The organism is Streptomyces sp. NBC_00012 (genome assembly GCF_045040875.1).
Lineage (GTDB): Bacteria > Actinomycetota > Actinomycetes > Streptomycetales > Streptomycetaceae > Streptomyces.
In genome coordinates, this window is sequence record NZ_CP108310.1 from 448792 (window position 1) to 562113 (window position 113322).

At 68.5% G+C, this 113322-nt stretch carries 95 protein-coding genes and 26 pseudogenes (1 of these 121 only partly in view); 47 read left to right on the forward strand and 74 right to left on the reverse strand.

Translation table 11 applies throughout. The features are described from left to right. A pseudogene (locus OHA19_RS41365) lies at positions 1-281 on the forward strand (transposase) (its annotated part extends 103 nt beyond the left edge of the window); the annotation flags it as partial. A gap of 181 nt (positions 282-462) precedes the next feature. Here the strand turns inward: OHA19_RS41365 and OHA19_RS41370 are convergent. Both OHA19_RS41370 and OHA19_RS41375 read right to left on the reverse strand, forming a co-directional pair. Next, complete coding sequence (locus OHA19_RS41370; RefSeq protein ID WP_331750744.1) at positions 463-645, reverse strand: hypothetical protein; 183 nt, start codon at positions 643-645, stop codon at positions 463-465. 76 nt (positions 646-721) lie between these two features. Continuing rightward, complete coding sequence (locus OHA19_RS41375; RefSeq protein ID WP_331754370.1) at positions 722-2134, reverse strand: MFS transporter; 1413 nt, start codon at positions 2132-2134, stop codon at positions 722-724. A gap of 61 nt (positions 2135-2195) precedes the next feature. Here OHA19_RS41375 and OHA19_RS41380 point away from each other — a divergent pair, with 61 nt between their 5' ends. The 3 genes from OHA19_RS41380 (at position 2196) to OHA19_RS41390 (ending at position 4857) form a co-directional block, all read left to right on the forward strand. After that, positions 2196-2867 carry a TetR/AcrR family transcriptional regulator gene (locus OHA19_RS41380; RefSeq protein ID WP_331749990.1) on the forward strand — a complete coding sequence of 224 codons (672 nt, stop codon included), beginning with the start codon at positions 2196-2198 and terminating at the stop codon, positions 2865-2867. A 281-nt stretch (positions 2868-3148) separates the two neighbouring features. Beyond that, on the forward strand, positions 3149-4246 hold the full coding sequence (locus OHA19_RS41385; protein WP_331754373.1) for a saccharopine dehydrogenase: 1098 nt from the start codon (positions 3149-3151) through the stop codon (positions 4244-4246). Beyond that, a complete protein-coding gene (locus OHA19_RS41390) occupies positions 4243-4857 on the forward strand; it encodes a TetR family transcriptional regulator (RefSeq protein WP_331749984.1) in 615 nt (204 codons plus the stop codon). Before OHA19_RS41385 ends, OHA19_RS41390 begins: the two co-directional genes overlap by 4 nt. 901 nt (positions 4858-5758) lie before the next feature. Here OHA19_RS41390 and OHA19_RS41395 read toward each other — a convergent pair. The 5 genes and pseudogenes from OHA19_RS41395 to OHA19_RS41415 form a co-directional block, all read right to left on the reverse strand. Then, positions 5759-6067: a hypothetical protein gene (locus OHA19_RS41395; protein ID WP_331749981.1), complete on the reverse strand. Its 309-nt coding sequence runs from the start codon at positions 6065-6067 to the stop codon at positions 5759-5761. Positions 6068-6150: 83 nt separating this feature from the next. Further along, positions 6151-7065, reverse strand: coding sequence for an ornithine cyclodeaminase family protein (locus tag OHA19_RS41400; RefSeq protein WP_331749977.1), 915 nt, complete (start codon positions 7063-7065; stop codon positions 6151-6153). Beyond that, entirely contained in the window at positions 7062-8195 is a 1134-nt protein-coding gene (locus tag OHA19_RS41405; protein ID WP_331749975.1) for a pyridoxal phosphate-dependent aminotransferase, read from the reverse strand. Before OHA19_RS41405 ends, OHA19_RS41400 begins: the two co-directional genes overlap by 4 nt. Then, the gene (locus OHA19_RS41410) at positions 8192-8806 is read right to left on the reverse strand and encodes a PAS domain-containing protein (RefSeq protein WP_331749974.1); all 615 of its coding nucleotides are present in this window, start codon (positions 8804-8806) and stop codon (positions 8192-8194) included. Before OHA19_RS41410 ends, OHA19_RS41405 begins: the two co-directional genes overlap by 4 nt. Positions 8807-8933: 127 nt before the next feature. Beyond that, a pseudogene (locus OHA19_RS41415) lies at positions 8934-9365 on the reverse strand (IS5 family transposase); the annotation flags it as partial. A gap of 68 nt (positions 9366-9433) precedes the next feature. On the opposite strand from OHA19_RS41415, the gene OHA19_RS41420 reads away from it, so the two are divergent. Next, a complete protein-coding gene (locus OHA19_RS41420; protein WP_331754378.1) occupies positions 9434-9901 on the forward strand; it encodes a GNAT family N-acetyltransferase in 468 nt (155 codons plus the stop codon). 30 nt (positions 9902-9931) lie between these two features. Beyond that, positions 9932-10531 (forward strand): annotated as a pseudogene (locus tag OHA19_RS41425) (transposase family protein); the annotation flags it as partial. 565 nt (positions 10532-11096) lie between these two features. Here OHA19_RS41425 and OHA19_RS41430 read toward each other — a convergent pair. Beyond that, a pseudogene (locus OHA19_RS41430) lies at positions 11097-11300 on the reverse strand (transposase); the annotation flags it as partial. 537 nt (positions 11301-11837) lie between these two features. Between OHA19_RS41430 and OHA19_RS41435 the strand changes: the two are divergent. Further along, the gene (locus tag OHA19_RS41435; protein WP_331749968.1) at positions 11838-13430 is read left to right on the forward strand and encodes a helix-turn-helix domain-containing protein; all 1593 of its coding nucleotides are present in this window, start codon (positions 11838-11840) and stop codon (positions 13428-13430) included. A gap of 76 nt (positions 13431-13506) precedes the next feature. Here the strand turns inward: OHA19_RS41435 and OHA19_RS41440 are convergent, their stop codons facing one another. The 10 genes and pseudogenes from OHA19_RS41440 to OHA19_RS41485 all read right to left on the reverse strand — a co-directional run bounded on the left by OHA19_RS41440 (position 13507) and on the right by OHA19_RS41485 (position 28351). Beyond that, positions 13507-13908 (reverse strand): hypothetical protein, encoded by a 402-nt coding sequence (locus tag OHA19_RS41440; protein WP_405722649.1) that lies wholly within the window; start codon positions 13906-13908, stop codon positions 13507-13509. 474 nt (positions 13909-14382) lie between these two features. After that, positions 14383-15489: an o-succinylbenzoate synthase gene (menC, locus tag OHA19_RS41445; protein WP_331754384.1), complete on the reverse strand. Its 1107-nt coding sequence runs from the start codon at positions 15487-15489 to the stop codon at positions 14383-14385. 971 nt (positions 15490-16460) lie between these two features. Continuing rightward, positions 16461-17561: pseudogene (locus OHA19_RS41450) on the reverse strand (M20/M25/M40 family metallo-hydrolase); the annotation flags it as partial. A gap of 28 nt (positions 17562-17589) precedes the next feature. Further along, positions 17590-20970: a serine hydrolase gene (locus OHA19_RS41455; protein ID WP_331749957.1), complete on the reverse strand. Its 3381-nt coding sequence runs from the start codon at positions 20968-20970 to the stop codon at positions 17590-17592. Between the two features lie 231 nt (positions 20971-21201). Continuing rightward, positions 21202-22104: an ABC transporter ATP-binding protein gene (locus OHA19_RS41460; RefSeq protein WP_405722644.1), complete on the reverse strand. Its 903-nt coding sequence runs from the start codon at positions 22102-22104 to the stop codon at positions 21202-21204. 119 nt (positions 22105-22223) lie between these two features. Beyond that, entirely contained in the window at positions 22224-23189 is a 966-nt protein-coding gene (locus OHA19_RS41465; RefSeq protein ID WP_317863885.1) for an ABC transporter ATP-binding protein, read from the reverse strand. Continuing rightward, a complete protein-coding gene (locus OHA19_RS41470; protein ID WP_331749947.1) occupies positions 23186-24139 on the reverse strand; it encodes an ABC transporter permease in 954 nt (317 codons plus the stop codon). The genes OHA19_RS41465 and OHA19_RS41470 overlap by 4 nt, the downstream gene beginning before the upstream one ends. Further along, on the reverse strand, positions 24136-25101 hold the full coding sequence (locus OHA19_RS41475; protein WP_331749944.1) for an ABC transporter permease: 966 nt from the start codon (positions 25099-25101) through the stop codon (positions 24136-24138). Before OHA19_RS41475 ends, OHA19_RS41470 begins: the two co-directional genes overlap by 4 nt. A 59-nt stretch (positions 25102-25160) precedes the next feature. After that, entirely contained in the window at positions 25161-26783 is a 1623-nt protein-coding gene (locus OHA19_RS41480) for a peptide ABC transporter substrate-binding protein (protein WP_331749941.1), read from the reverse strand. A gap of 191 nt (positions 26784-26974) precedes the next feature. Beyond that, positions 26975-28351 carry a serine hydrolase domain-containing protein gene (locus tag OHA19_RS41485; RefSeq protein WP_331763086.1) on the reverse strand — a complete coding sequence of 459 codons (1377 nt, stop codon included), beginning with the start codon at positions 28349-28351 and terminating at the stop codon, positions 26975-26977. Positions 28352-29192: 841 nt separating this feature from the next. Between OHA19_RS41485 and OHA19_RS41490 the strand changes: the two genes are divergently transcribed. Further along, positions 29193-29435, forward strand: a complete 243-nt coding sequence (locus OHA19_RS41490; RefSeq protein ID WP_331749931.1) for a transposase — start codon at positions 29193-29195, stop codon at positions 29433-29435. 60 nt (positions 29436-29495) lie between these two features. On the opposite strand, the gene OHA19_RS41495 is transcribed toward OHA19_RS41490, so the two are convergent. Beyond that, on the reverse strand, positions 29496-29648 hold the full coding sequence (locus OHA19_RS41495; RefSeq protein ID WP_331754390.1) for a helix-turn-helix domain-containing protein: 153 nt from the start codon (positions 29646-29648) through the stop codon (positions 29496-29498). Between the two features lie 293 nt (positions 29649-29941). Next, entirely contained in the window at positions 29942-30379 is a 438-nt protein-coding gene (locus OHA19_RS41500; RefSeq protein ID WP_189281718.1) for a carboxymuconolactone decarboxylase family protein, read from the reverse strand. Between the two features lie 177 nt (positions 30380-30556). Between OHA19_RS41500 and sigJ the strand changes: the two genes are divergently transcribed. Continuing rightward, positions 30557-31504, forward strand: a complete 948-nt coding sequence (gene sigJ, locus OHA19_RS41505; protein WP_331749925.1) for an RNA polymerase sigma factor SigJ — start codon at positions 30557-30559, stop codon at positions 31502-31504. Between the two features lie 97 nt (positions 31505-31601). Here the strand turns inward: sigJ and OHA19_RS41510 are convergent. From OHA19_RS41510 to OHA19_RS41520, 3 genes and pseudogenes are all read right to left on the reverse strand, one after another. Continuing rightward, positions 31602-31774 (reverse strand): annotated as a pseudogene (locus tag OHA19_RS41510) (NADP-dependent oxidoreductase); the annotation flags it as partial. Positions 31775-31779: 5 nt separating this feature from the next. Continuing rightward, positions 31780-33126, reverse strand: a pseudogene (locus OHA19_RS41515) (PLP-dependent aminotransferase family protein); the annotation flags it as partial. A 183-nt stretch (positions 33127-33309) separates the two neighbouring features. Further along, entirely contained in the window at positions 33310-34290 is a 981-nt protein-coding gene (locus OHA19_RS41520; RefSeq protein ID WP_331749922.1) for an NAD(P)/FAD-dependent oxidoreductase, read from the reverse strand. Between the two features lie 83 nt (positions 34291-34373). Between OHA19_RS41520 and OHA19_RS41525 the strand changes: the two genes are divergently transcribed. Then, the gene (locus tag OHA19_RS41525) at positions 34374-34982 is read left to right on the forward strand and encodes a helix-turn-helix domain-containing protein (RefSeq protein WP_405722936.1); all 609 of its coding nucleotides are present in this window, start codon (positions 34374-34376) and stop codon (positions 34980-34982) included. A 140-nt stretch (positions 34983-35122) separates the two neighbouring features. Continuing rightward, positions 35123-35543, forward strand: a pseudogene (locus tag OHA19_RS41530) (Cmx/CmrA family chloramphenicol efflux MFS transporter); the annotation flags it as partial. 139 nt (positions 35544-35682) lie between these two features. Here the strand turns inward: OHA19_RS41530 and OHA19_RS41535 are convergent. The 4 genes from OHA19_RS41535 to OHA19_RS41550 form a co-directional block, all read right to left on the reverse strand. Further along, positions 35683-35955, reverse strand: coding sequence for a hypothetical protein (locus OHA19_RS41535; protein ID WP_331749919.1), 273 nt, complete (start codon positions 35953-35955; stop codon positions 35683-35685). Between the two features lie 219 nt (positions 35956-36174). Then, on the reverse strand, positions 36175-37047 hold the full coding sequence (locus OHA19_RS41540; RefSeq protein WP_331749916.1) for a class I SAM-dependent methyltransferase: 873 nt from the start codon (positions 37045-37047) through the stop codon (positions 36175-36177). A 236-nt stretch (positions 37048-37283) separates the two neighbouring features. After that, positions 37284-37625, reverse strand: coding sequence for a co-chaperone YbbN (locus OHA19_RS41545; RefSeq protein ID WP_266364185.1), 342 nt, complete (start codon positions 37623-37625; stop codon positions 37284-37286). A 172-nt stretch (positions 37626-37797) separates the two neighbouring features. Continuing rightward, positions 37798-38760, reverse strand: a complete 963-nt coding sequence (locus tag OHA19_RS41550) for an NAD(P)/FAD-dependent oxidoreductase (protein ID WP_405722633.1) — start codon at positions 38758-38760, stop codon at positions 37798-37800. Between the two features lie 1270 nt (positions 38761-40030). On the opposite strand from OHA19_RS41550, the gene OHA19_RS41555 reads away from it, so the two are divergent. Continuing rightward, positions 40031-41236, forward strand: a complete 1206-nt coding sequence (locus tag OHA19_RS41555) for an MFS transporter (RefSeq protein WP_331749905.1) — start codon at positions 40031-40033, stop codon at positions 41234-41236. Positions 41237-41238: 2 nt separating this feature from the next. Here OHA19_RS41555 and OHA19_RS41560 read toward each other — a convergent pair whose 3' ends face one another. After that, positions 41239-41571: a hypothetical protein gene (locus OHA19_RS41560; RefSeq protein WP_331749902.1), complete on the reverse strand. Its 333-nt coding sequence runs from the start codon at positions 41569-41571 to the stop codon at positions 41239-41241. A gap of 23 nt (positions 41572-41594) precedes the next feature. Here OHA19_RS41560 and OHA19_RS41565 point away from each other — a divergent pair. The 6 genes and pseudogenes from OHA19_RS41565 to OHA19_RS41590 all read left to right on the forward strand — a co-directional run. Then, positions 41595-41894: pseudogene (locus OHA19_RS41565) on the forward strand (transposase); the annotation flags it as partial. A 124-nt stretch (positions 41895-42018) separates the two neighbouring features. Continuing rightward, the gene (locus tag OHA19_RS41570) at positions 42019-42552 is read left to right on the forward strand and encodes a hypothetical protein (protein WP_331749899.1); all 534 of its coding nucleotides are present in this window, start codon (positions 42019-42021) and stop codon (positions 42550-42552) included. A 16-nt stretch (positions 42553-42568) separates the two neighbouring features. Next, positions 42569-43579, forward strand: coding sequence for a hypothetical protein (locus OHA19_RS41575; RefSeq protein WP_331749896.1), 1011 nt, complete (start codon positions 42569-42571; stop codon positions 43577-43579). 21 nt (positions 43580-43600) lie between these two features. After that, complete coding sequence (locus OHA19_RS41580; protein ID WP_331749894.1) at positions 43601-44935, forward strand: Dyp-type peroxidase; 1335 nt, start codon at positions 43601-43603, stop codon at positions 44933-44935. Between the two features lie 17 nt (positions 44936-44952). Beyond that, positions 44953-45966 carry a bile acid:sodium symporter family protein gene (locus OHA19_RS41585; RefSeq protein ID WP_405722627.1) on the forward strand — a complete coding sequence of 338 codons (1014 nt, stop codon included), beginning with the start codon at positions 44953-44955 and terminating at the stop codon, positions 45964-45966. Further along, a pseudogene (locus OHA19_RS41590) lies at positions 45852-46124 on the forward strand (transposase family protein); the annotation flags it as partial. The gene OHA19_RS41585 and the pseudogene OHA19_RS41590, both read left to right, overlap by 115 nt. On the opposite strand, the pseudogene OHA19_RS41595 reads toward OHA19_RS41590, so the two are convergent. The 4 genes and pseudogenes from OHA19_RS41595 to OHA19_RS41610 all read right to left on the reverse strand — a co-directional run. Then, positions 46120-46449: pseudogene (locus tag OHA19_RS41595) on the reverse strand (transposase); the annotation flags it as partial. The pseudogenes OHA19_RS41590 and OHA19_RS41595 overlap by 5 nt on opposite strands. A gap of 241 nt (positions 46450-46690) precedes the next feature. Further along, entirely contained in the window at positions 46691-47557 is an 867-nt protein-coding gene (locus tag OHA19_RS41600) for an NmrA family NAD(P)-binding protein (RefSeq protein ID WP_331749891.1), read from the reverse strand. A gap of 55 nt (positions 47558-47612) precedes the next feature. Beyond that, a complete protein-coding gene (locus tag OHA19_RS41605; RefSeq protein WP_331754397.1) occupies positions 47613-48077 on the reverse strand; it encodes a hypothetical protein in 465 nt (154 codons plus the stop codon). Positions 48078-48171: 94 nt separating this feature from the next. After that, the gene (locus OHA19_RS41610) at positions 48172-48687 is read right to left on the reverse strand and encodes a MarR family transcriptional regulator (protein ID WP_331754400.1); all 516 of its coding nucleotides are present in this window, start codon (positions 48685-48687) and stop codon (positions 48172-48174) included. Between the two features lie 369 nt (positions 48688-49056). On the opposite strand from OHA19_RS41610, the gene OHA19_RS41615 reads away from it, so the two are divergent. Both OHA19_RS41615 and OHA19_RS41620 read left to right on the forward strand, forming a co-directional pair. After that, positions 49057-49320, forward strand: a complete 264-nt coding sequence (locus OHA19_RS41615; RefSeq protein WP_331749883.1) for a hypothetical protein — start codon at positions 49057-49059, stop codon at positions 49318-49320. Between the two features lie 63 nt (positions 49321-49383). Beyond that, positions 49384-50583 (forward strand): annotated as a pseudogene (locus tag OHA19_RS41620) (IS4 family transposase); the annotation flags it as partial. Between the two features lie 839 nt (positions 50584-51422). Here OHA19_RS41620 and OHA19_RS41625 read toward each other — a convergent pair. After that, entirely contained in the window at positions 51423-52772 is a 1350-nt protein-coding gene (locus OHA19_RS41625) for an MFS transporter (protein WP_331749880.1), read from the reverse strand. A 176-nt stretch (positions 52773-52948) separates the two neighbouring features. On the opposite strand from OHA19_RS41625, the gene OHA19_RS41630 reads away from it, so the two are divergent. Both OHA19_RS41630 and OHA19_RS41635 read left to right on the forward strand, forming a co-directional pair. Then, complete coding sequence (locus OHA19_RS41630; protein WP_331749877.1) at positions 52949-53920, forward strand: sugar-binding domain-containing protein; 972 nt, start codon at positions 52949-52951, stop codon at positions 53918-53920. 67 nt (positions 53921-53987) lie between these two features. Further along, positions 53988-54623, forward strand: a complete 636-nt coding sequence (locus tag OHA19_RS41635; protein WP_331749874.1) for a class II aldolase/adducin family protein — start codon at positions 53988-53990, stop codon at positions 54621-54623. Between the two features lie 79 nt (positions 54624-54702). Here OHA19_RS41635 and OHA19_RS41640 read toward each other — a convergent pair whose 3' ends face one another. Together OHA19_RS41640 and OHA19_RS41645 are read right to left on the reverse strand one after the other, a co-directional pair. After that, the gene (locus OHA19_RS41640) at positions 54703-55710 is read right to left on the reverse strand and encodes an NAD(P)-dependent oxidoreductase (protein ID WP_331749870.1); all 1008 of its coding nucleotides are present in this window, start codon (positions 55708-55710) and stop codon (positions 54703-54705) included. Beyond that, entirely contained in the window at positions 55707-57341 is a 1635-nt protein-coding gene (locus OHA19_RS41645) for an FGGY-family carbohydrate kinase (RefSeq protein WP_331749867.1), read from the reverse strand. The genes OHA19_RS41640 and OHA19_RS41645 overlap by 4 nt, the downstream gene beginning before the upstream one ends. Positions 57342-57514: 173 nt before the next feature. On the opposite strand from OHA19_RS41645, the gene OHA19_RS41650 reads away from it, so the two are divergent. After that, entirely contained in the window at positions 57515-58147 is a 633-nt protein-coding gene (locus OHA19_RS41650) for a helix-turn-helix transcriptional regulator (protein ID WP_331749864.1), read from the forward strand. A gap of 141 nt (positions 58148-58288) precedes the next feature. Here OHA19_RS41650 and OHA19_RS41655 read toward each other — a convergent pair. Then, positions 58289-58576: pseudogene (locus OHA19_RS41655) on the reverse strand (HNH endonuclease); the annotation flags it as partial. Between the two features lie 109 nt (positions 58577-58685). On the opposite strand from OHA19_RS41655, the gene OHA19_RS41660 reads away from it, so the two are divergent. Next, positions 58686-59057 (forward strand): hypothetical protein, encoded by a 372-nt coding sequence (locus OHA19_RS41660; RefSeq protein WP_331749861.1) that lies wholly within the window; start codon positions 58686-58688, stop codon positions 59055-59057. A gap of 21 nt (positions 59058-59078) precedes the next feature. On the opposite strand, the gene OHA19_RS41665 is transcribed toward OHA19_RS41660, so the two are convergent. Beyond that, positions 59079-59534, reverse strand: coding sequence for a hypothetical protein (locus OHA19_RS41665; protein ID WP_331749858.1), 456 nt, complete (start codon positions 59532-59534; stop codon positions 59079-59081). Between the two features lie 127 nt (positions 59535-59661). Here OHA19_RS41665 and OHA19_RS41670 point away from each other — a divergent pair. Beyond that, positions 59662-60272, forward strand: a pseudogene (locus tag OHA19_RS41670) (hypothetical protein); the annotation flags it as partial. 141 nt (positions 60273-60413) lie between these two features. Here the strand turns inward: OHA19_RS41670 and OHA19_RS41675 are convergent. Then, on the reverse strand, positions 60414-60830 hold the full coding sequence (locus OHA19_RS41675) for an ester cyclase (RefSeq protein WP_331749851.1): 417 nt from the start codon (positions 60828-60830) through the stop codon (positions 60414-60416). Between the two features lie 62 nt (positions 60831-60892). On the opposite strand from OHA19_RS41675, the gene OHA19_RS41680 reads away from it, so the two are divergent. The 5 genes and pseudogenes from OHA19_RS41680 (at position 60893) to OHA19_RS41700 (ending at position 65958) form a co-directional block, all read left to right on the forward strand. Beyond that, complete coding sequence (locus OHA19_RS41680; protein ID WP_331763248.1) at positions 60893-61555, forward strand: TetR/AcrR family transcriptional regulator; 663 nt, start codon at positions 60893-60895, stop codon at positions 61553-61555. A 587-nt stretch (positions 61556-62142) separates the two neighbouring features. Then, positions 62143-62283: pseudogene (locus OHA19_RS41685) on the forward strand (IS5/IS1182 family transposase); the annotation flags it as partial. An 840-nt stretch (positions 62284-63123) separates the two neighbouring features. Next, on the forward strand, positions 63124-64125 hold the full coding sequence (locus OHA19_RS41690) for a bacteriocin fulvocin C-related protein (protein ID WP_405753472.1): 1002 nt from the start codon (positions 63124-63126) through the stop codon (positions 64123-64125). Positions 64126-64547: 422 nt separating this feature from the next. Further along, the gene (locus OHA19_RS41695) at positions 64548-65420 is read left to right on the forward strand and encodes a bacteriocin fulvocin C-related protein (protein ID WP_331749847.1); all 873 of its coding nucleotides are present in this window, start codon (positions 64548-64550) and stop codon (positions 65418-65420) included. 388 nt (positions 65421-65808) lie between these two features. Next, positions 65809-65958, forward strand: a complete 150-nt coding sequence (locus tag OHA19_RS41700; RefSeq protein WP_405722615.1) for a hypothetical protein — start codon at positions 65809-65811, stop codon at positions 65956-65958. A 375-nt stretch (positions 65959-66333) separates the two neighbouring features. Here the strand turns inward: OHA19_RS41700 and OHA19_RS41705 are convergent, their stop codons facing one another. Beyond that, positions 66334-67299 (reverse strand): helix-turn-helix domain-containing protein, encoded by a 966-nt coding sequence (locus tag OHA19_RS41705; RefSeq protein ID WP_405722612.1) that lies wholly within the window; start codon positions 67297-67299, stop codon positions 66334-66336. A gap of 384 nt (positions 67300-67683) precedes the next feature. Further along, positions 67684-69177, reverse strand: coding sequence for a helix-turn-helix domain-containing protein (locus OHA19_RS41710; protein WP_331749843.1), 1494 nt, complete (start codon positions 69175-69177; stop codon positions 67684-67686). Positions 69178-69579: 402 nt separating this feature from the next. On the opposite strand from OHA19_RS41710, the gene OHA19_RS41715 reads away from it, so the two are divergent. Together OHA19_RS41715 and OHA19_RS41720 are read left to right on the forward strand one after the other, a co-directional pair. Then, entirely contained in the window at positions 69580-70185 is a 606-nt protein-coding gene (locus tag OHA19_RS41715) for a hypothetical protein (RefSeq protein WP_331754407.1), read from the forward strand. A gap of 152 nt (positions 70186-70337) precedes the next feature. Beyond that, positions 70338-70580, forward strand: a complete 243-nt coding sequence (locus tag OHA19_RS41720) for a superinfection immunity protein (RefSeq protein ID WP_331749839.1) — start codon at positions 70338-70340, stop codon at positions 70578-70580. Positions 70581-70649: 69 nt separating this feature from the next. Here OHA19_RS41720 and OHA19_RS41725 read toward each other — a convergent pair whose 3' ends face one another. Together OHA19_RS41725 and OHA19_RS41730 are read right to left on the reverse strand one after the other, a co-directional pair. Then, positions 70650-70946, reverse strand: coding sequence for a LysR family transcriptional regulator (locus OHA19_RS41725; RefSeq protein WP_331754410.1), 297 nt, complete (start codon positions 70944-70946; stop codon positions 70650-70652). A gap of 6 nt (positions 70947-70952) precedes the next feature. Next, the gene (locus OHA19_RS41730) at positions 70953-71990 is read right to left on the reverse strand and encodes a methyltransferase domain-containing protein (protein ID WP_331749835.1); all 1038 of its coding nucleotides are present in this window, start codon (positions 71988-71990) and stop codon (positions 70953-70955) included. Between the two features lie 241 nt (positions 71991-72231). Between OHA19_RS41730 and uppS the strand changes: the two genes are divergently transcribed. Then, positions 72232-73008, forward strand: coding sequence for a polyprenyl diphosphate synthase (gene uppS, locus OHA19_RS41735; protein ID WP_331749833.1), 777 nt, complete (start codon positions 72232-72234; stop codon positions 73006-73008). A gap of 46 nt (positions 73009-73054) precedes the next feature. Here the strand turns inward: uppS and OHA19_RS41740 are convergent. Continuing rightward, positions 73055-73183, reverse strand: a pseudogene (locus OHA19_RS41740) (site-specific integrase); the annotation flags it as partial. 40 nt (positions 73184-73223) lie between these two features. On the opposite strand from OHA19_RS41740, the gene OHA19_RS41745 reads away from it, so the two are divergent. Both OHA19_RS41745 and OHA19_RS41750 read left to right on the forward strand, forming a co-directional pair. Beyond that, on the forward strand, positions 73224-73787 hold the full coding sequence (locus OHA19_RS41745) for a GNAT family N-acetyltransferase (RefSeq protein ID WP_331749831.1): 564 nt from the start codon (positions 73224-73226) through the stop codon (positions 73785-73787). Positions 73788-74002: 215 nt separating this feature from the next. Beyond that, the gene (locus tag OHA19_RS41750; RefSeq protein WP_331749829.1) at positions 74003-74764 is read left to right on the forward strand and encodes a class I SAM-dependent methyltransferase; all 762 of its coding nucleotides are present in this window, start codon (positions 74003-74005) and stop codon (positions 74762-74764) included. Between the two features lie 316 nt (positions 74765-75080). Here the strand turns inward: OHA19_RS41750 and OHA19_RS41755 are convergent, their stop codons facing one another. The 3 genes from OHA19_RS41755 to OHA19_RS41765 all read right to left on the reverse strand — a co-directional run bounded on the left by OHA19_RS41755 (position 75081) and on the right by OHA19_RS41765 (position 76122). Continuing rightward, complete coding sequence (locus OHA19_RS41755; RefSeq protein WP_405722605.1) at positions 75081-75299, reverse strand: hypothetical protein; 219 nt, start codon at positions 75297-75299, stop codon at positions 75081-75083. Positions 75300-75347: 48 nt separating this feature from the next. Then, a complete protein-coding gene (locus OHA19_RS41760; RefSeq protein ID WP_405753475.1) occupies positions 75348-75584 on the reverse strand; it encodes a hypothetical protein in 237 nt (78 codons plus the stop codon). Between the two features lie 286 nt (positions 75585-75870). After that, the gene (locus tag OHA19_RS41765; protein ID WP_331749827.1) at positions 75871-76122 is read right to left on the reverse strand and encodes a hypothetical protein; all 252 of its coding nucleotides are present in this window, start codon (positions 76120-76122) and stop codon (positions 75871-75873) included. A gap of 400 nt (positions 76123-76522) precedes the next feature. Here OHA19_RS41765 and OHA19_RS41770 point away from each other — a divergent pair, with 400 nt between their 5' ends. Continuing rightward, positions 76523-77761, forward strand: a complete 1239-nt coding sequence (locus OHA19_RS41770; protein WP_331749825.1) for a PP2C family protein-serine/threonine phosphatase — start codon at positions 76523-76525, stop codon at positions 77759-77761. 77 nt (positions 77762-77838) lie between these two features. Here OHA19_RS41770 and OHA19_RS41775 read toward each other — a convergent pair whose 3' ends face one another. The 6 genes and pseudogenes from OHA19_RS41775 to OHA19_RS41800 all read right to left on the reverse strand — a co-directional run. Beyond that, the gene (locus tag OHA19_RS41775; protein WP_331754722.1) at positions 77839-77976 is read right to left on the reverse strand and encodes a hypothetical protein; all 138 of its coding nucleotides are present in this window, start codon (positions 77974-77976) and stop codon (positions 77839-77841) included. Positions 77977-78216: 240 nt separating this feature from the next. Then, the gene (locus OHA19_RS41780) at positions 78217-78990 is read right to left on the reverse strand and encodes a VOC family protein (protein ID WP_331749821.1); all 774 of its coding nucleotides are present in this window, start codon (positions 78988-78990) and stop codon (positions 78217-78219) included. A 45-nt stretch (positions 78991-79035) separates the two neighbouring features. Next, positions 79036-79629: pseudogene (locus OHA19_RS41785) on the reverse strand (hemerythrin domain-containing protein). 309 nt (positions 79630-79938) lie between these two features. Further along, entirely contained in the window at positions 79939-80361 is a 423-nt protein-coding gene (locus OHA19_RS41790; protein ID WP_037701150.1) for a YjbQ family protein, read from the reverse strand. A 64-nt stretch (positions 80362-80425) separates the two neighbouring features. Beyond that, positions 80426-80731, reverse strand: a pseudogene (locus OHA19_RS41795) (DEAD/DEAH box helicase); the annotation flags it as partial. A gap of 113 nt (positions 80732-80844) precedes the next feature. Further along, positions 80845-81235: pseudogene (locus OHA19_RS41800) on the reverse strand (IS6 family transposase); the annotation flags it as partial. Between the two features lie 17 nt (positions 81236-81252). Here OHA19_RS41800 and OHA19_RS41805 point away from each other — a divergent pair. Continuing rightward, positions 81253-81579: a hypothetical protein gene (locus OHA19_RS41805; RefSeq protein WP_405722597.1), complete on the forward strand. Its 327-nt coding sequence runs from the start codon at positions 81253-81255 to the stop codon at positions 81577-81579. Here the strand turns inward: OHA19_RS41805 and OHA19_RS41810 are convergent. The 8 genes and pseudogenes from OHA19_RS41810 to OHA19_RS41845 form a co-directional block, all read right to left on the reverse strand. Continuing rightward, a pseudogene (locus tag OHA19_RS41810) lies at positions 81572-82007 on the reverse strand (relaxase domain-containing protein); the annotation flags it as partial. The gene OHA19_RS41805 and the pseudogene OHA19_RS41810 sit on opposite strands and share 8 nt — an antisense overlap. Positions 82008-82364: 357 nt before the next feature. Next, the gene (locus OHA19_RS41815) at positions 82365-83129 is read right to left on the reverse strand and encodes a DUF899 family protein (RefSeq protein ID WP_331749820.1); all 765 of its coding nucleotides are present in this window, start codon (positions 83127-83129) and stop codon (positions 82365-82367) included. Further along, complete coding sequence (locus tag OHA19_RS41820; protein ID WP_405753477.1) at positions 83126-83461, reverse strand: AAA family ATPase; 336 nt, start codon at positions 83459-83461, stop codon at positions 83126-83128. The genes OHA19_RS41815 and OHA19_RS41820 overlap by 4 nt, the downstream gene beginning before the upstream one ends. Positions 83462-84412: 951 nt before the next feature. Continuing rightward, positions 84413-85576 carry a serine/threonine-protein kinase gene (locus OHA19_RS41825; protein ID WP_331763073.1) on the reverse strand — a complete coding sequence of 388 codons (1164 nt, stop codon included), beginning with the start codon at positions 85574-85576 and terminating at the stop codon, positions 84413-84415. Beyond that, on the reverse strand, positions 85573-87360 hold the full coding sequence (locus OHA19_RS41830; protein WP_331749815.1) for a serine/threonine-protein kinase: 1788 nt from the start codon (positions 87358-87360) through the stop codon (positions 85573-85575). The genes OHA19_RS41825 and OHA19_RS41830 overlap by 4 nt, the downstream gene beginning before the upstream one ends. A gap of 417 nt (positions 87361-87777) precedes the next feature. Continuing rightward, positions 87778-87926, reverse strand: a pseudogene (locus OHA19_RS41835) (helix-turn-helix domain-containing protein); the annotation flags it as partial. Between the two features lie 282 nt (positions 87927-88208). Then, a pseudogene (locus OHA19_RS41840) lies at positions 88209-88487 on the reverse strand (DDE-type integrase/transposase/recombinase); the annotation flags it as partial. 3 nt (positions 88488-88490) lie between these two features. Continuing rightward, entirely contained in the window at positions 88491-88796 is a 306-nt protein-coding gene (locus tag OHA19_RS41845; RefSeq protein WP_331749813.1) for a helix-turn-helix transcriptional regulator, read from the reverse strand. Positions 88797-88860: 64 nt separating this feature from the next. Here OHA19_RS41845 and map point away from each other — a divergent pair, with 64 nt between their 5' ends. Beyond that, positions 88861-89643: a type I methionyl aminopeptidase gene (map, locus tag OHA19_RS41850; RefSeq protein ID WP_331749811.1), complete on the forward strand. Its 783-nt coding sequence runs from the start codon at positions 88861-88863 to the stop codon at positions 89641-89643. Positions 89644-89885: 242 nt separating this feature from the next. Here map and OHA19_RS41855 read toward each other — a convergent pair whose 3' ends face one another. The 4 genes and pseudogenes from OHA19_RS41855 to OHA19_RS41870 all read right to left on the reverse strand — a co-directional run bounded on the left by OHA19_RS41855 (position 89886) and on the right by OHA19_RS41870 (position 93623). Continuing rightward, entirely contained in the window at positions 89886-90353 is a 468-nt protein-coding gene (locus tag OHA19_RS41855; RefSeq protein WP_331749807.1) for a hypothetical protein, read from the reverse strand. Then, positions 90350-91363 (reverse strand): annotated as a pseudogene (locus OHA19_RS41860) (IS256 family transposase); the annotation flags it as partial. The pseudogene OHA19_RS41860 and the gene OHA19_RS41855, both read right to left, overlap by 4 nt. Before the next feature lie 636 nt (positions 91364-91999). Then, complete coding sequence (locus OHA19_RS41865; protein WP_331749805.1) at positions 92000-92788, reverse strand: SAM-dependent methyltransferase; 789 nt, start codon at positions 92786-92788, stop codon at positions 92000-92002. A 484-nt stretch (positions 92789-93272) separates the two neighbouring features. Beyond that, positions 93273-93623, reverse strand: coding sequence for a hypothetical protein (locus OHA19_RS41870; protein WP_405722588.1), 351 nt, complete (start codon positions 93621-93623; stop codon positions 93273-93275). Between the two features lie 614 nt (positions 93624-94237). Between OHA19_RS41870 and OHA19_RS41875 the strand changes: the two genes are divergently transcribed. Beyond that, complete coding sequence (locus tag OHA19_RS41875; RefSeq protein WP_405753478.1) at positions 94238-95563, forward strand: tetratricopeptide repeat protein; 1326 nt, start codon at positions 94238-94240, stop codon at positions 95561-95563. Between the two features lie 115 nt (positions 95564-95678). On the opposite strand, the gene OHA19_RS41880 is transcribed toward OHA19_RS41875, so the two are convergent. From OHA19_RS41880 to OHA19_RS41905, 6 genes are all read right to left on the reverse strand, one after another. Next, entirely contained in the window at positions 95679-96485 is an 807-nt protein-coding gene (locus tag OHA19_RS41880) for a hypothetical protein (protein WP_331749798.1), read from the reverse strand. A gap of 127 nt (positions 96486-96612) precedes the next feature. Further along, complete coding sequence (locus OHA19_RS41885) at positions 96613-97446, reverse strand: carbohydrate ABC transporter permease (protein ID WP_331754426.1); 834 nt, start codon at positions 97444-97446, stop codon at positions 96613-96615. Further along, complete coding sequence (locus OHA19_RS41890; RefSeq protein WP_331750738.1) at positions 97436-98293, reverse strand: sugar ABC transporter permease; 858 nt, start codon at positions 98291-98293, stop codon at positions 97436-97438. The genes OHA19_RS41885 and OHA19_RS41890 overlap by 11 nt, the downstream gene beginning before the upstream one ends. Before the next feature lie 119 nt (positions 98294-98412). Beyond that, positions 98413-99675: a sugar ABC transporter substrate-binding protein gene (locus OHA19_RS41895; RefSeq protein WP_331754428.1), complete on the reverse strand. Its 1263-nt coding sequence runs from the start codon at positions 99673-99675 to the stop codon at positions 98413-98415. Positions 99676-99761: 86 nt separating this feature from the next. Next, the gene (locus tag OHA19_RS41900) at positions 99762-101348 is read right to left on the reverse strand and encodes an FAD-dependent oxidoreductase (protein WP_331750735.1); all 1587 of its coding nucleotides are present in this window, start codon (positions 101346-101348) and stop codon (positions 99762-99764) included. Positions 101349-101353: 5 nt separating this feature from the next. Further along, positions 101354-102403, reverse strand: a complete 1050-nt coding sequence (locus OHA19_RS41905; protein ID WP_331749788.1) for a LacI family DNA-binding transcriptional regulator — start codon at positions 102401-102403, stop codon at positions 101354-101356. A 169-nt stretch (positions 102404-102572) separates the two neighbouring features. On the opposite strand from OHA19_RS41905, the gene OHA19_RS41910 reads away from it, so the two are divergent. The 5 genes and pseudogenes from OHA19_RS41910 (at position 102573) to OHA19_RS41930 (ending at position 108930) form a co-directional block, all read left to right on the forward strand. Beyond that, positions 102573-104981, forward strand: a complete 2409-nt coding sequence (locus tag OHA19_RS41910) for a hypothetical protein (RefSeq protein ID WP_331749786.1) — start codon at positions 102573-102575, stop codon at positions 104979-104981. Further along, positions 104963-105255: pseudogene (locus tag OHA19_RS41915) on the forward strand (ABC transporter permease subunit); the annotation flags it as partial. The gene OHA19_RS41910 and the pseudogene OHA19_RS41915, both read left to right, overlap by 19 nt. A gap of 38 nt (positions 105256-105293) precedes the next feature. Next, positions 105294-106940, forward strand: coding sequence for an alpha-amylase family glycosyl hydrolase (locus OHA19_RS41920; protein WP_331754432.1), 1647 nt, complete (start codon positions 105294-105296; stop codon positions 106938-106940). A gap of 19 nt (positions 106941-106959) precedes the next feature. Next, positions 106960-108042 (forward strand): hypothetical protein, encoded by a 1083-nt coding sequence (locus tag OHA19_RS41925; RefSeq protein WP_331754435.1) that lies wholly within the window; start codon positions 106960-106962, stop codon positions 108040-108042. Between the two features lie 24 nt (positions 108043-108066). Beyond that, on the forward strand, positions 108067-108930 hold the full coding sequence (locus tag OHA19_RS41930; protein WP_331754438.1) for a DUF3592 domain-containing protein: 864 nt from the start codon (positions 108067-108069) through the stop codon (positions 108928-108930). 387 nt (positions 108931-109317) lie between these two features. On the opposite strand, the gene OHA19_RS41935 is transcribed toward OHA19_RS41930, so the two are convergent. Beyond that, positions 109318-109626 (reverse strand): hypothetical protein, encoded by a 309-nt coding sequence (locus OHA19_RS41935; protein ID WP_331749777.1) that lies wholly within the window; start codon positions 109624-109626, stop codon positions 109318-109320. A 13-nt stretch (positions 109627-109639) separates the two neighbouring features. Beyond that, the gene (locus tag OHA19_RS41940; protein ID WP_331749774.1) at positions 109640-109966 is read right to left on the reverse strand and encodes a hypothetical protein; all 327 of its coding nucleotides are present in this window, start codon (positions 109964-109966) and stop codon (positions 109640-109642) included. A gap of 84 nt (positions 109967-110050) precedes the next feature. On the opposite strand from OHA19_RS41940, the pseudogene OHA19_RS41945 reads away from it, so the two are divergent. Further along, a pseudogene (locus tag OHA19_RS41945) lies at positions 110051-110524 on the forward strand (AraC family transcriptional regulator); the annotation flags it as partial. Between the two features lie 23 nt (positions 110525-110547). Here the strand turns inward: OHA19_RS41945 and OHA19_RS41950 are convergent. Next, a pseudogene (locus OHA19_RS41950) lies at positions 110548-111027 on the reverse strand (transposase); the annotation flags it as partial. 481 nt (positions 111028-111508) lie between these two features. After that, positions 111509-111661: a hypothetical protein gene (locus OHA19_RS41955; RefSeq protein ID WP_331749772.1), complete on the reverse strand. Its 153-nt coding sequence runs from the start codon at positions 111659-111661 to the stop codon at positions 111509-111511. Between the two features lie 102 nt (positions 111662-111763). Between OHA19_RS41955 and OHA19_RS41960 the strand changes: the two genes are divergently transcribed. Next, positions 111764-112381: a TetR/AcrR family transcriptional regulator gene (locus OHA19_RS41960; protein ID WP_331750502.1), complete on the forward strand. Its 618-nt coding sequence runs from the start codon at positions 111764-111766 to the stop codon at positions 112379-112381. A gap of 88 nt (positions 112382-112469) precedes the next feature. Continuing rightward, positions 112470-113264 (forward strand): SDR family oxidoreductase, encoded by a 795-nt coding sequence (locus tag OHA19_RS41965; protein WP_331749768.1) that lies wholly within the window; start codon positions 112470-112472, stop codon positions 113262-113264. The last annotated feature ends 58 nt before the right edge of the window (positions 113265-113322 follow it).

Sequence of the window (113322 nt, forward strand, 5' to 3'; positions counted from 1 at the left end):
GCCTGCGCAACCTGCCCCTGCATGACACGGCACAGAACCGGATCCGGCTGGAGATCGTCTCCTTCGCACCCGACCTCCTCGCCTGGATGCCGATGCTCACCCTGACCGCAGAAACGCGCCGCCGGGAACCCAAAAAGCTCCGCCTGCGACTGTCCTCCGCCGCCGCCCAACTGGTCACCACCGGCCACCGCCGCTGGCTCCGCCTCACCACGCGATGGCCCTGGACCGACGAAGTCACCCGGGCAATCGACCGGCTCAATGCCTTGCCGAGCCCCGGCTGACCAGCCACACCGACCGCCCCAACGATCCGCACCACCACACCGGGAAAGTGGAACCCGGCGCCCACCCGACGCGACAACCGGGCCGTCAACATGCCCCAGCCCCGAAAAGACCGCACCTCGCAAACACAGAGTCCCCGTCAGCACACCGACGAGGACTCATGAACGATCGAGGCTCAAGGACCTACCGATCCAGGTACTGGCCCGGATGAGAGGAACCTTCGCCCGACGGGCCCAAACGCGTCAGCTGTTCCCGCTCGAGATCTCTCAAAGTCAGGATGGTCTTCGGCCGTCCCGGCCGGTCGGTGTCCGCCAAGCCCTCCAACCGTGACTCCATGAACCGCTTACGCCACTTGCTGACCGTCATCGCCGACACACCCAACTCATCGGCAGCCCGCGCATACACAACGTCCGGCCAGCGAGACGACTCCCGGAGGCTTGCCTCAACGGCGGGCGCGCCGCGCCGTCATCACAGCGGCCAACGGTGCGAGCATGAACAGGCCGAACATCCAGCGTGCTGTGCTCTGCAGGTCGGTGACGTCCGCGCCGTCGGAGAATCCGATCACGTTGGCGACCATCCCGGCGAACGCCGATCCGAAGGCGGTCGCGGTGAGCTGGATCGTCGTGACCGAGGAACCGGCGAGGTCCTGGTCCTCCTTCGGCGTCAACTGCAGGACCCGGGTCAGCAGATGGGGCCATGCCATGCCGATGCCCCAGCCCAGCAGGAGCAGCCCGGCGCCCACTGTCGCGACGGTCGTGACCGCGCCCGAGTGCGCCGGGCCGGTGAAGAAGAGTACGACGAGCCCGATCAGGGAGAAGACCGGACCGGTGCCGATGATCAACCCTCTGCGGTGCTGCATGCCGCTGCACGCGATCGAGCCGAGCGTCCAGCCCGCCGCCAGGACGGCGCCCAAATACCCGGCCGCCAGAGGCCCGAGCCCTTGGAGACGCTGCCCGAAGTAGGGCACGTAGACCTCGACGGTACTGGAGAGCACCAGCAGGGCCATGGTGACGTAGACGAGCCGCAGCCGCGCGTCCGGGCCGAATGCGGTGGCCGGGATGAGCCGGAGCGTCGCACGCCGCTCACGTCGCAGCCAGGCGACCAGGAGCAGCGTGGCCGCCAGAAGTCCGGCGGCGTTGACGGCGAGCCGGGACGAGATGCTGGCTGCGGAGATGAGCAACACGGCCAGGCCGAGCAGGCTCACGCTCGCCCAGGGAATGCGCGGAGCCGACTCCCCCGCCGTCCCCTTGGGCAGTCGCATCGCGCCCCAGAAGGCGAAGAAGAGCAGGAACGGCAGAAGCCCCCAGAACGCGCCGCGCCAGACATCGAGTTGGGCGCAGACCCCGCCGAGGGCGGGGCCTACGAGCGTCGCGACGCCCCACATGGCGGAAACGAGCGCCATGGCGCGTGGCCACAGTGCCTCGTTCAGCGTGATGCGGACCATGGCGTAGGAGAGAGCGAAGAGCAGGCCGCCTCCGATGCCCTGCATGAGGCGTCCGGCCAGCAGGACGGGCATCGTCGGGGCGAGCGCGCAGACCACCGTTCCGGCCGCAAGCAACAGTGTCGCGAAGCGGTAGCTGGAGCGCGGGCCGCTGGCTCCGAGGACGGCGGAGGCGGCCGTCGACCCGAGCACGGACGCGAATACGAAGATCGTGGTGGCCCAGGCGTACAGGTTCGATCCGCCGATGTCGGCGATGACCGACGGCAGGATGGTGGTCGCAAGGTAGACATTCACGGCGTGCAGCGCGACTCCGGCCGCAAGCGTCGCCGCGACGGCCCCGTGTTCCCGGCCGAGCAACGCTCCCCACCCGGCTGGTGACGGTGACGCAGTCGGCTCCTCGCTTCTGGTGGTCACACGCTTCCCCTTCGAGAGATTCATTACGTGCCGGAACGTAATATAACACTAGACTGACGGTATGGCTGAAGCGAAACATGCACCCAGCAGTCGGGCCCCGGGCGGCCGCCCGCGCGACGCATCCATCGACCAAGCGATCCTCGACGCGGTGCTCGATCTCCTCGACGAGGTCGGGTACGCCCGGCTCACCGTGGAGGCCGTGGCACGGCGCGCCGGCACCACGAAGCCGGCCGTCTACCGACGCTGGAGCACCCTGCCCAGCTTGGTGTTCGACGCCCTGACCGCTCGCCTGGGCCATCTCAAGCCCCCCGCCACCGACTGCACGATCTGCGACCTCAGCGATGCAATCAAGCTGTACGTCGCCGCATTCCAGCGCATGCCACCGGACGCACTCGCCTCACTGCTCGCCGACTACGGCGACGATCCACAACGCCGCGAGACGTTCATGGCCGCCCTCTTCGACCCGCCCCGGATCGCCGTCGGGCAGGCCCTCGACGCCGCCATCGCGCGGGGCGACCTGCGCGACGACGTCGACCGGGACCTGCTGCTCGACCTGCTCGCCTCACTGGTCCACTACCGCGCCTTGTTCGGCCACGCCGTCACCAGCGACGACGAAGTGGAGCAGGCTGTGCACACCTTGCTGCGGGGCGTCGCGGTCGACTATCCGAAGCTGGTGGAGATCAGCCGCAAGAAGGACGGAGATCCGCAGATCCACCACCGCCACAGGGAGTGACGCGGGCCAACCCGAGCTCCGCCGCGCCCCAGTCAGCGGACAGCAGCCGAAGATCAGGCCGCCCGCCTCCTCCCCCCTTGCTCCACGTCTGATCCACGCCACCTCACGGTGAACGCCCTCGAGTGCAAGACCGAGACGTCACAGCAGCACGGCCAAACCGTCCTTGCAAGCCCCGACGAGTCATCGCCGACGTGGTCAGTGAGCGAGGCGGATCGGGCCCGAGTGCTTCCAGCACACCCCTCCCGCGACATTTTTTGGTCGCTTGACCTATATTGGGTGTCATGAATGACGAACTCATCTTTGACGCCGACGGACCTGTGCTCCTGGTCGGCGGATACGGCACGGTCGGCGCGGAGCTCGCACGGATGGCGGCCCCCTCGTGGCCTCTGATACTGACGGGACGGACCGTGCAGCGCGGACAGCAACTGGCGGACGAGACGGGCGCGGAACTGCGCACCTGGGACCTGGCGGATCCGGCACCGTTCCGGGCGGAGATCAGCTCGGTCGTCACCGTGGTCAACGATCCGGACGACCGGGTGCTGCGCGCCGCGATCAGCGGCGGGGTGCCGTTCGTGGACATCACCCGCTGGACCACGCGGTTGCAGCGTGCGGCCACCGTCGCGGCAATGTCGGGCCCCACCGCACCGGTACTCCTGTCCTCCGCCTGGATGGGAGGCGTGACGAGCCTCGTCGCCGCCTGTCTCGGCGACCGGTTGGGCGGCGCGGACACGGTCGACGTGGCCATTCGCTGGGACCTCGCCGACCGGGCGGGCGCGGACTCGGTGGAGTTCATGGACCGCCTCGGACTGGACTACGAGGTGATGCGGGACGGGCAGCGGCACACGGTCATGCCGCTGAGCGATGCCGGCCGCGTCCGTATCGGGGAGACACTCACCCGGGTCGCCAGGATCGACACCCCCGAGCAGTTCACTCTTCCCCTCGCCCTCTCCGCGCAGACCGCAACCACCCGGATCGGCTTCAGCTCGCCCGCGTCCACGACGGCCCTGCTGGCCGCCAAGCGGCTCGGGTTCTTCCGCTGGGGCCGCGGCGAGTGCTTCACCGGTGCACGCCGCGGATTGCTGTACGCACCCGGCGAGGGAGGCACAGCTCAGCTCCGCATCGATGTCACACGCGGGGGCGACACCCTCTCCGCGACCGTGACCGATCCGGCCGGTCAGGCCCACCTGACCGCCCTGGGCGCCCTGATGGGGCTGCGTCGGGTACGGGGCGAGGACGGCGCCCCTGCACCGAGCGGCGTGGTTTTCCCCGAACAGCTCCCGAATCCGCAGAACGTGCCGTCACACCTCGCCTCGCAGGGCGTCGGCCTGGTTGTGCTCAGGGCTGTGCGCGACGAACACGCGGAGGGCAGGGCGGCATGAGCGACCGGTCCCCGGAACAGGAGAAGCGCACGGCAACCACGACCAAGGGTGCCCAGCGGCGCGCTCTGATCCTGGACGCCGCCGAGCAGATTCTCTTCGAGTCCGGGTACGGCGAGCTGACCATGCGGGCAGTGGCAGCCACGGCACAGACGCGCCTGGGGCACGTCCAGTACTACTTCCACTCCCGCACCGAGTTGATCGCCGCCGTCCTGCGCCGCACCCTGGACCGTTCGCTCGACAGGCTGGCCCCGTTGTTCACTGACGCGACCGCGCACACTCCACCGGACACGGAGGGGCTGGTCCGTCAGCTTCTGGCCGAGCACGATGATCCGCGACTCGTACGGGTCTACGCCGAGTTGTGGGCACTGGCAGGCCGTGACGAAGCCGTCGCGACGGTCCTACGCACCTTCTACGGCGATTACCAGGATCATGTGGCCGGGTTCCTCCGCGCCCGCGACCCCGCTCTCCCCGACGCTGTCTGCCAGGCACGGGCAAGGGTTTTCACCGCGCTGATCGAAGGAGCGGCGCTCTTCCGGTCCGGCATCGCCGCCCAACGCACCGAGGCCGCCGACGCGGAACTCATCAACACGGCCACTGCCTTGCTCGGCTGACGGAGCCAGTGGAAGAGCGCGGTGGCAGCGGCGCGAAATGACCCGACCGCCTTCCGCCGACTGCGGCGATCCCACAGGAGAACAGATGCGGTGGATGTCGCCGACGCGCGGCGCCGGTCCGGGCAAATCAACCGGCTCGCCACGCGGCTCAGCAAGAGCCCCCCGATGACGGCGCAATTGTTGAATAGCGGTGGGCGGGCCCTCGACCGGCAAGACCCGCGCCTGCCGGGAAGCCGTCGCCCTGCTGCGAACGGGACGAGCACGGGCGGCTGTGGCATCCCGTCGACTCCACCCGCCCCGACGCCACCCTGACCGGACTCGCCAACATCGCCCGGTGATCTGACTGGACGAGGCGACGCCGACGCATCGGCCCGCACACGTGCGCACGCATCCACCGGCGGGCGGTCGTCGATCACTGGCCCGCGCCGAGCCGGGTCAGTGAACCGAGGGTCGATCAGAATCCTCCCCCGACAACCATTGCTCGATTCATAACCGATCGGATCGGGATAGACAGGAGTTGGTGGATGAGGATGCCGACGCTCGGCAGACCCGCTGCTATGGGGGCCGTGACTGTGCGGGTGGGGGCCGCGCCGCCCGAAGTGACCGAGCGCGTCGCGGCCGACAATCGCCTGGACCGGGCCGCGCTGTGCCAGGCTCGGCACCGGGCTATGTTGAGGCCGAGATGGTCGTTTCGTGTTCGAGACGAGGCATCCGCAGGCACGGGCTTGGGAAGGTTGGACTCCTTCGAAGCCGGAGCGGATGCCCCGTTGACCGAACTAGCCTCGACAGTCCGCCGGTCCACCGGTGAGACAGTCAGCGCTGGCCAGCGGCCCCGAGGGCTTGCCCACCGCCAGTCCGTTGGTGGTAGGCGCCCACAGCGGTGATATGGAGGGCACAGGCACTACCTGTGGCCCCGCCGCCGACGAGGAGTGCCGCCACGCCAGGCGGTGAAGGCAACCGCGCCGAGGAATTGGCAGTGCGCTTTGACGCGCCAGCCTTCCATTCCGCGGAGCTTGTCCAGGTTGGCGCCGTTGGTGGCGATGCCTCGGCCGAGACGCACCGGCTCTCCCCGCAGGAGGCGAGGGCCACTCTGGAGCAGACGCTCACCGCGTACGACGCTCTGGAGCTGCGTCTTGCGGGTGCCCGTCCGCCGGGCGGGCTCCTCGGCGAGCACACCGTCGGGCTCTACCGCGACGCCTGCTTCGGCCATCTGTCCCTCGCCGGTGACGGATGGGGCCCGGCCGACGGCTTGCCCCTGCTCCCGTACGCATGGCAGGACGTCGACTACTACTACTACTTCCCGCGGTTCGCCTCGCTCCGGGTGCCTCCCGGCACGACGCCGGTGAGACCGCGTGGGCTCCTCGCGGCCCACCTCGACCACGTCGAACGGACCGTCACCGCCGGCGGCTGCACCTCGTTCGTCTTCCACGTCTCGTGGACGGACACGCCGCAACGTGCCGAGGTCATCGACGAACTCCTCGACCGGCTCACCGACGACCCGCGGGTGTGGTGCGCCTCCCCCGACGACGTTGGATGATCGGTCACTCCGCCGACTTTCCGGCCGTCCACCACCGCGACGCACCGCCGGCCTGGTGACTGACCCGGTGCCGTCGACGATGTGCCGGGGTCGGCGGTGACCGCCTGTTGTGCCGAAGTCGGCCGGGCAGGCAGGCCGTGCGCTTTGAGGTCGTCGCACAGGGCGGCGGCTTTGTGCGGGTTGCGGCCGTGGACGAGCACCGCGCTGACCTGGCGGAGTTTGGCCAGCCAGATCGCCTGGAGGCGGTCCTGTTCGCCGGTGCCAAAGACGGCCAGGGTGACGGCGCCGGGCCGGGCCATGGCATGGGTGATGAGCGCGCCCGCGGCGGCGGTACGCCAGGCGGTCAGCAGACCGCGGTCGTCCAGGAGCGCGCGTACCTGTCCGGTACGGGCGCTGACGACGCAGACCAGTCCGTGGTTGGCCGGAAGGCCGAGGGCGGGGTTGCGGTAGAAGCCGGTGGCGATCTTGACGGTGAAGTCGGTGGCGCCGGTGATCCAGCCGGCTTTGACGTGGCAGTCCCTGTCGGTTTCGGGGAAGTCCATGTGCAGCGGCGGCGGCACGCTGGTGCGGCCCTCGGCGTGCGCGACCAGCGCGTCGCGGACGGTGTCCAGGACCAGTCGTAAGGTGGCGGTCTTCTTGACGGCGGCCGTGCCGAAGACGGGGAGGGTCATCGGCGTGCTCGCATCCACTCGGCGAAGGCGGCCAGGCCTGCTTCCGGGTTGCGGCGGCCGATGCCAATGCGGAACCGGTCGGCGGGGGTGGCGGTGAGTTCGGAGCGGTAGATACTCGCGGGCAGCAGCAGGACACCGGCTTCCTCCACCAGGCGGGTGCAGAACTCCGCTACCCCGTCGGCGCCGAGGTAGCGGGGGTAGGCGACGCATCCGCCGTCCGGCGCCTGCCACTCGAAGTCATCCGCGAACTCGGCGAAGAACGCCTCGAAGGCCGGCAGGTTGGCCGTGATCAGGGCCCAGTTGCGGGCCAGGATCGTCTCGCGGGCCTTCAGCGCGATGCGAGCCAGGACCTCGCTGGGCGCGGAGTTGCAGATGGTGGTGTAGTGCTTGGCCCGCTCCAGGCGCGAGCGCAGGGTGCGGTCACGGCAGGTGATCCAGCCGATGCGCAGCCCGGGCAGCCCCAACGACTTCGAGGTCACGTTCAATGACAGTGCGCGCTCGGACAGCTCTGCGGCCTGCGGCAGGGTGCGGGCGGGGTCGCGTTCGAGTCCGCGGTAGACCTCGTCGCTGAACAGGTAGATGCCGCGCTCGTCGCACAGGGCCGCGAGGGCGGTGAAGTCGGCGGTGTCGATGACCTTGCCGGTGGGGTTGTTGGGGAAGTTCACCGACACGACCCGGGTGTTGGGCCGGATGGCCGCCGCCACCATGTCGAGGTCCAGGGCCCAGTCCCGGTCCGGATCGAGGGCCACGCCGGTGACCTCGCACAGCGCCAGAGGCACGGTCTCGGCGGCCTGGTAGTTCGGGGTCACCACCACCGCGTGGTCGCCCGCGTCGAGCAGGACGTTCATCGCCAGGTAGAGGGCTTCCTCTGCACCCGCGAAGCAGATGACGTCGTCTGCGTCGGCGTGCTCGTAGCCCTGGGCGATCACCTCGCGCAGGGCCGGGTCGCCGAAGGTCTCGGTGTAGCCCAGGGACAGGTTCTCGAAGGCCTCGCGATCCTTGTCCTCGGCCAGGGCGAGCAGTTCGCTGAGTGTCATGGTCTGGACGTCGGAGGCGGTCAGGTGGTGGCGGGCGGTGAATTCCCAGCGGGAGAAGTACGTTTCCAGGCGGAAGTCGGGCAGCCGGGTCATGGTTGTCGGTCCTTTGCGCTGGGTGCTCTGAGTTCGGCCAGCAGGCCGTAGACGGTGGACCGGGACACCCGCAGCGCCCCGGCGACGGCAGGGGTGGCGCGGCGCACCGCGAACACCCGGGCCTCGTCGAGGCGGCCGAGGACGGCCAGGCGGTCCTGGCGGGTCATGCGTTCGACGGGGCGGCCCGTTTCGCGGACGTAGGTGCCGATCACGTGCTGGATGCGCTCGGACCAGTCCTGCTCGAACAGCGGCTCGGGGCTCTGCACGGTCGGCGCGCCGAAGGCCGACAGGACCGCCGCGGCCTGTTCCAGCGGAGTGCGGTCGAGATTGATGCACAGCACCGCAGACGGCAAATCCCGTGCATCCCGCAGGACCGCGCTGACCGATGACAGACGGCGGCCGTCCGCGAGCAGCTTCTCGTACGGCCCGTACACGTCCCGCGCCGACGGGTCGAGCTCGTCCAGTTCGCCGAGCAGCGAAGGATCCCCTGGGCGGCGGGAAGCCATCGGGTTCCAGATCTCCAGGACTCGGTCGGTCTCGGGATCATGCAGAACGACCTCGGCGTACGGGCCAAGCAACAGCGCGACGGCCCGGCACACCGGCGCCCACATCCGCACACGAGGGTCCCGGCCCTCTTCCACGTTCTCCACAATTGGACAGTACATCCAGGTCAGACAAAAAGTCCACATCAGTCCACCGGGATCCTCTCGCGGTAATTCCGGCATCCAAGACGGTGTCCTATGTGGTGAGTCGGACCAGTCGTTTGTAGCAGCAGAGGGTGGCGGCGAGGCCGAGGAAGGCCAGGTAGTTGCGGGGGTGGCGTTCGTAGCGGTGGTTGAGTCTGCGGTAGCCGGTCAGCCAGGACATCGTGCGTTCGATGACCCACCTTCGGCGTCCGAGCCGTTCGCTGTATTCGATTCCCTTGCGGGCGATACGCACGCCGATACGTTTCCCGCGGAGTCATCTACGCAGGTCAGGGATGTCGTACGCCTTGTCGGCGTGGAGCTTGCCGGGTTTGAAGTTCCAGCCGCGGTGGGGGTCGTGCCTCGATCGGAGACCGGCCACCATGGGCTTCAGTCCGTGGCTGTCGTGGGTGTTGGCGGCGGAGAGCCCGACGACCAGGGGCAGTCCGTTCGCGTCCGACAGGACGTGCATCTTGGAACCCGGTTTACGACCTGGCCCGCGATTGAGGACCGGGAGCAGGACGGGCTTCCGGGGCGAACTGAGAGCATGGGCTCATGGACGATGCAGTAGACCTCGGCGAGTTCGTTGTGCGCAGCGCGAGTGAGTCGGAGTCGGACGCGCTGGTCGGGATCGACTCGGTCGCGGTCGAAGGTGATGTCGGGAGACAGGCGAGCATCCGAAGATGGTGCCAGCAGGGCCTGGTGGTCGTAGCAGAGGACGCGTCTGGCCTGCTTGGCTACTGCGTGGTTGAGTACACGTTCTTCGAACAGGGCTTCGTCACGATGCTCATGGTGGCCCCATCGGCCCGCGGCAGGGGCGTTGGTCATCGGTTGTTGGACGCCGTGGCCGCCTCGTGCACGTCACCGAAGCTCTTCACCTCGACCAACGTCTCCAACCAGCCGATGCAGCGACTGCTCCAAAAAGCCGGATGGAGCCCGGCCGGCCTTCTCCACGGTCTCGATGAGGGCGACCCCGAGCTGTTCTACCTCCGCCGACCACAGACCGGGCGGATGCACCCGTGACCTGAAGCGGACCGCACGAGTTCATCGGATGTGTCGTCTCCATGGGTTCGTGCGGCCTTGTCTCATCCTGCCTTCAGCGGCGTCTCCCGTGCGCATCTCGGGAATTTGATTGAGGAGTTGGCAGGCCCGTGGCTTGCCCGGTGTGAGTCTGCACTACGTGAGCGACGTGGTGCCGAGAGGCAGCGGGACGCTGGTGCCGGACCGAAGCACGACCTGGTCTTCACCGACCGTGTGCTGGTCACGCTGGTGCATCTGCGCACCGGGCTCCCGCACGCCGCGCTGGCCGAGCTGTACGGCACAGCCCGCTCCACGATCTCCCGGGCCATCGGCGAGATCCGCCCGCTGCTGGCCGCACGTGGCTTCGCCGTCCCCGACCGCCCCGGCGTCAGGCTGCGCACCCTGGCGGATGTGTTCGCCTACGCCGAGGCCGAGGGGATCCGTCTACGAATCGACGGCGCCGAGACCCAGGTTCGCCGCCCGAAGGCCGGTCAGCCAGGACGACGAGCCTTCGTATCAGGCAAGAGGAAACAGAACACAATCAAGACCACCACCGTCAGCGATGGACAGGGCCGCCTGCTGTGGTCGGGCGCGAACCGGCCCGGTCGCATGCACGACCAGAGTGCGACACGAAGGCGCACGCGACGAGCGGTTGCGCGGAAAGGAGGCCGACTGGTGTCGGCAGCGTAATCCCAGGCCAATGTCCGAGTGCCTGTCCCCACCCCGGCATGCGTCGCTGGTAACGGCGGGGTGTGAAGCCTGGGGGAAGAAGCCCAAGGGCCGCCGAACCATCCGGTGTCCACAGGCGAGGGGAAGACCGGACGGGTGAACGCGAGTGAACCCTCGATGATGCTTCGTGATGCATCACCTCGGTTGATGGAGTGCACCACCGGGGTTCAGGAACTGGCCGTTGTGAGGCGGCAGGCGGCGGCTGAGGATTTGGTATCGGCCGTGTGGACACCGCCGTTCCCGGAGTAGAGGGGGCACCCACCCCGGTCGCATCTCGTACGTGCGAAACGTGACAACCCCGACGGGGTCCGGCCGCCAGCGGCGGCCGGTAAGCCGACCGTGAGGAAGGCCCAGATCCCCGGCGGGCACAGGACGGTTCAAGAAGCGAATGCCGGCGGCCGAAAGGAAGCGGGAAACCGGGACAGCGTGATCGGCTCCTCCGCCGATCGTCCCGGATAACCGGCCGGACAGGGGCAGTTGCCCCGAAACACGGCGGCAGAGCCCGCCAGGCACACCCGCTCACCAGCACGTAGACGATCGCCGCGAACAGCGTCTCATCAGGCGTGTCCTGCGTCCCGCCACCCTGCGGCCGCACCCTCGACGGCGGGATCAGCGGCTTCGCGATCTCCCACAGCCCGTCCGGAACAATCCAACTCCACGTATCCCGCCCCATGAACAGCCCAACGAGCAATCACCACATAGGACACGGTCTTAGAAGATCTCCACGGTTCGGGGGGATTGACACTTGAGCAGCGTTCGAACCTGCTCCGCGGAAAGCAACCCAACAGGCTTCCTACGATACTCATCCAGCCCTGGACACCGCCGAGATACTCACAACGCCAGCCAGCTCAGCGATCGTTGCGGCACACCGCCTCAAGCCAAGGAGGCTTGCAGGGTTCTTGATCACGGCGCGAGGGCCGGTCTGCCGCCGCAGCGGATGCCCATCTCTCTGCGGACAATGGCGCCCCCGTCGGCGGGGCCCCAGCTCGCTCGCCGCCGACGGGTACTGTGAGCCTCTTGCGCACCGTTCAAGTAGTGGCGCGTCATGGACGGTTCAGGTGAGCGCGAAGGTGTCTTGGGCCGCAGCCGGCAAGGTACTGCCCTGCTTCAACTGGGGTCAGCCAAGCGGGAGCGTCTGGCTCCGGCCGGGACGCAGCCAGAAGTTCCGGACGAATACTGGGAAGCAAGCCAAATAGGGGTGCATCTTCGGATGACGGTATCGGTGCTCAGGCAAATCCTCGACGCGCTGGGACCGGCGCCGCTGCACCTTCTGACTGCGCAGGACGGAGCCGATGTGCTGGTGTCCGGCGTGCTGATCCACGAACCGCGTGCGCCGCTGCCACCGATGCGAAACGCCATGCTCTTCGCTGTGGGCGTGCGGCCGACCAGCCTCGAAGCTGGCGAGTTGCTCGGGCAAGCGGCGCTGGCAGGTTACACATGTTTGGTCATCAAGCGCTACGGCGAGTCAGCCGGCCAGCTGGTGGCCACCGCATCGGAGACAGGGATCTCGCTTCTGGCAGCGGACGAGGACATCGCCTGGCATCATCTTGATGCCCTGGTCTCCTCCGTTCTGGCGGAAACCGGGCGCACCGTTCTTGCTGGTGCGCCAGCCGTCGGGGACCTGTTCGCCCTGGCCAACGCGATCGCGGCCATGGTTGGCGGCGCGACGACCATAGAAGACCCGCGCCAGCGAATCCTGGCGTACTCCACTCTGCCCGACCAGCCGATCGATGAAGACCGACGACAGGGCATTCTCGGCCTGCAGGTACCCGAACTCCCGGCGAACGGTGCACTATACCGCGAGGTGCACGGCACCACGTTGGTTCAGAGGTTCACCGACCCAAATGGCCTGCCTCGCCTGGCCGTCAGTGTGCACGCCGGGAGCGAACTGCTCGGGTCGATCTGGGTGGTCGACGCCGGCACTCTCGACCACGATGCTGTGCAAGCCCTCTCGCAGGCCGCGGCGACCGCCGCGTTGCACCTGCTGGCGGCGCGTACAGCCGCTGATGTCGCCCGCCGCCAGCGCGCCGATGTGCTCCGACGGCTGCTGGCCGACCCGGCTGCCGTCAACATCGTGGCGCCGCAGCTCAGCCTGAACCCGGACGTCTCCGTGGCCGTGGCCGCCTTCGTCGTTGTGCCCCGCGACGGCGATGGCATCACCACCGCGCAGGCGGCCACGCGGCTGGCGGACCTCGTCAGCGTGTACGTCGAGGCACATTACGGGCGGCACGGGTGCGCGCTGATCGAAGGCACCGTCTACGCGCTGTTGCCAACGGGGCCTGCCGGGCAGTCGTACCACGACTTCATGGCCAACATCGCCCGGCGGGCGATGTTGGCCCTTCGCATTCCCATCCATGCCGCACTCGGTTCCCACGTCGCCGGGCTGCACCTGGCGGCCCGCTCACGCCAGGATGCCGATGTGGTGCTAAAGGTCCTCGCTGAGCGGCCGGCCGAGCCTGACATGCCCTCCGTCGCCACGATCGACGAGGTCCGGGCGAGCGCGACCCTTCTGGAGCTGACCGAGGACCTCGCCGGCAATCCCCGGATGATGCAAGGGCTGGGACCTGCCATTCGTGTCTACGACCGCGAGCACGCTACGGCCTACGCCAGAACGCTGCTCACGTACCTGGACGCCAACAGCGACATCGCCGCCGCCTCCCGTCGGCTCAACGTGCATCCGAACACATGCCGATACCGGATCACGCGCGCCGAGAAAATCTTCCGATTCAGCCTTGCCGACCAGGATGAGCGCCTCCTGCTCTGGATCCAGCTCCGGGTCAGCGACCGGTTCGCCACACAATGACGCTGTCAAGCCGCACCTGTGGCTGGGAGTTCACGATGGAAGCACCATCCGACGCGGATCAGGTCCCACAGGACGATCACCCGTCGCCGAGCCAGCGCGAGATGAGCCTGGGTGCGCCTCGTACCTTGGCGCGCTTGCGCTCGTAGAAGCGCCGCTGTTGCGGATGCTGATGATCGCGGACCGTAGAGACGCGTTGCAGGCCACGGTGGTAGTGCTGGCGGCGGTCGGCGGTGCCGTATCGGCTCATGACGCCGACGGTGGCGGCGAGGAACTCCGCGCCCAGCAGCGGGCCGATGCCAGGCATGCTGGAGATCACTTCGGCGAGTTCCAGCTCGCGAAACCGGGCCGCACTGAGCTTGTCGACCTCTGCGATGTACTCGTTGAGGACCATCACCTCCTTCGCCAGGGTACGGATCACCTGCGCGGTGATCTGCTCTCTGGTAACGGCGGTGTGCTGGCGCTCGGTCCAGGAGTACACCGACTGCCGAGGAGCCCCAGCTTCCCGGGCCTCCTGAACAACCGGGACGCCATCAAGGATTTCACTCGCGGCCTGACCACCACACCAACGGTGTCCTTCAAAGCGGAGCAGGCTCAGTGGTCCCTGCGGGTGGCTCGGACCACAGCGTCAACGGTCGGATCAGGTGCTCGGTCACGTTGCCGAGCGCGAGCGTCTGCACCCGCCAGTCTTTTTCCAGGGGCGAAGCCCGGATCAACAGAGGGCGTTGTGCTGACGTCGACGCTCGGCAACCTGGCCGCGACGGCGGGAGGAGCGGCGGCTGGCCTCAGCGTTCAGGGGGCCGGGCCCCGGGAACCCACGACGAGTACGCCCAGCCCCTCCCAGCATCTTGAATCCGCTGAGCCGGTCTACATTCAGAGTTCAGATCTCGGACGATCCATGGGCTTCAGCGGCTCCGACTACTGCCCAGCGAACGGCCAGATCACGTCCAGCGGCCTACAGAGGCAGCCACTGGGTACTGGTGGTGACTGCCTTCAGCTCGTCGGCGAGGGGCATGACGCCGATACCGGGGCCTGTCGGCACCGGAAGGTGGCCGTCGCCCAGGACGAACGGGGTAGTGATGTCCGTTCGGTAGTAGCGGTCCGAGGCGGATGTGTCGCCGGGCAGTGTGAAGCCGGGCAGTGCTGCCAATGCGATGTTCGCCGCCCGGCCCAGACCGGTCTCCAGCATCCCACCGCACCACACCGGCACGCCGTGAGCGACGCAGACATCGTGGATGCGGCGAGCCTCGAGGTACCCACCGACGCGTCCGGGCTTGACGTTGACGATCGCACACGCGCCAAGCCTGATCGCGTCAGCAGCTGCGCGGGCCGATGTGATGGACTCGTCCAGACAGATGGGCGTGCGGACAGCCTTGGCCAGCTCGGCGTGGCCGAGGAAGTCTTCTTCGTCGAGCGGCTGCTCGATCAGCAGCAGGCCGAAGGGGTCGAGCCTTGCGAGATGGTGTGCATCGGCGCGTGTGTACGCCGTGTTCGCGTCGACCTGCAGCAGCACATCGTCGCCGAACCGCTCGCGTACCGCGCGTACCGGTTCAATGTCCCATCCGGGTTCGATCTTCAGCTTGATACGGACGTATCCCTCATCGAGGTAGCCGCCGACGGCGTCGAGAAGCTCGCCGATGGACGACATGATGCCGACCGAAACCCCGCAGGGTACACGGTCATGTGCGGCGCCGAGCTCCTGCGCCAGCGGCCGGCCCAGGGCGCGCAGTTCCGCGTCGAGCACGCCCATCTCGAGCGCCGCCTTGGCCATCCGGTGTCCCTTAAACCGGGCCAGTGCGGGTGCGACAGCGTGGGCGCTCAGCCGATCGTGCGCGGCGAGGGCGGGAATGAGGAAGCGGCTCAGTACATCCACCGCGGCGTCGGCGTACTCGGAGGAATACAGCGGATCGACCGTGGCGACGCACTCTCCCCAGCCCTCCGCCTCGTCGGCGACCACACGCAGGAGCAGGGCTTCGCGCTCCGTCTCGGTGCCGAATGAGGTACGGAACGGTGCCACGAGTGGCAGGCGGATCCGGCGGAGTTCTACTCCGGTCAGTTTCATGCGTGCTGCCCTTCTGTTGTGTCGCGCCTGAGGACGTACCAACCGGATTTGTCGTATCCGGCGATGTGGAGGCCATCCGCCATCGCTGCCGTGAGCGCCTCACGTACCGCGGTGCGCCACGCCCGGCCGCGTTCGGGCTCTGCCGCGCGCAGCGACGTGATGTCCGGCGGCACGGCCACCAGCAGCGTGTCGCCGTCCGGCACGCCGGGCACCGGCGACCCGTCGTCGGAGCAGGCGAGCACCACCACGGCTCCGCGTCGCCGCTCGGACTCCGCGTCGCACGGCCGGACCGTTCCGGCGCCGGCGGCCGCCACTTCGGGCGCGTGCAAGGACCACCGGACGAGCAGCCGGTCGGTGTCGTCGTATCCGTTGACGCCGTCGTGCATGCCGCCGTAGAAATCGGTCAGGTACTCCGTGGCCCCGGCGGCGAGTTTGGCCAGATTGAAGTACGCGTTACGGCTGACGAGTGGGTCGAAGGTCCACGCGATCTCCGAGACGCCACGCGTCATCGCCCAGGCGCGCTGGTGCAGCTTGAGGGCGAAGCCGACGCTCCGGCCGTGTGCCGCCGCGGACACACCGGCGATGTGGCTGTGCATCGCCTCCTCCGCAGGTGGGCCGAAGAAGCCGACACACGCGCCCACCAGCTGGGGGCCGTCGAACGCGCCGGTGACGTAGTTTCCGGCCTTGGCCAGGGCTCGCAGGAAGTCGAGCGGCACCGGCGGGCTCGACGGTTCGGGACGCCAGATCGTGTCGTAAAGCCTGTTCACCGCTTCGAGTTCACCTATTTCGGCCACCTCGCGCACATGAACGCCCGCCGCGCGCGCCGCCAGGTCTGCGGCGTTCACCGCCGCATCAGGGCCCGGATCCGCACCGGCGCGGAGACTGTACAAGTCCACCACTCGCTCCCTTCTCATTATCGTGACCTCGTCCGGGAAGGTCGTGACCGGCCCGCTGGGGGGGGGACCGGCCGACGCCTCGTCGAGCAACCCGGCGACGAGGGCCGCGACCAGGGCGGCGCTTGCCGGTAACTCGGCAACCAGCACATGTTCGTCGTCGGCGTGGGCACCACCACCCACCGCGCCGAGCCCATCCAGCGTGGGGGTGCCGACGCCGGCGGTGAAGTTGCCGTCCGAGCCGCCACCCACCGCAGCACGGATTGGTGGCGGCAGTCCGAGGTCCGCGGCCACGGCCACGGCGCGCGCGTACAGGGCCGCCGACGCCTCCGCGGCCAGCGGCGGACAGTTCGGGCCGCCCGTGATCTCCACGCGCGCACCGTCCAGCATCGGCTGCAGGGCGCGCATCGCGGCGTCGATCCGGTGCTGCTCGGCGACGTCGCGGACCCTCACGTCGACCGTGAACGCCCCGGAGGCCGGCACGGTGTTCGATGTGAGACCCGCAGACATCAGCGTCGGTGTGACCGTCGTGCCCCGGTCCGGGGCGGCGAGCGCGGTCACTGCCAGCACCTGATGAGCTGTCTCGACGGTGGCGTTGACACCGCGCTCGGGTTCCAGACCGGCGTGGGCAGCCCGGCCCGAGACGGCCACCTCGTACTGCGAGACGCCCTTGCGCTCGGTCTTGAGCGCGCCTCCGTCGGCCGCCGCTTCGAGTACCAGAGCCGCGGCCAGGCCGGTGGCCTCGGTCTCGATGAGCGTCCGCGAGCTGGGCGCGCCGATCTCTTCGTCGGCGGTGATCAGAATCGTCACGCCCGAGGGGTCGGGAAGGCAGGCTGCAGCGTGCATCGCCAGCACCAGGCCTGCCTTCATGTCGAAGCAGCCCGGGCCGCGCAGCACGCCGTGGGCGACCGTGAACGGATGAGTCCTCAGCGTCCCTATCGGCCATACGGTGTCGTGGTGCCCGAGCAGCAGCACGCGGGACGGCCCGTCGCCGAGGCGCCAGCGCAGGTGCGTACGCCCGTCCAGGACGATGCGTTCCGGGGCCACTCCGAGCCGCTGTGCGCCGATCCGTGCCACCGTGTCAGCGCTTCTGGCGAGCGCGGCCGGATCGCTGGACGGCGACTCGCATGTCACGAGCGCCTCGATGTCGGCGAGCATCTTCGGCAGCGCGTCGGTCATGTCGGCGCCAAGAGTTGCGAGGTCCATGTCAGTCTGCCTTCGGTGTGGCGCGCAGGGCGACATACAGATACCGCTCGCCGGTCGGCAGGGCGTAGAAGGTCACCGGAGCCCAGGACCGCGTCTCGGGGTCGTGGACGACGAACAGGTTCTCCTTGACCGGCACCATCGCCTGCTCGGTCTCCGGACCGGGCGTCAGCTCGGCCGGCGGGCCGGTGACCGTCGTCCGCAGGATCGGACCGTCGTCCCCGTCGAGCACCTCCATCCGGACGCCCGCCCGCTCGTACGTGCCCAGATGGGGTCGTACGTCCTGCGGCAGGGGAAGGGCCGGTGGGCCGAGCGGTGGCGGCATCGCGATGTCGGCAAGTTCGGCAAAGATCTCGCCGAACAGGTCCTCGTACAGCCCCGTCGTGTCGCCGCCGTTGGTGAGCAGAGCGACCGCGAGACGCTCGTCGGGCAGCAGGCGCAGGTAGGCGTCCTGTCCGATCGTCGAGCCGTCGTGCCCGAGGAGCCGGCGACCGTCCCAGCCGATCCGGGACCAGCCGAGGCCCCATGAGTCGGCGAGGTCGCAGTGGTCCGGAAGTTCCACCTGGGAATCGGCCATCGCCTCGGCGCTCGCCTCGGTGAGCAGCCGGGTGCCATCGCGCGCCGCCCCGCCGGCGAGGTGCATTCGCGCGAACGTGAGCACATCGGCGACAGTCGAGCTGATCAGGTCGGCGGGCGCCACCGCTCGTGGCAGTCCCCACACCAGTGCACGCATCGGCTCGCCCCCGCCGTCGGTCATGTGACCGACGGCGGTGCGGTGCAGCAGCGCCTCCTCGGGCAGCGTCACCGTACGCTCAAGGCCCAGCGGGGTGAAGAGCCGCTTACGAATGGCCTCGTCCCACGTGTCGCCGGTCAGCTTCTCGATCACCCGGCCGGCCAGCGAGAAACCGGCGTTGCAGTAGGACCAGGTCGCGTCCGGCGGATGGTTCTGCGCCACACCGGCCAGCAGTGCCACGTACTTCTCCAGGCAGTCGTCTCCTCGTCCCGTGTCGGTGAAGACGTCGCCGTCTATGCCGCTCGTGTGCGTGAGCAGATGCCGCATGGTCACGCGCTTGGCGACGTCCGGCTCGGAAAGCCGCAGTTCGGGCAGGACTTCGGCGATCGGGGTGTCGAGGCGCAGCAGACCCTCGTCGACGAGCTGCATGACGACCGTCGCCGTCCAGACCTTGGTGATCGAGCCGATCTGGAATACGGAGTCGGTCGTCGTCCCGACACCGGTGTCCTTGTTGAGCACGCCGTACGCGGCTTCGGCAAGCTCGTCCTCCCTGCCGGAACCCATCCGCAGGATGCCGAGCGTGGCTCCGGGTACGTGGTGGTGCTCGGCCAGCGTGGTCAGCCGGCGCTGCCAGTGCGCGGCGTTGAGGCGGGGCCGTGCAGGTCCGGAGCTGCTGCCGGCGTACTGCTCGACCCAGTCCACGACGCGACGGTTGAAGTCGATCCGCTGCGACGGCGGCCCGTCGAGGACGAACAGGTGCGATGCCTCCGGGTAGAGCACGAGCCGGGTGGGTACGCCACGCCCCCGCAGCGCCGTGTGCCATTGCTGGGCCTGGCCGACCGGGCAGCCCAGGTCTGCCGCGCCGTGCAGGATCAGGGTCGGTGTCCTGACCTGGTCGACCCGGGTCAGCGGTGACATCGCCGCGTAGCGGTCCGGGGCGGTCCACGGAAGAGCACCGAGTTCGGACAGGCCGAACACATGGGCGTCGTCGGCCGTGCCGGTCAGGCTGACGAGGTCGCTGATCACTCCGCCCGTCACCGCGGCCGCGAACCGGTCGTCCCGGCTGGTGAGGTAGCAGGTCAAATATCCGCCGTAGCTGTAGCCTGAGACGGCCAGCCTGGCAGGGTCGGCGATCCCCGCTGCCACGAGATCGTCGATGGGTTCCAGGAGGTCCTTCGCATCGGCCTCGCCCCAGGCACCGACCGCAGCATTCCAGTAATGCTCGCCGTACCCGTCACTGCCACGGGGGTTCAGCAGCAGTACGGCCCAGCCGCGCGCCACGAGTTCCTGGTGGTAGAGCTCCACCTCGTTAGCGGCACCGTTCCATGCGTTGTGCGGTCCGCCATGGATGTCCAGGAGCAACGGGCGTGGACCTTCCACAGCCGGGTCGTGGATGAGCCAGCCCTGGACGACCGTGCCGTCCGAGACGGTGAACTCCCGTTCCTCGCGCGGGAACAGTTCGACGTCGGCCAGGCCCGCCCCGTGTTCGGTCCGGACGGCTTCCGCACCCGTCGCGAGGTCCACGGTGACGATCTCGCCGAACGAGGCCGGCGTGCCGAGCACCATGACGGCCGTGTCACCCGCCACTGACAGACCCATGACGTTCCGCCCGGCACCCGCGACGAGCGGGCGGGGCGTGCCGCCCTCGGCGGACACCGCGTACAGATGGGTACAGCCACGATCGCGGGCACAGAACAGGACCGTGCGACCGTCGTCGCCGAACTGCGGCAGGGCCCCGGGGTAGCCCGGACCACCCGGCATCACGTTGCGGTCCAGTGCGGCGGCCGGCTCGTCCGGTGCGCCGCCGTCGAGCGGAACGCGCAGGAGGCGGGCGTGGCCGGCCGGTTCGCCGGCAGTCCCCACGACGAGGAGTGCCGTTGCGTCCGGCGTCCACAGAATCGGACCGGCGCACCCGTCGGGAAGGCCAGCCGGCTCCGGCTTCGCCGGCTCGCCGCTCACGTCGAGGACGTACAAGGGCATGCGGGCCCGCAGATCCGCGTCCGGAGCCATCGCCGCGGCGAACGCCAGCCGTTTCGAATCCGGTGACCAGGCAGGATGGTTGGCGTGCCAGTCCCCCTCGGTCACCTGGCGGCACCGTCCGGTGGCCAGGTCGAGGACGTGCAGGTGACGGCGTACAGCGCCCAGCAGACCCGCGCCGTCCTCCTGATAGGTGAGCCGGTCCGCGACGAGCGGTGCGCTCGCGCGGACCTCGGGCGACATGCCGTCCGAGCCGGCCGCGAGCGGATCCACCACTGCCACGAAGGCGATCTTCGAGCCGTCCGGGCTCCACACGGGCGCACCGGCCCCGAGCGGAAGTGTGGTCAGTTGCCCGGCCTCCCCGCCGTCGGCGGGGAGCAGCCATATCTGCGGTACCTCGTCCCGCGAGCGCAGGAAGGCGATGCGTCCGCCGTCCGGTGACCACGCGGGTGAGGTGTCGGCCGTGCCGTGGGTCAGTTGCCGCGGCCGGCCGGTGCGGGTGCCGACGCGCCAGATGGCGCGCACGTTCCGGTCGGCTTCCGCGTCGCAGGTGCGCAGCACGTAGAGGCACTCGTTGCCGTCCGGCGACAGTGCCGGCTGCTCCGGAACGGCGAACGTGGTCAGGTCGTCGATGCGCTGGCGGCGGGCCGCGCGCGAGGGCTTGGTCAAGGTCATGGCTTCTTTTCGGTCGGAGGGTGTGCCGGGAATCTTCACGATCGGCAGGTGCCCCGGGGTCTGTCTGACATATGCCGCCTGGCCCGCGACGGCCGGCACACACACTCGCGGCGTTGCCGGAATCGTCCTCGTACGTCCAGCACGAGGATGCTCCTCCGCCTTGCGGTCGCATGCACCGGACGCCGCAGGCCCCCGCTCTTCGGGCGGACGGCGCTATGTGTCAGACGGCCCCTAGGCGAGATGGCAGGCGACCTCGTGGGCCGGGCTCGTCGCGTCCGACGGGAATCGCAGGTGTGGATCGGCCGTCGCGCACTGCGCTTCGGCGACGGGGCAGCGGGTGCGGAACCGGCAGCCGGACGGCACGTTGGCCGGGTCGGGGGCCTCGCCGGTCAGAATCTGCGGTGTCCCGGCCTTGCAGGGGTCCCGGTCGGGAACCACCGACAACAGGGCCCGGGTGTAAGGGTGGCGCGGGGCGCGGAACACCGTCTGCGCCGCCCCCTGCTCGACGATGCGGCCCAGGTACATGACCGCGATGCGGTCCGCGAAGTGGGCTGCGGTGGAGAGGTCGTGAGTGATCATCAGGATTCCCATCCCGGGGTCGCGGCGCAGCGCGTCGAGGAGGGAGAGCACTCCGGCACGGACCGAGACGTCGAGCATGGAGACGGGCTCGTCGGCGAGCAGCAGGTCAGGGCCGAGGACAAGTGCCGCGGCGATCGCCACCCGCTGACGCTGCCCGCCGGACAGCTCGTGCGGGTAGCGGTCGAGGAAGGCCCCCGCCGGCGCGAGGCCCGCCCGTTCCAGGGCCTCTGCGGCAAGTCTGGCCCGGTCGCTCCGCGAACCGCCGATACCGTGGATGAGCATCGGTTCCACCAGCGTCTGGCTGACCCGGAACCGTGGATCCAGTGATTCGTAGGGATCCTGGTAGATCATCTGCATCCGTCTGCGCAGGGGGCGCAACCTCCGTTCGGACAGGCCGGCGATCTCGGTTCCATACAGTTGGATCGAGCCGGAGGAAGGCGTGACCATGCCGCTGATCGTCTGGATTGCCGTGGTCTTCCCGCAGCCGGACTCGCCGACCAGGGCGACCATCTCGCCGCGGGCCAGGCTGAGGCTGACTCCGTCGACTGCGTGCACCCAGCGCCTTGTTCGGCGCGCCAGTACGTGGGTCAGGCCGCGACGCACGGGGTAGCGTGTCGCCAGTCCCTCCACTTCCAGTAGTGATTCCGCCGCTGATCCCGCCGCGTGTGGCGTACTCATTTCGCTCCCTGGAGTTCGTTGCGGTGACAAGCGGCACGGTGGTCCGGGCCGGTGATACTCAACGTTGGGTGCTCGCCGTCGCACCGCTCCATCGGCACGTCGCACCGCGGCCGGAACGGGCAGCCGGCGATCGCGGAGTCCAGCCGGGGCGGCCCCCCAGGGATCGTGGTGATCCGCTCCTCCCCGTAGAGGTCGGGTGTGGCGGCGAACAGCAGCCGGGTGTAGGGATGGCGGGCGGCATGGTAGAGATCGGCGACCGGCCCGTCCTCCACGATCTCGCCGCCGTACATGACGGCGGCCCGCTCACAGGTCTGGGCGACCACCGGCAGATCGTGCGTCACCAGAATCAGCGCGAGGCCCAGCTCGTCGCAGAGACGGGTCAGCAGTTCCAGGACCTGCGCCTGGACCATCACGTCCAGCGCGGTGGTCGGCTCGTCGGCGAGCAGGATCTTCGGCTCGCAGGCGAGGGCCATCGCGATCGCCGCGCGTTGGCGCATGCCGCCGGAGAACTCGTGCGGATAGCGCTTCCCGGCCGCTGCGGGGATTCCGACCAGCTCCAGTAGTTCACCGGCGCGGCTGCGGGCCTGAGCCCGGTCCGCGACGCCGTGGTGGACCATCGGTTCGGCGATCTGCCAGGAGACGGTCTTCATCGGGTTGAAGGCGTTCATCGCGCCCTGGAACACCATGGCGATGTCCCGCCAGCGGAACGGGCGGACCGATTCCTCGCCGCCGCACAGAATGTCGGTGCCGTTGATGCGGACCTCGCCCGCCACCGAGGCGGTCGGCGGCAACAGTCCCATCAGCGCCAGAATCGTCGTGGTCTTGCCGCACCCGGACTCACCCACGAGGCCGAACCGCTGCCCGGCGTCCAGGTCGAAGCTCACCCCGTTGACCGCGTGTACCTGGCCACCGTGCTTCTGGTCGAACCAGACATGCAGGTCCCTGCACTCCAGAAGGCTCATATCGCGTCCTCGCCTCTTCCGATCAGCGGGCGCAGCCGCCAGCGGCGTACAGAGAGATGGGCAACCTTCAACCGGGGATTGAGGGTGTCTTCGATGGCCTGGCCGAGCAGGAAGCAGCCGACGATCACCGCGGCGATCACGAATCCGTCCGGGACGATCGCCCACCAGGCTCCGGAGCTGATCGCGGTGCGCTGGAACGCGTTGTTCAGGATGGTCCCCCAGGTCGTCACGCCGGGGTCCTCCAGGCCCAGGAACGCCAGTGCTGTCTCCAGGTAGATCGCCACGGCCACGGTCAGCACGGTGTTGGCGACCAGGAGTGGTCCGACCTGCGGCAGGATGTGCCGTCCGATGATGCGGGCGTTGCCGGCGCCCAGTCCGCGCGTGCGTTTGATGTAGACACGCTCGCGGATCGACATGACCTGGGCTCGGATGATGCGGGCCGTGGAGGTCCACTCGAGGATGCCGATCACCATGATCACGTGGAACAGACTCGCCCCCCACACTTCGGCGATCACCATGGCGAGCACCAGGTCGGGAATGACCAGCAGGTAGTCCGTGATCCGCATCAGCGAGGTATCGGCCCAGCCGCCGAAGTAACCGGACAGGATCCCGAATCCACCCCCGATCACCATGGAGATCAGGGTGGCGGCGAAGCCGACCAGCAGCGAGACACGCCCGCCCTGTATGAGTTCCGACAGCATGTCGATGCCACCGTCGTCACAACCGAGCCAGTGCTGCGCCGACGGCGGGGCGTAGACAGCGCAGGTCTGTGCTGTCGCGCTGTGCGGCGATATGTAGGGCCCGATCACGGACAGAACGACGAAGAACACGATGACGGCAAGGCCCGCGCCGGCGGCCTTGTGCTCACGCAACGCGGTGCGAAGGAAACCGCTCCGGTGTGGACCGACGGCCTCCGCGCTGGGTGACACCTTGCTGATCTGCACACTCATCGCTGGATCCTCGGGTCGAGTCGGGCGTAGACCAGGTCGGCGAGGAAGTTCAGGAGGATCACCGAGACGGTCAGGATCAGGAATCCGCCTTGCAGCATGGGGTAGTCCCGCTGGCTGATTGCGGTGTACATGGCCAGGCCGATACCGGGCCAGCTGAAGAGCACCTCGATCAGCACGGCGCCGCCGACGATGTATCCGAGGTCCAGAGCGATCAGCGTGACCATCGGCAGCATCGCGTTGCGCGCCGCATGTCTCCAGACGATGCGCCGGGCCGGCAGGCCCTTGGCCCGCGCGGTCAGGACGTAGTCCTCGCCGAGGATCTCCAGCATCGACGAGCGCACGACCAGTGTGTAGCCGCCGTAGGCGGTCAGCATCAGTGTGACGACCGGCAGGATCGCGTGTGTACCGATGTCACCCAGGTGTTGCCAGAACGGCGCGGGCTCGAAGAGGAACTCGTTCATCATTCCGCCCGACGGAAGGACCCCGGCGAAAAGGATCAGGAGTACCAGACCGAGCCACTGGCTGGGCAGCGCGTACGCGAAGATCGCCAGATTCGTGCTCAGGTGATCGGCCGCTGACGCGCGCCGCCAGGCAGAGATGACTCCCGCGAGGACACCCGCGACGACCGCGGCGACGGTACCGGCCAGCACCAACGGCACCGTGTTCATCAGGTCCGCGACCAGCAGCTCGCGCACCGGCTGCCGATGGGCGAACGACATACCCATGTCCCCGTGGCAGAGGTTGCGCAAATAGATCAGGTACTGCTCCCATTTCGATTTGTCCAGCCCGAACTCCGCGGTCAGCGCGTGCTTGAGCTGGGGGCTGGCGTGCGGCACCCGGGCCATGTTCGTCACCGCGTCACCCGGCAGCACGCGAAAGAGGAAGAAGTTGGTCGTAACCGCCACAAAGATCGTGGTCAGCGCGAACGCCGCTCGCTTAAACAGATGTTCCGTGCGGTTCACGAGCCTCCCCCCTCAGCCGGGGAATGGGCGAGCCGCCTCCGCATGTCGTGGCTCATCGCTCACCCGACCCGGTGGACGGTCTGGAACGGGATCTTCGAGGTTGCCGAGAACGAACTGCCCTCGATCATTGGCAGGTCGGTCCAGGACGGGGAGTGCGCCTCGATCGAGTCCGGATAGTCCAGCACCAGGTACAAACGCTCCTGGGCGGCGGTCTGTTGCATCTGATGGACGATCCGCTGCCGGACCGCCGGGTTCATCGCCGTGGCCTGCTTCGCGTACAGCCCGTCCCAGGACTTGGTGCAGTACCCGGTGTCGTTGAGGCTGTACCGGGACCGGCAGGTCAGATAGGAGAGCATCCCGTCCGGGTCGGTCGTGAGCGAGAAACCCCACATCGCGGCCTCGAAGCTCTGGTACTCCTTGGCGAAGAGAGCCTCATTGGCGGCCGAGGCGTCCATGTGTTTCGCGACGAGCTGGACGCCGATCTTCTTGAAGCCGGCCTGAATGATCTGGAACGAGCGGGCCCCGTACCCGTTGGTGATGCTGGCGGGCATGATCACGGTGTACGACATCGGGTGGCCGTTCGCGATCCGGATCTTGTCGGGCCCCATGCGGTATCCGGCTTCGTCCAGGAGACGGTTCGCCGCGGCCGGGTCGTACGGGGTCGGCTTGATCGTCGGGTCGCTCCAGTGCCCGGTCGACGGCGGGATGATCGACGCCCCCGGCCGGCCGAAGCCGAGCAGTGCCGTCTTGACGATCGCGTTCCTGTCGATCGCTCGGTCGAATGCCTGCCTGACCAGCGGGTCGACCAACTCACGGTGGTCGGCCGCCTGATTCGGGTTCGCGTTGAGGATGAAGTCGTCGAACGCCGCTCCGGGGGCTGACGCCACGACGAGGCCCGCCGATTTCAGCGCGGCCACCGAAGTCGGCGCCACCGACTGCACCCCGTCGAGGCGGCCGTTCTTCAGTGCGGTGATCATCGCGTCGTCGGTGTCGAAGAACTGCAGGCCGAGTCCGTCGATGTGCGGCGCGGGGCCGTAGTACCGCGGGTTGCGCTTCAGCAGTGCGATGCGGCCCTGGGCGTACTTGACCAGGGTGAACGGGCCGCCGGAAACGACCGGTGCCGGATTGGTGAAGGTGAGCAGGCCCTTGCCGTTGCCGACCGCGAATCGCGCCCATATGTGCTCGGGCAGGATCTGTATGCCCGACATCTGGGCGAGGACGTTGGCGACCGGCCGGGAGTACTTCAGCACCAAGGTGTTGGGATCGGGTGCGGTGGCGCTCTCCATGTAGGCGACGTAGCCTGCCAGGCTGCCCGTGGGCCCTTCCTGGTGCTTGATGACCGTTTCGAAGGTCCAGGCCGCGTCTGCGGCTGTCAGTGGTTCGCCGTCGGACCATTCCGCGCCGGGCTCGGTGTGGAACGTCCAGGTCTTTCCGTCCGGCGACATCTGCCAACTGCCGGCGAAGTCCGGCACGGTCTTCAGCGCGGGGTCGACCTGGACCAGGGACGGATAGATGTTCTCGAAGACCGCGTACGACGACGAGTTCACGGCGACGAACGGGTTCATCGAGTCGATCGGCTCGGTGCCGCCGAGGCGGAAGACGTTCGGGGTGGCCGAACTGTTGCAGGCGGCGCTGAAGCAGAGGGCCACCACGACGGCGACGGCAACGCCACTTCGCCGCAAGCGGCTCGGTCCACGTGACCGGACAGGGCAAGGAGCGAGGGTGCGTCTGAATCTCATGGGGACATCACCTCGGGTACGGGTGGGAGTGGAGATCCTGTGGTCCTGCGGGGAGGGGGACGCGACCGCTGCGGTGTCAGTGCTCGGCGACCCGGTGACGCTCGTCGCGTCGGAGGGGTCGTCCGGTTCCGGTCTCAGGGGGTGAACGACCGGTAGAGAGCGCACCCGGAGTGTGTGGCGCGGGTCGCGGTGCCGCCGATCACGGTGTCGAACCGCAGACGCTCCGGTGACCGTTCGTCCGCGCCGATCCGGAAGCTGCCGTCCGGCAGTTGGGTGAGCATCTGCTCGTCACCGTCGCCCATCAAGGCCCACAGCCTGCCGTCGCGCGCGATGACGCGCAGGCCGGGCAGCCAGGGGTTGTGACAGCGGTAGTGGCCGACGAAAGGCGCCCACGCCGGAGGCGGGGGGTCGGCGCGGGGAGGCTCCTCGTCGTGCGGCAGAACGGTGAGTTCGGGGACCGACGCTCCCGCAGCTTCGGCGCGTGCGGCGGCGAGAGCGTGCAGGGCTGCTTCCTGCCAGGGCCCGGGCCCGTTGGCAAGAACGACGGCTCCGATCCCCGAGTCGAGGTCGCAGGCGACTGCCGAGTAGTAGCCGATCATGCCGCCGGAATGCCAGACATGATGGCGCCCGTCGATCTCGCCCGTCCTGATGCCCAGGCCGTAGGAGGAGCCGGAGTGGTCGTCGTCGAGGGCGATTGCGGGGAGGAACATCTCCTCTCGACCGTGGTCCGACAGCAGGCGGCCGGTGCCCGTCCCGAGCAGCAGTCTCAGCCAAGCCGTCATGTCCAGCGCGGTGGCGGCGATGCTGCCGTCCGCGGTGGCGGTTTCGAGCCAGGTCGCGGGTATCAGACCCTCGGTTGCGATCGGGGCACTGCCGCCGGAGCGCGGTTCGTACCCCACCGCCAGCCGGGGCCGCACCCCGTCGGTGATCGCGGGTACCGCGGACGTCATGCCCAGCGGAGCCAGCAGGAGCTCTCGCAGAATCTGGTGGTAGGGCCGCTCGTGGACGGCTTCCAGGACAAGGCCCAGCGCCTTGTAGCCGACGTTGGAGTAATGAAACCAGGTCCCCGGTGGAGACGTCGCCTCAGTTTCGCGCAGCGACCAGACCTCGAACGCCGCTTCCCCCGAGAAGTCCGAGCCCTCGATGATCCCCGCGGTGTGCGTCATCAGGTGCCGTACCGTGATGGGGGCGAAGCGCGAGCGCACCCGGAACCACGGCAGGTACCGGGCCACCGGCTGATCGAGGTCGATCAGCCCCGCGTCCTGGGCTTGCAGCAGCAGCACGCAGGTGAATCCTTTCGAGACCGAGCCGATCTCGAAGAGCGTGTCGGCGGTGACCGGCCGCCCGGCGGCGACGTCGGCGAGCCCGTGCACGCTCGACGACATGACACCGGTGCGGTCGGTCACGGCCATCGACAGCCCGGCGGCAAATGGCGCTTCGCGCAATGCACGCTCGGCGGTCTCGACGGCCTTGAGGGGCGATGGTGCCGGTGGATGGGACATGGACTTCATAGCGAGATCACCCTGTCCAGGGAGTACGGATCGGGTCCGAAGGCCTTGCGGCTGTGTGTTGCCGTGTATGCGGTGCCGATGTCCGGAAGCGGCACCGGCCGCGGGGCGCGGCAGGTGCAGTCGCTGCCACGGAGAAAGTCTGGACCGGTGGGTACGCGTCTTCGTTGGACGCGATTTCAGAAGTTCCTCCGAAACCTTGTGGAATCGGCCAACGGCAGTGGCGCTGTCCGTTTGAGATGGAGGTGCTCGCCGACGGCGGTGTGGGCAACAGGTAGCCGGATCCCCCACCGGCCCGGCCCGGCAATTTTCGGGGACGGACGCAGTTGGCCAAGTAGGCCCCCGCTAGGTCTGGACGCGCCTCCGAGAATCCTGTTACACGGCAGGTTCAGCCGAGCACGCCGTACCTGATGGCCTTCCAGGCGGTGAACAGCGTCATCGCCTTCTCAGCTTCGGCGCGTGTGGGGCCTGTCCGGCGGATATTGTCCGGAGGCGCCTTGAGTTGAGTCAGTGACCGTTCTTGAGGGCTCCGCGCCTTGGGCCGCTGCCCGCCGGGCGTGGTGCGCGCGGACCCATCCGCGGCTGGTTCACGACAGCGCTCGCGAGCGCGGCAGCCGGCCACTCGGCCTACGTGCCGAGCCCAACCACAGTTGACGGCCCGCCGCGACAGCTCATGCCCCGATGTGACGCCCTGCGATGTCGGCAGCGATGCCGTCCAGGACGCCGGCAAGGCCCGGGGCAAGGAGGGCGTCGAGGTCCCAGGGGTTGGCGCCCGCCTGAGGCGACCCCCGTGGTGTGGACACCTGACAATGGATCTTCTTGGTCCTGGAAGGTGTAGATCAACGTGGTACGGCCCTCGAAGTACAGTCCGGAGTTCCGGTCCGACGTGATCGCGTTGTGGCGGGCTTCGGCGGGCAGACGGACGTTCAAGGACGTTGCGGCCGATCTGAACGTCAACCCCGAGACTCTGCGCACGTGGGTGCGTAACGCGGACGGTCGTCCGGCAGGCAGCGGCGCGTCGCAGGTCGTTCAGCACCTGGCGCGACAGCAGGCGCTTGCCGTCGGGGTCCAGGAACACGCAGGGTGATGGGAACCATCGAGGGCAACCGCCTGAAAGCCATACCCGGTGTCTCTGGGCCTCTGGACCTTACGACGCCCCGTTCAACCCACCAACCGGCGGACCGCCCTCCCGCCAAGCCCGACGCCAGCGTTCCACCAAACGCTCGCTCACCCGCAACTCTTTCGCGATCACTGCGGTCTTCTCACCCGCCGCGAACCGCCTACCAGCCTCCAACCGCACCTAAGCTCACGAAGCGCCCGCCACTCAGCAGTCAGGCCCCCACCCTCCGCATCTCTCCGGCATACCGCAGGGATCACCAATAGCCACCATGCGAAAACCTCAGTATCCGCAGGCCATATACGGGAAAGGGCGTCCGAAGCCGCCTTCTGTCGCCTCGGACGCTCCTCACTCCAAGCCAGGGACCTACCGCCGCAGGCCGCAGCGCGTCAGCCTCGGACTTCGCCGGGATCGATTATGGCCGATCAGGAGCCCTCTGGGACGAGCGGGGCGTTGCCCGCGGCATCGCGCCGGCTTCAGGGGGTGACCGGATAGTGGCTGCTGATGGCGACCCGATTCCAGGCGTTCATGACGATTGCGAGCCAGCTGACTGCGGAGACCTGCTCGTCGGTGAGGGAACCGTCGTCCCAAGTGCGCCGCTCCGGGACGGTCAGTTCGGTGACCTGCTCGGCCAGGGCGAGGGCCGCGCGTTCCTGGGCGGTGAAGTACTGCGACTCCCACCAGGCAGCCAGGACAGCGAGGCGGTCGGTGCTCTCGCCCTTGGCGAGGGCGTCGCGGGTGTGCATGCGCAAGCAGAAGGCGCAGCCGTTGAGCTGCGAGACCCGGACTCTCACCAGCTCGGCAAGCAGTGGATCGAGCCCCGCCTCCCGCGCGGCGGTGTCGGCCTGAGCGTCGAGCGCCCCCAGGTTCTTGTAGGTGGCAGGGTGCTGCTTGCCGAGGTTCACAGTGCTCATGGTCTTCCTTTGCGGAGGTACGTTCGTTCAAGCGGCGGTGGGCCCGGTCGTCATCCGGCCGGTGGGCCCGCCACCAGGTCTGACGAGACAGCCGGGCAGAATGTGAGGTGTCGGGATCGCGCGGGCGCTCGGAATCCTTTTCTTCGGAGAATCGGCGGGCCGTGCTCAAATGGCGGCGTGGTGGGAAGAGAGCCGACCGGTCCGCGCGGTGAAGAGGCGCACACCGAGCGGCGCCGCCTCGTGGGGCTGGCCTACCGCATGCTCGGCACGGTCGGCGAGGCCGAGGATGCCGTGCAGGAATCGTATCTGCGCTGGTATCGCCTCAGTGACGTAGAGCGGGCCGCCGTCACCAACCCCGCGGGGTGGCTGACCCGCGTAACCAGTCGCGTCTGCCTCGATGTCCTGGGCAGTGCGCGCGTGCGCCGTGAACAGTACGTCGGCCCCTGGCCGCCCGAACCCGTGCCGGAGGAAACCTTCCCCGGCATCGCGGGCTCGACTCTGGGGCAGCATGCCCCCGGGGACCCGCTCGATCGGGTGGTGGTGGACGAGTCGGTCAGTACGGCGCTGCTGGTCGTCCTGGAATCGATGACCCCCGCCGAACGGGTGGCGCTCGTCCTCCACGACGTCTTCGCGATGCCGTATGCCGAGATCGCCGAGGTCGTGGGACGCTCCACCGATGCGACCCGGCAACTGGCGAGCTCGGCTCGTAGGCGGGTACGCGCACAGCGCAGGCGCCCCGTCGACGAGGCCGTCCACACGCGGGTCGTCACCGCTTTCACGGAGGCGTGCCGAATGGGAAACCTTGAAGCACTGGTGGCGTCGCTCGATCCCGCCGTGACGCTGCGCTCCGACGGCGGCGGCGTGGTGCGGGCCGCGCTCAACCCCATCACCGGCGCCTCGAAGGTGGCGCGCTTCCTGCTCGGTGTGCTGGCCAAGCAGCCCGACGTACGCCCCGTGCCCCGGCTGACCGAGGACGGTCTCGGAATCGCCTTGGTGCGGGACGGAGCGGTCACCGGGGTGGTCAACCTGCTGGTGGACGGCGACCGGATCACACGCGTGTGGATCCAGTGGAATCCAGCGAAACTGACACGCTGGCCAGGCGGCCTGCGCACCTCCCATCCCTGAAGCTGCCACGGTCCGGGACCCACCCGGTTTGGCGGCTTTGGTGGCGGGTTCCCGCCCGCAGGGAGAGCAGGGAGTCCGTGCACCCTCCGGTCGGCCATCCGCCGGCCGCGACCCGGATGATGGTCTTGCCGGGGGCCGGCCGGGGATGAATGCGGCGGGTGCTTCGGACAGCGGCCTCACCTCGCCGACGATCGGTTCGAGTCGTCCGTCCCCGAGCCGCCGGGGCAATTCGGCGAGCCGGGCGCGGTCGGGTTCGACGACGAAGAAGACGATTGCGGGAGCGCCCGGCAGAGTGCGTCCAGCGCGCCCGCCCAGGCGCTGTCGGTCGGCGTCCCGTAGCCGATGACCAGGGCGTCACGGCCCGGTGCCGCGTCCGGGTGACGGAATCGCGAGAGCCCCTCCAGCGCCAGTCCCTGCCACGCCGCCGCGCGCAGCGCCGACGCTTCGCCTCCCTCAGGGAGTTCGAGCACGGCGTGTAGGCCGGCGGCTATGCCGATGACCCGGACCTTGGGGGCCCGTTCCGCGAGGTCCGCGACAAGTTGGTCGCGTCGGCGCCGGTAGCGTAGCCGCATCGAGCGCACATGACGGTCGTACGCACCCGACTTTATGAACTCCGCAAGCGTCAGCTGCTCCAGTTCACTCGACGAGCAGTCGCTGATGCCCTTCGTCTCGACCACCTCCGTCACCAGGTTCTCCGGCAGTACCATCCACCCCAGCCGCAGCCCGGGTGCCAGGGACTTGCTCGTCGTGCCCAGGTGTACGACGTGTTCCGGGTCGAGCCCTTGCAGGGCGCCGACCGGTTGCCTGTCGTAACGGAAGTCGCCGTCGTAGTCGTCCTCCAGGATCAGCCCGCCCGTGCGACGCGCCCAGTCGACCGCGGCGGCCCGCCGGTCGGGGTGGAGGGTTACACCCGTCGGGAACTGGTGGGCCGGTGTCAGCAGCACGGCCCCGGTCCCAGGCATCCCGCCCAGGTCGTCGGTCCTGGCCCCGGATTCGTCCATCGGGAGGTGCGGGACGCGCAGACCCGCTTCCGTGAGCAGCCGCCGGTGCACGTCCAGTCCGTACGACTCGACGGCCACCTCGCGCACCCGCCGCTTGCGCAACACCGCCCCCATCAGTTTCAGGGCGTGCGCGAAGCCCGCGGATATCACGATCCGTTCCGGGTCCGCGTACACGCCGCGGGCGCGGGCCAGATAGCCGGCGAGCTCGGTGCGCAGTTCCACGCGCCCGCGCGGATCCCCGTAGCCGAAGGCGTCGTTGGGGGCGGCGGTCAGGGCGCGCCGGGACGCCTTGAGCCACTCGGCGCGCGGGAAGGTGGAGGGGTCCGGCGAGCCGGGCATCAGGTTATGCGCGGGTCGCGGGCGCACCGTAGGGAGCGGCGCCCGGCCCGCCGCCCCGCCCGTCGCCCGGGTCGACTCGGCCCGCGGCGGCTCGGCCCGCTGCGCCACCCGGGTGCCCGATCCCTGCCGGGCGGTGAGCCAGCCCTCGGCCACCAGCTCCGCATACGCGTAGGCGACGGTGTTCCGGGCGATGCCGAGATCGGCAGCGAGGCTCCGGGAGGACGGCAGCCGGGTGCCGGGGGGCAGCCTCCCCGTGCGCACGGCCTCGCGCAAGGCGTCCATGAGCCCGGCCCGCAATCCCGCCGTCCCCTTCGTCTCCAGGACGGGTCGCTCCGCTTGGAGGACGCGTGCGGTGAACGTCTGGTCGGTGACGCTGTCCACCAAACGTGGGGCGTGTGCGGTCATGCGCGGGCCTCCTGTCTCGTACGGGTAGGAGTGTGAGGTCTGGCGTTGCCGTGCTGTGGGCTACTGGACGGCGGCAGCTGCGTGGCGGTGCTGTTCGACGGCGCGGTCGATGTCCTCGTCCAGGAGGTCGGTGTTGATGGCGAAGGCGGCTGTGGATCCCATGCCGGCTGCGGCCACGACCTGCGCGCGTGGGTCGATGACGTTTCCGGCGGCCCAGACGCCCGTGACGCTCGTGCGGCCGGTGCGGTCGGTGACGACCCAGCCGACGTCGTCCTTGTCGCATCCCAGCCGGGTCAGCAGTTCGTCGTGCGGGACGAAACGCGGGAAGAGAAAGGCGGCAGTGCGGGGCACGACGCGGCCGTCGGCGAGTTCGATTCCGCGCAGCCGATCGTCGTCGACGACGAGGTGCTTGATCTCTCCCTCGATCAGGTGAAGACCGCGTGCCTCCAGTTGTTCCCGGTCCTGCGCGGTCAGGTCCAGGGTGTGCGGGAGGAAGACGACGTCGTCGCTCCACTGGCGCAGGAGCAGAGCCTGGTGGACCGCTCCCGGATGTGTGCCGAGGACGGCGAGGGGCTGGTCGCGGACTTCGTAGGCGTGGCAGTACGGGCAGTGCAGCAGGTCCCTCCCCCAACGTTCGCGGACGCCGGGAATGTCGGGCAGCTCGTCACGCAGCCCGGTCGCGATCAGGACGCGGCGTGCCTTGAGCACCACCCCGCCCGCCATGCGGACGTAGTAGCCGTGGTCGATCTGTTCCACCCGGCCCCGGAGGACCGGGATGCCGTAGCGGGCGATCTCGGCCCGCCCGAGGTCGAGCAGGGTCGCGGGAGGCAGGCCGTCGCGGGACAGAAAGCCGTGCATGTGCGCGGCTGGTGCGTTGCGCGGCTCGCCGGCATCGATCACCACCACCTTGCGGCGAGCGCGGCCCAGGAGCAGGGCGGCGTTGAGTCCGGCCGCTCCGGCGCCGACCACCACCACGTCGTGGACCTCGTCGACGCCGCCGTGCCACACCCTGCTGTTCTTGTCGTTCTTCGTATTGATCAAGGGAACAACCTCCTGTCGCGATCGTGCGCGCCAGGCCATCGGGCGACAACATCTGTTGCTATTTCTGGGACGCTGGAGGTGGAATGGGGGGTATGGAAGAGCAATCACCGATCGCCGCCACGCTGGCCCAGGTCGGCACCCGCCTCAGGCGCGTCCGCACCCAGCGCGGCGTGACCCTGTCGGCGCTGGCCGAGGCCACCGGCATCTCCAAGAGCACACTGTCAAGGTTGGAGTCGGGGCAGCGCCGCCCGAGCCTGGAGTTGCTGCTGCCCATCGCGCAGGCCCACCAGGTACCCCTGGATGAACTCGTCGCGGCACCGGAAGTCGGCGACCCGCGGATTCGTTGCAAGCCTCGCGTCCACCGCGGTCGTACGGTGATTCCCCTGTCGACTCAGCCGGGGCGCCTGCAAGCCTGGAAGTCGATCATCCCCGCGGAACACAACCGGCCTGACCCCGTCACGCACGAAGGGTACGAGTGGCTGTATGTCCTGTCCGGACGCCTGCGGCTCATCCTGGCCGACCACGACCTGATCATGGAACCGGGCGAGGCAGCCGAGTTCGATACCCGCCTGCCGCACTGGTTCGGCCCTGCGGGCGAGTCCCCGGTGGAGATCCTCAACCTGTTCGGCCCCCAGGGAGAACGCATGCATGTCCGGGCCAAACCTCACTCCCGGGCGGAGCCGCCGGCCTGACCGGAAGCATCCGTTGCCAGGGACACCCTTCGGGAGGCACCGCAAGTGGCCGGGTGGGTACTGGATCAGGGTGCGAGCTGCTGCTTGTTGCGAGACATGACGCTGGTGGCGCAGGCGGACAACTGTGAAAACCGTACCTTGCCGGTGTCACCGTCACCGGGCGGCTGTCCGACCTGCGCCCCGGCCTAGGCATGGCAGTCTGCGGGCCGCTGTTGCTCGTCGGCTGGCCGGCCCTGGCCATGCCGGCCGACAAGCCGATCGCTCTGCTTGCCCTCATATTCGCGCAGGATGCGCTGTCGTTCGCGCTGGGCAGCACGCTGATCACGCGAGTTCTGTATGAGGGCAACAAGAGCCCCCACCATGGCTGGCTCCTATGCGACTGCCACGCTCAACGTCGGCGCCGCCGTAGGCCCCTTTATCGCCGCGACCGCCCTTGGCAGCGAAGTCGGAAACCTCGGGCCGCTGTAGGCAAGCGGGCTCCTCGTCGCAACCTCGCTGCTGGCCGCGGTCCCCTCGCGCGGTGTACTCACGCCCGGCCGGAGCAGCGAGGTGCTCCAGTGACGAACGCGGACGTCCTTCGGTACAGGGGCAGACGAATGCTCCCGAGCACCACTGTCCAGGAGCACCACCACTGGCTGCCTGTGCCAAGCGCCCCGGCAAAGGTCCTTAGGTGCCGAGGCGGGGTGAGTGGTCGGCGGTTTCAGGGACGGGCGGCGATGTAGGCGTCGGCGATCTCGCGTAGCCGGGTTCCGTCGAAGGGGGACTCGTGCCCGGGGTGGACGACGGTGACGGGTAGGTTGCGCAGCCGGGCGATGGTGGCGACGTAGTTTTTCTGATCGGCTCCGTGGATGTCGTCGAGCAGCCGGCCGTCGTAGACGATGTCGCCTGAGAAGAGCCCCGCGGGGGGCGCACAGCGCGATGCTGCCGAGGGCGCGACCGAGCAGGTGCAGGACGGTGAGCTGCCAGTTGCCAAGGCCGATGGCCGTCGGTCAGGTACTGGCTGACGCCGACCGGACGCAGCCTGTAGGGGTTCGGGGCGTAGTGCTCGTGCGGGACGGCGGAGATCAGTTCCCGGCAGGTCACTCAGACGCCAACCCCGACCGGCCCCTCGTCCCATTTCCTCTGGGCACACAGCAGTTCGGCCTCGCGCCGGACCGGACGAGGCCAAACCCTGAAACGTTTCCGTGATCTTCTAGGCAGTGCAGGCGCGGGCGGTGTGGACGGTGGTGGCGGTGAGGTAGAAGGCGTCGGGGCGCCAGAGGATGCCGGTGGGGGCATCGGCGGCCAGGAGAGCGTCCAGGGCCGCCCGGTCCTGGTCGTCCAGGTGCTCGCCGAACTGGTCGCGCTGCCGGGCGAGACGGGTGCGCAGGTACTCGCGGGCCGGGAGTCCGAGTGGGGCCGGCAGGTCGGTGAGGAAGGTGCGCGTGCCGGTGGGGACGAGACCGGCCCGGGCCAGCATGGCGGGCCAGTCCTCGACCTCGTCCACGGAGCCCTGGAGTTCGGCGCGCATGGTGGTGAAGCCGTCCTCGTTGCCGGCGTCCAGGCGGGCCTGGAGTCCGGGCCGGCCCAGGCCGATGTCACGGGGCAGGAAGCGTACGGGCAGGCCGCGTTCGGCCACGGCGAGCATTCCGCCGGGACGCAGGGAAGCGGCGAGGGCGGTCAACGCCGCCTGCTGGTCGCCAAGATGGTGAACGGCGTTGGCGGACCAGATCAGATCTGCCGTGCCGAGCCTGTCGAACTCGTCCGGGAGCTCAGCCCGTTGGGTGGCGATTCGGCCGGACGAGCGAGTACGGGCGTGCTCCAGCAGGGCAGGCGACTGGTCGACGGCAACCACCTCTGCGTCCGGGAAGGCATCGGCGAACAGGCTGGCGACTACGCCCGGCCCACTCCCGACGTCGAGCGCACGCCTCACGTCGGCGCCGCCCAGCAGATCACGTAGCCAGTTCATGGCCTGGGTGAGCGCGGGGGTGTGCAGTTCGGCCTCGCGCTCCAGATGTGAGCAGAGGGCGTCCCAGTCGATGTCGTGGGCATGCTCATGGGTGTGGCGGTGAACGCGGTGGTGCATGAGGTACTCCGATCCGGAGAGGACGGTTGGGTCTTCCGGCGGATCGAGGCGCGAGAAGCCGACGGCCGACTGTCAACCCGGGCGAGCCGGGTCTGGCACGCTCATCCGCGGTGTTGTCCTCGGTTGCCGACGCTCTGCGCCTACGTCTTGGCCCGCCGGACAGGACCTTGGCCAGAGGTGCGGACGGCGGCCATCACGCATTCCAACGCGGCGGAATGCGTCATGCCCGCCGGAGCTCAGCGAAGGAAGGGGACCAGGTTTCGTTCCAGGAGGGGTTTCGGGGCGGCGCCCGTCCATGCCTTCACGGGGGCGCCGTCGGCGTAGACCACGAATGCGGGGATCGATGAGACCCCGTGCCGGTCCGCCAGTCCGGGCTCCTCATCAACGTTGATCTTGACGACGTCCAGGACGCCCGCACGCTCGGCAGCCACCTCCTCGACGATGGGAGTGATCCTGATGCACGGCCCGCACCAGGGGGCCCAGAACTGGACCAGGACGGGCCGCTTCGCTTGCAGTACGCGGACGGGAAACGTCTGCTCGGTGACACTGTCCACGGGACCGCTGCGCTTTGCTGCCATGGTGAGACTCTCCTTGTCGATATGTTCATGAATGAGTACCCCGACGCCAGGGGCGATTTGACCGCTGAGTTCAGCGAACAGGCCCTGGAGCGGGTTGGCTCGGCCGCCGCCCGGGCCCCTCGCAGGACGATGCGGGCTGCCACGACGAGATCGCTCGTGGCCTGCCGAGCGGTCATGCCGGGGCAGCCGTGGCGCGGTGTCGTGTGATGGCGTCTTCCACGTCCTCGTGGAGCAGGTCGGTGTTTATGGCGAACGCGGCGGTGGAGCCCATGCCTGCGGCGGCGATGACCTGGGCGCGTGGGTCGACGACGTTCCCGACGGCCCATACCCCGGGCACGCTGGTCCGGCCAGTGCGGTCTGTCATGACCCAGCCCTGGTCGTCCTTGGCGCAGCCGAGCCGAGTCAGAAGGTCGTCGCGCGGGGCGGGCCGGGGAAAGAGGAAGACCGCGGTCCGGGGGATCACCTGGCCGTCGGTGAGCTCGATGCCACGCAGGCGGTCGTCATCGATGACGAGCCGCACGGCTCTGCCCTCCACGATCCTCACGCCGAAAGCGTCCAGCTGCTCCCGCTCCTGCGGGGCGAGTTCGAGGGTGTGCGTGAGGAGGACGACGTCCTTGCTCCACTGACACAGCAGCAGGGCCTGGTGCACGGCCCCCGGGTGTGCGCCGAGGACGGCAAGGGGCTGGTCGCGGACCTCGTAGGCATGACAGTACGGGCAGTGCAGAACGTCCTTGCCCCAACGCTCCCGGACTCCGGGGAGGTCGGGCAGTTCGTCGCGCAGCCCGGTGGCGACCAGCAGACGGCGCGCCCTGATCACCGGGCCGCCCTCCAGCCGCACGGCGTAGCCGGGCTCGGCATGTTCCACCCGGCCCCGGACGATATCGACTCCGTAGCGGTCGATCTCGGCCCGTCCCAGGTCGAGCAGGGTTGCCGGGGGCAGGCCTTCACGGGACAGGAAGCCGTGCATGTGCGCGGCGGGGGCATTGCGGGGCTCGCCCGCATCGATCACCATCACCCTGCGGCGGGCCCGCCCCAGCAGAAGCGCGGCACTCAGGCCAGCTGCTCCGGCACCGATCACCGCCACGTCGTGGACCTCGTCACCACTCAGGGCCGCGCCGCCGTCGCGTGTATTCACCGTCGTCTTGATCACTGCGATCACCTCCGGCCCCCAAAGTGCTCCAGCACCGCACCACGAGCAACTTCTGTTGCCATTTCCGGGACGCCTCGAATTGAAAGGGGCTCACGGACGAGCAATCCCCCCATCGCCGCCACGCTCGCCCAGGTCGGCGCCCGGCTCCGCCGGATCCGCACGCAGCGTGGTGTGACCCTGTCCGCGCTCGCCGAGCTGCGAGAAGTTCGTGCCCAGTGGATCGTGGAGTCTCACGCATGCATGCAGAACGTTCTCCCGAACCCAGCGTCCTCCTGATAAACGGCACTGTCGGCGTTGGCAAGACATCCGTGGCCGAAGGCGTGGGTGACCTTCTCACCGACGCCGAGATACCCCACGCCGTCATCGACCTCGACTGGCTGAGGCAGTCTTGGCCAACGTCTTCAGGAGACCGCTTCAACTTCGGCATGATGCTGCGAAATCTGCGCAGCATCACAGGCGACTACTTCGCCGCAGGAGCAGTTCGGCTGGTCCTCGTCGGCATGATCGAGGACCCGGAGAACCGGAAGCTGTGCGGCGATGCGATCGATATCAAGCGCACGACAGCGCTCGCGAGCGCGGCAACTGGCCACTCGGCCTACGTGCCGAGCCCAACCACAGTTGACGGCCCGCCGCGACAGCTCATGCCCCGATGTGACGTCTTGCGATGTCGGCGGCGATACCGTCCAGGACGCCGGCAAGGCCCGAGGCAAAGAGGGCGTCGAGGTCCCGCCCGCATGGCAGGGCCGAGCCATGGGTACGCGCCAAGCTCATGGAGCGGATTGTGTTCGTCGTCCGGCTTGTGGGCCGCCCGCCGACCGACCGTGCTGGGTCTGCAGGACGGGCAGCCGGTCGACGAGGCGGGCTTCCGGCAGCGGCTGGAGAAGTCCGGCATCGCTCTGCACGGCGCCGGCAACCTCTTCTGCTTCACCGACGAGGCCCGGAAGGCGTTGCTCGGCGAGCCGGATGACCCTTCGCTCCGCCTGCTCACCGAGGCCGACGCGCGGCCTTCGCGTAGTTCGAGGAAGCGGCGTCCGAGGCGGGCACCGCCGAGGCGACCCTGTCGGCCAGCCTCCGCATCCCGGCCTGCTAGGATTTTTGGGTGCTCATTGTGATGTTCATCTGACGGTCCTGGGTCTCTCCCGCCCAGGTTCTGATCCGTTGAGGGTGTGGTTTTTCATGCCATCCGGACTTCGATCACCGTCAGACTTCAGCGGCCGCGCGCAAGACCCCGGTCGCACATCATCGGAGCTTCTACATGCTCGCAGTGCTTCTTCTTCCTGGCGCGCTTCGCGCCTTCCTCCCCGCCCTGATCGCTCGGTCCGCTCTCGCGATGGGCGGTCTCGCTCTCCTCCTCACCGTCCAAGACAGTACGGGTTCGTACACGCAAGCCGGATTCGCAACAGCGACGTTCGGAATCGCCAACGTCATCGCCGCCCCTTGGCGCGCCCGGGCCGTCGATCGACTCGGTCAACGAATCGCACTCACCGCTATGGCGTCAGGCCAAGCATCAGGGTTCATCGCTCTCGCGCTCATCGCGGAAGCCGAGGGAGTTGCGGACATCTGGTTCCTCGTTCTCAGCGCGGTGGTCGGCCTGACGGCGCCACCCCTGGGGGCCGCGATGCGAATGATCTGGGCGTCGCTCACGACAGCCGGTGACCAGCGAACAAAAGCATTCAGCATCGACGCGGTGTGCGAAGAGCTTCTCTTCGTCGGTGGCCCCGTCATCATCACTGCGGTCATCGTGGCCACTTCTCCCGGTACCGGACTCTGGGTGACTGCTGCCGCGGTTTCCCTCGGCACTGCGGCAATGACGTCCAGCGCCTCGTCGGGGGCTCTTCGCGGAACAGGAGAGAAAGCCGCGCGAGGCGATCGCCCGCTTCGCCAGCCAGGATTCGCAAGGGTACTAATCGTCCTCCTGGGTGTCGGCGGTGTACTGGGCGTCGCGGAGATCGCAGCGCCGGCAGTCGCTGAGCAACGTGATGCTGTGGCAGCCTCGGGCTGGCTCCTGGCAGCCTTTGCCGGCGGAAGCGCCCTCGGAGGATTCCTCTACGGGCAGCTGAACCTGAAGGCAGGCATTGCCAAGAGACTGTTCGCCCTGTGCATCGGCATGGGACTTGCCGCGGTGCTCGTGTCCCAGCTGGACACACTCGGCCTCTTCGCTGCGGGCCTCGCACTCGTCGGCCTTTTCCTCGCTCCGTCTCTCATCACTGGGTATCTCATCGCCGACACCATCGTTCCGGAATCCAGCCGGACGGAAGCATCGACATGGATCAACACCTCCGTGAACTTCGGCGCATCGCTGGCCTCCGCCGCAGCTGGAATCGTCATCGACAATTCCGACGCCTGGTTCACCCTCCTGCTCATAGGAGCGATCACTCTCGCTCTTGCCACAGTTGTGCCATTCGCACGACTGCGCAAGATCGGATCGCCGAGCAATGGTCAAGAGTTGTGGGTGAGTTGATTTCAGCTCTCGCTGCGGTGGTTGAGGCCGGTCCTGGCAGTGTTGCGGATCCGTTTGGTGCGGCCGGCTTCGGCGAGGATCTCGATGGCCTCGGTGTTCGTCCCGGCGGCGGTCTTGAGCTGGAGCCAGTTGGATGCCGCGAGCAGGTCGTCCGGCTGCCAGGGCATCTCGAGCGTGACGGCGCGGAAGAGTGACCACTCCCGCAGTCGCTGAGCCAGGAAGGGGTGGTCGATCGTGGCCTGGGTCAACGCCTGCGCCCACCCCTCGTAGGCGGGACCGGGGTATAGGCCGGCGGCTCGACGGTCCAGGTGCCGCAGCACGGCGGACTGGGCCATCGTTCGAGCGGTTGCTGGAGCAGGTCTCCGTGCCCCGAGCCGGAGTCGGCCGGCCTCGCACCCGGCCCGACCATGTCCTGGCAGACAAGGCCTACACGTCCTGGCGGAACTGCCTCTACCTGCGACGACGCGGAATCCGGCACACCATCCCCGAACGTCTCGACCAGCAGAGACACCGCAAGGACCGAGGTTCCCTAGGCGGTCGGCCCGCCGGTTTCGACAGCGCGCGTTACAAGAAACGCAACACAGTCGAGCGCGCCATCAACCGTCTCAAAGGCTTCCGGGCCGTCGCCACCCGATATGAGAAGCGTGCCTACATCTACCCGTTGAGGCTGCGGGAGTGCCGGGCCGGATCCACGTGCCCGTCTCTCCGCTCGGCAGGCGCGCTCAGCGATGGGGCGGGAAGATGGGATCGTCCCGGCCTCTTGGTTGGCGGGAGGAGTGGACATGGAGATCAAGCCTCAGGCGGTCGTCCTCCCCAAGGAGACGGACCATCTGGAACAGGGGAAGTACGGCCCTGTCTTTCCGAGAACTCCGGCATGTTACGGGTTCACCATCGTCGCGCGGGTGAAGCCCGGCCACGCCGATGCGATACGAGAGTATGGCTACTCGCTGGCCAAAGCGCTGGAACAGGATCCATACCTTCTGGCGCCGCTGAAGCTGCACTACCTGCGGTGGGTCCTCTTCGACGACGACACCCGCTTCATGTACCAGGGGATCTTCGACACTGACTTCGACAAGTACACCGAGGACGCCATCGCGCTGTTCTCGAAGGCGGGCGTGAGCACGGCGTTCGAGCATTTGGAGGGGTTCCCGGAGGACTGGCGGACCAATCCGGAGGCGTTCGTCGGGTTCGTCCGCGAGCACCACTGTCCGAGCTTCATCGAGTACGGAGAGTATCCGTATGTGACGGCGGACGAGATCAAGAAGGCGTTGCGGATCAAGAGCGCTCTGTCGGAGATGCTCGACCAGATGCAGTGAGGCTGGGAGTTGGGCGATGAGCGAGGCCAGAACAGCGCGGGTCTACAACCAGCGGCACGTTCCCCGGAAGTACACACCTGCCGGGCGGCGTGTGAGCGTCTACGTCTCGTGGAGCTATCCCGCCGAGGCGGGCCGGAACGCAGCCGAGCTGGACAACCGGTTCTCCACCATGACGGAGGTGCGTCGGGTGGCGTGGCCGGCCTACGAGGACCCGAAGTGGTCGGACCCCTATCGGTTCCAGCAGACCATCGCGGGATCGCTGGAGCTGTTCTTCTGGGCCTGGGTTCCGTTCCAGGACTTCGTCGCGGAGGTCACCGGGCACTCCGTCCCGGTCTACCAGCGCATCGACCAGGCCGGTTTCCACACCCCCCTCGATGAGCGGGTGCTCGACGACACGGACGTCCTGTTCGTCTTCGGACTGGACCACATGGTCACCGGGCAGGAAGCGCAGCCCGGGGAGATCGAGGCGTTGCGGGCCTTCCTCGCGCGGGAGGACGCCCGCCTGGTCCTGGGGCCTCATCACGACGTCGGTGCTTCGGACGACCTGTCCGTACGGGAGGTGGAGTACCGCCACCACGGCGATCCCCTTGTGCCTCGCCAGCAGCGGTTCGCCACCTACGTCCGCGATCTGATGATGGGCCTGGGCGTACCGGTCATCAACCGGTACGGGCTGCGTCCCGCCACCGGTGAGGACAACCGGATCGCTCCTTTGTCGACCGTCAGGGATCTGGATGAGAAGGGTTGGCTGAACGGGGTCACGAACTTCAACTTCCACATGCACCTGCCGCACTACGCGGTGACGCCCGATGAACACCAGGCCGTCCACGTGCTGGCCCGGCAGCCGATCGACACCTCCCGGCCCCATCCGTTCACGGACGAGGGGAACACCGAGTTCAACATGTTCCTGTGGATGCCCCCCGGCGGTGACCGCGCAGCCGATGTGCTGCTGGCCGATTCCACGATCTTCAGCACGCTCTTCGGCGCCGACGACAGCCTGCGGAATTTCTGGCGCAACCTCGTCTCGTAGCAATCCCGCAGGGAGGTCGACGTGAGCGCACCCACGGACGTCACACTGGAACTCGACGACATCCAGCGCGGGGTCCTCAGCCCACGCCCCACACCGTACGCGGCCACCTATCTGGTCTTCCGCATCGACGACCGCTCCCAAGGCCGGGAGTTGATGCGGCGGGCGAGCGCGTCAGCGACCTCAGCCGCCAACGCCTCCAGCCCCCTCGGGGACACCTGGGTCAGTGTCGCTGTCACCTACTGGGGCCTTGAGGCCCTGGGGGTGCCACGCTCCTCGCTGGAGTCGTTCTCCTGGGAGTTCCGGCAGGGCATGGCGGCCCGCGCCCGAGCACTGCGCGACGAGGGTGCCAGCAGCCCACAGCACTGGGAGTCACCGCTCGGCACCCGCGACGTCCATGTGGTGATCGCCGCGGTCGCACCCGACCCCCCGCGCCTGGAGGCGGCCATCGACCGCGCCCGGCCCGCCTACGACCGCCTGTCCGGCGTGACGGCGATCTGGCGACAGGACTGCTACGCACTGCCCACCGAGAAGGAACACTTCGGCTACCTCGACGGCGTCAGCCATCCTGCCGTCGAAGGCAGCGGCATCCCAGGGTCCAACAGGCTGGAAGCGCCTCTGAAGAGCGGAGAGTTCGTCCTCGGCTACCCGGATGAGATCGGCGGTTTCCAGACACCGCAGCCGACAGTGCTCGGGCGCAACGGCAGCTACGCGGCCTTCCGTAAACTCCACCAGGACGTCGCCGCGTTCAGGCGCTACCTGAGGGACAACTCCGCCGGGGCACAGGACGAGGAGCTGATCGCCGCGAAGATCATGGGCCGCTGGCGCAGTGGCGCCCCTCTGGCCCTCGCCCCGCGGCACGACGACCCCACCCTCGGCACCGACCCCCACCGCCGCAACACCTTCCTCTACGAGCAGGACGACCCGACGGGATTCACCACCCCTGGGGCCTGCCACATCCGCCGGGCCAACCCGCGCGACGCCTCGGTGGCCGGCGAGGTACGGCTGCACCGCATGATCAGGCGCGGCGCCGTCTACGGCCCGCCCCTGCCCGAAGGCATGCTGGAGGACGACGGAGCGGACCGCGGTCTGATGTTCGCGTTCATCGGCGCGCACCTGGGCCGGCAGTTCGAGTTCGTCCAGTCGGAGTGGATGAACGACGGCGTCTTCTTCGGCGCCGGCCACACGAAGGACCCCGTCGTCGGCGCCGCGGACGGGCAGGTCGGCTACACCGTCCCCCGGCGGCCCGTGCGGCGCCGCCTCGCCCCGCTGCCCCGCTTCGTCGTCACCCGTGGAGGCGAGTACTGCTTCCTGCCGAGCCTGAGTGCACTGCGCTGGCTCGGGGACCTTCACGGCTGACAGGGCGTGCAAGCACCATGGACGTCCTGCATCTCGTACTCAACGCGGTCACTGTGATCTTCATAGCGGCCACCATGTTCGCCGCCGGGCTGCGCGCCACCGTTTCCGCACTGCGCGGCGTCTTCGCCGACGTCCCCCTGCTGTTGCTGGCGCTGATCGCCAACATGGTGGTCATCCCGCTGCTCGGCTGGGGCATCGGTGCACTGTTCGGTCTTCCCTCGGCGGCCTTCATCGCCCTCGTCCTGATCGCCTCCTCCCAGGGCGGCCCTTTCGGGGCGAAACTGGCGACCGTGCAGCAGGGCGACGTCGTCGCGGGCGCAGCGATGCAGGTACTGCTCGCCTCCTTCGGCAGCCTCACCTTCGCTCCCACCGTCAACGCCATCCTCACCGCCGCCGACATCGGCACCAAGGTCTCCCTTGACGTCGGCGCGCTGGTGCGAACCGTGGCGCTCCTGCAACTCGTCCCCTTCGCCATCGGCCTGCTCCTGCGCCGCTACGCCGAACCCACCGCACAGGCATGGCACCCGTCGGCAGCCGCCGTCTCCAACGTCACCTTCCTGATCGTGCTGGCGGGCATGCTGCTCGGCAGCTGGCACGATGTCGTCGACCTCTTTGGTTCACTCGCCCTGCTCGCGGGCTTCCTGCTCGCCGTGTTCGCCTTCGCCGTGGGAACGCTGCTGGCCACCGGCCCGACGACACGCCGCACCACCATGGGCGGCGTCGCCTCGGTGCGCAACGCCGGCCCTGCCCTGGCCGCCATCGGCCTCGCCTTCGCCGACCAGCCCGCCGTCCTGGGCGCACTCGCCGCGATACTCCTCAGCGGCCTTGCAGGAGCCCTCCCGATCTCGACACTGCTCAGCAGGCGCAGGCGGGCCTCAGACGCCGCTGCCCCAAGCAGCAGCTCGGCGACCAGACGGCCAGGCCGTGGCAGGCTGTTGTTGAAGGGCGCCGTCACGAAGCACGCTGTGGGGCCAGGAAGCGTGCGGCAGGGGCAGGCGCTCGGCACCAACTGGTCTTCGTCGACCGGCTGACGGCCACACTCATTCACCTACGGCACGATCTTCCGCGCTCAGTGCTCGGGCTGCTGTTCGGCGTCGACCGTTCCACGATCCCTCGCGCGACCGGCGAGATACGCGCCCTGCTGGCCGAGCGGGGATGTGCGGCCCCGACCGTGCGTCCCGCGGCGCGTCCAGAAGTGGCATCAGCTGGAGTGACGTCGTGACGATTTCCACTGGTCAGCGAGACGGCCAAGGAGGTGCCGTGCCGGTCGACGATCAGGTGGTGCTTGCTGCCCGGACGCGCGCCGTCGACCGGCGAAGGTCCGGTGTGAGCCCCCCCCCTTTGAGGGCACGGACAGGAGAGCCGTCGACTGCCGCGTCGTTCATGTCCAGCAAACCTGCGGCCCGCAGCTCGGCCGGCAGCACCTCGTGCAGCTGCGGCCAGACACCGGCCTCGGTCCAATCCCGCAGTCGGCGCCATGCCGTCACACCGCTGCAGCCGACCTGTTCAGCCGGACTCCCCGATGTCCCGTGCCGGGCCGCGGCCGACGCCATCAACAACCTCGCTGCACTCCCCCGGACTCCCGCCGACTCCCCCGCCACCAGCCCGCAGGGCATCACCGACTTGGTATTCCTCCGGGCCGTGCCCGCGTGGGAGACCGACGCCCTGTGACAAGTCCATGTCGCCCTGCGGAGTGCGCGCGACAGGGAGCCGGACGCCGCCGGACTGCCCTGCCCAGCCGCCGGCAGATGCCGGTCAGCCGACTGGCGCGAACATGGCGAGATGCTCGCGAACGAAGGCGTCGAGTGTCCGGGCGGGGCGGCCTAGGACGGCCTCCACGGTGTCGTTCGGGGACTCCGGACGCGCGATGGCCAGTTGCTGGATCTCCACGACATGGCTCGCGAGCCAGTCCGGCATATGTGCGGTTCGGACGAGATGGCCGTGGAAATCGTCCGGTGGCAGGTCGATGTGACGGACGGGCAGGCCCGTCAACTCACCGAAAAGACGAGCGAGTTCCGGATGGCTGTAGGCCTGCGGGCCGGTCAGCGCGTACGTGGCCCCGTCAAGGCCGGGGCGGAGGAGGGTCTCCGCGGCGACGTCGGCGATGTCCCGGACGTCGATGTAGTTGCAGGGCACGTCGCGCATGGCCCCGATGAGCACGCCCTGGGACACCGCCGGAGCGTTCAGGAGTAGCTTCTGCATGAACGCATACGGCCGAAGCAGCGTGGCCACCATGCCGGTTGCCGCAAGGTGTGCCTCAACCTGCCAGTGCCCGCGCGAGACGGCGACCGGTGAGTCGGGCTCGGCTGCTGGGGCAGAGAGTTTGACGACGTGCCGTACCCCGCATGCGGCTGCGGCGTCTATCACGTTGATCTCCAGCGCGACTTGACGCGGGCTGTTGGCCATGGCGAGGAACAGTTGTGTGGAGCCGTCGAGTGCTGTGCGGAGCGCGCGGGGATCTGCGGCGTCCGCAGCGACGACCTCGACCGGCGTTTCCGCACCAATCGTGGCGCACAGTTTGTCCGGAGTACGGCTGACGGCACGGCAGGGGATGTCCAGTTCGATCAGGCGCCGGAGCAGCGCGCCGCCGGTGGCGCCGGTCGCGCCCATGATGGTGATCACAGTGTGCCTTTCGTGGTTTTGGTGGGTCCAGGGAAACGGGTGAAGATCGGTCGGGTCACTTCTGCTGCCGGGATGCCATGCCGTGCCATCGCCAGGTGACGATCGTGGTCGCCAGGGCGGCCGACAACGGCAGGTCGATCCGCAACCGCTCCAGCCACCCGGCATCGGGCAGCGACGTGTGTGACGGCAACCACCCGGACGCGAACCACCCGGCCAGGCCCGCGATTCCGGCAGCGGCAGTGCCGAGTCCGATGGTGATCACCGGACGCGGCAACGACGTCGTCCACCGGCGCGGTTGGCCCCGGCGGTGCAGCCACCCGCCGACGATGAAGGCCACCACGGCCGATGTGGCCCCGATGGAGGTGAAGGCGGCCATCGTCAGTTCGGGCTGCCCGCTGAGGACTCCGCCGAGCCCGGCTGTGAGCGCGGGGGCCAGGTAGGCGACTACAACTTCCTTCCAGAGCGTGAACGGGCGTGCAGCGAAACCGCGCTTGGCGGCCTTGTTGTGGGTAAGGCTCACGTGCACTCCTCAAAGACATTATTAGGGACCTAACTATTTGGGCGTAGAGACTTCCACCCAGACAAGGCGGCCGCTTCTCGTGCGATACGGGACGCTACTCGGCGGTCAGTGCACCGATCCCTTGCGTAATCCGTTCCAGCAGGTCCAGGAACAGCCCGCGTTCGTCGGCGGTCAGTCCGCCGACCAGCGCCTGGAGGCGCGCGAAGTGGTCCGCGGCCATATCGCGCAGTCGCTGGGCACCGCGCGCCGTAAGCACGACCACCGCACCCCGCCCATCCTCCGTGGACGCGCGGCGGGTCACGAGGCCCTCGCGCTCAAGCCCATCCACCAGGCCGGTCACCGTGGCACGCGAGACGCCAAGGCTCTTCGCGACCCGCGACGGCGACTTCTCTCCGTCGCCGTCCTCGAGGTCCACCAGGAGGCGGTAGCGCCCGGTCGACAGCCCGAAACGAGAGAAGTGCACTTCGGACGCACGGTCCAGCCGCACCCCGGCAGCCATCAGACGCACCGCCACAAGCACCGCCTGCGGGTCGGCATCAAGCCCATACCGCGCGATCTGGCGCCGCGCCTGATCAAGCGTGGGCACAGCGTTCGCATCCTCGTCACTCATAAAATTAATATGGCAGCTAACTACATACCGGTCAAGCCACGTGCCGCCGCCACGACAGCCACCCCACCGACTCCCCGCGGGCTACTACCACGGCGGGCCACATGCCCGTCAGCCGCCTCGGCGCTGGACTCTGCCGCTGGATCTGACCGGCGTTCGCCGCAGTCGTCGACGGGTTACTTCCAGGCAATGAGGGCTTCGATCCGGGGCAGGACCCTGCGTTGACGATCACTCCGGTCCCGCTCATCGGCCAGCAAGGCGGCTGATGAGACGTCATTCGCCCCGGCCGGTGATGAAGTCTCGGACACGATCGACCAAGCCCAGCCCAGGGGAAAGGACCTTGCTGACGAGCGGGGAGCTCGGGACGCCGGGATGGGGGCGAGTCGGAGCAGTCTCCTTCGCGGCACGGACCTCCTGCCCCAGGAGATCCAGAACCTCTGGCCCACAAGCCGCACGGAGCTGAACGAACAGATTTCCCTCCTCGTCCTCGACGTGGGCGCGGACCTCGGTGCGGAGCTTGACGAACAGGTGAATGAACTCGGGATCATCCGCATCCATCCCCTCAAGGTCCTTCAGCAACCGCTCGACACGGCCGTGGTCGGCGATCTCCTTACTGACTTCGGATCGTCAAGGTGACGCTGGTTTGTCGAGGTTAGGCCCAATACCGTTCAGTTAAGTGCTTCTGGGTTATCGTGGGGGATGCCGCGTTCTGGTTGGGTGAAGCCGTCGTCTGATGTCCGGTTGTCGGATTTGGTGTCTGTGGGGTTGCTGACGCGGGTGTTTCCCGCGGATGTGGTTGACGCGGTGATCGAGGAGGCGGGGCGTACCGAGCGGCGTCACCGGTCGTTGCCCGCACGGGTGATGGCGTACTTCTCGATCGGGATGGCGCTGTATTCGGATGGCTCCTACGAGGATGTGTTCGCGCAGCTCACGGACGGGCTGTCGTGGGCGTCGGGGTGGTCGGAGTCGTTCACGCCGCCCTCGAAGTCGGCGATCTTCCAGGCCAGGTCTCGTCTGGGGTTCGAGCCGGTGCGGGATCTCTTCGCTCGGGTTGCGCGTCCGCTGGCGGGGCCTGGCACGCCGGGGTCGTGGCTGGCCGGGCGTCGCCTGGTGGCGATCGACGGGACGTGCCTGGATGTGGCAGACACGGCAGCCAACGCGGAGTTCTTCGGGCGGCCCGCTTCCAGCCGGGGGGAGCGGGCCGCGTTTCCGCAGGCCCGCCTGGTGGCATTGGCGGAATGCGGCACCCATGTGGTCTTCGACGCTGCCACCGGCCCGTGCAGCGTGTCGGAGATCGAGTTGTCCCGGCAGCTCGTCGGGCGGCTGGAGCCGGGCCAGCTGGTCCTGGCAGACCGGGGCTTCTACGGGTTCCGCCTCTGGCAGCAGGCCGCGGCCACGGGTGCGGATCTGCTCTGGCGAGTGAAGACGAACCTGCGGCCCCGGTATCTGGAAACCCTGGCCGATGGGTCCTGGCTGGCCCGGATCGTCCCGACGTCGGGCACGAACCGGGCCACGACGGAGCCGCTCACGGTCAGAGTGATCGACTACACGGTCGATGACGGCCGGGACAACGCCGAGGAGTACCGGCTGTTGACCACGATCCTCGACCCTGCCGAGGCCGGCGCCGAGGACCTCGCAGCCGCCTACGCCCAACGGTGGGAGATCGAGACCACCTTCGACGAGCTGAAAACCCACCAGCGCGGGCCCCGCGCGGTACTGCGCTCGAAAGCCCCCGACCTTGTCCAGCAAGAAATCTGGGGACACCTGTGCTGCCACTACGCCATCCGCACCCTGATGGCCGACACTGCCGCACTCTCCGGCCACGACCCCGACAGAGTTTCCTTCGTCAAAGCCCTCCGCATCGCTCGCCGTTCAGTCGCGCAGAGCGCATTTCCCCCTCCGGGCGCTGACGCAGCCGACGCGATCTGGCATCACGCCATCCGATGGCTCACCCAACACCTCAACCCAACACGCCGAAAACGCTCACACCCCCGAGTCGTCAAACGCAAAGTCCTGAAATGGGCCGCGAAACGCTCCCACCACACACACTGGCCCCAGCCCAAACACAGCCCCCACATCACCATCCAAGCCACTAACTGAACGGTATTGAGGTTAGGCCGGTGCCCGCTATGAAGCCGTCGAGCGTGTCGGGCCGGTACTGGAGGCGTTCGGCGGCCCGGCGCAGGGGCCAGCCGTCCTCGACCACGCAGCGGGCCAGACGCAGGCGGCCGGTCTCGGTCAGCGGTGCATCACGGTGGGGGACGAGGGCCTTTCGGTCGGTGTAGACGTCGCAATCCACACCGAACCCGGAAGGCCCTCATCCGTTCAAGATCCCTCAGCTGAGATCTCACTCACCTGTCCTCAACCTCCCCGGTCAGAACAACTAGTGCGCACCGCTCGCCGGCGCCCTTGCCGCGATGGCGCTTATGGCTACCTTCACCGGCCTGGCGGTCGCCGCCGCCCACGGTTGACCTGCGCTGATGATGGAAACGGCCCCTCGGCGAGGGGCCGTCCGTCGCGGGTGAAGCTGATCCTGTCGCTGCGATGCCAGTCATGGAGCATCTCGATCACGGCCTGCTCGTCGGGCAGAAGGTCGTACTCCTCCCCGGTCCGTTCCGCGTCCGCTTCGCTCGCGGCTATCACACAGTGGCCACACCGCGTCATCCACGGCCGACGCCCGCCGACCGTCGCGGCGGCGAGGCGGTCGGCGGGCGTCGGCGGCCTGGTCTGCGTCCCGCTCACTCCCCCGATCGCGCGACGACCGCCGCCCCGGCGGGCTCCTTGACCGGCGACGGAGGGAGCAGCCCGTCCGCCACCGCGTCGTCTGCGGCGGACTTCGGCTCCTTGAGGGTGAAGGTGAGCACCAGGCCCACCAGATAGACGGAGGCGATCACCCAGACGGTGCCCTCGATGCCGATCGGGCCGACCAGTCCGGCCACGGCCGAGCCGACGAACTGGCTGAGGCCGGCGCCCAGGTTGAGGATGGCGACCGCGCTGGCGATATGACGGGGCGCGAGCAGCGGCATGATCGCGGAGAGCGGTACGAACGCCCCGAGGGCCAGCCCGTAGACGACGGCGACGGCGAGCGTGATGCCGAAGCTGGGGCCGACCGCCTCGGGCACGTAGTAGAGCGCGAGCACGGTCACGAAACAGCCGAGCCCGCCCACCCAGGCGACGGTGTTGACGCCGCCGATCCAGTCCGCGACGTAGCCGGAGAGGAGGTTGGCCACGACATTGGCCAGCAGCATCGTGCCCCAGATGGTCTGCCACTGCGCCGTGGAGAAGCCGACCTCGTTGACCATATGGGTCGTCAGGAAGACCACGAAGGCGTAGAAGGACAGGGTGTTGATCAGCCGGACCACGCCTCCGACGCCCACGCGGGGGTGCGTCTTGACGATGGTGAGCGCCTTGACCATCTGGGACATGGAGTCCTTCATCGATGCCGGAGGCCCCTTGGTGACCCGGGCCCGGACGAGGAAGAGCACCAGCGCGCCGCCGGCGGCGACGAAGGCGAGGGAGAGCCAGAGGGTGGCCATCTCGCCGACGACGGGGATGACCGCGCCCGCGAAGTAGGAGCTGATGACGCCGAGTCCGGCGGTGGAGGCGAACCAGTACCAGCTGACGGCCCGGCTGAGTTTCTCGCTCGGGGTCTCCATGGCGATCCAGACCAGGAAGCCGTAGGCGAAGAAGGGGTAGCCCAGGCCCCGGATGCCGAACGTCAGCAGCATCAGCGGGTAGTTTCCGGCGGCCACGCCGACGGTCAGGAAGAGGACCTCGAAGACGCCCCAGATCCCCAGACCCAGCAGCATCACCCGACGGGGGCCCCAGGCTTCGGCGAGCGCGCCGGAGAGCCAGGCCGCGACGGCGACCACGAAGCCGTAGACGCTCCACAGCAGGGCGACCTCGCTGCCGGAGAGCCCGCGCGACTCCAGATAGGGCGAGAGGAATCCGACTTCGATGCCGTCGCCGACCATGAAGAGCATGACGGCGAGGTAGCCGAAGGCGAGCGGGCGGACGATCCCCTGCCGTTCGAGCAATCCGGGGCGGGGCACGGCGGCGTCGGCCGCGGTATGAGGCGAGGTGGGCATGTGTCCTCCGGCGTACACAACAGACGCGTGAACATCTGATCAAAATTCGAACCAAAGTGCATGTAATATGAGTGGCGCCTCTGCGGGTGTCAACCCTTGGCCGGGGTGCGCGTTCTCCGGTCCGCCGGGCCTTGACCGGCGGAGGGCGGCGAAGACAGGATCCGAACGGAGGATCAATGGAGAGAACAAATGGTCAGAAGCAACCGCCGCTGGGCAAGATCGCGCGGCTGTACTACGAGCATGGTCTGACCCACCAGGAGATCGCCGATCTCTGTGGGCTGTCCCGGATCAAGGTCACCCGGCTGCTGGCGGAGGCCCGCCGGGTCGGGATCGTCGAGATCACGGTGCACAGCGACGACCATTTGTTCGTGGGCCTGGAATCGGCCCTCGGACACGCCTATCCGCTCCGCCAGGCGTGGGTGGGCCCCGCGTTCGAGGACGAGGGCCGCGCGCTCCACTCCCTGGGCGCGGTGGCCGCCGACTGCGTCACCTCCTTCCTGACGGAGGGCACCACCGTCGCCGTGGGCCTGTCGGGGTCGGTCGCCGCGATCCCCGGGCATCTGCGGGAGGCGACCGGGCTGGATCTGAGCATCGTCCCGCTCACCGGGAGCAAGGGCGGCGTCTCCCGCGCGGCCAGCCCCCATGAGCTGGCCCTCTCCTTCGCCGCCGCCGTGGACGGGCGGGCCTACCACCTGCCCGCTCCGCTGCTCGCGCGCAACGCGCAGGCCGCACGGGTGTGGCGGGAGGACCCGGCGGTCCAGGAGACGCTGGAGCGGGCCGTATCGGCGGATGTGCTGATCGCCGGCGTCGGCGGCACCGCCGCCGACGCCGGACTGCTCGTCCAGGGTCTGAGCGCCACGGAACTCGCGGGCATCCGGGAGCGGGGCGCGGTCGGCGACATCTCCGGGCGCTTTTTCGACGCGGACGGCGCCGCCGTGCCGGGCGAGGTGGACGAGCGGCTCATCGGGCTGAGCCTGGAGCAGTTGAGGGCGGTCCCCGTCCGCATCGGCGTGGCGCGCGGGGCCGACAAGCGGCGGGCCCTGGCGGTCGCGCTGCGCCACGGCCTGATCAATGTGCTGGTGACCGATGTCAGCACCGCCGAGGCGCTGCTGGCCGACGCCGACGCCCCCGAGGGGGCCACTTCATGAGCCGCCGCCGGGAGTTCCGCGGCGACGCCCTCAGGGGCATCCGAGCGACGCTACGAAAGGACACAATGTGAAGCCCGTACAAACGCGCGAGGAGCTGTGTGAGCAACTGGCCGAGGTCGGCCGGCTCGCCGTGGAGCGCGGACTGGTACTCGCCAGCGGCGGGAATCTGTCGGCGCGGCTGCCCGGCTCCGACGAGTACGTGGTCACCGGCGCGGGGACCTGGCTGGACCGTCTGGAGGTCGCGGACTTCACCGTGATGAACCTCGCCGGGGAGCGGACCGGGGGCGCGGAACGGCCGTCCAGCGAGTGGAAGCTGCACCAGCGGACGTACCAGGTGCGGCCGGATGTGAACTGCGTGGTCCATCTGCACCCGCAGCACGCGGTGCTGCTCGACGCCGTCGGCGAGCCGATACGGCTGATCACCCTCGACCACGCCTACTACGTCCGCTCCATCGGCACGGTGCCGTACCACCCCAACGGGTCGGACGAACTCGCCGACGCCTCGGCCGAGCAGGCGCTGACGCACGACTGCGTCGTCCTGTCCCACCACGGCAGTTCCTCGCTGGGCGCGGATGTGGGCATGGCGTTCCGCCGCGCTATGAACCTGGAGGAGGCCGCCGTGGCGACCTATCGCGCGCTGACGCTGGGCAACGCGACCGCCGCTTTCCCGTCCTCGGCCCTGGCCGCGCTGCACCACGTGTGACCTCTGCTTCCTTCTCACCTCCGCACAGACTGTGGGCGGGCCCCGTCGGGGCCCGCCCACAGTCTGTGCGGAGGTGTGTTCAGGAGGCCAGTTCCCTCGCGTTGGCCACCGCGGCGGGCTCCGCGCCCGTCGCCCAGGCCCGCAGCGCCCGTTCGGCGATGCGGGAGTGCTCGGTGACTACATCGTCGGACGCGCCGCCGATATGCGGGGTGAGGGTGACGTTGTCGAGCCGGAACAGCTCGTGGTCGGCGGGCGGCGGCTCGGTCCAGAAGACGTCGAGGCCCGCCCCGGCGATCCGCTTCTCCCTCAGGGCCGACAGCAGCGCCGTCTCGTCCACGACGGCGGCCCGCCCCGCGTTGACGACATAGGCGTCGGGACGCATCAGGGCGATCTCGGGCGCTCCGATCAGCCCCACCGTCGCGTCGTTGAGGGGCACATGAACGGTGATGACGTCGGAGCGGCGCATGAGTTCGTCCAGGGCGACGATCTCGGCGTCGACACCTAGCGCACCCGGCTCCAGATAGGGGTCGTAGACCAGGACGTCCATGCCGAACGCCAGCGCCCGGCGCAGCACCCGGCGGCCGATCGCGCCGCCGCCGACGATGCCCAGGGTCCGGCCGCCCAGACCGATCCCGCGGAACCGGGCGTACGGCTCGAAGACGTCGTCCGCCGTCCAGTTGCCCGCGCGCGTCCACCGCTCGGCGGCGCTGGTGTGACGGACGGTGGAGAGGATCAGGGTGAAGGCCAGGTCGGCGGTGATCTCCGCGTTGCGCGCCGGAGTGGTGGCCACCGGTATGCCCCGGCGGGTGCATGCGGCGAGATCGACGTTGACCGGGCTGGCCCGGCAGGTGACCACGAACTTCAGCGCCGGAGCGGCGTCCAGGGCCGCCTGGTCGACCCGGTCGACCTCGCAGACCACCGCGTCGGCCGCCGCGAGCCGGTCGGCGAGCCGGGGCCGGGCGAGGGAGTCGCCCGCCATGGACGGCTCCACGGTCTCGATGTCGAAGAGATCGGCCAGCCGCGCGGCGGCGGCGGGATCGAACGGTGCGGTGATGAGCAGCCGCGGTCGCGGCGACGCACTGGTCACAGGGTTTCCCATCCATCGGCGTCATACGCCGACTCAGCCTTGTCAGAGGTGTCAGAGGTGTCAGAGAGGTCAGAGAGGTCAGAGGTGCTGGAGGTGTTTGTGGCAGGGGGGACGGACGGCGAGGCCTCGGCCTCGGTCCGCAGTTCCCGCAGCGCGGGCCAGAGGGGTCGCAGCGCGTCCCGGGCTGCGGCGAACACCCGCGCCTGCCGGTCGTACGGTTCCCGGAGGGCGGGGTCGGGGCGGAAGGCGTCCGTGGGGCGGGCCAGCGCCGTGAGCGCTGCGTCGAGGTCCTCGGCCACCCCGCCGGTCACCATGGCGAGGGCGGCCACGCCCCGGGCTCCCAGCTCGGGCGCGGTGGAGCGCACCACGGGCTCGCCGGTGACGTCGGCAAGCACCTGACAGAGCAGATCCGAGGAGGCCGAGCCGCCCGCGATCCGCAGCACCCGCCCGGGAACGGGCGCGCCGAGGCACTCGCGCAGGGTGAAGGCAATGCCCTCATAGACGGCGCGCAGCAGTTGCCCGGCCGTGGTGCGGACGCTCATCCCCACCCAGGACGCGGAGGCCGCGCTGTCGATGAAGGGGGCACGTTCCCCGCTGGGCGAGCCGTAGGGGAGATAGACGACACCGCCCGCGCCGGGGCCCGCGGTGCGCGCGACCTGCTCCACCTCGGGCCAGTCGCTGTCCTCCAGCCCGGTCACCCGGCGCACCCAGTCGAGGTTGGGCGCGCCCGTCATGGGGGCGAGGCAGGCGAGGGCCTGTCCGTCCAGGCCGGTCGCCAGGGTGATCTGGCCCTGGGCGCGGCGGTCCCGGCTGTCGCGGTGCACGGTAGCGGTGAACGCAGTGGTGCCCACGATGAGGTAGGCGTCGCCCGGCCGGACCGCCCCGAGGCCGACCCCGCCCGCGGCGGCGTCGACCAGACCGGCGGAGACCGGCACGCCGACCGGCAGACCGGTGGCGGCGGCGGCCTCGGCGGTGATGCGGCCCGCCGGGGACGCGGGGGGCAGCACCGGGGCGAGCAGCCGGCGGAAGCGCTGGTGCCCCAGCCCTTCGATCAGGGCGTCGGAGTATTTCCCGGCGGCCACGTCGAGATAGGTGCGGGATGCCTCGGAGGCGTCGGTGGCGACCTCGCCCGTGAGCCGGAAGCGGATCCAGTCCTTGCAGTTGAGGTGGTGGGCAGCCTGTGCGAGCCGCTCGGGGTAGTCCGCCTCCAGCTGTTCCAGGAGCACCGGCAGCGCTCCGGGAAACAGGGACGAGCCGGTGACCTCGTGGACCAGCGCGCCCCGGCCGTCGGCCTCCCAGCGCGCGCCCCGGTCGGCGGCGGCGCCGTCCATCCAGATCCGCGCGGGGCCGCAGGGGCGGCCGTCGGCGTCCACGAGCCACGCGCCGTCGCCCTGTCCGGTGACCCCGACGGCGGCGATCTCGACGCTGTCGCCCGCCTGCCGGACCGCCGAGCGGACGGTGTCGCGGACGGCGGACCACACCTCGTCCATGTCCTGTTCGACCCGGTCGCCGTGGTGTGTCACCCCCAGCGGCGCGCGCGCCCAGCCGAGTTGCCCGCCGTCCCACGCGAGGACGACGGCCTTGACCGCGGTGGTGCCCGCGTCGATTCCGACCACTGCCTGCCGAGCCACTGATGAACCTCCCGCAACCGCATTATGAACATTGGTTCATCGAACGATCTAAAGTGCAGCAAATTTAGGCGGGCAGACTGCCGCAGTCAACCGCCCCCGCCCAGGCAAACCCGGCCGACCCCTTCGACAGGTCCGGACATGCCAAAGGACCCCGCCCGGGGGCGGGTCCTCGCGTGCGGCTCAGCTCACTGAGCAACCTCCAACGCGCATCCCGGTACAGCCTGCGAGCGCTCAGCAAGAAGTCCGGTCTCTCCCCCAGCTTCCTGTCACGGGCCATGAACGGCGAACGGTTCCCGAGCTGGGAGGCGACAGCGGAAATCGCCCGCGCCTGCGGCGCCGACCCCGAAGTCCTGAAGAAGGTCTGGGACGACGCCGACGCCCGGCGCGTCCGCAAGCCCCGGCCCGAGACACTCGCCTCCGCCCTGCGCTTCCTGCATCAACGGGCAGGAAGCCCGACACCCTGGTCGGTGTCCGTCAGCAGCGGCTACGCCCTCGCCCCGGAACACATCACCAACCTCCTCAACGGGACCACGATCGGCACCTGGGAAGACGTCCAGACACTCATCCAGGCACTCGACGGCGAGCACACCTACTTCGAGCCCCTCTGGCAGCAGGCGGCCGCCGAACGCACCACCCCCGCACCGGCCCCCGCACCACAGCCCCCGGGCCAGGGAACCACCAGCCGGATCGAAGACCTCATCACCGCGTTCAACAACATCCTCGCCACCACCACCAACCGCCCCACCACCCAACGACGCCCCCTGCCCACCCCCATCCAGGGCGCAACCACCTGGGCCGGCCAATAGCCCCCACCACCACGCACGCCCCGATGAGCCGACCCCGAACGGGCCGGCTCAAGCCCCCGCCCCCAGCCCAGCGCCGTCAGCGCCACCGGATTCAACGGAGCCGACGTAAGCGGGCATCGAGCTGACACACGCCGAGAACCGCTACGCGGCGACCTCGTACTTCACGACGGTGTCCGTGCAGTCTTTACCGAGGTCCTCCAGCGCTGCGCGCTCCTTGCCGTCCGCGGTCAGCTTCCAGCGGAGCTTCGTGGCCACCCAGTCGGCGCCGTACGTGCACTGAGCGGACGCGGCCGACGGGAGCCATTCGGCCGGGTCCCGGTCGGCCTTGCTCCGGTTGGTCTTCGCGGTGACGGCGACCAGCGACCTGTCGGCGTCGAGGTCGTTCGCGTACTGCTCACGCCGCTCTGCTGTCCACTTCGAGGCCCCAGCTGGCGGGGAGCGTCATTCCCCTCGTACGGTATTCCGGATTCCGGTCCGCGAGGCCGTGTCTTGCGGACCGTCTTCACCAGCCTCGCGCTGGCCTGGATACGGTGGCGGCATGGCCACGATCCTGCGGCACCCTCGACCTGGATTCACGTGGAACTGGTGGGCCGTCGACACCAAGGGCTTCCTCGTACAGTTCAACGACGGGCCTGCCCCCGAGCACCTGCTGGCGCATGTGGACCGCGTCGACGCCGCAGCCGCGTGGGCGGAGGAACACCGCTCCGGGTGGTTCAACCGTGGTCCCCTGCCGCTCCACGTGTTCGACTGTAACGGCGAGTTGCCGACCTACACCCGGAATGGTGTCCCGGGCTCCCCATTGCGGCTGCCCGACGCACCGGCAGTCATCGCGGACGTTGCGACCTTGGTCGAACTGAACAAGGCAGTGGGAGACACCTGGACGATTTATCTCGACGAGGGATGGGTTTAGACAACTCGTTCTGGACCGCCCTCAGACGGAGCGCCACCTCGCGAGATAGGCGGGGCCTTCGGGAAGGTAGCGGCTGCCTGGCCTCTCGTAGTGCTGCCATTCAACCTCGAAGCGCCGGGCGTCTGTTGGATCTGCGCGAAGGGGGCCGAGCAGGGCTTGGAGTGCGTCGTAGCGTGCGTCGACTTTCCCGCTCCCTGGGTGAGTGTCAGTGGAGACCTCGTCTGCTTCATACCGGGCGTTCCAGGCGCAGAAGATGCTCCATTGCTCTCGTTCCATGTCCAGCGTCAAACGGTCAGCAGGCCAGACGAGGAACTCGTCCTCTTCGGGGTCCGCGTAGCCGGTGACCGACTCGAAGTAGTGGGGCAGCCCTCCGATGGAGGCGAGGCCCGAACGAGGGCCGTCGTACCAGTCGTTCTCCACGTAGACCTGCTCAAATCCCGCCTCCAGCAGGCGAGTCTTCTCATCCGATGCGCTCATCCCTCCATGATCCCCCCGGCGGACCGCAGCCGGGCCTCGAGGTACGCGGTCCAGTCGGTGGCGGCACGGCGACGCCATTGCTGGGCGGTGATGACATGCAGGCCGAGCATGGGGGCAACTCCGCACGGCGCACATCACCCCGGATGAGCTGGCTGAGGTTGAGGCCCGTGAGCGGGAGGTGCTGGAGAGCCGTGCCCGGCGGTACCGGGGCGGGCGGGAACCGATCGGGCTGAAAGGCCGTACGGTGCTGATGATCGATGACGGGACGGCCACGGGGTCCACGGCGCGCGCGGCCTGCCGGGTCGCCCGTGCCCGCGGGGCTGCACGGATCGTGCTCGCCGTCCCCGTGGCACTTCACGACTGGACCGCACAGCTCGGCGAGGAGGCCGACGAGCTGATATGCCTGCACACCACGCGGGACTTCCGCGTGGTGTGCAGCCGCCGAGCCACATGCGCGGATCACCGCGGTCGTCTCGCGGTGGCCGCAGGCCCGACCTGGCGGGGCCACGACTGCCGTCGGTGACGGCGCCAACGCTACTGATCGTCGGGGGCCACGACCAACTGGTACTCGACCTCAATCGCGAGGCACAAGCGCGGTTGCGCTGCGAGAACCGCCTCGTGGTCGTCCCCGGCGCCACCCACCTCTTCGAGGAACCCGGTGCCTTGAAGAAGGTCACCGATGTAGCCCGTGACTGGTTCACCGATCACATGACCCCCGTTCCCCGTACGGCGGACTGAGACTGAACGCGTGCTCAGGTCACAGGCGCTGCGCAGCCGGGACGAGGGGCATGTGCGGCCCAGGTGCGGTCAGTCAGTGCAGCGGTGGCAGACGGGAGCTGGGAGGCCGCGCCCGGGGCAGCGTCGTGGCTCGCCGGTCGATCAGTCGTGGGACGCGGAGTGGTGCGTGAGTTGGCCGACCACGGTCGCACTGTCCGCGAAGAGCCGCTCCTCGACTACGTAGCCCTCCGAATCGAAGGTGATGACGGCCGCCATCTCGATGACGATCGAGTTGCCGGTGGCCGCGAACGCCCCGTACTCGCCGTCGTGTGTGCCTTCGAAGCGGACCAGCATCGAACCGGTGAGGCCGTCCTGGCCCAGCGGACGGATGCTGGCCCTCAGGTCACTGAAGCCCGCGAAGAGCGCCGACTCGCGGGCGGCGAGCGCATCGATCCCCTCCTGGGGACCGGTCAGGGGCGAGTCGTACCGGGCCGGTTCACGCCAGAGGGCGGTCACTGCCTCGATGTTGTGGTGATTGACAGCGGCCTCGGCCGCGCGAGCGAAGTCGTCGATGAACATCGCCAAGCCTCCTTAATTAAACCTGCGTGCTGGTCTATTTAATTACCAGTATCATGCTGACCATGGCAAGCGCGATCAGGAACAGTGCCCCTGCGAGGCGAGTCGGCCGCCCGCCGGGACCCACCGCCCATGGAGCCGCCTCCCGCGACCGCATCCTGGAGGCGGCCGCCGGAGTGTTCGCGCGACTCGGCTACGACCGTGCCCGGATGGCGGACGTCATCATGGAGAGTGGACTCACCAAGGGCTCGGTCTACTTCCACTTCGAGAGCAAGGAAGCGCTCGCGATCGCGGTTCTGTCCGCCAAGCACGCACAGTGGCTCGACCTCGTCCGCACGAGACTGGCCGCGACGCCGGAAGGGGTCGATCGGCTCGAAGCGCTGCTCCCGACGATGCTCGACCTGCACCGCGACGACCCGGACGCCTGGGTCATCGCCCGGTTGATCCAGGACCTGGCGGACGTTCCCGAAACCCGCCCGCTGGCAGCCCAGCTGACCCGGACCTGGATCGACGACGTCGCCGACCTCATCCGCGGCGCCCAGCGCGCGGCGGACGCAACGGTCGGGATCGACCCGACCCTGCTCGCCACCGTTCTCGTCGGCGCCTTCGACGGTCTGAAAAACACCGTCGGCATCCTGAACGCCGGTGCCGACGAGGCGAACGCACAGCTCGCCGCCGGCGGCGAGGTGTTGCTGACGATGCTGCGGTCCGTCCTGGGGCGGGCGTAGCCCGCTCTCCCATCGCAACCGGTGATCCCGCCGCCGCGCGAGCGTCCGCCAACCGTAGTTCCAGAACACCTACTACCGCCTGACCCGACGCCAGTCGGTGTTCGTGCCATGCGGCGCTCACAGGCAGGCGTCACCAAGATGACAGTAAGGTTTTCTCAACGAAATGATTTCGCTGCCGCTGGGGCGTGGTGGGCGGCTGTGGACAGGCGTGAAGCCCCTGGCAGGACGGGAGTGCGAAGATCGCGTCATTGAACCAGCGGCTTCACGTTGGTCGCCTACGCTGCCATGCGCGATGTCCCTCGCCATGCCGTTGAGCTCGTCGCCCGCTTGCTGACCGGTCACCGGTGCCAGACCGCCACACCGAAGGGTTCCGGGCGCCGGGTCCGTTCCGTCAGGCACTGCTGATACTGGGCTGGTTCCGCGACCGGGCGTGCGTGTACTGCCTGGCCCGGGACACGGGCATCTCGCAGGCCACCGGCTATCGCTACCTGCACGAAGGCATCGACGTCCTCGCCGGTCAGGCCCCAAACCTGCGCGACGTGCTGGACCGCTGCCGCCGGGAGGGCGTGACGTATGTGGTCCTGGAGGGCACGCTGATCCCCCACCGCCTCGCCCGCGACTACGAGACCCACCCGCACCGCTCCGAAGCCATGATCCGCCTCGCAATGATCGACCTGATGAGCCGCAGGCTCATCCGAGAATCGACTCCGAACTGGAAGGATTCATAGTGTTCGGGCCACACTGACGCGTGCGTCCTCGCCCCTCATGGCCTGCGGCCAGCGGTCGTCGATGACACCCGCCGCTTCCCGACAGGCACCACAGGCGTCCTCCCGTTCCGGCAGCCATCAGCGGTCGGACGGCGACACGCCAGTTTCCCTGATCCCACACAGTGTCCTGCCGAAGATGCCGAAAGCGTGGGAGACACCAGCGGGAAGGTCATCCGCGGCGGCCCTCTCCCAGCGCATCTCCATGGGCAGGTACGGCGGTCGCGAGATCTCAAACCACTCGCCGCCCACATGGGTGGCGGCATGGCACCAGGAACAGGACCAGATCTCCTCTTCCCAAGCCGTCGGCAGCACCGGCCACTGCCACATCGACCGTCCACACACATCACACGCCACAGGCGGATCCTCACACGCCGGCACGGACCGCCCCAAGCAGCTGACATCGCGCCAGTTACCAAACACCCCCGCCAGGACAAAACGTTCTTTAAGGGCTGGAGATCACCACCCCTGGTGGCCCGCAGAACGCCAGATCAGCCGGTGGCTTGAAGCGCGTCGGCCTGTGCCATTCGGGCACAGCCGAAATTCCTGGCGCCGGTGCCCGGACAGCCGCAACCATGACTACGCACTGACAAGAAGACGAGAACGGGGGAATTTCATGATCACGCATCATACGACTGCACGCCGCTTTCTCGCGGCGGGCCTCGGCAATGGTCGCCTCCATAATTGTGAGGCACTCATGGATGAGAGCTGAACGAGCGATCAGTCTTATAGGCCTGGCGATCGCTGTGCAGCAAGCAGACTGTGCGACGCCCAGCCAATGACCAGCCACGAGGGAGATATGTGATGGACACAGGGAACGTAGAAAAAGGGCAAGCAAATTGGGTGCTTGCTTTCGATGCTTCGTGTGGTACGTGCCGGGAGGTATCGGAGGCGGTCAGGCGCGTGTGCGGCGGGAAGTTGGAGGTCCTGCCGCTGATGCATCGGGATGTGGAGCAGTGGCGTGAGCGGGCGCTGGGGGCTGAGGCGGCTTGGGTGCCGACGCTGCTGCGTGTTCGGGATGCCGAGGTGCGGGCTTGGACCGGGAAGGCTCTGGCGGCGCCGCTGGTACGCCGGTTAGGCCTGCGCTCCACTCTGCGCGTGCTGACTGCTTTGGGGCAGCTCCGCCAAGACGCGCACGCACCCGTGACTGGGCCTGAAGAGAAGTCGGGAGTGGGGCGGAAGCAGTTCCTGAGGCTGGGTGCGGGAATTGTCGTGGCGGGTGGTCTTGTCCTGACGGGGAGGACGCCCTCGTTCGCCGAAGACAGGCAGGTCGCGGCGAAGGCGTGGGTGGAGGCGAACAGGAATCAGCTTCCACAGAGCTATGACGCAGTGATCGCATACAACCTGGAGTACCGCCGGGCAATCTACCGCGAGCTCCCAGCCTCTGCCCGCCGTCAGTTGTGGCTCGAGCAGCTGCAGCGCTACCGGGCCGACCACCCCAGCCTCACAGCTGAGCAACACCACGCCCTCGACCACATCACGGCCATAGCGGAAAAGGAGTCAACGTTCGCCCCTCGGCGAGTCGCCAGTCATTCGGCACGAAAGGAGGAACAGGACGTAAAGGAGACCGCAGTGCAGGCATTCGGTCACGACGAGGCCTACGCGATCCTCGCATCACTCGGACCCTCCACACCGCCAGATCCTCTGGCGATTACGGCTCGACCCATCGCTTGTACGTGTTCCGACGAGTCCGACTGGTGCACTAACGACACCTACTGCAAGAAGAATGCCAGTAGTTGCGACGTGACCGGATCTGGGTGCGGCCAGTTTTGGGAATGGGCCTGCAATGGCCGGTGCCGCAACTGATAGGTCGCCAGGTCAGTTGGTTAGGACCTGAGAGGTAAGAGCGTCCCTGGCGACGCAGACTGGCCCAGGGAAAGACGACTCCGCTTGGTTCGGCTCACAGCGGGATCCGTGTCCGCTTGGAAAACCCCCGCCTCTAAGTACACAAAGAGGCAAGTGAGGCCAGCTCTGGCCCGTCATTGAGTATCCGGCAGAGTCGATTCAGGATGCTCAAGTGTGGCTGATTCAAGGTCATCGAATCCGCAAGAGGCCGCTTCGGAATTGAGCCGTTCTGGTCTGACAACAGAATCCCATTCAGGAGGTCCGAGATGAATGGAAGCCAAGCAAATTGGGTGCTTGCTTTCGATGCTTCGTGTGGTACGTGCCGGGAGGTATCGGAGGCGGTCAGGCGCGTGTGCGGCGGGAAGTTGGAGGTCTTGCCGCTGATGCATCGGGATGTGGAGCAGTGGCGTGAGCGGGCGCTGGGGGCTGAGGCGGCTTGGGTACCGACGCTGCTGCGTGTTCGGGATGCCGAGGTGCGGGCTTGGACCGGGAAGGCTCTGGCGGCGCCGCTGGTACGCCGGTTAGGCCTGCGCTCCACTCTGCGCGTGCTGACTGCTTTGGGGCAGCTCCGCCAAGACGCGCACGCACCCGTGACTGGGCCTGAAGAGAAGTCGGGAGTGGGGCGGAAGCAGTTCCTGAGGCTGGGTGCGGGAATTGTCGTGGCGGGTGGTCTTGTCCTGACGGGGAGGACGCCCTCGTTCGCCGAAGACAGGCAGGTCGCGGCGAAGGCGTGGGTGGAGGCGAACAGGAATCAGCTTCCACAGAGCTATGACGCAGTGATCGCATACAACCTGGAGTACCGCCGGGCAATCTACCGCGAGCTCCCAGCCTCTGCCCGCCGTCAGTTGTGGCTCGAGCAGCTGCAGCGCTACCGGGCCGACCACCCCAGCCTCACAGCTGAGCAACACCACGCCCTCGACCACATCACGGCCATAGCGGAAAAGGAGTCAACGTTCGCCCCTCGGCGAGTCGCCAGTCATTCGGCACGAAAGGAGGAACAGGACGTAAAGGAGACCGCAGTGCAGGCATTCGGTCACGACGAGGCCTACGCGATCCTCGCATCACTCGGACCCTCCACACCGCCAGATCCTCAACCCGCCGAAATTCTCGCACGGGATTGCACATGTAATGTCGCAGACGACTGGTGTACCAACGGTTTGGCTTGTTGGTACAACTGGGGGAACTGCAAGAAATCCGCAAGCGGGTGCGGCGCTTTTTGGAATGAAGCTTGCAATGGCCGCTGCGACGAGCCGTAATATGTCGACTGGAAGCAGCACGGAGGGGTCAGCCATCACGACTCGTGACTCGTGAATGAAGCTAAATCGCTCATTCAGTGAGACCGGCCCTCCAAGAGGGCGGTGCCCAGGGGGGCGGGTGTGGAGTACGCATTGGCCGGAGCGTCGGCTGGTGACGAGGCCAGCTTCGCAGCTGCACGTCGCTTTCTCGCGACGGGCCTCGCTGCACTTGTCCTGGCCGGTACGGCCGTCGGCACCGCGTAGGCCAGCTCCGGAGGTACTCCGGACGGCTCCATCTTCTCGTGGGTTGGATACGGGCCCGTCCCCTGGCTCGGCGACGGGGACAATTTCGAGCTGACCGACCAGTGGGGGGACGGGAAGTCCATCCAGTTGCGCGTCTGTCTAGGGGATGGCCCTGACTACGCGCACGCCTACTACGGCGACCATCGTGCGGAACTTCGACAACGTGAAGAACGGCCAGAAGGTGCGCTTCCGACTGTGCGGCTACGACGATGGCAAGGAACAGGGCTGCAGCGCGAAAGCATGGTGGGAGGAGTAGGGGCAAGACACCCGCCCTCCCCGGGAAGGCATTTCGTGGGGCACGGCCGGCCCCGTGTCGGATGACACGGGCGGAAGCTTCACCCGTCGAGTGTGTACCGCCCAGGAGGGGTGTCGAGTAGGCCCCCTCCAACCGAGGAGATGTGCGCGTAGCGCGCCGGGGCCATGGCCCCGGCGCGCTACGCGCACATCTCCTCAAACCGCTAGCGTCATCCGTCCGCAGGTCATCGAGCCGCCGTGACTCCTCATGGAGGAAAGAGCTCGGCAGCGACGGCGACCTGAACGAAGGCGGTTCCATACGGATCCAGCTGTGCACCTTGCTGAACTGCAGTGGCTGGTACTGGGGCACGACCTGACCGTTGCAGTGACCGGCCGGTCATCCGCCATTGAGCAGGCGCCTGCCCAGAGGGCTGAGCAGGTGGAGAACCCGGTTGTCCACACGTCGGGTCACAGCGAGTCCGGCGGTCCGCAGAACTGCGACGTGTTCACTCGCCGAGGACGCGGAGACGGACAGGACGGCGGCCAGCTCGCCGGTGGTGACCGCGCCGTCGAGCGCGGCCAGGACGCGAGCGCGGGTGCGCCCCAGCAGGGGCGCCAGCGCTCGCAGGTCACCGTCCGAAGCGGTCTCGGCAGGGGCCGCCGGGTAGACGAGCACCTGCGGCAGGGCCGGGTCGGCCAGGGCCACCGGCATCCTCCAGCAGAAGCGCGAGGGCACCAGGCACAGGCCCCGTCCGTCGAGGTAGAGATCGCGGCGCTCCGGATAGGGGGTCTCCAGGACCGGTGGCTCCCACTGCATCAGCGGACGCAAGGATGTGAGCAGTCCCTCTGCTCCGCGGTCACGCAGTGCCCGCAGTCGGATCGCCCGGTCGGCCTCCACGGCGGCCATGCCGCAGCTCCAGGCGGGCGCGACGACGGCACGGTGGACGCGCCCCATCGCCAGGGCCAGCCGGTCGAGGCGGTCGGCACGTCCGGAGGCCAGTTCATGGATCCAGCCGGGGACTTGATGATGGCGGGCGAACGCCGTAGTGAGTTCGTCGGCCAGGCGTCGGTGCGGAGTACGGCACAATTCGTCGAGACCGGCACGCATTCCGTCACGCCCTGACGCGGGTGTGAGGAAGTCGGGGAAATATCCTGCCCGTTCGGGCGCGAGCAACCGCACCATGCGCACGTCGGCCGCCAGCTGCGCGCCCGTGACTGCGGCCGCGGCGCGGCGCCGCCAGGCGGAGAAGGCCGCCGCGCCGCCCGCGCTGAGCTGGTGCACAGCAAGCACCGTGTCCCATAACGGATCTGTTGCCACGTGGACCTTCGCCAGATCCCGGTCGGTGAAGTGGATACGCAGCATGAGTTCCCCATTGACAGCGTGATGCAGCAGACTCATCCCACGGCCTTTGTGCTGAGCTGGTGCGGAACCGCTCCAGGACCTGCAGCACGTTGCTGAAGGAGGGCGTGGCGATCGCGCAGTACTGCTTCACTTGTTGAAACAGCGCTCGACAGCGTTGCAGCATTTGTAGAGCTGTTGGTCGAGGACCGTGGGCTGCCGCCGTGACGGCCCCGGTTGTGGTGGTCTGCCTTCTGATTCGAGCGCCCCGGTTCTTCGGTCTCTGAATTGTCCGGCAGGCCTTGCCCGTATTAAAGGGCCGGCCGAACCACTAAGACGTTAGGGCGCACGGTTTTCTTGGACCAGCGTGCACGGTGCTCAATTTCGGGTGCGGGTTGTGCACGGTGCTCAGACGGCCCGGATGTTGGCGATGTGGAGCACGTGGACGACGTCGTGGATACCGGTGCCGGCGGTGAGCAGATCGAGGCCCAGGACGGACTCAACCGTGCGCAGGTGCGTGCGGATCGTGTTGCGGCTGATGCCCAGGGCGCGGGCAGCCTGCTGGGCGTCGGTGTTGGCGTCGATCCAGGCCTGGAGAGTGCTGCGGTGCCGAGTCTGAAGGGGGCGAAGGGTGGCTGTGGCCCAGGCAGCGGCGCGTTCGGTGCGCAGCAGGTCGTCCAGGGTGGAGAGTGGTTGGTCGTAGTCGGGTTCGGGGGCGGGGTGGGAGCTGCTGAGGACGAGGGCGAGGTGGAGGGCGGCGCGGCAGCGGATGTCGGTGAGGTCCAGGCCGAGGGATGTTTCGGTGCGTTTGAGGTGTGCGGTGACGGTGTTGCGGCTGAGGCCGAGGAGCTTGGCCACGGCGGAGCGGGGCATGTTCATGGTCAGGCGGGTGATGTCGGTGCTGGTCTTCGTGGCTGTGTCCAGCGGTCGCAGGAGTGTGCGGGCCCATTCTTGGGCGGCCTGGTGGGGGAGGACGCCTTCCAGTGGAGTCCGGCCGTGGTAGGAGGCCACGCGGCCGGGTGCGGTGCGGGCGGCGGCCAGGGCGTGGGCCGCCTGGCTGTAGGCCTCGGCCGCCGCGTGAAGAGGATGGCCGCCGCTGACGCCCATCACGTAGCGCGGGTTGTCGCGTACCAGCCGGTGCAGGGTCTCGGCGTGACCATGTAACTTGCCGCCGACGCGATCTGGTTCCTCGTCGTCCGTGAGGAGGCAGATGAGGTGGCTCTTGAAGACCGGGCACTGCACCATCAGGCCTGAGCCGTGGTAGCCGGAAGGGTCCTGGTAGGTCCGGACGATCTTGTCGCGGTCTGCCGGCGGGCACTGCAGCAGGTAGAGCCGCAGCCGGTCGGCGTCCAGCAGCGGCGGAATGGCGCCGGTGGTCATCCGCCGGGCCAGTACCGGCTCCCCCGACAGGAGTGCCGACAGCACCGCGAACCGTAACTGGCGTGTCCCGTGCTGGTAGTCGTGCCAGATGCGATCACTGCGCCCTGCGCGGCGCAGCAGTGTGAGGACGCTGCCGGTGTGCGAGATCAGAGCGATCGCGTCCGGGGTCGGTTTCGAGGGGGCGGCCACCACCAGGACCGGACGGGGCTCGTGTGGCCCGAGAGCCTCACATCGCACGTGCAGCGGCCCGGATTGGGTCACGGCTGCAGCCAGCTGCCCGCCGGACATGCGTACCAGCAGCGGAGCGAGCGTTCCCAGCACCTCGCGGGGAAAGCCTGCCGTGGACGACTCCACCGTGCCCGCGTCGTCGGTGACCAGCGCGACGTGGACGCCGGTCTGCCGGTGCAGCCATTCGAGAACCTTCCGTACGTCAGGGCCGACCCCACGTGACGCCTGTAGCCCGACTTCCCGCAGCAGTCCTTCCAGGGCTCCGACCTGCCACTGCGCTCCGGCATCCCCCACGGTTCCACGCTCCTCTGCCCGACAGCCCGTTTCTCTCCGGCTCACCGTGTCCGGGGCATGGCCCGCACATCGGTCATCCCTGCCACCCTGTGCTCACCGGCACAAGTTTTCGCGCGGCCGTCGACGGGCGACCCAAGGGGCCCGCTGCGCCCCGCGCTGTCCAGCAGCTTCGGCGCCAATGGGGTCCTGTCCGGGCTGCGCGGGCTGGCCACGCTTAGCGTCTACCGTCTGCGGCGGGGTGGGCCCCGCGCGTTGCCTCTCGTTTCGCCATGGTCCGCACCGTACTGAGCGCCGGTCAGTCCAGCCGGGACTTCGCGAGAACCGGCCAGGCAGGTGCCTGTGTTCAGCCACCACTTTGAGCACTATGGCCGAGTTCGGTATGCGCAGGTAAGAGCGGACCGGGTGGCAGTTGCCCGCGCGTACGCCGCGGTGCACGGCCGCCTCCTTCCTCCGACCACCGCGGTCTGGGACGGGCATCCGATCGGGGTATGGGCGAAGCACGCCCGGGCGGGGGCCCGTAGGGCGCGGGAGAACGAGGAGCTGCGCGCGGCCGGCCTCCCCGTCCCTTCGGCGGCCGAAGCGATGACCGAGGCGCGGCAAGATGAGCTGGACGCGATCGATCCGGGGTGGTGCCCTGACTGGGACACCGGGTGGCAACGCTGCTACCGCCTCGTCCAGAACCACGTCCAGGCCGGCGGGACACTCCCCATGGCCGACGGCGAAGTCGTCGGCCAGGGCGAGGACCTCGGACGCTGGGTGAACGCGCAGCGGTTCGGGTGGGAGCAGCTCCTGCCCGTACAGCGGTGGCTGTTGGAGAACACCCTCAAGATCACACCGGCCGGGGAAGACGATCGACTGGTGAAGCGGACGCAGGACACGAAGCGGGCGGTCAACCCCGCAGCGGCACGGCAGTTCCATGCCCGTGAAGGGCATCTTCGGGTACCCCGCAAGCATGCCGAGCACCTGGGAGACGGAGGACGGCCCGGGAGACCGTCAGGATGGTACTGACGGGGGCGTGGAGGTCACGCTCGGCACCTGGCTCGACAACGTCCGCAAACGCGCCGCGAAGCTCTCTGGGCAGCCGGGCGGGTCTCGATCAACTCGGCATGCGCTGGTAGTGCTGTGGCCGGGAACGTTCACCGGGTGTATAGGGTGAACTGGTGTTTTCAGATATAGGCCCCGTGGAGCTGTTCGCCGCGATATCAGTGGTGCTTCTCGTCCTCAGCGTGCCGTCGATCGTCGCCTACCGCAGGAGGGTGCAGCGCCTGCGGCCGGTCATCGTGGTCAACGTCATCGGTGCCTTCACCGGTCTGTTCTGGTTCGTGGCCCTGTTCATGGCGGTGTCGATGCGTACCCGTGACTCCGACCCGACGCTGCCGGCGGCCGGGCATCTCGGCCTCTGATTCCTGGCCTTGGTGCTGTGCCCGGAGCCGGGTAGACGCGGCGGCTTCGAGCAGCAGCTTCGACGTACGTCACAGTGGTGATCTGGCGCAGCGCGGACCGACGGTGCCCAGCGCGAACGAGCCGCCGAGCAGACCGGAACGGTCGGCGAACTCCAGGGCGGCCGCCGCGGCGGCCGCCAGACAGGTGCAGGCGTGCGGCAGCAGGGCGGCGCCGTCGGAGGTGAGGACCACCTGCCGGGGCAGCCGTTCGAACAGGGGCTCGCCCAGCTCCTTCTCCAGGGCCCGGATCTGCTGGCTGATCGCGGGGGACGAACTGCCCGGAGCCTGGCTGACAGACCACTCGCAGCAGAGGCGGCCGGCCAGCACCCACGACTACGAGGTGGCTTCCGCGACGACGACGTAAAGCGTCACTGCGGCGAAGAAGGGCCCCGTAGCGAGATCGTTGAGCCACCTCTGCGATGCCAGGGCTGACAGGTAGCCCGCGGACACGGCGCGCTCGGTGTTGCGCTGAAGACCGAGGACCTGGTCCGCTGCCAGAACATCACGAAAGACCGACGTGACCGGGACAACGGCCAGCACCGCGAATCCCGCATCCAGTGCGAGCCGGGCCAGTTGACGGCCGATGACCCCGTTGCGTACGACCTTGTCCGTCACGTGGCGGGTGTAAGCACGCGAGACCTCGATGTCGGGGTAGTCGATGGTCAACGAATCCCAGTCGGGTTCGCCCATGACAAGTCTGCCGCCTGGACGCAGTACACGCCGGGCCTCAGCAAGCGCCTGGGCCGGGTCCGCAGCGTGCTGAAGCACTCGCTCGGTCCTGGCACGGTCGATGCTGCCGTCCTCAAGCGGGAGCATGTGGATATCGCCCAGCTGTACCTCGACCGCGGACAGACCTTCCGTACGCCTTTGTGCTTGCTCGACCATCTTCTGACTGGAGTCGATGCCGATCACTCTGCCGGACGGGCTGACCGCCTTGGCGAGGGTGCTGAGATCTGTGCCGGGTCCACAGCCCAGATCGAGTACGGTCTGGCCGGGCCTGGCATCCAGTGCGTGGAGCATGACGCTCTTGTAGGAACGCGCCGTGTCCGTCGCGGCCAGTCGGTCGAGATAGCTGATCTCGTCAGGAACAGCGCTTTCGAATACGCGTCCGGACAGGCGGGCCATGGAGTGCGCCTCCTGCTCCAGCAGTTCCCGCCCAGCGGGCGTGAGGCAGACCGGGCGTTGGCGGCCCTTTCCTTCCAGGGGCTTCACCAGTTGCTTCGCCTCCAGACGGGCCAAGGCTCCGTAGAGGCTCCCGGGCCCCAGGCGATGCCCGGAGACCTGCTCGATGGCCGCGTTGATGGCGTACCCGTGCAGCGGACCATCGGTCAGTGCGCACAGCACAAGCATCTGGGCGTCGTTGGTGCGCATGACTTCTCCAACCGTGTTCAACCTTCTGATTGCGTTCCTATGATGGTACACGGCACGTAGTACGTGTCGCGTAGTATCCAGTACAGGTGAACGACTGACTCCAGCGGCAGCTGAGCGCGAGCTCCGGTCTTGCCCCTCCGGGCCGGTGCCGCGGACGACGCCAGACATCACGACGAGCCGACCTCTGCAGCGCGCCAAGAACTTCCGTCTCTGCCCTGGGCACCACGCGAAAGGCCTCACAATGCGCACCGCCGATCTCTTCTACGCCCTGTACGCCCGTCGGCTGCGCCGGCAGACCGCAGCGGGCCCGCTGCCCGAGCACATCGGCCTGATCATGGACGGAAATCGCAGGTGGGCCCGTCAGATGGGCATGGCCAACCCGAGCATCGGCCATCGGTACGGTGCCGAACACGTGGAGAACGTGCTGTCCTGGTGCGAAGCGGCTGGCATCAAGCACGTGACGGTCTTCGTCTGCTCCACGGAGAACCTGCAACGCCGCGGCGACACCGAGGTGTCCTTTCTCATGCAGGTGATCGAGCAGGTGGTGGCAGTTCATCTCGCTCGCCCTGACACCCGCTGGCAGGTGCGCATCGCAGGAACCCTCGACGCGCTGCCCGACTCCACGGCCCACGCTCTCAAGGAAGCGGTGGAGACGACCCGCGGCTGCGCCACCAGATCACAAGTGACCCTCGCCATCGGCTACGGCGGAAGGCAGGAAGTCATCGATGCCATGCGCGAACTGCTCCACGAACAGGCAGCAGCCGGAACCACCCTCGAAGACCTCGCAGCACACCTGACGACGGACGACATCACCCGCCACCTTTACACGGCGGGACAACCTGACCCGGACCTCGTCATCCGCACCAGCGGAGAACAGCGCATGTCGAACTTCCTCCTGTGGCAGAGCGCCTACTCGGAGCTGTACTTCTGCGAGGCCTACTGGCCGGCCTTCCGGGAGATCGACTTCCTGCGCGCCCTGCGCAGTTACTCGGCCCGGCAACGCCGCTACGGCGCATGAGGTGCGCACACAGCGTCACCCGGACCCGGCCCAGAACTGACGTTCCCCTGCTGGTGTTGCCGGGCGCAAGCAGACTGGTGAGTTCGGCAGTCGCCTCCCGGGGCGGCTTGAAGCAGTGGCAGACGCGCTCCGGCTTCTTGTGCCGGGACTTGGCCATCAGCATCAGCAGGCTCGCGCACAGATACCTATTTGTTTGCCGTTCGGGGAGGACCTTGATGAATGTCACCTTGCAGGTGGACTCGACACCGTCTGCCTCTGCGCTCTTCCTGCGCCCTTGGAATGATGGCGACGTCGAGCCCCTGGTCGAGGCATATCGCGATCCCACGCTGCGTCGTTGGACGGGGCTTCCTCTAGAGAGCATCGAGGATGCAGTGGAGTGGCTGGAGCTTCAGAGACGCGGCTGGGAAACCGGAAAACGGCTGAGCTTCGCTGTGCATGAAGATCACTCTGGCACTGGGGAGGGCCGGCTGGCTGGCAACGTAGTCATGAAGCGGACCAGTTCCAGCCAAGAATCCGCAGAAGTCGGCTACTGGACGGCAGTCCACGCCCGAGGCCGGGGGGTGGCCCCTCGTGCCCTCGAAGCTCTCACCAGCTGGGCCTTCGGCATCTTCGCGGTCGAAGGTCTGGAACGTCTCGACCTGCTCCATCAGGTGGACAACCTCGCCTCGTGCCGGGTTGCGGAGAAGGCCAGATACAGGTTTCACCAGGTCCTTCCGGCTCGGCCGCCATTCCCCAGGGACGGCCACTTGCATATACGACGAGCCGACACTCCGGCCTGATGCGGGAGAGAAGCTGCCTGTCAGCGTTGCCAACTGCTCGATGAGGACGGGGCCCACCCACGAGGCGGGAGGATGGCGAGCCGCCTCGAGGTCGCCGGCGGGTTCGTCGGCGAGCTCCTGGACGACGAGGCCAGAAGCGGGGCGCACCGACTCGAAGTCGAGCACCAGGACGACACCAGCGCAACATTCCGAGATGACAAGACGGAGACCTCAGCATGCCTACCGCCGAAAACCATGCCCAGTTCGCACGTCCGGCCCAGGTGAACGACTATGACAGCTTCGCCGAGTCGTACTCGGCCCTGAGCGAGACCAGCCTCCTGAACGCCTACTACGAGCGGCCCGCGATGCTGTCCCTCGCCGGGGACGTGGCCGGCCGCCGGATCCTCGACGCCGGATGCGGCTCTGGCCCTCTGTTCGCTGCGCTACGCGATCGGGGTGCCCTCGTCACCGGCCTCGACTCCAGCGCCCGGATGGTCGAGCTGGCACGGCGGCGGCTGGGTGCCGACGCGGCCCTGCATGTGGCCGACCTGGGCAACCCGCTGCCGTTCGCCGACGGTGCGTTCGACGATGTCCTCGCCTCGCTGGTGCTGCACTACCTGAAGGACTGGGGGCCGACACTGGCCGAGGTGCGGCGAGTGCTCAGGCCCGGCGGTCGACTGATCGCATCAGTGCAGCACCCTTTCGTGGACTACGCCATCCAGGACCCTCGGCCCGATTATCACGCGACCACCAACTACACCGACGAATGGACCGACCTGGTTGGACAGACCACCTGGATGAGCTTCTGGCGTAGGCCACTGCACGCGATGACCGACGCCTTCACCTCGGCCGGCTTCCGCCTGGCCGTCATCAGCGAGCCACAGCCCGATCCGGCCGCCCGCGAGCTGTACCCCGACGACTTCCACAGCCTCTCGACCAAAATGAGCTTCCTGTTCTTCGTTCTGGAGGGACCCCCGGCTACCGGCTCGGCCGAGTAACAAGTGCCTGCGATCGGCCCGCTCCGTGGCAGCTGCAATACCCGCGAGGGCAAGGCCACGCCGTACCGGGTTCCTTCAGCTCGAAGGCGGCACGCTGCACCTCCAGCAGTGTCGTGGTTGCTTCGAACAGCGGACCCTGCCGCACCGCTTCCATCTGGAAGTGGTCCTCGCGCGCCTGGAGCAGGCCGAGCGGCAAAAGCGTCGCGGTCGGCAGCCGTACGCCCGAAAGGTGGAACACACAGACGGCGTGCACCGATTCCGAGGCGCCGCCCGTAGGGGTTCAGTGGCCTTCGCGTCCGCACCCGGTCCAGCGGTGTCACTTGGCCGCGGTTTCGTGGCCGGCGTCGCGGGCCACGGTCAGGGATTTGGTGTGGAGGCCGGCGGCAAGGTCCTTGAGGTGCTCCGTGCCAGGGGAAGTCGCGGCGAGGGTGAGCTCGCGTTCGATGACAGTGAGGTCGGCATGCCACACGTCGGCGAGGATGCGCTTGAGGTACGGGGTGCAGTGGTCCCAGCCCTCGCGGAGTGCCAGGGCCATAGCCGCCGCCTCGCACCGTGACCAGGACGGTCGCCTTGTCCTTGAGCACTAGACTGCCCAGGGCGCCCCGGCGATGACCAGGCCGACCCAGATCTTGAAGTGCTGGGAGACACCGAGGTTGTACAGCGGCACGGCCAGCGCCACCGCCTCGGCGGCCTCCAGTTCCGAGGCGAGCGATCCGGCGAGCGTGAGCGCGTCTCGCGGGGCGAGCGTGCGGTCGAGGGTTACCTGTTTCTGCAGAGGTCCTCGTCGGGCTCCCAGTTCACGTAGAAGGGACTGCTGCACGGTGTGGTGACATCTGATCTGGCTTGCCCGTGGGCGGCCTGGAAGGACGTTGCTGTGCCTGTTCCCCATCCCGAAGAGTTCCGTGATGTCGGCGACGGATCCGGCCCGGACTTCGCCGCAGAACAGTGGTCGTCCGCGCTCATCGGTGACGACGAGGGCTTCCATGGCGTTGATACGGCTCTTGCCGGAGATGAACCGGCTGCGTCCGCCGCGGTGCGCGCCCGGGCGGCGGGTGATCTCGGTGGCGTCCTCAGCGCGGTTTGGCCGGTGGCGCCGAGATGCGTGATCACATCTTGTCCGCCGCCCGGATGCCGAGTTCCGCCGCCCTCAGTTCCTCGAGCGGAGCGAGGTCGCCGAGTCCGGCTACACACACCACGTCGCCCCCGTTCAACGCGGCGAGCGAGGCACCGATCACCTGGGCCACCGGCATTCCGCCCTCGTCGCGGACCGACGGGTCACACCCCCGCCACAGGACCCTCATTTCGCCGCCGCCGGCGACGGAGCGTGCCCGCTGCGTGGGCTGTGACCACTTCTCCACTGGCGGCACAGGCGCTCGGCATGAGCCGGCCCACATCGCGCCTGCGACGTCCGGGCGTCAACGAGCATCCTGGAGCGCAATACCAGCAAGCACCATGGGTCGCTGCCTGTGCCGGTGTGACACGAACTCTGGTAGGCCGGGCGACTGCGAGGCCCCGGCGTTCCACACGCCGGTGCCGGGCCGTTCGACGGGCGGTTGACCGACAGACGCATCCTTTCAGAGGCCCTGTGGTGCAATAACATCTGCCCGGCACCGAGCTTGGCGTCGGCCCAGCGCCCACCCGGGACAGAACCCTGAACGCCGCGAGCAGCGAGGAGTCACCGTGACCGTATGCGGGCCTGACGGGGACGGTGGGCCGACCACTCGTCTTCCCGAGAACGGGGGTGACCGGGGCTGGGCGATGACCTTGGCAGGAACATTGGCGGCGGCGGAGACCGCGGCGCCCGTGGAGTCGCTTGACGTGGTCGCGCGCAGGCTCAAGGAGCACCTCGGGGCCGCGTCGGTGTCGTTCCTGATCACCGACTTCACCGGCGGCTCAGTCGTACGGCTGGGGGCGGCGGGCAGCGTCGACATCGATGAGCCCGCCCGGCGCATCACGCTGCGGGGCACCCTGTACGACGACGTGATCCGCACCCAGCGGCCGAGCGTGGAGGATAGGGGCGAGGGCGCGCTGGTGCGGATCGTCGCCCCGGTGACCAACCGCGGGGACGCCATCGGGCTCCTGGAACTGTTCTTGCCCGTGACGCCGGACGCGCAGGTGATGAGGGAGGTCAGCGAGACCGCGCACGCCCTCGCATACATTGTCATCGCGAACCGGTCCTTCACCGACCTGTACCAGTGGGGCCGCCGTACCGTCCCGCTGAGCCTGGCTGCGGAGATCCAGCACCGGCTGCTCCCGGCGTCGCTTGCGTGTGAGGCGGCGCAGTTCGCGGTGGCCGGGGCGCTGGAGCCGGCCGACCGTGTCGGGGGTGACACCTTCGATTACGTGATCGACCGGGACTCGGTCCAGCTCTCAGTCACCGATGCCATGGGTCACGATGTCGACGCCGCGCTGCTGGCCACTCTCCTGGTGGGCGCTCTGCGCCGGGCACGGCGGGCCGGTGCGGACCTCGCCGAACAGGGCCGCCAGGCCGACCAGGCCGTGGGTGAGCACGGCCGCCAGGGCTACGTCACCGGCCAGCTCCTGCGTATCAGCCTGATCGACGGCAAGACCGAGTTCATCAACGCCGGGCACCCCTGGCCGCTGCGAATGCGGGACGGTCAGGTGCGGGAGATCACTCTGAAGGTCGATATGCCGTTCGGCTTCCATGCCCCTCACAGCTACCGGGTCCAGTCGCTGGACCTGCGGCCTGGCGACCGGCTGGTGATGCTGACCGACGGCATGATGGAGCGCAACGCCAACAGCCTCGATTTGTCGGACTTGATCGTCCGCACCCGCGCACTGCATCCCCGTGAGGCCGCCCGCACCCTCATCGCGGCGGTCGTTGACGCCAACCACGGTCACCTGCAGGACGACGCGACCGTCATGTGCCTGGACTGGCGCGGCGTCGGTCACTCCCAGCGGGACGCCGACACCGGCGCCGACCTCGCCGACGCCTCCGCCCCGTCGCGGACGCAGGGGACCACTACTGGGCGATGACTCAAAAACTGCTCCGATACCCCGCTTCGGCCGGCCCTGGGCGGGCGAAGCGGGGTGCTCTGCCCCAGGTGACCGCGTCATCTGGGCAGGCGCCTGCGGCGGCCCAGGCGCAGGCCGAGGAGGACGAAGTCGGCGAGCAAAACCATCACACCGATGACCAACAGGTAGAACAGGCCCATCGCCACCACTCCGATGATGCCGAGCACGATGGCCACAACGACCACCTGCAACCTACGGAGTCTCATGACCGCCCCGCAGCCCGCCGCCCGGCCGGGCTTCACCCCCGCCCTCGACTTCGCCTTCGAGGTCCGCGCCTTCCTCGCCCCCGCCAGGCACATCGGCCACGGCGCCGGCGAAGCCACCGGTCAACGGGTTGTTCTGGCTCCTCAGACGTTCGACGCCCGGGTTGGGCGCCGACTCGGTCGGCGTGTGTACCTGGCTGGGGGTGGCCGTCGTCAGGCGCCGGACAGGGTGAAGAGGGCGCCATCGGGGTCGCGGATGATGAAAGCGCTGTCCGGGGTACCGGCCGGTGTGGGAACCGGTGACGATTCACCTCCGGCCGCAACGGCGGCCGCCGCGGCCTGCTCGCCGTCCCTCACTCGGAAGTCGACGTTCCACCGGGGCCGAACCCGTGGGTCCGGGCCGGTTTCGTCGCCTCCGCCGCGCAGGGTGGCGACAGTGCGTCCCCCGGCCTGGACGATGATGTGGTCCTGGGCGTAGTCGACCGTGCAGCCGCCGGGTGGTCGGGCCCAGTCGAAGACCTCCGCGTAGAAGATGGCGGCGTCGAACGCGTCACGGGTCTGGAGGTCCAGCCGCACCGGGGCACTGCCCCTCCCCACCGACCAGGTCAGGGCCGGGCCTTCCCAGAATCCGAACACGGCGCCGTCCCGGTCTGCGGCGATCCCGGCACGGCCCTCACGCAGGGGAAGAGGGCCGACGGCGAGCGTGGCGCCGCGCTCGCTGATCCGGGCCGCTGTCTCGTCCGCATCCCTGACGGCGAAGTACGGGGTCCAGACGGCAGGATGGCCACCGCCTTGGCAGCATCCGATCCCGGCGACCGGTTCACCATGCTCCAGAGCCACCGCGAAGCCGCTGCCGAGCGTGCTGGGCCTGAACGCCCAGCCCATGACGTCGGAGTAGAAGGACTGTGCCGCGCGCAGGTCCCGCGCCATCAGGCTCACCCAGCAGGGCGCGCCGGCCACCGGCACGGTTCCTTCGAGGGCTGGCATTCGGTGCTCCTGCGGGTGCGTGATGGACGGCGGGCCATGCCGGGTTCAACGGGGCGTGGTGCGGAGCAGGTCGCGCACCCGGTCCACCAGCCCGGCGCCCGGAACGAGGAGTCTGCTGGTGGGCGGGGTGTACGGGAGCGAGGGATGGGGGCGGGTGGGCGGGGTGTTCGGGAGCGGGGGATGGGGGCGGGTGGGCGCCGTCTCCCTGGCCGGCGTACCAGTCGGCCGAGTTCGTCCAGCTTCTCGGGTGGGAGGGTGGCTGCGAGTTTCGGGAACAGTTCGTGTTCTTCCTCGCGCACGTGGGAGGCGATCTCGAACTTCAGCTTCGCGATCGTGTCGTTGAACTGCGGGTCATCGACGCTCAGGTCTTCGAGGTCCTTGAGCATGCGCTCGGCTCCGGCGTGATCGGCGAGTTCCTTGTCGGGCCAGTGCCGCACCGTGCGGTACGTGCTTGCGGACCGCGAGGTAGAGGTGCCGTTCCTCGGCGACGGTGTGCCGTACCAGTTCCGTGGTCAGACGGTCCGCGAGTTCCCGCCGCCGGGGGTGGTCGACGGGCTGCAACTCGATCTGTGTGAACAGATCCTCCAGCTCACGGTGGTCGGCCGCGAGTTCCGCGATCACATCGCCACCAGGTTCCATCGCGACACAGCACCTCTCCTCGCGTCTATCACCCCTCGGGGAGGTGGCAAGCACACAGACAACACACCCCGGACGCAAAACCCGCGCCACGCGCGCGGGAACCACGCCGTACTCACCTCCCCGGCCCACGTCTCCGTGATGAAACCGCTGGAAAACCGCCCTCAACGAGTTCGACGTCCTCTTCGACGGTCGCCTTACCGCCACACGAGCGTAGACCGAACAGCCCACCGAAGAACCCGTAGGCCAAACAGACGAACCACACCTGATTCCTGATAGACCCTCAGCCGCAGGACCGCGTGGGTGGTGTGGTCAGCCGAGGAAGGACAGCCGGACTTGGCGTTCGGGGCTTTCCCGATTGGAGTTCACCAGTACAACGGACTGCGAGGCCCCCAGCTCCAGCTCACCATTGACTACGGGCAGCGTGGCGTGTGGTGGTACCAGTGCCGGGAGCACGTGGTCACTGCCGTGGCCTGGACGACCGTGGCGGGCTCGCCAACGGTCGTCCGCGGGAAGAATTTCGCGGAGGGCTGCCAACAGGTCATCGTCACTGCCCGCGCCGGTCTCGATGATGGCCAGGCCGGATGTCGCGTGGGGGGTGAAAACGTTCAGCAGTCCGTTTCGCCCATGAGCGACCTCCCGGAGGAACGCGGAGCATGCGTTCGTCAGGTCGTGCATGGTCTCAGTGGCGCCGGTTGCAATGTTGATGGTGCGGGTGGTGAAGGTGCCGGTCATGCTTCACCGGTACCCATCACGGAGCAAAAGCACTAAGGGCCAGATGGGTTGTTCCTCCGGGACTCCGCCGGTAGAGGTCGACGTTGCGGTCGAGGGTGGCGGAGAACAGCATCCGCTGCCCCTCGGGGCGGACCTGGTCCAGGAGCGCGGTGACCTGGGGCATGAAGCCCATGTCGGCCATCTGATCGGCCTCGTCCAGGACGGTGATCGCGACCTGGTTCAGCCGGCGGTCACCGCGGTCGATGAGGTCCTTGAGGCGGCCCGGCGTCGCGACGACGACCTCGGCGCCACCGCGCAGCGCACTGGCCTGCCTGCCGATCGGCATTCCGCCGACGACGGTGGCCAGGCGCAGCTTCACCGAGCGGGCGTAGAACGGGCCGAATGGAATACGAAAGTGAATCTGGCCTGCAGTGAATCCGGTGCGGGAGCAGGCAAGGGAATAGGTGACGTCATGCGGACGTGAAATCCAGGACGCCACGGGTGCGGCACCGTACGGGTCTTCCTTATCAGGCGGCGGAAGAAGCGTCTTGCCGCGGCCTTGTCCCGCCGATTCCGGACGAGGATGTCGAGGACGTTGCCAATCTGGTCGACGGCCCGCCACAGATACTTCAGCTCGCCGTTGACCTTGATGAAGACCTCGTCCAAGTGCCACTTTCCGGGCCGTGGCCGACGGCGGCGCAGTCCGTCGGCATAAGCCTGTCCGAACTTCAGGCACCAGCGGCGGACCGTCTCGTAGGAGACGATGATGCCGCGCTGCAGCATCAGCTCCACCTCGCGGGATGACAACGAGAAGCGGAAGCACAGCCACACGCAGTGGGAGATCGATCACCTCGACCGGGTACCGGTGCCCCTTCGACGGCGGCGTACTGCCCACGGACAACCCCCTCCACCATGATCAACCCGAAGATCATCCCACCCGTCAGCCAACGTGACAGTGCCGCCGATGCGGTTCTGTCGGGGCCGGGGCCGGCGCGACTGCCCGGTGATGAAGCGGCGGCGTCCGGCGTCCTGAAGCCGCCGTCGCTGCTTGCGCAGTCCTGCTTCTTCTCCGCCTTCGACTTCGGTGTCCGGGGCCGTTTCCAGATCGGCTCCCACAGCACAGGCTCATCAAGCACGGCATTCAGCTCCGGGGCGGCTTCGCGTGCGCGGGCGAGGATGTCATCGAAACTGGGTTCTTCCGGTGTGCTCACGCAACTCCTCCTGGGGTCCGGCGCTTGAACGCGCCGCGCATCACGTACACCACGGCGACGGTTTCGACGGCGGCCACGGCGACGTCGACGGCTGGTTCGCGCCCGCGCCCACACTGCTGCGGCCGCCAGCCGCGCCCGCTCCGCCAACCGGTCGATGACGTCGGCACCGTAGGCCCGGATCGCCGAGGCCCGCCATCGCTCACGCAGCTCGGTCAGCGACAACAGCACCGTGCGCTTCGGCGGGCGCGTCCGGTCGCCGGCCTGGCAGTCCAGCGCGTAGGAGGCCCGCTCCCCCGGCGGGTGCCCCTGCTTCTCCTCGTAGTCGGCCACGAGGACAGACATCGCGTCGGCGATCTGCTGACGGCGGGTCGACTGCCAGCCGATGAGCCGCTGGTCGATGCCGGCAATCTCCATGACCGGCCGTCGGCCGGGCGTCGCCTCGCGCGGCTCCCACGCTGTAGGGCCCACGTCTTCGTGCGCACCGCTTCCTGCGGAAACGCCGGAATCCAGGCTCGATGCGCACTCGTTCCGTCGGCCGGGCGTGCGCAATCCTTTGGTGCCGCGGTTGCTCGTCGGAGACGCGGCCTCGGCATCGGCGCAGGTGGGGGCCCCAGCAGGTTTCGCCGAGAAGACAAACGAAGTAGCCCCTGACCTGCGCCTGCTTGGGGGGTGAGCGCTGGTTTGCGGCCGCTGCAGGCGCCGCGATGTCTGGCCGCGGGCCTCCCGGTGGTCCGCGACGCGCGGCTACACGGAGATCGCCCCGGGCTGCACGGTCATCGCCGACCTCTCCGGCCCTGCGTGGCCGCTTGAGCGTCAGGGCCTCGGTGTGAGGTCGTCGGAACGGCCAGCCTCGAGTCGTGACCACTGAGGGATGGGGCGTCCGTTGCTCCGCAGTCGGACGTGATCGGCGGGCGTGCCCTGAACGCGGGGCCAGCCGGAGGGCGAGTCTTCCCACAGCTCCTGACGTCCGTACACGGTGAGGTCCATGAGTGCATAGCTGTAGTCCATGGCCTCTACGCCGCGCAGGGTCGTCCAGTAGGTCTCGAAGATGCGGTCGCCGTCCCGTAGGTAGCACACGAGGTGCATCATGCCGACATGGCGTCCGACCAGGAGCACGTCCTGGGAGGGGACTGCCGAGTACCACGGCACGTCCCAGCCCATGAAGTCGCGGTAGCGGCGGCTTGCCTCGTAGGGGCCCTGGCAGAAGACCGCGTAGGTGATGTCGCGCGAGTGAAGGTAGGACAGCTCCTCAACCTGGGTGGTGACCCACGTGCAGCCTTCGCACTGCTCGGCCGCGGGGTGGCCGTGGTGCCACATGAAGTAGTAGGCGATGAGCTGGCCGCGCCCTTCGAACGCTTCGAGCAGAGTGACCGGCCCGTCGGGCCCCGTCAGCTCGAGATCGGCGGCCACCTCGACCATGGGCAGGCGCCGTCGGGCCGCAGCGATCGCGTCACCTTCCCGGGTGTGCGCCTTCTCCCGCACCCGCAGCTTGTCCAGTTCTGCCTGGAAGGTGGCCCGGTCGGCCACCGCCGGCAACGCCGCCGCGCGGTCGGCCGTCCTGTTCTCCTGATCAGTCATGACCTTGTCCTTTCGTCCCTTCGCCGGCCGGCGTCCGCTGCCAAGGCGAACATGATGTCGTCACTTGCTCTGCTCAGCCTGTTTCGCCAGGCATGGTCACCGACTCCGAGCGAGTCGTAGAGGGGCTCCAGGATCACATCCTTATCGATCACCGGAAAGCTGAGGCGCCTGGCCAGACTCCGTGCCAGGGTGCTCTTCCCGCTGCCCGGTAGACCTGAGATGACCACGAACGCGACGCTACTCACAGGGGTCAGTATCTCGACGCCATCAAAGGCAGGCCAACTCGGCCGCTCAGTCTCACCCATGCGCTGGCGTCCATCCCTCCTGAACATTTCCGAGCCCGTCGACCTCCAACTGCTGCCCAAAGTGCCGGGCAAACGCTGCTAGTGAAAGCGCGCAGCAAGCGGCTGACCAGCACAAATCCGCACCGACCCTTTAGATGCCGGAGACCATCACCAACACCGCACCACCGTTATCAACAAACCCTGATCATCCCCAGGCCAGACACCCCGTCACCACTGCCACAGACACCCAGGAAGCACCCACCCACTTATCAAAGAACCCTCAACACCCCAGCTCAAGCACGCCCACCACACCAACTACGAACCTTGGATCACATCAGACGTCGGCAGATCCGCATCTACAACCAGCTCGCCCTGCGCCCCGCCGTCGGGGCGGCCGAGCTGCGACGGGAGCTGATCCGGCTGTCCTGCCTGATCAGCTCCCACCCGTACTGGGCGGAGCACGGCTGGAGCGTGGCGGGTCGGGTCGAGCTGTTCCGGGCGGCCGAGAGCGGGCCGGACGGGGTACGGGCTGCACGAAGCCGTGACTACCCAGTCATAGGCCAGGGTCCGCCAGGGGCCCGGCCTGGCTACAGCGGTCATGCCCCTACCTATCACCTCACAGCAGGGCGACCTGGGCGGTCGGGGCCTTCCCCTCCAGGACGGCCCGGACGCGCTGCTCCCTGACACGGGCCCACTCCAGTGCCGTCGGCTGACTGCCGATGGGCGCCGCCGGCACGGCGGCCGCCGTCCTGGAAGTACACCTCTTTGAGGGCTTCGGCGAGGGTGGCGAGGAGGAATCCGGTGCGCTCTTCGCAGGACATGATGAAGCCGAGCGCGGCGGCGTCGGCGAGGAGTGACCGCCGATACGGCAGCTCCGATCACACCGTGCCTCCCGGGAACGAGAGCACCCGGGTCAATCGTTGCGGCGAGGGCGTGACGGGGTGAACATCCGGCGGGAGAATGAAACGCCGATCTCCCAACGCCGTAGAGAGCTCGGGGTCAATCAGTGGCCACGGCGACCACGATCGCGATCACCGTGGCGAGGACGGCCAGTCCGCCGAGGAGGAACAGGCCGAGGCCCGCGCAGTTCGCGGCGAAGCTTCCTGCCGCGCGCCAGCCCTGGGGGGAGAGGCCGGCGATGCGGCGGGAGGGGGTTCTGGTGTACGGGGGGTTCTCGGCGTACGCGGAGATCTTGCCGTACAAGGCATCGGCGTCGTGCACGGGGCTTTCGTCGTATGCGGGGCCTTCGGCTCCTCGCGCCGGGTCTCCCGCGTGTTTCTCAGACAGTTCCCGCCCCTGCTGCTGGTACGCCAGGACGATCCCCGCCCAGCGGTCCGGCATCCGGGACGCGCCCGCTCGGCCCACCGCCTCCGCCCGCTCCCGCAGCTCCCCCGGACGCGGCCGGTCCGCCGGATCGGCCGCGAGGCACGCTGACACCAGCCCGAGCAACGGCTCCGGTACCCCTGTGGTGTCAACGGCGCCGCGTGCAACGAGCCCCAGCAGCCGTATGGGATCGCCGATGTCGGGGTAGGGCGCCCGGCCGGTCGCCAGGGTGCACAGCGTCGCGCCGAGCGCGTACACGTCCCCCGCCGGAGTCGCCGGTTCGCCGCGCGCCTGCTCCGGGGCTATGTACGCGAGCGTGCCCAGCGTCAGCCGCGTCCGGGTCAGATCAGTGGCGTGCGAGATACCGAAGTCGATGACTTTGACGCCATCGGCCGGCAGCAGGATGTTCTGCGGTTTGAGGTCTCGGTGGACCACACCGGCCGCGTGTAGCGCCGTCAGAGCCGTCGCGCATTCGGCGGCCAGCCAGGCGGCGGTCACGGCGTCCACGGGCCCGCCTCGGGCGACGAGTTCACCGAGGGAGGGCGCCGGTATGTACTCCGTCGCCAGCCACGGCCTCCGCGCCCCGGGGGCCGCGTCCAGCAGCCGGGCCGTATGCCGTCCCGGCACCCGCCGGGCCAGGGCCGCCTCCCGCGCGAACCGCTGCCGGTCGGCGTCGCCAATCTCGTCCTCCACCAGCAGCGTCTTGACCGCCGCCAGTTCGCCCGTGACGGAGTGCACGGCGAGGTAGACGCGGCCCATACCGCCGACGGCGAGCCGGCCCACCAGCCGGTACGGACCGAGGTCCGGCGGATCGGACCGGTGCAGCGGGCTCGGGGTCACACCAAGGCCAGACACAGCAGGCGCCCCCGTTCGGTGAACCGGTACTGCACGACGGCCTCTTCGGGGCAGCCCCGCTCGACCTGCGCAGAGGTGACCACCCGCAGCACCGCCCGCCCCCGGGGAGGCGTGCCGGAGCAGTCGACGGTGGTGGCGAAGACGGTGTCCCCGATGATCGGCATGACCTGGAGGACGGCGTTGTCCGTCGGCTCAGGCCCGAGCACACACTCTCCGTTGGTGAACCTGCGCTCCAGACACAGGCTGACCATGCCCGCGCCGCTTTGTCGCGTCCACGCCATCGCCCCGTCACCGCCCATGCACCGCTCGACGAGCCCGCCCTTCTCCCGCGCGATCACCCTCCACGGCGCATTGGTCGCGGTGCGGCAATCGGCGGTCCGGGGTGCCTCGTCCGTCCAGCCGTGTTCGAAGTCGAGGTCGGTGGTGACGCAGTCGCCTGTCGCGACGGCGTCGAAGGCTCGGTCGGTGGCGTCCGAGTTGTCCGCCTGGCTGTACCAGTAGTAGCCGTACGCGGCACCGCCGGCGAGGAGCAGGAGGAGGGAGGCCATGACGGCCTGTACGGAGCGGACCAGGACACGGGCACCTCCGCTGATGCCGGGGTGGTCGGCGGGTGTGGGGGTGGCGGCATTTGTACGGGAGGGGGCTTCGGCCTCCGCTGCGACTCCCGTACGGGACGGCCCTTCGGCCTCCGTACGCGCCGGGTCCCCGTGCGCGGTCTCGGTCTCGGGCGCCTCCCGGAGTACCTGCGTCGCCGCCGTCCCGTCCTGCGTCTTTTCACGCAGCACCCGCGTCCGTTCCTCATCCTCCGGCGCCTCGGCACGCGGGTCGGCGGTCAGGGCGCGGCCCTGACGTGCGTAACCCTCGATCAGCCGCGTCCACGGCGTCGGCAGCCATCCGCCCGCGTCCGGCGCCGTCGGCATCTCAGCCAGCTCGAAGGCGAACCGCTCCAGCAGTTCCTCCGCGCTCGGCCGGTCCTCCGGCGACAGCGCAAGGCAGGCGCGGACCACCGGCCCGAGTTCGTCCGGCAGCCCGGCCAGATCTGTGTCCGCCTCCGCCACGTACGTCAGCAGGAGCAGCATCTCGGTATCGGGCGGATAAGGGGAGCGCCCGACGGCGAGGTGGAAGAGGGTGGCGCCGAGCGAGTACACGTCGGACGCTGCGGTGGAGGGCTCACCGCGCGCCTGTTCGGGGGACGTGAACGCGAGGGTGCCCAGGGTGAGCTGAGTACGCGTCAGATCCGCCGCGTGCGAGATTCCGAAGTCGATGAGGCGTGGACCGGAGAGCTCCAGCAGCAGGTTCTGCGGTTTGACGTCCCGGTGCACGATGTCCTGCCGGTGCAGTTCCACCAACGCCTCCAGCGCGCCGCGCGTCACCCAGCGGGCGGCCGTCCCGGTCAACGGCCCGGCGCGGCGCACGAGTTCGGAGACAGACGGCGCGGGCACGTACTCCGTCGCCATCCACGGCCGCTCCGCCTCCGGATCGGCGTCCAGCACCCGGGCGGTGCGCACTCCCTCCGCGCGCCGAGCAATCTTCACCTCGCGTGCGAACCGCCGCCGGTCCACATCACCGATGTACCCTTCGGCAAGAAGCGTCTTGACCGCAGCCAGCGATCCGTCGCCTCGCGACCGGGCGAGGTAGATCCGCCCCATCCCGCCCGCCGCGAGCCGTCCGAGCAGCGTGTACGTGCCGAGGTCTGTCGGATCGCCCTCTTCCAGCGGCTGGATCCTCGCCCCACGGCCGGCCCCGAACGTCTCTCCCCCAGCGGTCAACGCCAGCCTCCCCCAGCTCCCCGTTCGCGGTCAGCCCCATGGTCGACCCCGCAGTGTAGCCAGGGGCCCTCATCCAGCAAAGTGGTCCGCGATCACGGCCGGCATCGCCCGCCGCCCCCTTACCAGCAGACGCCGACGCCCTGCGCACCCCTACCGTGACCCAACCGGGCTCTCGGAGGCACCGTACGCCCGCTCCCCCACACACCGTCCTCTCCTACTCTGGGCCGCCGCCCCGGCCCCGGCCGTGTCCGGTCACCTCTGCGCGGGCGAGGCATGCGTGGTCATCGCCGCCATCGCCGCGGTATCAGGCCCTACCCTCCTGGAGCGCCCGATCCCCGCGGTCCTGACCTTGCTCGCGGCGGCCGGCCTGTCGCTGCTCCTCGGCCGACGAGGACGTCGCCGGCAGCCGACCTGGGCGCGGGGTTGCTCGATGTGTCCGCGTTCCATCTTCGAGACCTACCCCCCTGCGTCTTGCCGAGAGCGACAGCGAGGTCGGCCTGAGTCATGCCGAGGCGGAGCCGTGCGCGGCGTACGCGACGGCCGATCTCTTCGGCTTTTCCCAGCATCAGCGCGCCCAGGCAGGCTTCAGCAGGCCAGTAGCCGTTTGGGGTGGACCCTCATGGTGCCCCTGTTGATGATCGCCCTCAGGCATCCTGAGCCTTTCCTGGTCCCGCTCTCTTTCATCCTGGGCGGCACCGTCGATCATTGATCGAGCCGTGGTTACAGCACGCCGAGGTCGATGTCCGGACGGCAGTGCACGCAGGCCCGGGCGCGGCGTTGTCACGTTGGTGGAGTGTTGATCGGTTGAGGGCGCGTCAGGGCGTGTGGGGGTTGGGTGGGGTCCTGGGTCACGCTGCGGTGGGTGGGGCGGTGGCGCCGGTGATCTGGTCCCGGATCACGAAGCGGACGGTCATCTCGGTGCGGTGGTCGGGGGCGGTCCTCCGGTGCCGGCGTGGCCGGAAGTGGGGTGAGATGCCGCTGAACGCGGCCAGGAATCTCTGAGCTCCTCCGACGCTGCGGAAGCCTTTCATGGCGCGTTCGCGCTGCCTCGTTGGCTGGTGGGAGTTCTCGGCCAGGCTGTTCAGGCCTTTGTGGGAACGGTGCTCGACCGAGGGCATCACCCCGCGGCCCTACGAAACCAGCGATGCATGCCGTGCGACGGACAGGACCGACTGATCCTCGATGGTGCGCTCCGGCTGGCTGATCTCGGCCCAGACCGCGTCGAGAGACAGGCCCAGGGTGTCGGCGATCGCTGCGATGGTCGGGAAGGCGGGGGTGGCCACACGACCGGATTCGATCTTCCGAAGAGTCTCCGGCGAAATGTGCGAAGCGAGTGCCACGTCGAGCATCGAGCGGCAGCCCCGGGCTCGGCGGAGCAGGGCGCCGAGACGCTGTCCGCGTTCTACCTCGGCGGGGGTGAGCGGCAACCTGACCATGCCCCCATTCTAATACCGGTACAGTTAGACCGGGATAGTTATTGGACGCACGTGAGAGGCCCCCATGATTGAGATCCTGAACTCCGCGCAGCTTGAGCGGGCGAGGGGCACCGGCACCCTGGTCGGAGACATCCTGCACACGCTGAAGCAGCGCAGCACGGTCGGGACGAACCTGCTGGACATCGACCAGTGGGCCAAGGAGATGATCACCGAGGCAGGAGCGCAGTCCTGCTACGTCGACTACGCACCTTCCTTCGGGCGCGGCCCGTTCGGTCACTACATCTGCACGGCCGTCAACGACGCCGTGCTCCACGGGCGGCCCCACAACTACACGCTGGCCGACGGGGACCTGCTGACCCTCGACCTGGCCGTCACCAGGGGCAGGGTGGCCGCGGACGCCGCGATCAGTTTCCTGGTGGGCAAGGCCAGGCCCGCGGAGAGCGTTGCGATGATCGAGACGACCGAACGGGCGCTCGCCGCCGGCATCGCCGCCGCAACGCCGGGGGCGCGCATCGGCGACCTCTCCCACGCCATCGGCACGATCCTCAGTGAGGCGGGCTACCCGATCAACACCGAGTTCGGAGGCCATGGCATCGGCTCGACCATGCACCAGGACCCGCACGTCGCGAACACCGGACGGCCCGGCCGCGGATACAAGTTGCGCCCCGGCCTGCTGCTCGCCCTGGAGCCCTGGGTCATGGCCGACACCGCCACGCTCGTCTCCGACGCCGACGGCTGGACGCTGCGCAGCGCGACGGGCTGCCGGACCGCACACAGCGAGCACACCATCGCCATCACCGACGACGGAGTCGAAATCCTCACCCTGCCCTCGCAGGCACAGCCGTAAGAGAGCCCACACCGCTGCCCCGACGGCACGCAGAGGACGGGCTCCTTGCTCGCGCGTGGGTTACTGCTCTGGCCGGAAGTCCAGCATGCAGAGCACCTTGTCGAAGCGGAGCGTGCCGACGGCGACGAAGACGGGCAGGCGGCCCTCTTGGATGGGAAACACACCCATGCGTACCCGCAACAAACTTGCCGTCGCCGTCGTCCGGCCGCGGGCAATGGTCAAGAGTTGTGGGTGAGTTGATTTCAGCTCTCGCTGCGGTGGTTGAGGCCGGTCCTGGCAGTGTTGCGGATCCGTTTGGTGCGGCCGGCTTCGGCGAGGATCTCGATGGCCTCGGTGTTCGTCCCGGCGGCGGTCTTGAGCTGGAGCCAGTTGGATGCCGCGAGCAGGTCGTCCGGCTGCCAGGGCATCTTGAGCGTGACGGCGCGGAAGAGTGACCACGCCCGCAGGCGCTGAGCCAGGAAGGGGTGGTCGATCGTGGCCTGGGTCAACGCCTGCGCCCACCCTTCGTAGACGGGACCGGGGTAAAGGCCGGCGGCTCGACGGTCCAGGTGCCGCAGCACGGCGGACTGGGCCATCGTCTGGTCCGGATCAGTGAGCACGCTGCCGACCAGGTCGACCTCGTCCGGGTCGGCAACGTGCCCCAGCTTGTCGAGGTAGGCCGCAAAGCGGACGTGCTCGTCCGGGTTCTGCATGATCTCGTGGACGTTCATGCGGCCGGCTTCTCGCGCTCGACCAGGACGCCGTTCTCGAATCGTGCGCCCGCGCGGACCAGGGACACCAGGTGGGCTCCGGCGATCGCGCGCCATCGCGCCTGAGCGGACTCGACCGGCTTGAACACCATCGCGAGCGCGGCCGCCGGACTGCCCGCGCCTCGCGTGACCTTGGTGCGGAGCTTGACCGTGGAGAAGGTCGACTCGATGGGGTTGGTGGTCCGCAGGTGAATCCAGTGCTCGGCAGGGAAGTCGTAGAACGCGAGCAGTTCGTCCCGGTCCTCGGTGATCTTCGCGACGGCCTTCGGGAACTTTGCCCCGTAGGTCTTCGCGAACGCCTCGATCGCCTTCTCCGCGTGGGTGCGGTCCTCGGCGTTGTAGATCTCCTGCATCGCCTTCGTCGCGCCGGGCTGCGCGGACTTGGGCAGGCAGTTGGCGACGTTGCGGGCTTTGTGAACCCAGCACCTTTGCGGCCTGGCCGCCGGGAACACCTCGGCGAGCGCCCGCCAAAGGCCCATGGCGCCGTCGCCGATGACCAGCTCGGGGTCACGCATGCCGCGTCGGCGGCAGTCGCGCAGCAGGTCGGCCCACGACTCGGTGGACTCGCGCAGGCCCTCGGCCAGGGCGATCAGCTCCTTCGTGCCGTCCAGACGGACCCCGAGCAGGACCAGGACGCACGAGTGGACCTGGCCGAGCCGGACCTTCGGGTGTACGCCGTCCGCCCACACGCAGACGAGGTCGCGGTCGGACAGGTCCCGGTTCTGGAAGGCGGAGTGGTCGTCGCTCCACTGCTTGGTCAGCCGTGTCACGGTCGCGGCCGACAGGCCGGCCGTGCCGCCCAGGAACTGCTCCAGCGCCGGGACGAAGTCGCCGGAAGACAGGCCGTGCAGGTAGAGCAGCGGCGGCACTTCGGAGATCTTCGGGGACTTGCGGCACCACGGCGGAAGGATCTTCGAGGAGAACCGCTTGCGCTCGGCGGTCTCATCGTCGACGCGGCGGTCATTCCGTCGATCAGGGAGCCAGACTGCGTGGAGCCGTCGTCGGTGACTACGCTGAGCACGGGCGTACCTTCCCGACCCGCGCTGCAACGCAGGCCTACTCGGAGACCTTAAGGATCATTCGGGAAGGTACGCCTTCTGCATGCCCTTCCGGAACCGATCCACAAGTCCTGAGCATTGCTCCGTCACCCAGGTGATCCGCATGTCGCGGGCGAATCCGTCGTACGCCGCCCGGGCCACCGAGCGGGCCTGTGCGACGTGACCCGCGTGCGCCGAGGTCCTGCACAACCAGGAGGGGGCAGTGACCGATCCCCGTGCCCGGTACGCCAGTTGGGCGTCCGGGACGTCGCCAGCAACTACACAGCTGAATTCCTCGCCGCAGCAACCGTGTGGGACACCCGCCAGATGATTCAAGCCCGGCTCCGACGGCGCGCCCGGCCTGAGACAGTCCAGCCACCCCACCGAATGACCCCGGTTGTCCGGGCGGATGAACGCCGGTGCGCTGAACAGACCCGAAGTCGCTCACACCCACCGGCAGTAAGTGTTATCGCTCCCGGCAGCCCTTCCCATCATCCAGTACTGCCACCCAGCGGAACGAAGCCGGTCCGGGGTCTCGGCCATGGCCCGCGGGTATGCAAGCGTCACATATCACTTGCGGGCGACGAACCCCCACTGATCGACGGGCTCAGCACCATCTTCGCTCCGGCTCGGACGCCACAGGGAGATGGACCCGAATCCCGGGTCGACCAGTTCCATCCCGTCGGCGCTAGCGAGGATCTCCTCAGGCTGGCGCACCAGGTAGGGCGGAGTGTCTCCGGCCGCGTAGGCCTCCTGGGCCGCCAGCGTCTGTGGTGTGGCGATCGTGTCGCAGAGCACCAGATAGCTTCCGGCTACGGTGCCGGCCATGTATCGGCGCATGAGGTCGATGCCGGACTGGGGATCGACATGTCCCAGCGTGGACAGCACCATGACGGCTACCGGCTGGGTCATGTCCAGGGTCTGTCCGGCTTCGTGGAGTACTTGTTCGGCTTCCAGCATGTCCGCGTGCACGTAATTCGTCATGCCGTCCGGTGCGCTCGTCAAGAGGGCGCGGGCGTGGGCCAGGACCAGCGGGTCGTTGTCGACGTAGACGATGCGTGCCTTCGGCTGGATGCTCTGGGCGACCTCGTGGGTGCTGTTCTGGACGGGGAGCCCGGTTCCGATGTCGAGAAACTGCGTGATTCCCGCCTCGTCGGCCAGGTAACGCACCGCACGCGCTTGGAAGGCCCGTGACGCACGGGCAAGGTCCCGGGTCTGGGGATAGCTCTCGATAACCTGGTCTCCCAGTTCCTGGTCGACCGGATAGTGGTCCTTGCCTCCGATCCAGTAGTTCCACACGCGGGCCGAGTGCGGTACGCCGCTGCGGATCTGGGCCTCGATCTCTGTCTGCTCAGTCATTTCGCTTCTCGTCTCGTAGTGTCTGAAGGGCAGCCTTGGTCCTCGGCATCATGCCAGGCCCGCCCACGTGACAGCTCGGAACGTGCCCTTCACGTCGGAGGCGACGTTGGTGGCGTCCACCTTGGCTTGCAGGGCGTACACGATCGTCTTGTGCCGCTCAGGTCGACGAAAGAGACCGTCTTATCCGAAGATTGCCGCTTTCTTCAAAGGGTGATCTCGTAGATGGCGGTGAGGCCCTTGCGGAAATCCTCTGGTCAACTGCCCCGACGAGCCTGGCATCGACCATGTCGGCTTCTGTCTCTCCCGCCAAGGGGCTCTGATGAGTTCCTCCGTACGCTGGGCGTTCGCGTCCCGCTGCCCCAGCTGCGCGCGTTTCTCAGTTAGCGCCGCACAGCGGGGCCTGGCGCACATCGCCAGGCCCCCTCCCGCGTCACCACCTGCGAGAGGTGGAGCAGCGCCCGCATCGATCACCATGCGTGGACTGTCACAACAGCCAGGCACTGAGCAGGGTTAGCAGCGCCATCGCCAGTGTCATAACCGCAGCGAAGGCAGCTCCCGCCCGCAGACACGCGGCAGGAACAGATGCTCCGTCCATGCGGTGGAGAATGCCCGAAATGCCTGCGAGGCCTGCGGCGACCAGCGCGGCAACGACGATGAGCAGGGCGACGAAGACGACGCGGGTTGGCGTGAAATGCACGAGTTCCCCCTTGGCCTTGGAGTTGTTCCCGCCCGCGCCTCGGGCGGCATGCAGGGAGACTCGCAACGGGATGCAGCGTCCGGCACGGCAACCGGACAGGAGCGGTGCAACCGCTCGTCCGGTGCTGGTCGAGGCCATACGCTGGGCTCTCAGCTGTCCGGCAGGTAGCCGGACACCATCACCAAAAAGCGGGTAGGGATGGGAACTTGGCCAATGACGACGGGAAGAAAGCAGCCCAGCACTTCACGGACCTGCTTCGCTCACTCGGCCAGATGCGCGCCCTGACGGGTCCTTCCTGGAGACACCTTGCACGACAATCAGGCGTGGCCAGCAGCACCATCCAAGACTGGGTGAAGCATGGCTCCACCCCGGATGAGGTCGACGGAGTGAAGAAGGTGGCCGAGCTGATCGTGGACGCGGCCCGGCAAGACCCCCGGGCAAACCCCGATGTTGTCGCTCGCATCGCCAGTGTGGACTGGACGGCAGCACACAGCGCTGCTCAGGCAGCTCGGTCTGGTCTGCGAGGAGAGCAAGCCGCGTCCAGCAGATCGCAACGCCTGAGAGCGGGGCGAATGGCCCGGGAACGGATTGCTGGACTGCCGGACAGGCCCAGCCCCATAGCGGACTGGGAGGCCCAGCAGCTGAACGTGCATGCAGCGGCCGCACCCGGAGACGACAGCTCGGCGGCAGCCGCTTTCGTGCTGCCTGCCTATGTGCGACGCCCGCACGACGAGAACGTCCGCCATCGGCTGATGAGCATCGTCAACGGCTCGAGGATAGAACTACTGGTGCTGCGCGGCGGATCATGCACGGGTAAGACCCGCACAGCCTACGAGGCTGTAACGCAGCACCTTCCAGACTGGCACCTCATCTACCCCAAGACCGCGGACGCGCTGGTTGCCGCCCTCGAAGCGAACGCCGTCACCGAGGGGACAGTGTTGTGGCTGGATGACGCCCAACAACTCTTCGAGCAGCCCGCCGGCGAGGAAGCGGCCGCAGCCCTACGCCAACTGGTTGAGCAACCAGGACCCGTCATCGTCCTCGTCACGATATGGCCAAGCGCCTACCTGCGGCTGACCGCACCTCCGATGAGGGACGCGCCGGACAACCATCCCCACGCCCGGGCCTTGCTACGTCCGTGGTCCATCATCGACGTGCCGGAGGAGTTCACCGGCGAGTCACTGGACGAGTTCTACCGCAGAGCAGAGGAAGACTCCGCTCTCAACGCGGCTCTTGCGTCCGTCGCACACCCCGGAGCTCTCACACAGACTCTGGCGGCCGGCCCCGACCTCCTGGACCACTGGCTCCACGCGGTCTGCCCATACGGCAAAGCGGTGCTGACGGCCGCGATCGACGCCAGCCGTCTGGGCCTGAGCAGGCCGACGACCGCTTTCCTTCTCAGCGCAGCACCAGGGTATCTCCGGGCGCACGAACGAGCCGAAGCCCCGCACGACTGGGGCCAGAGAGCACTGGACTACGGCTACGAACTCAGGAAGGGTGTCGCCCGCGCGCTCAACGCCGTCCCTCTCAGCGAGGGCATGGGGGCCGAGCCTGGCGTCCACGCCCTTGCCGACTATCTGGAGGAGCACGCCGCGCCGTTGCGCGAGGGTCTTGTTCCTCCTCCCAGTTTCTGGACTGCCATCGAGAGCGAAGCCGGCACTGCGGACGGCCTGTGGCGGTTCGGGCAGGTGGCCGCTCAGCTCGGGTTCCACGCTCAAGCCGAGCAGCTGTACTCCAGGGCGGTTCAGGCATCTGGCCATGCCGAAGCACTGTGGGGATTGGCCAGATACCGCGAGCTCGCCGGAGACCATCAGGAAGCCGAGAGGCTTGCACTTGAGTCCGAACGTGCTGGCAACCCCTACGGGGTCCGACGGCTCATGAAGATGCGCCGCTGGCCGGCCTCCGCGGAGCTCGCCGTCAGAGCCGACGCGGCAGGGTACCCACGCGCTCTGTCTCGACTCAGCTGGGAACTGGAGAACGTCGATGCCTTGGATCTTTTCGACGAGCTGTGGCAGATGGTGACTGAAGCTGGAACGTACGCTTCGGACTCGGTATCGAAGGAAGACGAACAGGGCTAGAAATATAGTCAGGCTGAAAGTGGACACCCCAGCCAGCCGCTGGGGTCAATGGCTTCGGTGCGCACGTGAGCGACTGCCGTCTGGACTCACTTGACCCATGGTGCTGGCCTGCCGCTCACCTCCGCCGCCGGACGAAACCTGCCAGCACCGCGGCCAGGACCACGCCGAACGCGACGACGATCGGCCAGACACTCCCGGTGAGCCAGTACGCACCGGTGCTGCAGACCACGACGAGAACGCCCCACACCCAGCCCACAACGGTGGACCGCTCGGCACTCTGGCTGGATGACCGCCTGACCACAGTGGCACCGAAGCGCTCCCGCAGCGCGACGCTCGGCCATCCGTCGCCAACACCTGACAGTAGCCAGACCGGATCCGTGTGCTGCCACCGCTGAAAATCCGAAATCAGGCTGTCCACTCGCCCGCCGGCCGCTGTGGCAAGACCGGCGTCGAGGCGCTCCACGTCGGCCAGGGTCTCCTCGAACAGCAGGCGGATGCCGCCTTCACCGCCATCGGCCAACGCCTCGGTCCGCAGTAGCACGAAGGGGCCGAACCGGGCGTCGATGAGCGCGACGAACTCATCGTAGAGGGGCGAGAACTGCGCGCCGAGCCGACTGGTCAGGCCCTGCCGCCGAGCGTGCAGTCGCGACAGCGCCGTCCGCTGGTCGACCACCAGGTACGGGTAGGCGGCCTCGCCCCACTCGCTCAGCAACTCCGCATGCTCATCGGTACCGGCGTCCTCGGTGTCGGCGATCCTCGCCTCCGCGAGGTCTCCGGGGCTGAACATCGCCCACCACAGCAGCGGTGGCCAGTTCTTGGCCTCCAGTTCCATCGCCCCGTCGAAGAAGTCGGCCCATTCACCCGCCGCCCCGTCCGGTGTGCGGGGCTGCCGGGCGCTGTTCAGATAGAGGCGCAAACTCATTTCGGTTCCCCACCTTCACTCGCGGATGCGCCGACCATGGGCGCACCGGTGGCCGCTGCAGCACCATCGTCCGCTATCACAGCTCCCTCCCCTGTCCGGCGGCTGCCGACGGTCGTCAACCTGGCGTTCATTTGAGGCCGGAGTGGGACAGGCCTTCGACGAAGTGGCGCTGGGCCAGGACGAAGACGATCAGCATCGGCACGACGGTCATGGTGGCAGCGGCGAGTTGAGTGTTCCACATCTGGCCGCCGTAGGCGTCGGTGAAGCGGGTCAGGGCCTGCGGCAACGTGAACAGCTCTGGTGACGTGAGGTACACCGTGGGTTCCAGGTAGAGGTTCCAGGAGGCGAGGAACGTCAGGATCGCCACCGCCGACAAGGCCGGTTTGGCCAGCGGCAGGCAGATCCGCCACCAGATCGCGGGCCGGCCGAGGCCGTCGAGGCGGGCAGCCTCCTCCAGCTCGACCGGGAGAGCGATGAAGAACTGCCGCATGATGAACGTGGCCAGCACACACGGTGCGGCCAGTGCGGTCACCAGGATCAGCGGCCAGTGCGTGTTGATCAGGCCGGCCGATTTGAACAGCTGGAACAGAGGCACGATCGTCACTTCGCTCGGCACCAGCATCCCGGTCAGCACCACCAGGAACAGCGCATTCGCCCCGGGAAACCGGATCCGGGCGAAGGCGTACCCGGCCAGACTGGACACCGACAGGGTGATCAGTGTGACCAGTGCGGCAATGTAGACACTGTTCAGATACTGCCGGGCAAAGGGCTGAAAGCCGAATGCCTCGGCGTATGCGGACAGTGTCGGCGAGTCGGTCCACAGCGATGGTGGGGCATCGAAGATTTCCGCCAGTGGTTTGACCGACGCGGCGACCATCCAGATCGTCGGCACCACGAACGGAATCGCCAGCACGCCCAGAGCGATCACCAACAATACCGACCGGACCCTGTCAGTCCTCATAGAACACCCACTTACGACGCAGCTGCCATTGCAGCAAGGTGAGCAGCATGACGAAGGACAGCAGCATCAGGGCCAGCGTCGAGCCGTAGCCGATGTCGTTGAACTCGAAGGCCTGCTGGAACACGTAATACACGAGGACCGTGGTGGACAGCTCCGGCCCGCCACCGGTCAGGACGGCGATCTGGGCGAAGGACTGCAACGCCCCGACCACCGTGACGATGACGGTCAGCAGCACCGTCGGTGAGATCATCGGCAACGTGATCCGGGCGAAGACCGTGCGGCTGTTCGCACCGTCGATCCGGGCGGCCTCGTACAACTCCTGCGGCACGCCCTGCAAGGCGGCCAGGAACAGCACCATGTTGACCCCGACGCTGCGCACCACCTGTGTGAGGATCACCGACACCATCGCGGTGTCGCCCTCCTGCAGCCAGTTCGGCCCGTCGATCCCGACCGTGCCCAGCAGGCCGTTGATGCCGCCGTTGTCCTGCAGCAGGAAGCCCCAGACCAGGGTCCAGGCGACCACGGAGACCACCACCGGGGAGAAGAACAGCATCCGGAACACCGTGACACCGCGGAACTTGCGGTTCAGCAGAACGGCGATCAGGAGCCCGAGCGTGATGTTGACGACCACCACCCCGCCGGAGAAGAGCACCGTTGCCAGCAGCACCTTGGGCAGTTGCGGATCGTCGGCCAGGGCCGCGTAGTTCTCGCCGCCGACGAAGGTCTGCTTGCCGGTGAAGACGTTCCAGTCGTTCAGGCTGTACCAGATCGCCATGCCGACCGGCAGCAGGACGAACACCGCCACCCCGACGAGCTGCGGCAGGATGAACAGGTAGCCGGTCAGCACGTCCCGCCGGCGGGTCGTCCAGAAGGTCGGCCCGGATGCGCGTGCGGCCTTGGCGGCGGCCGGCGCAGCCGCCTGCCCGGCGGCCTGCGGGGTGGCCCGCTCAGCGGCCCGTGGCCTGGTCACTTGGCCAGAATCGGATCGATCGCGGCGCAGACCGAGCGCAGGACGGCCGGGATGTCGGTATTCGGGCGCCACATCGCATCAAGCGCCGTCTTGCCCTTCTGGGCTATCTCCGCCGGGCTGGTGTGGTTGGGTAGCGTGACGGCGTCCGGCAGCTGGTCGACCACCGCGTCCTGCAGTTGGGCGGCGTTGAGGACCTTGTTGTTCGCGGCGAGCTTGTCCCCGGTCAGCAACGACTTCCGCGGCGGCGGGAAGTACTGGGCCAGCTTGGCGGCGTTCTCCGGATTGGTCAGGTACGCGAGGAAGTCCGCTGCCTGGTCCGGATGCTTGCTGGAGGCCAGTACGCCCACCCCGGCCTGGCCGAGGACGGAGTACTTCCCGCGGGGGCCCGCGGGCAGCGGGTAGAGCCCGAAGTCGAACGTGCCGGTCAGCAGCGAGGCCCGGGAGACCTGCGCGATGGTGAAGGCGGCATCGCCGGCGAAGAAGTCGGCGGTGGTGCCCGGGCCGGGCATCGCCTGGGTCTTGAACGCCGCGTCGTGCAGGAAGGAGAAGGCCTGCTGCATCTCGGGGCTGGCGAAGGTGCAGGTCTTGCCGTCCGGACTCCACGCTGACGCGCCCCAGCCGGTCCACACTGTGGCCAGTACGTTCCACGCCTTGTAGTCGAAGTCGCGGACGACGAAGCCGGCCTTGCCGGTCTTGGCGTGGACGGCCGCTCCGGCGGCTGCGACTTGATCCCAGGTCAGTGTGGCCGGATTGATCTTCTGTCCGGCTTTGGCGAGCAGATCGGTGTTCACGTAGAGGGCGTACGGCGAGTTGGAGAACGGGTAGGCGTACAGCGTGCCGTCGCGGCTGAGCTCCGCTGTCACGCTGTCGAGCAGGTCGTCGTACTTCCAGGCCGGGGTGGCCTTGAGTTTGTCGGTCAGACCGACGAGTGCGTCGGAGGCCATGAGATCCCGCGAGAGGTCGCCCATCCAGGCGAGATCCGGGGCGTTGCCTCCGGCGATCTGTGTGGTGAGCGTCGTGTTGTAGTCGGCGAATGGCAGGCTTTCGAAGGTGATCTTCGCGACGTCGGGATGGTCGGCCCGGTAGGCGTCGCCGATGCTGTCGAGTAGCTTCAGCTGAGCTTCGTCCGAGGTCCAGACCGTCATCCGCAGCTCTGCTGCCTTGTCCGGGGTGTCGGCCGCCGGCCCGGCGCAGGCCGCGCTGAGCGCAAGGACCGTCGTCAAGGCGACAGCGCTCAGCGCCTTTCTGGTTCTGATCATGGTGGTTCCCTTCGACGTGCTGGTTGGCCGGTCCGGCTCAGTAGCCGGCGCCCTCGGGCAGTGCAGTTCGACGCGATCTGTCCGGCTCAGTAGCCGACGACCTCGGGCCAGTGGAGTTCGACGCCGGCCTCGACCAGGCGACGTTGGAGCTGATCGACGAGTGCGGGTTCGGCGGCGACCTGCTGCGGGCTCAGTCCGCGGTCGAGGCAGAACGCGGTGAGCTCGCCCGCGGACTCACCGACGTTCCATTCGACCGGGTGGAGCCGGTAGGCGCCGTTGGTGATGTGGGTGGTGCCGATGTTCTTGGCGGCAGGGATCAGGTTCTGGGTCCGGACCGGGACCAGGGCGCCCAGCGGGATCTCGAACGGCGCCGACTCGACGTCGATGTAGTTGTCGCCGCCGGTCGAGGGGTGCAGGTCGATCCGGTACATCCCCACCCCGACGGATGCGTCGAACCGGGCCGGCCCGCCGGACCCGCGGGATGTGATCGAGATGTCCTGCTCGCGGACGGTGGTCAGCGCCTTGATCCGGCGGGATTCCCGGATGTACGGAGCCTGCGCGAAGCCGTCGTCGGTTCCCACCAGGTCCCCGCGCAGCCGCAGCCCCGGCCACCCTCGGCCGCCGTCGGGCCGGGGCGCCTCGGTCTGGAGCCAGTGGACGTAGGCCCGGGACTGCGCCTTCGCCGCGGCCAGATGGTGCAGTCGTTCGTCGGTGTCGATGATCGAGCCGCCGACGTAGTCCAGCTGGGGCCAGTTGGCCAGCACGATGTCGCTGTCGTACAGGCCGTCGGTGAAGGTCTGCCGGGCGGCGATCCGCCGGAACTGCCACAGGTCCTGATCGCCGGCGTCGAACCGCGGATCACCGGAGACGTCCTGCTCCGGATTCACGATCATGGTGCGCTGCTCCGGCGCCAGGGTGCGCGGATTGGGTGCGGTGAACGACAGCATCGGCGCGCCCCAGTAGGGCAGTTCGAACGAGCGCCAGTCGTCGTAGTCGTCGGGCCGGGCGATCGTGTGGTTCCCGGCGGTGTGGTCGAAGACGAAGCACCACGCGATCGACTGCACGTTGGCCGGGTCGGCGACGTCGGGAGCGCTCGGCTCACCGGTGTCGGACCGTGCCTCGGCGCCGACGACGTACTCGGTGCCGGTCAGCGGCAGCAGATCACCGGTCTCGGTGCCGTCCAGCACGAACTCCGCCGTGATCACGCTCTGCGCCCCGGTCCGCGGATCCGCGACCGTGACCGTGCGGACCACCCCGTCCACGGTCTCGGCCCCGACCGGGACCGCGGGCTGCAGGACGGTCAGCCGGCCGCTCGACCGATACGGCGCGAGGAGAGCGTCGATCACCGCGAGCGCCACTCGCGGCTCGTGGCACAGCCGGCTCACCCGGCCGCGCCCTGGGTTGAGTTCACGGTCCTCGCGGGCCGCCGCCGACAGCGGGTAGTGGTCCCGGTAGTAGCGACGGATGTTCTCCCGCAGCCTCCGGTAGCGGGCGGTTACGCCGAACTGCTCCACCCAGATGTGCTCGTCCGGTGGCACCGCCTGCGACGTCAGCTGGCCACCCAGCCACGGGTACTCCTCGGTCATCACCACCCGGTGTCCGCGCTGCAGCAGGGCGAGAGCGGCTGCTACCGATCCGAGACCGCCGCCTATGACCGCCACCTCTGTGGCGATCTTGTTCACGACAGGCCTGCCGACCGGGCGACAATGGTGTCGCCCGCTTCGACCTCGGCTGCCAGGAGCCGCTGGGTGTCCAGATCGGCCCACTCCTGTGGGTCGGTGGTGACCAGCTGCTGCAGCAGCTCGAGCGCTTCGGCGGCGACCCTTTTGCGTGGCACGCGAAAGCCCGTCAGCACCCGTCCGTCGGTGCGATGACCACGGACCTCACCGAACGCGGCGACCGAGATCTCGCCTGGCACGTCCACCCCGGCACCGACGAGCGAGAGGATGACATCCTCGGTGAGGAAGGCGTCCTCGGCGATGATCAGCGTGGCCTCCGTGGCCCGGGCCAGCCGGGGCAGCTCGGCAACGCGCTCCTCACCCACCAGCATGAACGCCATGCGGCCCGCCGCCGAGGCGGCCTCGACCGCGCCGCGCCGGTCCCGCGCAGTGGCGGTGTCGCGGCCGCGGTGCACATACAAGGCCTGGCGGTGTCCGCTGTTCGCAGCCAGGTCGATCACGGCGTCCGCCGGAGTGACATAGTCGACGCCGACGTACGGCACGGCCGCGGCCGTCTCGTCCCTGCGGCCGACCGCGACGAACGGGAACTGCTCGGCGACCAGCCGTTCCAGCTCGGACCCGACCATCTGCTGGCCGAGCAGGATGCAGCCGTCGGTGAGCCGCAGCCGGGTCTTGCGATGGAACAGACTGCGGGTGCCGTTCTCGACCGGCGAGGACGTGAAGAACAGCAGGTCCCAGCCGATCGCCTCGGCCGCACGTTCGATCCCGTTCAGCAGCGGGCCGTAGAAGTCCAGGCTCTCCGGCGACAGGGCTTCCTCGTAGGTGAAGACTCCGATGATCTGGTTGTCCAGACCGGCCAGCCGGCGGGCCGCCGGATCGGCGACGTAGGTGGCCTGCTCAAGCGCCCGCTTGACCCGCGCCCGGGTCTCTTCCGGGATACGCACGTTCGTGCCGTCACGGTCGTTCAGCACCACCGAGACGGTGGTCTGGCTGACTCCCGCGATCTCGGCGATTTCGCGCTGGGTGACCCGGCGCGGCTTCGTTGGCATCGATCCTCCGGTGATAATGCGTAACTTCAACAGACGTCGGCGACATTAAACCGCTGGAAACAAGAGCGCAATACCCCTTGACTATCGGGTTGTTCGCTTGAGACCGTCCGTGTCACGACTTTGAAGATAGGTATTATCACGACAGTTCGCGGCCAGACAGGAGCAGACGATGACGACCCCACCTGCCGAAGGCGCCCACCTCAGCCGTCGCGGTCTTCTCGGCGCGGCGCTCGCGGCCGGCGTCGTACTGATCGCCGAGCCCACCCCCGTGACGGCCCTCGCCGCGGACGGCGATGTCACCCTGACCGCCGGCGGGATCAGCCTGCTGGCCGGCATCGGCGGCCGGCTCGCCATACGCGACGCGGCCGGTGTCACCCGCAGCGCCGGGTCGAAGTTCCAGATCAAGGACCAGCTCACCGGCATCCACCTGTCGACCGGCGGCACCCCCGCACTTGCCACCCTGCGGGACGGAACACCGGCGATCCGGATGGACTACGCCTTCGACGCGGCCGCCGGGCAGGCCACCGTCACCGGCTGGTTCAGCGTCACCACCGAGCACGCCCGGCTGGAGTGGCGGATCACCGGCGCGGACACCCTGGTGCCGGACGGCTTCCTGTTCAGCCGGGCGATCCAGACGCCGACCGCGCCCGACGACTACATCGCGATCACCGAATGGGTCCGCGACGCCGGCGGCGGCATCCCCTACGAGGAAACCGTCGGCGTCGCACACACCTCGACCTGGGGCAGCCGGCACGGACTGTTCCTGCTGGACCGCTCACGCCAGGCCTGGACGAACGCGACCTGGGTCCACGCACCCGGAACGGCCGACCCGGCCGGCGGGTGGACCAGCCGGGCCGACTTCTTCTTCGCCGACACCAGGCCGTCGGCCACAGCCACCATCGGCCGCGGCCGCGAACTCGGCCTCGAGCTGACCACCGACCGCGACTTCAACCTCTACCAGGTCCCCGGCGAGCCGATGCAGCTCACCGCCCTGGTCGCCAACGGCGGCACCGCACGCCCGGCCGAACTGCAGCTGTCGGTACGCGACTTCGACGGCGCGCAACTGGCCGCCACCACCGTGACCGGCAGCATCGCCGCGGCGGGCACCTGGCAGCACACCTTCACCGTGCCCGCGCCGGCCGCCGGCATCGCGCTCGCCGAGGTCGTCGTACGTTCCGCAGACGACGGGGCCTTCGCCCGGACCAACCTCGCTACCCTGCCACCGTTCACCTACCAGGCCGGCGCGGACAGCATGTTCGGGATCGCCAACTACCCGTGGCTGCAGCGGCCGAGCGCCGACGCCGTACTCGACCTCTGGCAGCGGGTCGGCATCGCACTGGTCCGCATCGCCTACGACGGCAGCCCGGGCTTGCCGCCCTCAGCATTCGACGCACGTGGCATCCGCCACAACATCGAACTGCAACCGTCACTCGACGCGACCGACACCGAGGCCGCAGCCTGGGCAGCCGACAAACTGACCGTGGCGCAAGGGGCCGGAGCCGGCTACTTCGAGGTCGGCAACGAACTGAACCGGCCGTTCAACACCGGAGCAGCCGCCCAGGCCTACCTGGACACGGCGCTGCGCCCGGTCTTCGACCGACGGGCCGCGACCGGCGCCGCCGTCAAGCTGATGAACAACGGACTCGCCGGGATGGACAAACCCTGGGTGGAGACCTTCATCGCCGCCGGCGGCTGGGACCTGATCGACGCGTTCGCCTATCACCCCGGCCGCGGCAACTTCACCCCGGACTACATACCGCCGGGCGACGACTGGAGCACCGGCCCCGAAGGCACGTACTGGAACTTCTACGGCGGACTGAAGCAACTGAAGACGCTGATGGCGCAGCACGGCGAGAAGGAGGTCTGGCTGACCGAGGCCTACGCGCCGACCAAGCCGAACAGCTGGTGGCACGACACCTACCGGCACGCCGCCGAGAACGTCCTGCTCAGCCTGGCACTGGCGAAAGCCGAAGGCATCACCTGCGTGTGCTGGTACCAGTTCCACGACAGCGTGCTGGGCATGCCGCAGGTCGCCGATCCGGGCAACGTCGAGTACCACTACGGGCTGATGAACCGCGACCTCAGCCCGAAGCCGTCGCTCCTGGCGTACGCGACCGCGGCCCGCGTACTCGATCAGGCCACCTTCCAGGGCTGGCTGACCTTCCCCGACCCGCAGACCTTCGGCCTGTGGTTCGACACACCCGACGGCCCGGCGGTCGTCCTGTGGAACCGGGCCGACGGCTACTTGCTGAACACCTCCGGCCGGCGCACCGACTGGCACTTCCCCGCCCCCGAGGTCTGGATCGACCCATGGCCGGCCAAGACCCTCCTCACGGTCACTGCCGGCAACGCCGTACGCCAGCTGGACGCCATCGGCCGCAGCCAGCAGCTGTCATCGGCCCGGGGCCAGGTGACACTCACGCTCGACGGCTCGCCACGCATCTTCTACGGCCTGACACCACTGGCCAAGCCCGGCGTCAATACGCTGGCGGGCTGCGGCTGGCGGAGGCCCGGCGAACAACCCGGCGACCGGTTGTTGCAGCCGCCCGGACCATCCGAGAGACGTTCCGCAAGGTGATCATCCCGCTCGCCGCACCGGGCATCTTCACCACCGCGATCACCACCTTCACCGCGGCCTGGAACGGGTTTCTCATCGCTCTGTCGGTGACGAACCAGCCCGGCATGCAGACAGCGTCGGCCGCCATCTCCACGTTCGCCGGCGCCACCCGGTTCGAGACCCCTTCCGGCAGCCAGATGACGGCAGGGGTCCTGGCACCATCCCTCTGATGATCATGGTGCTGCTCTTTCAGCGCCGCGTCGTCGCCGGACTGACCGCTGGCGCGGCAAAGCAGCCGCCCAACACTCCCGCGTCCAAGGAGCAAACAGCCGCATGTCCGTTCCCAGTGCCCCACCGTGGTGGCGCAGCGCCGTCATCTACCAGGTCTACATCCGCAGTTTCGCCGACCACAACGGCGACGGCGTCGGCGACATCGTCGGCATCCGCTCCCGCCTGCCATATCTCAAGTCGCTCGGCGTGGACGCCATCTGGATCAACCCCTGGTACAAGTCGCCGATGGCCGACCACGGTTACGACGTAGCCGACTACCGCGCGATCGATGAACTGTTCGGCACCGTGGCCGAGGCCGAGCAGCTCATCGCGGAGGCACACCGGCACGGGATCCGCGTCATCCCCGACATCGTCCCGAACCACACCTCCGACCAGCACGCCTGGTTCCAGGCAGCCCTGGCCTCGGGCCCCGGCAGCCCGGAGCGGGAGCGATACATCTTCCGGCCCGGCCGCGGCCCCGACAGCACCCAGCCGCCCAACAACTGGGTCTCCGAATTCGGCGGCCCGGCCTGGACCCGGCTGCCCGACGGCGACTGGTACCTGCACCTGTTCGCCCCCGAGCAGCCCGACCTCAACTGGAACCACCCCGACGTCCACGCCGAGTTCGAAGCCATCCTGCGGTTCTGGTTCAGCCGGGGCGTGGACGGCTTCCGCATCGACGTCGCCCACGGCCTCGTCAAAGACCCCGAACTGCCCGATCTGCCACCCCGCCCCGACCCGGACCGCCAGCAGCCCCGGCAGCACACCGATCACCCGCACTGGGACCGCGACGACGTCCACGACATCTTCCGCACCTGGCGCAAGGTCGCCGACGAGTTCGAGGGTGACCGGTGCTTCGTCGCCGAAGCCTGGGCGGACACCCCGGAGCGCCTCGCCGCCTACGTCCGCAAGGACGCCCTGCACACCGCCTTCAACTTCGACTTCCTCATGGCCGGCTGGGACGCGAAGGAGCTGCGCACGGTCATCGACGACTCCCTCGCCATGCTCGGCGCCGTCGGCGCACCCGCCACCTGGGTCCTCTCCAACCACGACGTCATGCGCCACCCCAGCCGCTACGGCCGAAACGCCGCCAAACGCTGGGCCGCCGGCGAGCGCTACGAACCCGACGGCCCTCTCGACCTGGCCCTGAGCACACGCCGCGCCCGCGCCGCCGCCCTCCTCACCCTCGCCCTCCCCGGCGGCGCCTACATCTACCAGGGCGAGGAACTCGGCCTCCCCGAGGTCGAGGACCTGCCCGAGGACGTCCTGCAGGACCCCATCTGGGAACGCTCCGGACACACCGACACCGGCCGCGACGGCTGCCGGGTGCCCATCCCCTGGTCCGGGCAGCACGCGCCGTTCGGCTTCAGCCCCGACCACGCCACCACCACGCCCTGGCTGCCCCAGCCCGCCAACTGGAACGAGCTCACTGTCGAGGCACAGACGGGCGACCAGACCTCCATTCTGGAGCTGTACCGCACCGCCCTGCGCCTGCGCCGCGAACACCCCGCCCTCGGCGACGGCACCATGACCTGGCTGGACACGCCACCCGGCGTCCTCGCCTTCCGCCGCGACCCCGGATTCGTCTGCGTGGTCAACCTCTCCGCCGCCCCGTACCCACTCCCCGACCACTCCTCCGCCCTCCTCGGCAGCGCCTCCGCCGAGGACAGTGTGCTGGCAACGGATCACGCGGTCTGGCTCGAAGTCTAGGATGTGCACAATCAGCCATATGAAGATCACAGCGGGCGCGCCGCCCACGCACAACAAGCCTGCCGACCTCGCCCTGGGATTCCTGACGGGTGGTGTGATCGGGGCGTCGCTGACCGCCTTCATCAGCGGGTGCGTCGTCGAGAAGGCGTCGTTGATTGTCCTGGGGCTCGTTCTGCCCGCGGCTTACGGTCTGCTCTTCTTCCTCTGCACTCTGCCGCGCCGGGCCCGTGAGGCGGCGGTCGTACCGCGTACGGCGCTCGCGGTGATCGAGAGTCTGGAGGCCGTCGGGGGTGAGACCAGCGACGTGCCGGTGCGGTTCGATCTGTCCGTCGCGCCGGACGACGCAGCCGCGTTCCGTGTCGAGATACGGCAGGACGTCAACCTCGTCGAGCTGCCCGAATACCGGCCGCGCGGGGTCCTGGTGGTGGAATATCCGCCGGACCGACCGTGGAAGACACGGATCGTGAAGCGGCCGACGCCGCAGTGGGAGCAGCGGGCCGCCGTGGCCCAGGTGGACTCGGTGCCCGGTCCGGCCATGAAGAGCGATCCCACGGAGGGCTGTGCCGGCGGTCTCCTCACTCTCCTCGGGCTGCTGCTCGGCGCGGGCGCCGTGCTCCTGCTGTTCCGTGCCGACCTGTTCGACTCCCACGAGGGCGACAGCGGCGCCCCAAAGCCGTCCGTCTCCTCCTCGCCCTCCACGACCACCGTGACGTCGGCGACGGGCACGGTTACCCTTGGTCCGGGCCAGTCGATGCTCGACGAGGGCGAACTGCGCAAGGCCGTCGAGTCGTTGACGCGGGGCGCGGACAAGCGTCAGGCGCTCACCGTCGTCGTGCAGGACCGCCTGCTGACGGTCGTCTTCTCCCCCACCGGCGTGAAGACCGCCGCGTTCGACCCGAGATCCTTGCCCTACGACCGCGTCCCCGGCTTGGTCGAGGAGGCCAGGACCACCCTCGGCGTCGAGTCCCCGCAGAGCTGGCAGCTCACCGCCGACGGGGTCTCCGGCTCGCTCACGCTCCGTGTCATGGTGACCGGCGACGGGGGCACGGGAACGCTGGAGGCGGACGGGCAGGGCAAAGTACTGCGGCGCAGCGGCAGTTGACCGGATCGGCAGGAGGAGGGGCGCATGGGGTGGGACGAGTTTCTGGTGCTGTGGTGTGCGGTGTGGGGTGTGGTGGCGTTGGTCGGGTTCGTCCGGTCGCTGGCCGGGGTGACCAAGGCGCAGCGGACGGTCCGGCTCACTGGGCGGATCGAGCGGGTGCGGGAGCCCCGGCACGGCGGGTCCCGGAAGGGCGGGATATCGGTGGTCGTCTCCTACCGCGACCCGGCCTCGGGTCAGGAGGTCACCGTGACGAACGACGGTGAGCGGGGCGATACGATCATCACCTGTGCGTGGGAGGGCCGGGAGATCGGGGTCAGCCACCCGCGAGGCAGACCGCACGCCTACCGGTTCTCCAACACACCACAGGAGGCCAGTCGTGGGCTGGGCTGGCCAAGTTTCGCGGTCTTCCTGGTCTACGTCGGGCTGGTGGTCCTCGCCGCGCTCGAGTGGGGGTGGCCGTGGGCGCTGGTCGGCTTCGGCGGGCCGTGGGCGGTCTCCGGCGCCGTTCATCTGCCCGGGGCCGTACGCGCCAAGAACCGCCGCATCGAGAGGCTGGCTGCGATGGACACCGTCCCGGGACGGGTCGTCGCGGTCCTGAAGGACGTCAGCGTCGACGACGACGGCCACACCTCGACCACCATCACCCCGGTCGTGTCGTTCACCACCCGTGAGGGCACTGCCGTCACGGCCTACTGCACGTCGAACCTCCCGGACCTCGCCGGCGCGTACGGCCGCGACGTCACGGTTCACTACACGTCCGCCGACCCGGCCGATTTCACGCTGGACCGCGCGGCCGATCACCGCTCGAAGGAGCGGGACGTGATGTTCCACGTCCTGGCGATCGTCGTGCTCGTGGCGACGGCCGTGGTCGGAGTGGCGATGCTCTGAGGCCCAGGAGGGGCCATGGACCAGGTGGGTCACCTTCTCCCATGGCTCTACGACGCCCGGGCGGAGGCTCTCAAGTGGTGACGGGCCACGGTCCTGGCGCGGGCGGCGCCGCCCGCAGTCAGGCATGGATGAGCGGGACTGGCACGAAGGGAGCACGCCTGCCGGCGAGGACCCTGACCGCGGGGCATGGCCGGTGACCACCTGACAGGGCCGACAGCACTTCGCCACCACGCCTCCCCCGGTACCGCCCGGACCCGGTGACCCGGCGCGCAGCGACGAGGAGCGCCTCGCCTACCACCCCGCTTCATCACCGTACGCACCCCGGCCATCGACACCCTCACCACCAGCGTGTGGACCCTGATGATCAGGCGGAGGTCTGCCCGCGCGCTACGGGGCGATCGGGCGGTCGGACAGGTGGGCGAGTTCGGTGAAGAAGGCGCGGTAGAGGGGCTCGTCGGTGCTGGGGATCTCGACGGTGGCGAGCAGATGCCTGGAGCTCGTTGTGCTCGCGTAGATCGGTTCGTCGAGCTGCTCGATGTTGCCGAAGTGCAGCCGGGTCAGCCCGCCCTTGCGCGCCTCCGCGCGAATCTTCACCCAGCTCAGTGGGGACCGGTAGGAACCGATGATGCGATTCCGCCGGAACAGCTCGAAGATCCCGTGATCGACCCGCATATGTACGTCGTCGTGTTCGAACACCTTTGATTCCATCTCAGACCACCCGTCGGCCGGCGAGCACGGCCACCTGGCTGAAGCAGGCGCGGAACAAAGGCTCGTCGCCGAGCGGCACCTGGACCGCCTCCGAGCCAGCGAACCTGAAGTCGAACCGAGCGGTGCAGTAGAGCGCGGAGCTCGGATCACGCACGATGCCGACGAACAACTGGCCCAGCTTGTGAGGCTTCTTGTGGTGCCCCAATGCCCCGAGCCGGCGCAACGGAACGCGGAAGGTGCGTACAGGGCTGTTCAGATTGAACCGTTCGGACATCCCGCGGTCCACGCGCAGGTGCAAGTCCTCGTCATCGAACGTGAGCGGATCCATGCCGCAGAAGCTACCGCCCTCAGCCTCCGGTGATCGCCAGCGGTCCATGGCGCGGCTCTCGTGCCGTTGCCTGCAAAGCGTCATCAACTCCTCGGCTCCGAGCTGGAAAACCCACGCATCGGCTCGGACGGCATCGTGCCCAGCCTGATCGACTCGCTGCTCCTCTACATCCTGCGGGCCTGGCTGGACGATCAGCCCCCGACCGCCGCCCAGGGGTGGGCCGCGGCCCTGGGCGACAAGGCGGTGGCGCCTGCCCTGTCGGCCATTCACGACGACCCCTCGGTCCAGTGGACGGTCGAATCACTGGCCGAGCGGGCAGGGCTGTCCCGCGCCGCCTTCGCCCGGCGGTTCGCCTCGCTGGTGGGCGAACCACCGATGGCCTATCTGACCCGCTGGCGCATGACGACCGCCGCCCGTCTGCTGCGCGAGTCCAACGCCCCACTGACGACGGTCGCCGCCCGCACCGGATACGGCTCGGAGTTCTCCTTCGCCAAAGCATTCAAGCGGGAGTACGGCCTGGCCCCGGGCGGCTACCGGCGCCAGACCAAGGCTGCCTAGCGTCCTGCGCCAGTAGTTGATCCGGGGACCCCGGCTCGCTGTCGCCGCCGGTCATCACTGGCCCATTCCTCAGGCAGGAACAGCTCCCACTCCAGCGGGCACCGCGTGCACGCTGACCGCGACCTGGCAGTTCGCCCGCTTGCCCAACGCCCCGCAGTGCTGCCGGGCCACCCCCACCGACGCCGTGCCGCACTTGGGGAACGACACGTCCGACCACCCCACACCTCAGGCGCGATCACTTCACACAGCCGCTCGGCGATCCGCTGCCGCACCGGCAGCGGATCTCACGGCGACTGATTCACGAACTGCTGCAGGGCCTGCATGTTTCCGTCCGGCAGCCGCTCGGCCATCGGCTGGATCGACTTCCGACGCCCGTCCAGCATCAGACCCCGCAGATAACACCCGCCCCACCGCCGCTGGTCCCGCCTCGGAAGCGAGGCGAACACATCGGCAACGAACTCCGATATCTCACCCCGGAGCCGTTCCACCTCGCCGAGCCTCATGACCCGAAGATGCCCACCACCAGGCGAGATCACCCGACGTAACGAAGCACCACTAGGCTATTTCGTTCGGATCATCTGATCGTTGGTCTGGACGCGCAGCGGGCGTCTGCGCACCGTACCGCCGGAGTCGGCCCTGGTGGACTGCACCACCAGCCGCCGCGCACCGACCTGGCGCGCCGGAGCTCGGCCAGAGGAGGCAGTTTCGCTCGACGCGTAGGCCTGGGATCCGCACCTGCTCCGGCACTCAGGCCGCTACGAGCAGGATGTTGAAGGCGGCCTTGTCCTCGATCCGCGCGGGGGTTGCCGTCGATCCGCCGGTGGCGCGGGCAGCGTGGACAGCAGTTCGGCAGCCTCGCTGTCCACGACACTGATCCAGCCGTGCCGCTTTTCGGCCCCTCGGACACGGTCCTGGGCGGCCAGGACCGTGTGGGGACCGGCGTGTTCCTACCGGGATAGCAGCCGATCGCTCGCGCCGGCCGCGTCAGGGTGCGCAGCCGGAGCCCGGCGTGCAGGGGGCGCATGGACGAGCGAACCGCTCGGCTGAGACCAGCGGGCGGCCCGCCAGGGCCTCGTCGAGGGCGGTCTGGGTCGCCTCCACGATTCCCGGATCGGGCACCGACATCCGGCCGGTCATGCCGCGCACTCCAGTTCGCCGCTCGCCGCGGCCGGGGTCCTCCGGGCAGTGCGGTTCTTGATCAATTTGAAAAACCGACTCGAAGGTATTTAGTATCGGGGCATGGGAAGGCCAGTGGACCAACTGACACCGAAGGGCGCTGCGACGCGGCGGGAGATTCTGCGCGCGGCCGCCCGTGTCTTCGATGCCAAGGGGTATGCCCTGGCGCGGATGGACGACGTGGTGAGCGAGACCGGCCTCACCAAGGGTGCCGTGTACTTCCACTTCAAGAGCAAGGCGGCCCTGGCCCATGCGGTCGTCGACGATCAGAAGCAGGGGATGCTTGCGCATGTGCGCAGGCAGCTCGAGGGGCTCGGAGGGCCGGCCGCACAGGTACGCGGACTCGTCCCCGTCCTCGTGGACCTCGTCATCGCCGAACCCGCGGGATGGTCCGTCGTACGGCTCGACCGCGAACTCACCACCGAGTCACCGCAGGAACACGCCCAGGTGTCCGTTCTCGCGGAGTGGGTCGGCCTGGTCGAAGAACTCCTCCTGGCCGGCGCCCGCGCGGGCGACCTGCATCTCTCGGCCGACGCCCATGCGCTGGCGACCGTATTCGTAGGTGCGTTCGACGGGCTGAAGGGCGTCCTCGAGGCCACGGGGCGCGCCACTCCCGAAGAGCTGCGCCGTGCGGCGGGCGTTCTCGCCGAAGTCATTGAGGCGACCATCGAAGCTCACTGAACGCGGGCAGGCCGGACATCACGCACGTCGGCAAGCCGGGCCTTTTCATCACCAAGAAAAAAACCTTCAAGTAGGTATGGAGACAGATATGAACTACTCGGACACCCTCACCTCCCAGCTGGCCGTCGTCACCGGCGCTTCGTCAGGAATCGGCGCCGAGTTCGCCCGCCAGCTGGCCGCCCGCGGTGTGGACCTGGTCCTCGTCGCCCGTTCGAAAGACAAGCTGGAGGAACTCGCCTCGACCCTGCGGACCAAGCACGGCGTGACTGTCAGACCCATCGCCCTCGACCTATCCCTGCCCGACTCCTCCGAGACCCTCGCGCGCATGCTCGACGAGCAGGGCGTCGCCGTGGACATCCTCATCAACAACGCCGGCTTCGCTTCCCACGGCGACCTCGCCGAGGCCGACCCCGGCCACATGGCGTCCCAGGTGCAGCTCAACGTCGGCACGCTCGTCGGCAACACCACCCGGCTCCTGCCCGGCATGGTCGAGCGCGGGCGCGGCACCGTCATCAACGTCGCCAGCACGGCCGGATTCCAGGCGGTGCCGCACATGGCGGTGTACTCCGCGACGAAGGCATTCGTCCTGTCCTTCACGCGTTCCCTCTGGGGCGAGACCCGCGGCACCGGTGTGACCGTCCTCGGGATCTGCCCGGGCGCCACCGACACCCCGTTCTTCGACGTGGCCGGTGACAACGCGTCGGTCGGCGCCCGGCGCACACCGCAGCAGGTCGTCGCCACAGCACTCACGGCACTCGGCGGACGCAAGGCGACCGTCGTCGACGGCGCCGGCAACGCCCTGGTGTCACGCGTCGTCAGCCGCCTGGTACCCGAGCGCCCCCTGATCCGCATCGCCGAACGCAGCGTACGCCCGAGCGCGTAAAGGGCCCGCCGGCGAACCGTGAACGCGACGTCGTCGTCCTGGGCGAAGACCTCGGACG

What these genes read in the sequence shown, in the direction of transcription:
- OHA19_RS41930 (WP_331754438.1), top strand. Translation starts at nt 108,067, where the DNA reads ATGGGGTGGGACGAGTTTCTGGTGCTGTGGTGTGCGGTGTGGGGTGTG.
- OHA19_RS41870 (WP_405722588.1), bottom strand. Translation starts at nt 93,623, where the DNA reads ATGGCCTCGACCAGCACCGGACGAGCGGTTGCACCGCTCCTGTCCGGT.
- OHA19_RS41965 (WP_331749768.1), top strand. Translation starts at nt 112,470, where the DNA reads ATGAACTACTCGGACACCCTCACCTCCCAGCTGGCCGTCGTCACCGGC.
- OHA19_RS41905 (WP_331749788.1), bottom strand. Translation starts at nt 102,403, where the DNA reads ATGCCAACGAAGCCGCGCCGGGTCACCCAGCGCGAAATCGCCGAGATC.
- OHA19_RS41570 (WP_331749899.1), top strand. Translation starts at nt 42,019, where the DNA reads ATGGAGATCAAGCCTCAGGCGGTCGTCCTCCCCAAGGAGACGGACCAT.
- OHA19_RS41680 (WP_331763248.1), top strand. Translation starts at nt 60,893, where the DNA reads ATGGCAAGCGCGATCAGGAACAGTGCCCCTGCGAGGCGAGTCGGCCGC.
- OHA19_RS41395 (WP_331749981.1), bottom strand. Translation starts at nt 6,067, where the DNA reads ATGGCCGAAGCAGGCGTCGCGGTAGAGCCCGACGGTGTGCTCGCCGAG.
- OHA19_RS41380 (WP_331749990.1), top strand. Translation starts at nt 2,196, where the DNA reads ATGGCTGAAGCGAAACATGCACCCAGCAGTCGGGCCCCGGGCGGCCGC.
- OHA19_RS41750 (WP_331749829.1), top strand. Translation starts at nt 74,003, where the DNA reads ATGCCTACCGCCGAAAACCATGCCCAGTTCGCACGTCCGGCCCAGGTG.
- OHA19_RS41485 (WP_331763086.1), bottom strand. Translation starts at nt 28,351, where the DNA reads ATGAAGTCCATGTCCCATCCACCGGCACCATCGCCCCTCAAGGCCGTC.
- OHA19_RS41390 (WP_331749984.1), top strand. Translation starts at nt 4,243, where the DNA reads ATGAGCGACCGGTCCCCGGAACAGGAGAAGCGCACGGCAACCACGACC.
- OHA19_RS41400 (WP_331749977.1), bottom strand. Translation starts at nt 7,065, where the DNA reads ATGACCCTCCCCGTCTTCGGCACGGCCGCCGTCAAGAAGACCGCCACC.
- OHA19_RS41555 (WP_331749905.1), top strand. Translation starts at nt 40,031, where the DNA reads ATGCTCGCAGTGCTTCTTCTTCCTGGCGCGCTTCGCGCCTTCCTCCCC.
- OHA19_RS41370 (WP_331750744.1), bottom strand. Translation starts at nt 645, where the DNA reads ATGACGGTCAGCAAGTGGCGTAAGCGGTTCATGGAGTCACGGTTGGAG.
- OHA19_RS41815 (WP_331749820.1), bottom strand. Translation starts at nt 83,129, where the DNA reads ATGACTGATCAGGAGAACAGGACGGCCGACCGCGCGGCGGCGTTGCCG.
- OHA19_RS41770 (WP_331749825.1), top strand. Translation starts at nt 76,523, where the DNA reads ATGACCTTGGCAGGAACATTGGCGGCGGCGGAGACCGCGGCGCCCGTG.
- OHA19_RS41690 (WP_405753472.1), top strand. Translation starts at nt 63,124, where the DNA reads ATGGACACAGGGAACGTAGAAAAAGGGCAAGCAAATTGGGTGCTTGCT.
- OHA19_RS41575 (WP_331749896.1), top strand. Translation starts at nt 42,569, where the DNA reads ATGAGCGAGGCCAGAACAGCGCGGGTCTACAACCAGCGGCACGTTCCC.
- OHA19_RS41855 (WP_331749807.1), bottom strand. Translation starts at nt 90,353, where the DNA reads ATGAACGTCCACGAGATCATGCAGAACCCGGACGAGCACGTCCGCTTT.
- OHA19_RS41610 (WP_331754400.1), bottom strand. Translation starts at nt 48,687, where the DNA reads ATGAGTGACGAGGATGCGAACGCTGTGCCCACGCTTGATCAGGCGCGG.
- OHA19_RS41780 (WP_331749821.1), bottom strand. Translation starts at nt 78,990, where the DNA reads ATGCCAGCCCTCGAAGGAACCGTGCCGGTGGCCGGCGCGCCCTGCTGG.
- OHA19_RS41910 (WP_331749786.1), top strand. Translation starts at nt 102,573, where the DNA reads ATGACGACCCCACCTGCCGAAGGCGCCCACCTCAGCCGTCGCGGTCTT.
- OHA19_RS41895 (WP_331754428.1), bottom strand. Translation starts at nt 99,675, where the DNA reads ATGATCAGAACCAGAAAGGCGCTGAGCGCTGTCGCCTTGACGACGGTC.
- OHA19_RS41385 (WP_331754373.1), top strand. Translation starts at nt 3,149, where the DNA reads ATGAATGACGAACTCATCTTTGACGCCGACGGACCTGTGCTCCTGGTC.
- OHA19_RS41695 (WP_331749847.1), top strand. Translation starts at nt 64,548, where the DNA reads ATGCATCGGGATGTGGAGCAGTGGCGTGAGCGGGCGCTGGGGGCTGAG.
- OHA19_RS41410 (WP_331749974.1), bottom strand. Translation starts at nt 8,806, where the DNA reads ATGTGGGCGCCGGTGTGCCGGGCCGTCGCGCTGTTGCTTGGCCCGTAC.
- OHA19_RS41820 (WP_405753477.1), bottom strand. Translation starts at nt 83,461, where the DNA reads ATGTTCAGGAGGGATGGACGCCAGCGCATGGGTGAGACTGAGCGGCCG.
- OHA19_RS41960 (WP_331750502.1), top strand. Translation starts at nt 111,764, where the DNA reads ATGGGAAGGCCAGTGGACCAACTGACACCGAAGGGCGCTGCGACGCGG.
- menC (WP_331754384.1), bottom strand. Translation starts at nt 15,489, where the DNA reads ATGAAACTGACCGGAGTAGAACTCCGCCGGATCCGCCTGCCACTCGTG.
- OHA19_RS41805 (WP_405722597.1), top strand. Translation starts at nt 81,253, where the DNA reads ATGATCAACCCGAAGATCATCCCACCCGTCAGCCAACGTGACAGTGCC.
- OHA19_RS41755 (WP_405722605.1), bottom strand. Translation starts at nt 75,299, where the DNA reads ATGGCCCTGGCACTCCGCGAGGGCTGGGACCACTGCACCCCGTACCTC.
- OHA19_RS41730 (WP_331749835.1), bottom strand. Translation starts at nt 71,990, where the DNA reads ATGCGCACCAACGACGCCCAGATGCTTGTGCTGTGCGCACTGACCGAT.
- OHA19_RS41925 (WP_331754435.1), top strand. Translation starts at nt 106,960, where the DNA reads ATGAAGATCACAGCGGGCGCGCCGCCCACGCACAACAAGCCTGCCGAC.
- OHA19_RS41545 (WP_266364185.1), bottom strand. Translation starts at nt 37,625, where the DNA reads ATGGCAGCAAAGCGCAGCGGTCCCGTGGACAGTGTCACCGAGCAGACG.
- OHA19_RS41420 (WP_331754378.1), top strand. Translation starts at nt 9,434, where the DNA reads ATGGACGATGCAGTAGACCTCGGCGAGTTCGTTGTGCGCAGCGCGAGT.
- OHA19_RS41880 (WP_331749798.1), bottom strand. Translation starts at nt 96,485, where the DNA reads ATGAGTTTGCGCCTCTATCTGAACAGCGCCCGGCAGCCCCGCACACCG.
- OHA19_RS41560 (WP_331749902.1), bottom strand. Translation starts at nt 41,571, where the DNA reads ATGGCCCAGTCCGCCGTGCTGCGGCACCTGGACCGTCGAGCCGCCGGC.
- OHA19_RS41660 (WP_331749861.1), top strand. Translation starts at nt 58,686, where the DNA reads ATGGCCACGATCCTGCGGCACCCTCGACCTGGATTCACGTGGAACTGG.
- OHA19_RS41465 (WP_317863885.1), bottom strand. Translation starts at nt 23,189, where the DNA reads ATGAGCCTTCTGGAGTGCAGGGACCTGCATGTCTGGTTCGACCAGAAG.
- OHA19_RS41405 (WP_331749975.1), bottom strand. Translation starts at nt 8,195, where the DNA reads ATGACCCGGCTGCCCGACTTCCGCCTGGAAACGTACTTCTCCCGCTGG.
- OHA19_RS41435 (WP_331749968.1), top strand. Translation starts at nt 11,838, where the DNA reads ATGACGGTATCGGTGCTCAGGCAAATCCTCGACGCGCTGGGACCGGCG.
- OHA19_RS41470 (WP_331749947.1), bottom strand. Translation starts at nt 24,139, where the DNA reads ATGAGTGTGCAGATCAGCAAGGTGTCACCCAGCGCGGAGGCCGTCGGT.
- OHA19_RS41955 (WP_331749772.1), bottom strand. Translation starts at nt 111,661, where the DNA reads ATGACCGGCCGGATGTCGGTGCCCGATCCGGGAATCGTGGAGGCGACC.
- OHA19_RS41700 (WP_405722615.1), top strand. Translation starts at nt 65,809, where the DNA reads ATGGCCCTGACTACGCGCACGCCTACTACGGCGACCATCGTGCGGAAC.
- OHA19_RS41625 (WP_331749880.1), bottom strand. Translation starts at nt 52,772, where the DNA reads ATGCCCACCTCGCCTCATACCGCGGCCGACGCCGCCGTGCCCCGCCCC.
- OHA19_RS41865 (WP_331749805.1), bottom strand. Translation starts at nt 92,788, where the DNA reads ATGACTGAGCAGACAGAGATCGAGGCCCAGATCCGCAGCGGCGTACCG.
- OHA19_RS41705 (WP_405722612.1), bottom strand. Translation starts at nt 67,299, where the DNA reads ATGCTGCGTATCCACTTCACCGACCGGGATCTGGCGAAGGTCCACGTG.
- OHA19_RS41790 (WP_037701150.1), bottom strand. Translation starts at nt 80,361, where the DNA reads ATGACCGGCACCTTCACCACCCGCACCATCAACATTGCAACCGGCGCC.
- uppS (WP_331749833.1), top strand. Translation starts at nt 72,232, where the DNA reads ATGCGCACCGCCGATCTCTTCTACGCCCTGTACGCCCGTCGGCTGCGC.
- OHA19_RS41630 (WP_331749877.1), top strand. Translation starts at nt 52,949, where the DNA reads ATGGAGAGAACAAATGGTCAGAAGCAACCGCCGCTGGGCAAGATCGCG.
- OHA19_RS41745 (WP_331749831.1), top strand. Translation starts at nt 73,224, where the DNA reads ATGAATGTCACCTTGCAGGTGGACTCGACACCGTCTGCCTCTGCGCTC.
- OHA19_RS41500 (WP_189281718.1), bottom strand. Translation starts at nt 30,379, where the DNA reads ATGAGCACTGTGAACCTCGGCAAGCAGCACCCTGCCACCTACAAGAAC.
- OHA19_RS41940 (WP_331749774.1), bottom strand. Translation starts at nt 109,966, where the DNA reads ATGGATCCGCTCACGTTCGATGACGAGGACTTGCACCTGCGCGTGGAC.
- OHA19_RS41920 (WP_331754432.1), top strand. Translation starts at nt 105,294, where the DNA reads ATGTCCGTTCCCAGTGCCCCACCGTGGTGGCGCAGCGCCGTCATCTAC.
- OHA19_RS41845 (WP_331749813.1), bottom strand. Translation starts at nt 88,796, where the DNA reads ATGGTCAGGTTGCCGCTCACCCCCGCCGAGGTAGAACGCGGACAGCGT.
- OHA19_RS41585 (WP_405722627.1), top strand. Translation starts at nt 44,953, where the DNA reads ATGGACGTCCTGCATCTCGTACTCAACGCGGTCACTGTGATCTTCATA.
- OHA19_RS41885 (WP_331754426.1), bottom strand. Translation starts at nt 97,446, where the DNA reads ATGAGGACTGACAGGGTCCGGTCGGTATTGTTGGTGATCGCTCTGGGC.
- OHA19_RS41875 (WP_405753478.1), top strand. Translation starts at nt 94,238, where the DNA reads ATGAGCATCGTCAACGGCTCGAGGATAGAACTACTGGTGCTGCGCGGC.
- OHA19_RS41455 (WP_331749957.1), bottom strand. Translation starts at nt 20,970, where the DNA reads ATGACCTTGACCAAGCCCTCGCGCGCGGCCCGCCGCCAGCGCATCGAC.
- OHA19_RS41525 (WP_405722936.1), top strand. Translation starts at nt 34,374, where the DNA reads ATGGGGGGTATGGAAGAGCAATCACCGATCGCCGCCACGCTGGCCCAG.
- OHA19_RS41675 (WP_331749851.1), bottom strand. Translation starts at nt 60,830, where the DNA reads ATGTTCATCGACGACTTCGCTCGCGCGGCCGAGGCCGCTGTCAATCAC.
- OHA19_RS41615 (WP_331749883.1), top strand. Translation starts at nt 49,057, where the DNA reads ATGGGGGCGAGTCGGAGCAGTCTCCTTCGCGGCACGGACCTCCTGCCC.
- OHA19_RS41665 (WP_331749858.1), bottom strand. Translation starts at nt 59,534, where the DNA reads ATGAGCGCATCGGATGAGAAGACTCGCCTGCTGGAGGCGGGATTTGAG.
- OHA19_RS41540 (WP_331749916.1), bottom strand. Translation starts at nt 37,047, where the DNA reads ATGCACCACCGCGTTCACCGCCACACCCATGAGCATGCCCACGACATC.
- map (WP_331749811.1), top strand. Translation starts at nt 88,861, where the DNA reads ATGATTGAGATCCTGAACTCCGCGCAGCTTGAGCGGGCGAGGGGCACC.